Genomic DNA, 113,034 nt, shown 5'->3' with positions numbered 1-113,034 from the left:
TTGCCGGTGGCAATGCGCTTGCCTTTTAACCCGGCGGCGGTTTTTATCGCGCTGCCGGGGGAAACCAGCACCGCGGTCCCCGCCGGATTGCTTTTGTCCACGGCAATCGCTTTCACCGGCGCGCCGTTAGCCAGGGCGAAGAGCAGCGGCGCATCGCCGATGATCCCCGCGTCCACGGCGCCCGCGTTAAGGGCTTCCGCCAGCGGCGCGGCGGCCGGGAATTCAGCCCACTTAATGTCATAGGGGAGGTTTTGCAGGGCGTTGGCCGCCTCCAGCTGCGAACGCATGCCGCCTTTTTGATCGGCGATGCGCAGGGTAAGCCGCTCCTGCGCCGTCGCGTAACCGCCCAGCGCCAGCAGCATCAGCGCTGCCGCCACCCGGCCTGAGAATGATAGACGCATCGTGATTATCCTTGTGATTGAAAGACGAAGTGGCCGGCTGCCAGCCAGGCGCTGTCGCTCTGCGGGGTATGCACCCGGCCGCAGAGCACATTGCGGTAGTGGCGTTCCAGCGGGTTCTGTCGGCTGAGGCCATGATTACCGGTCAGCTCGAGCGCGATATTCACCGCCTGAATGGCGTTGTCGGTAATGGTGACTTTCGCCAGATTGGCCTCGATGGCGGAAAAGCGCAGCGCGGCGGCCTGCTCCAGCAGGCTGCGGTTCACCAGCAGCAGCCCGGCGATCTGTCCGACCTTCTCCTGCACCCGCGGCAGGCGGGAAAGCGGATGGCCGAGGCCCGCGGGCACCCGCCCCGTCAGCCACCTCACCAGCCAGTGGTGAGCGGCGCGGGCGATGCCGTCATAGATCGCCGCCAGCAGCGCCGTCTGCCGGTTGGCGAACAGGCGCAACGGTTCCGCCTGGGCAGCGGGTGGCGCATCGACCGGCCAGACATCCACCGCGTGCTCTGCCGCCACCCGCACGTGGCGAAAAATCACCTCATGGCTGCCGGTGGCCCGCATCCCGGCGTGATCCCAGCTTTTCACCACGCTAATCCCGGCGCTGTCGCCAGGCACCAGCCAGGTGCCCACCCGCGGCGGGTTATCATCGCTTCTCGCCCATACCGCCAGCCAGCGTAGCCCTTCAATGCCGGTGGTATAGATTTTATGACCGTTGATGTCCCAGCCGTCCGCGCAGCGGCTCGCCACGGTGTCCGGCAGGCCGCCCCGCGCCGGGGAACCCAGCTCCGGCTCAACGCGCAGGCTGTTGATCAGGCCACCGCGTTCGACGGCGTCGTGAAAAACCTGCTGGCGCAGCGGCGCGTGCCAGGCGTCGTTTTCCGCCAGCCGCAAATGGTGCAGATACTGCATGCAGACGATCAGCGCCGTCGCCGGCTCACCCCAGGCGATGGCGGCGATGGCCTGCTGCAGCTGGGCCAGGCTGGCGCCCGCGCCGCCGTAAGCACGCGGCACGGCGAGGCTTAACCAGCCCCCCGCGCGCAGGTGGTCGATATTGCGCCAGGGAAAGTCGCCGCTGGCGTCGAGGCTGGCCGCCTGCTCCGCCATCTGTTGGCGTACCGCCGTCAGCTGCTGCGCCCAGTCGTCGCGCTCAGGATGGATCACGATGCGCGCTCCGCCACCGCACGCCGCGCGGCTTTTTCCCGAGCGATCGGCAACAGCGCCCGGCCGTAGTCTGCCGCATCGTTCAGCGGGTCGAATCCGCGGATCAGGAAGTTGCGCACCCCGAGGTCGTAGTAATCGAGCAGCGCATCGGCCACCTGCTCCGGAGTACCCACCAGGGCGGTAGAGTTATGCCCGCCGCCCACCAGCTGGGCGATGCCGGTCCACAGGCGTTTGTCCACCACTCTGCCCTGCGCGGCGGTGGCCCGCAGCCGCTGGGCGCCGATGCTGTCCGGTTTGGCCTTGAAACCGCCCCCGCGCTGCGCCGCCTGCTCGGTGGCGACATGCAGGATATGCTCGGCTTTCTCCCAGGCCTCGGCTTCGCTGTCGGCGATAATCGGCCGGAACGAGACGCTGAAACCGATGTCACGCTGGTGTTTCGCCGCTTCGGCGCGCACGCGCTGGATGGTCTCGCCGGTTTGCGCCAGCGACTCGCCCCACAGGGCGAAGACGTCGGCATGTTTGCCGGCGACGGCGATGGCCGCTGCCGACGAACCGCCGAAGTAGATGGGAAGATGCGGCTTTTGCAGCGGATGAATAGCTGACCAGGCCTGTTCGGCCTGATAAAAATCGTTGTGAATATCGACAGGCTGCTCGCTGGTCCACACCTGGCGCACCACGTCGAGGAAGGCGTCGGTGCGGGCATAGCGCTGGTCGTGGTCGAGGTAATCGCCGTCCCGGCGCTGCTCGGCGTCATTGCCGCCGCTGATGATATGCACTGCCAGCCGGCCCCCCAGCAGATGCTCAAGGGTGGCGAATTTGCGCGCGGCGAGGGTCGGCGATACAAAACCGGGGCGATGGGCCAGCAGGTACTGAATTTTCTGCGTCGACAGTCCGGCCAGGGCGGTTACCAGAAAGCCGTCGGGTTGATCGGACCAGTGACCCACCAGCAGGCGATCGAACCCGGCGGCTTCATGGGTTTGCGCGAAGCGAACAATATAGTCGCGGTCAAAGATCGGCCCCACTGGGGCAATCGTTTCGGAAGAAAGGCGGTGGCCAATCATGCCAAGAAACTGAATGCTCATGAACAACTCCTTGCGTCAGGGTAATGGAGTGGCCGCGACGGCGGCGCTGGTCATTACCCTATACAGAGTGTGTTAATGAACAAAATGCATTTTTATCATATCTTAATATGCAAGACTTGCATTAATAGAAAATGAGTAGTGTTTTCAGTCGGATACTGTCAGCTGCTGCACCACTTTGCTGGCGAAAAAGATCAGCGGCGACTGCAGGTTGGCCAGATACTGAGCGTGGATCAGCCACAGCGACACCGCAGGCTGAAAATCGCTGAGGTTGACGACCTCGATCTCGTCCCGCCACGGGCTGGCCGCCAGCGCCGCCCGCGGCACCAGACCCAGCCCCAGTCCCTGCGCCACCAGCGCCATCTGCAGCTGGGCGCCCGCGCTCTCGACGTTAAGCTTCAGGCGCAGGCCCTGGCTTTGCAGCTCGCGGATGAGCCCGGCGCGCAGGCCACAGCCATCGGGGTTAAGGATCCAGCCCTGTTCGACGCACTCCCGCAGCGACGACGCCCGCAGATTCAGCCGCCGGGCGGCAATCGGCACCACCTCCAGGGGGCACAGCAGACGCCCGCTGTAGCCCTCGGCGAGGGTCTGCTGGGCGGGGCCCATCGCCAGCATGCCGTCCAGTTCGCCGTTTTCCAGCCGGCGCTGCAGCTCTCCGCTCCAGCCGCAGGTGACCTGCGGGGACAGTGCGGGAAACTGCTGGCTCAGCGCCGCCAGCGCCGCCGGCAGCGCGATCTCGCTGATACTCTGCGGTACGCCGAGACGCAGCGCGCCGCGCGGCTCGCCTTGCGGATCCAACAGGCTGTAGAGCTTTTTCGTCTCGCGCTTAATGCTCAGGCACTGCTCGTACACCCGCTGACCGGCGGCGGTCAGGGTCAGCGGGCGGGTCTGACGCGCTAACAGCGTGACGTTCAGCTCCTGCTCCAGACGCTGCAGGCGCCGGGTGATCGCCGACTGGGTGATCCCCAGATAATCCGCCGCCTGATTGAGGGAAGAAAACTGCACTGTGGCCAGCAGAGCGTCAATATCGTCGATGCGCATAGGATCCTTATGTGAAATTTGCATATTAATATATGCGTAAATTGCATTTAAATAATATTAACGCCTCTGTTAGCGTTTTGACCAGTCCCTCTGACAGGAAGCGCACATGACTGCACCACGACTGGAAAAATTACGCCATTTTATTCATGAGGTTGACCGTCTGCACCGGGAACACCACTCGACCGCGCCGCTGCTTGACGCCGTGGCGCAGCGGCTGGCGGCGCTGGTGCGTCACGACGACTGGCTGCCGGAAGAGTACACCCTGCCGCACCCACACCATTACCAGCAGTATCTGCTGCATGCCGACTCCGGGGAGCGCTTCTCGATCGTCAGCTTCGTCTGGGGGCCGGGGCAGGCGACGCCGATCCATGACCACCGGGTGTGGGGGGCCATTGGGATGCTGCGCGGCGCGGAGGAAAATCAACGCTACAAGCTGGATGCCGATGGCATACCGCGCGCGCTGGGCGCCGCCACGCTTCTGCAGGCAGGTCAGGTGGAGAAAGTCTCCGCTGACGATGGCGACATTCATCGCGTCAGCAATGCGCTGGCGGATCGCGTCTCCATCAGCATACATGTTTACGGCGGCAACATCGGCGCGGTGAAGCGCGCAGTGTATACCCCGGAAGGCCAGCAAAAACCGTTTATATCCGGCTACTCCAACCGCCATTTACCCAATATCTGGGATTCCTCCCGCGAACACCAAGGATAACCATTATGTCCACTTACGCTTATCGCCAGGCCGCCGGGATCCGTCAGGCGCTGCTCGACCGTCGTGAACTGGCGCTGATCGACGTCCGTGAAGAGGCCGATTTCGCCACCGCTCATCCACTGTTTGCCGTCAATCTGCCGCTCAGCAAACTGGAGCTGGAGGTCCGCCGGCGGATACCGCGCTTCACCACCCCGATCACCGTCTACGACAACGGCGAAGGGCTGGCGGAGATCGCCGTCGAACGGCTGCGGACCTGGGGCTATCAGGATGTGGCCCTGCTGGCCGAGGGTCTCGCCGGCTGGCGCCGCAGCGGCGGCGAGCTGTTTCAGGACGTCAACTCTGCCAGTAAAGCTTTTGGCGAGCTGGTGGAAAGCGTGCGTCACACGCCGTCGCTCAGCGCCCAGGAGGTTCAGGCGCTCATCGACAGACGACAGGAGGTGGTGATCGTCGACGCCCGGCGCTTCGATGAGTACCAGACCATGAGCATCCCCGGCAGCATCAGCGTGCCCGGCGGCGAGCTGGTCCTGCGGGTGGAGAGCCTGACGCCCTCCCCGCAGACGCCGATCATCGTCAACTGCGCCGGACGCACCCGCAGCATCATCGGCACCCAGTCGCTGATCAACGCCGGGGTGCCGAACCCGGTCCATGCCCTGCGCAATGGCACTATCGGCTGGACGCTGGCTGGCCAGACGCTGGCGCACCAGCAGCAGCGGCAATACGACCCCTCCGCCCGCGCCTCCGGCGTCCGGGCCGCCGAGGCGGCGCATCTCGCCGAACGGGCCGGGGTGGCAGTCATCGATGAAGCGACGCTACAACGCTGGCGGCAGCAGAGCGACCGCACCACCTTCCTGTTTGATGTCCGCAGCCCCGAGGAGTACGCGGCGGGCCACTATCCTGGCAGCCTGAGCGCGCCAGGCGGCCAGCTGGTGCAGGAGACCGATCACTTCGCCAGCGTGCGGGGAGCGCGGATAGTGTTACTGGATGACGATGGCGTCCGGGCGGCGATGACCGGCTCGTGGCTGGCGCAGATGGGCTGGGAGACGGCGCGGCTGAGCGCGCTGTCTCCCAGCCAGCTGAGCGAGCGCGGGGTGCCGGCCGCCGAAGTGCCCCCCGCCCCGCCGGCGGAGGAGATAAGCCCGGCGCAGCTGGCGCAACAGCTGGAGGAGCCCGGGACGGTGGTGCTCGATTTCACTACCAGCGCCAACTTTGTCGCCCGCCATATCCCCGGCGCGTGGTGGCTGACGCGCTCGCAGCTGCGCCAGGCCCTGGAAGCGATCCCTCCCGCGCAACGTTACGTGGTGACCTGCGGCAGCAGCCTGCTGGCCCGCTACGCGGTGCCCGAGGTGGCGGCCTTAACCGGTAAGCCGGTACAGGTATTGCGCGGCGGGACGCTGGCGTGGATCGCCGCCGGTCTGCCGCTGGCCCATGGCGACGACGGCCTCGCCGTCGAGCGCCGGGACCGCTATCGCCGTCCCTATGAAGGGACCGATAATTCCGCAGAGGCCATGCAGGCCTATCTGGAGTGGGAGTACGGCCTGGTGGATCAGCTGGCCCGCGACGGCACCCACGGTTTTCGGGTGATCTAACGCCAGCGCGCCTCAGGCCTGACGCATGATCCACGAGTACTGAAAGCTCTTCGGCGCCGGAAAATGGGTCCGGCGCCGGTAGGAGCCCAGCGATTGCGGCGTGCAATAGGTGCAGCTCCCCAGCCATTCAACGCTCGCCGGCGCCACCCCCGCCTCTGTGAAGATCGCTTCAGCGAAAGCGCGCAGATCAAACCACAGATTATCGCTGCCGCGCGCTGCGGCTTTAAGCGGATCGCTGACCGGGGCCGAACGGGAATGGAACAGCCGCTGGCGGTAGCGGGCCACCCGATCACCGCCGGGCTGGTCCAGCAGTTGCTGATAAAATCCGGCGGAGACTTCGTAACAGCAAGGGTGAATATGCGGCCCCACGGCGATGACCAGATCGGTCAGCGCCACCCCCTGCTGGCGAAAAGTCGCCAGACTGTTGTCGACAATGCCGCTGACCAGCCCCTGCCAGCCGGCATGGACGCTGCAGACGAAGCGACCGTCGCGCGAGGCGATCAGTATCGGCAGGCAGTCGGCGGTCACCACCCCCACCTTTTGCCCGGCCACGGCGGTAAACACCGCGTCGGCGTGCGGCCGCGTCGGCAGCGGCTGCTGATAGTGATGCACCTCATTGCCATGGACCAGCTTCACCGGGGCCAATTCGGCATAGGGAAAAGCGGCGGTTTCGTGGACATCGAGAAACGCGTGGCGGATGCCAGGGATAGCGTCGAGCAAGCGGGAGCGGTAAGCCATAGAGACGATAAACGACAGGGAATGATGTCTTACCTTAGGCCAGGACACGCGGAGAGGCAAGGCGGCGGCCCGGCATTTTTCCGCCAGACCGCCGGACAGCATCAGACCATGGCCGCGCGCTGCTGGCGATGCATCAGCCAGAACACCGCCACGCCGGCCAGCACGATGCCCGGCGCTGAGGCTGCCATCACCCCGACGGTGCCGGTGCCGAGGGCCAGCATCTTGCCGGCCAGCAAAGGGCCGCTCATCGCCCCGAGGCGGCCCACCGCCACGGCGGTGCCGACCCCGGTAGCGCGGATCGCCGCGGGATAGAAGAGCGGCGCCAGCGCGTAGAGCACGCTCTGGCCGCCGGTGGCGAACAGCCCGGCGACAAACCCCGCCAGCAGCATCCCGCTCAGCGTCGACGCACTGCCCAGCGCCAGCAGCGATGCCAGAATGCCGCTGTATATCAGCAGCGACATGTGCAGCGGAGTAAGCTTATCCATCAGCGCGCCCAGCAGCAAAGTGCCGCAGGCGGCGCCGATCTGCAGAGAGAACATCACCCCCGCCGCCTGGCTGGCGCTGAACCCCTGGCCCACCAGCAGCATCGGCAGCCAGTTGATGAGCATATAGACCACCAGCAGGGTGAAGAAATAGCCCAGCCACAGCAGCAGCGTGGCGGCAGCATGTCCCGGGGCAAACAGGGTGCGCAGCGGCACGCTGGTCTCCACGCGCTGAAACGCCTGCGACTCCGGCAGCCAGCGCATCAACAGCGGGATCAGCAGCAGCGGGACCACGCCGCCAATCCAGAAGATGGTCTGCCAGGCCGCGGCGAGGCCAGAGAACCCCAGCGCCGCCGCCAGCGCGGCGCCAATGGGCACGCCGCAGTACATCAGGCTCACCGCCCGGCCGCGAAAGCGTGGGCCAGCGGCTTCCGAGGTTAAGGCAATCAGGTTCGGCAATGCCGCCCCCAGCCCGACGCCGGTGAGCAGGCGCGCCAGCAGCAGCGTCGGGAAGCTCCAGGCCACCGCGGTGGCCAGCGAGAACAGGCCAAACAACAGCACCGAGCTCAGCAGGATGCGTTTGCGCCCGTGGCGGTCCGCCAGCATGCCGCCCACCAGCGCGCCGGGCAGCAAGCCGAGGATCCCGGCGCTGAAGATCCAGCCCATCTGCATTTTATCCAGCGCAAAGGCCTGCGCCATGCCGACGGCGGCGATCCCCGCCGCCTGCAGATCCAGCCCCTCCATCAGGGCCACCATAAAACAGAGCCCGATGGTGACCATCAGGCGCGAGGAGTTTGCGGTCGTTATCTTGGTCATAGGGTACCTTGGCGATAGCCGGACAAGCGGATCAGGTGATGGGCGGCTGATGCGTGGTCAGCCGCGCGTTGTTATTTTTGGCGGTTAAGCAGATCCAACGCGACGTCGACGATCATATCCTCCTGGCCGCCGACCATCCGCCGTTTGCCCAGCTCGACGAGAATATCCACCGCGCTGAGGCCATAGCGCGCCGCCGCCGCTTCGCTGTGGCGCAGGAAGCTGGAGTAGACCCCGGCGTAGCCCAGCGCCAGCGTTTCGCGGTCGACGCGCACCGGGCGGTCCTGCAGCGGCCGCACCAGCTCGTCGGCGGCGTTCATCAGCGCATAGAGATCGATGCCATGTTGCCAGCCGAGCTTGTCGGCGGCGGCAATAAACACCTCCAGCGGCGCATTGCCCGCCCCCGCCCCCATCCCGGCCAGGCTGGCGTCTATGCGATCGCAGCCCTCTTCCACCGCGGCGATAGAGTTGGCCACCCCGAGGCTCAGGTTATGGTGGGCATGCATCCCGGTGGCGGTCTCCGGCTTCAGCACCGCCTTCAGCGCGCGGAAGCGGTCGCGAATGTCGTTCATGTTCATCGCCCCGCCGGAATCCACCACGTAGATGCAGGTCGCCCCATAGGATTCCATCTTCAGCGCCTGCTGCGCCAGCGCCTGCGGGGAGATCATATGGCTCATCATCAGAAAACCGACGGTGTCCATCCCCAGCTCGCGGGCAAAGGCAATATGCTGCGCCGCGACGTCCGCTTCGCTGCAGTGGGTGGCGACCCGCACCACCCGCGCCCCGGCCTGATACGCGGCTTTCAGGTCGTGCAGCGTGCCGATGCCCGGCAGCAGCAAGGTGGCGATTTTCGCCTGGCTGACCACCGCCGCCGCCGCTTCAATCCAGGCGATATCACTGTGGGCGCCAAAGCCGTAGTTGAAGCTGGATCCCTGCAGCCCATCGCCGTGGGCCACTTCGATGGAGTCCACCCCCGCCTTATCCAGCGCGCCGGCAATCTGCTGCACCTGCGCCAGGGAATACTGGTGACGAATAGCGTGCATACCATCGCGCAGCGTCACATCCGAAATGTAGAGTTTTTTACCGTTCATGCTGTCGCTCCCGCCGCGCTGTTCATTGCCCCGGCCATTTGCTCCGCCGTCGCCAGCGCCGCTGAGGTCATAATATCGAGGTTGCCGGCGTACGCCGGCAGATAGTGCGCCGCCCCTTCCACTTCGAGGTAAACCGCGGTTTTCAGGCCGGAAAAACGGCCCACGCCGGGGAGGTTGACCGGATTATCCTCGGGGATAACCTCAAACTGCACCTGCTGCTTCAGCCGGTAGCCTGGCACGTAAGCCTGCACCGCCGCCGCCATCTCGGCGATCGAGGCGGCAATCGCCTCCTGGGACGCCATCTCGCTCAGCACATACACGGTATCGCGCATCATTAGCGGCGGCTCCGCCGGGTTGAGCACGATAATCGCCTTGCCCTTGCCCGCGCCGCCGACTTTTTCAATCGCCTGCGAGGTGGTTTCGGTGAATTCGTCGATATTCGCCCGCGTGCCCGGCCCGGCGGATTGACTGGCGATGGAGGCCACGATCTCCGCGTAATGTACTTTCGCCACCCGCGAGACCGCGGCGACCATCGGGATGGTCGCCTGGCCGCCGCAGGTCACCATATTGACGTTGCCCTGGTGGAGGTTGGCCGCGAGGTTGACCACCGGCACGCAGTATGGGCCAATCGCCGCCGGCGTCAGGTCGATGACGCGGATCCCCGGCTTCGCTTCGCGCAGCGCGGCATCGTTTTTGACGTGCGCCCCGGCGCTGGTGGCGTCGAAGACGAAGTCGATATCGGCAAACTCCGCCATCTGCATCAGGCCGCCCACCCCTTCGTGGGTGGTCGCTACCCCCATGCGCCGGGCGCGGGCCAGACCATCCGACTGTGGATCGATGCCGACCATCACCGCCATTTCAAGATGCTGGCCGTGGCGCAGAATTTTAATCATTAAATCGGTGCCGATATTTCCGGAGCCGATAATGGCGACTTTACGTTTACGCATCACGATGTCCTTCTCCGGCGGCGACGAAGCGTGCCGCGACTGAGCCAATACCTTCAATATGGGCGACAAAGCTGTCCCCCTCGTTAATCGCCACCATTGGGCCTAGCGCCCCGGTGAGCACGATATCCCCCGCCCGCAACGGTTCGCCGAGGCTGGCCATCTTGCGCGCCAGCCAGACCGCGGCGTTCAGCGGATGCCCCAGGCACTCGCTGCCCCGGCCGCTGGAGACCAGCTCCTGGTTGCGGGTCATCCGCATGGCGCACTGCTTCAGATCCAGCCCCGCCGGGCGCTGCGCCGGGCCGCCGATGACGTACAGGCCGCAGGAGGCGTTATCGGCGACAGTGTCGACAAAGCCGATTGACCAGTCGCGAATCCGGCTGCCCACCACCTCCAGCGCCGGCAGCACCCATTCGATGGCGTTATACAGTTCATCAAAAGTGGTATCGGCATGGGGCAAATCATGTTTCAGTACCAGGGCGATCTCGGCCTCCACCTTCGGCTGCAGCACGCGGCCAAACGGCACGTCGGCGTTGTCGCCGTAGCACATGTCGGCAAACAGGGTGCCGAAATCCGGCTGGTTGACCCCCAGCTGCTGCTGCACTTTGGGATGGGTCAGGCCCACCTTGCGGCCCACTACCCGCCGGCCATGGGCCACGTGGTGCTGAACGTTCAGGCGCTGGATGGCGTAGGCGGCGTCGGCGTTGTCGACGCCGAGGATATCGCGCAGCGGGGCGATCGCCTGGCCGGTCCGTTCGGCGTCGCGCAGCTGCTGCGCCAGCGCGTCAAGAGAAAAAGTCATCATCACTCCTTAGGCCCGTGCGAGGAAATTGAGCACCAGCTGATTAAAACTGTCGGCATGTTCCCACTGCGCCCAGTGGCCGCAGTCGCGGTAAATATGCAGCTCAGAGCCGGCGATCCCGGCGAGCAGGCGCAGCCCGGCGTCCATCGGCACGAAGCGGTCGTTGCGTCCCCAGACGATCAGAGTTGGCGCAGCGATCTCGCCCAGCCGCGGACCAAAGTCAGGGAACTGCTTCGGGTTGGCTTCGAGGCTCTTGACGAAGTTGTCCAGATGGTCGCGGCGCGACAGCATATTGTTCAGCCGCGCCTCGAACAGCGCGTCAGTGAGGTCGCGGGTGTCAAAGACGAAAATGCTCATCATCTTCTTCAGGTTTTCAATGGTCGGCTCGCGGTACAGGGCGTTCAGCAGCTTGATGCCCTCCGTCGGCATCGGCGTGAACAGGCTCATGCCGCCGGTCCCCCCGCCCATCAGCACCAGCTTAGCCACCCGCTCCGGCCAGCTCAGGGTGAAGGCCACTGCGCTGTGGCCGCCCATCGAGTTGCCCAGCAGATGGACTTTATCGATCCCCAGCTGATCGACCACGCTTTTCAAAATGCGGGCGTTGAGATCCGAACGCGAGCCGCTGTTGACGATCGAATCGCTCTTCCCCCACCCCGGACAGTCGAGGAGCAGCACGCGATAGCCCGCCTCGACCAGCGGGTCAATATTGCGGCTGAAGTTGGCCCAGCCGGTAGCCCCCGGCCCGGAGCCGTGGAGCATCACCACGGTCTCTTTCCCGTTGCCGCAGTCATTGATATGGATACGCAGCGTGCGGCCCCCTTCATCGACGTTGAGGAATCGGCTGGTGGCGGCTTCGGTTTGCGGTTGATAGCTCATGTTAGTCTCCCGGTTAATCAAATCTCGGTGGTGGCGCTCAGCGAGCCGAATCCGGCGATCCACTCGGGGATCGGCCGGTAATAGCGGCCTTCGCTACGCCAGCGGCCAAAAGCGGATAGCGCGGCAAAGGCGGCCACCCAGGTCTTAATTTCGTGCGTCGATTTGCCGGCCATCGCCGACAGCTCGTCGTTGCCGATCGCGTCCAGTTCGCTCAGCCGCCCCTGCTCCAGCAGGCTCATAAAGCGGTTGTCCCACACCGGATTAAGGGGATGGAGCGAGCGCGGGTCCTCGGTAAACCGGCGGGCGGCGCTGATCACCCGCTGCTGGCGCAGCTCGCGTTCGTCCGGCGGCAGCTGTTTGCCGCTGCCGAGCAGGCGGTCGCGCAGATGGGCGTCGGCCTTCGCCAGCTCCGGCACCGGCGGCTGGTGCGACAGCCCGCCAGAGCCGAGGATCAGCACCCGCTTATTGAGGGTGTTGAGGAAGCGGCCCATCGCCTCGCCAAGCTGCCGGGTGCGTTGAAAACCCGGTAGCGGCGCGGCGACGCCGTTAATAAACACCGGCAGCACCGGCAGGCGATCCAGCCCACCCAGCAAAAACTCCAGCGGCTGGGCGAAGCCATGGTCCACCTGCATGTTGTACGACACCGCCAGGTCGATACCGCTGTTGAGCACGGCGTGAGCGCAGGCTTCCGCCAGCTCGGTGGGCACCGGCAGGTCGCCGGCGGCGCTGGCGAAGTCGCCGATGGCGGTGGCGCCGACGCCGAGGCAGAACGGCGGCATCACGTCATAGAAAAAACCGTTGTAGTGATCGGGGGCGAAGAGCACCACCAGTTCGGGATCGAATTCAGCGATCCGCCGCCGGGCGTCGGCAATCACCCCGTTGACCTCATCAAGGACCACCTGCTCCGGGTCAACGAATCCCACCAGCGGGGTGTGCGACAGACAGTGCAGATAGGCATGCATATCAGGCCACCTTCTCTTCAGCGTGGGCGGTATCCCCGGCTGCGAGGGTCATTTTTTCCGCCAGGGCGGTCAGCTGCGCGCCGAGGGTTTGCGGGATAGCGAGGGCGGCGACAAAGCGGTCCGGCCTGACCACGGCGATGGCGGTGTGATGTTGCGCAAACCAGCTCTTCAGTCGGTTTTGTTTATCCCCCACCCGCAGCGTGCCCGGAGCGTTATCCTGCTCGCGGTGGATCTGCACCTCCGGCACCACCTGAATAAAGCGCACCCCTATCGCGCGCCAGCGAGCGATCTGCCCGGCGTCGAGCCCCCACTGCGGGTTGCAGCCCCAGCCGATAATGGCGAAATTCGCCCCGATAACCTCGTCGAGCAGGAGGCTCTCGCCATTCTCCAGCGTCACCTGCGGTTGAATAAACATTTTGCCCACCGGCGAGGATTTACCTGCGCCGTCGGTCAGCAGCGCCCCGTCGCGATACTGCGGCATCGGCTTAAAGCGCATTTCGAGGAAGTAACGTTTCACCGGCGGCAGGTAGTTCAGCAGCAACGAGAGGCCATCGCGCACGGCCCCCTGCCAGCGCTTCGGCGGCGCCAGCACGTGGCCGGCGGTCACCGACAGGTCAATCATCGCCTTCGCGTGGTCGCGACGCTCCTGCTGGTAGCTGTCAAGCAGCGCCTCTCCCGCTTTGCCGTTGACCACCAGCGCCAGCTTCCACGCCAGGTTGAAGGCGTCGCGCATGCCGCTGTTGTATCCCTGGCCCTGCCAGACCGGCATGATGTGCGCGGCGTCGCCGGCCAGCAGCACCCGGTCAATGCGAAAGCGCTCGGCAAGGCGCGCGTTATGGGTGTAGACCCGCTGGCGGATCAGTTCGACGCGATCCGGGTCCGGTAGCACTTTGCTCAGCAGGCGGCGCATATTGTGCGGCTCGCTGAGCTGGGCTTCGGTTTCCCCGGGCATCACCATAAATTCAAAGCGGCGCACGCCGTGTGGCAGCGCAGCGGAAACATAGGGCCGCACCGGGTCGCAGCACAGATAGACGTGCGGGGTGGCCAGCGGGTCGTTGGCAATATCGATGACAATCCACTGATTCGGCGCGGTCTTGCCTTCAAAGGGGACGTTCAGCGTACGGCGAATAAAGCTGGCGCCGCCGTCGCAGGCCACCAGCCAGTCCGCGCGCACCGTCTCCCGCTCGCCGTCCGGTCCTTTGATATTTAGCGTGACACTGTCACTGCTCTGACTAAAGGCTTCCACCTCGCGGGAGAAGAGGCAACGGACCTGTGGGAAACGCTGCAGGCCGTGATACATCACCGCATCCACCTGCGGCTGGATAAAGGCGTTGCGCCGCGACCAGCCAAACTCATCGGTCATCGGCTGGATGTCGGCAAAGCAGCGGCCCTTCGGGGTCAGAAAGCGCATGGCGTGCCACGGCGTGGTGTGCGGCAGCACGTCATCCACCAGCCCCACCGCCTGCATCGCCCGCAGCGATTCATCGTCAATACCGATGGCCCGCGGGTAATCGATCAGTTTGTCGAGTTTTTCCACCAGCAGCACGCTGATGCCCATCTGGCCAAGGTAGTTGGCCATCATCAGGCCTACCGGACCGGCGCCGGCGATGGCGACCTGGGCGGTATGCTGCACGGCGGGTTGAATATCGGGTGTAGATGTTGTCATTCTCAGCGACCTCACGACTCGGAAACGGCCAGACCGGTAGGCCATTTGTTAATCATGTGTAAACGTATTTTTATAATGGGCTGAGTATAGGGCGGGGGTTTTCGGCTACAATCAAAACATCATCGAATGTGCACCAGGTGCACAGCGCTGTTTATAAAGCGTTTTCAGGAGGGTTTGATGCATGACGATGGGTCCACAGCGTACAAAACGGTGCGCGGATTAAGCCGGGGTTTATTGTTATTAAAATTGTTAAATAAATTCGACGGCGGCGCGACGCCGGGCCTGCTGGCGGAGTTTAGCGGCCTGCATCGCACCACCGTGCGCCGGCTGCTGGAGACGCTACAGGAGGAGGGTTTTGTCCGCCGCAGCCGCTCCGATGACAGCTTTCGTCTGACCATTAACGTCCGCCAGCTGAGCGACGGATTTCGTGACGAACATTGGATTTCTGCCCTCGCCACGCCGCTGCTCGGTGAGCTGCTGCGCGAAGTACAGTGGCCGACGGACATCACCACCCTCGACGTCGACGCCATGGTGGTGCGCGAGACTACCCACCGCTTCAGCCGACTGTCGTTTCACCGGGCGATGGTCGGACGGCGACTGCCGCTGCTGCTCACCGCCTCCGGTCTGACGTGGCTGGCCTTTGCTCCCGACGCGGAGCGCGACGCCATCGTCAGCATGCTGGCCGCCCGTCCGGAAGCGGAGTATCAGCTGGCCCGTGAGCCGGAGCGGTTGGCGGCGATCCTCGCCCGCACCCGCCAGAACGGCTATGGAGAAAACTTCCGCGGCTGGCGGCAGGAGGAGAAAATCGCCTCTATCGCCGTGCCGGTCTGCAGCCAGCAGCGGGTCATCGGCTGCCTCAACCTGGTCTATATCGCCAGCGCCATGACCATTGAGCAGGCGGCGCAAAAGCATCTCTCTACGCTGCAGAGGGTGGCGGGCCAGATAGAGGCGCGCATGGAGGATCAAGAAGTGTGGTACGAAATGCCTTGATCGTAGTGAGGGTAAACGCGATCAACCATTGCGCCCGGCGTCGTTATATAATTTAATACACAACGAATTTTTCACGCCATTCGGGCCAGATCATGCCAAAACACCCCATACTGCTGGGCCTGACGCTGCTCAGCGCCAGCCTGTTCACCGGTCAGGCCTTCGCCGACCGCACTGTCACCGACCAGCTGGGTCGCCAGGTCACCCTCCCCAACCACGTCACCCGCGTCGTGGTTCTGCAGCATCAGACGCTCAACCTGCTGGTGCAACTGCATGCCGCTGAGGATATCGTCGGCGTCTTAAGCAGCTGGAAGAAACAGCTCGGGCCGCAGTTCGCCCGCTTTATGCCCGAGATCGGGCAACTGGCGACCCCGGGCGATCTCACTCAGGTCAATATTGAAAGCCTGCTGGCGCTGCGTCCGCAGGTGGTTTTCGTCGCCAACTATGCGCCGCCGGCGATGATCGCGCAGATCCAACAGGCCGGGATCCCGGTGGTGGCCATTTCGCTGCGCCAGGATGCCGCTGGGGAAAAAAGTAAAATGAACCCCACCATGGCTGACGAGGAGCAGGCCTATAACGCCGGACTGGTAGAGGGGATCCGCCTTATCGGCGAGGTCGTCGAACGCCAGCCCGAGGCCGAGGCGCTGATTCACTACACCTTTGAGGCGCGTAAGCAAGCCAATGCGCCGGTGGCCGATATTCCCCAGAACCAGCGGGTGCGGGTGTATATGGCCAACCCCGATCTGAATACCTACGGCGCCGGCAAATACACCGGTCTGATGATGGCGCACGCCGGGGCGCTGAACGTGGCGGCCGCCAGCGTAACAGGCGCCCGTCAGGTGTCGCTGGAGCAGGTGCTGGCGTGGAACCCGCAGGTGATCTTCGTCCAGGACCGTTATCCGCAGGTGGTCAAACAGATAGAGAACGACCCGCAGTGGCAGGCGATCGATGCGGTGAAACATCACCGCGTGTGGCTGATGCCGGAGTACGCCAAAGCCTGGGGTTACCCGATGCCGGAGGCCCTGGCGCTGGGCGAGCTGTGGATGGCGAAAAAACTCTACCCTTCGCGTTACCAGAACATCGATGTGGACAGTCAAGCCAGGGATTACTATCAACGCTTTTACCGCGTAGCGTGGACGCCAGATGCCCGCTAACCACCGTCCCTGGCTGTTGCAGGGTAGCCTGGCGCTGGCGACGCTGGCGATCGCGGTCGCCTCTCTCTGTTTCGGCCAGTTCCCGTTAAGCCTGAGCGCCGTTGGCCACACCCTGATCCATCTCCCGCCAGGCGAAGGGGTGATCGGACAGATCGTCTGGTCGGTTCGCCTGCCGCGCGTGGTCATGGCTCTGCTGGCCGGGGGCGCGCTGGGGCTGTGCGGCGCCACCTTACAGGGCGTGTTCCAGAACCCGCTGGTCGACCCGCACATCATCGGAGTGACCTCTGGCTCCGCCTTCGGCGGCACGCTGGCGATCCTGTTGGGCGTCGGCGGCCTGCTGATGATGGCCTCGACCTTTTTCTTTGGTCTCGTCGCACTGGGGCTGATTTACGCCCTCGCCGCCCTGCAGGGGCGGGACAGCACGCTGGGGCTGATTCTGTCCGGGATCATCCTCAGCGGCTTCTTCGCCGCGCTGGTCAGCCTGATGCAGTACCTCGCCGACAGCGAAGAGACGTTACCGAACATTGTCTTCTGGCTGCTCGGCAGCTTCGCAACCGCCAGCTGGCATAAGGTACTGCTCATGATCCTGCCCATGGCGGTGGCCGCCGGGGTGTTGTGGAAGCTGCGCTGGCGAATCAATCTGTTGGCGCTGGAGGAGCGCGATGCCCGCAGTCTTGGCGTTCCGGTGGCCGCGCTGCGTCGCGCCGTGCTGGTCTGCTGCGCGGTGCTGGTGGCAGCGCAAGTGGCGGTCAGCGGCAGCATCGCCTGGATGGGACTGGTGGTCCCGCACCTCGCCCGTCTGCTGGTGGGCGCCGACCATCGTCGCCTGCTGCCCGCCGCCTTCTGGCTCGGCGCCGCCCTGATGCTGGTGGTGGACGATATGGCGCGCACGCTGACGCAGGCGGAGATCCCGATCGGGATCATCACAGCCCTGCTCGGCGCGCCGCTGTTTACCTTGTTGCTGGTGCAATCCCGACGCCGGAATACGCTCCAATGAACCGCTCATTGTCGCTGGAAGCGCTACGTTACGGCCACCGTCAGCCGCTCTTCGCCCCGCTCACGCTGGCCTGCCGTCCCGGCGAGATCTGGGCGGTGCTGGGCGCCAATGGCCGGGGAAAAAGTACTCTGCTGGATACCCTGACCGGCGTGCTGCCACCGCTGAGCGGCCGGGCGCAGTGCGAGGGCGGCGTCGCCCTGGTTCCGCAGTCGTTTCGTCCCGCTTTCCGCTGGCGAGTGAGCGATGTGGTGCTGATGGGCCGCGCCCGGCACGTGGATCTCTTTGCCCAGCCGGACGAGGAGGATGCCCGGCGGGTTGAGCAGGCGCTGGCGCAGCTGGGGATTGCCGCCCTGGCCGGGGATGACTTCGACGCGCTCTCCGGCGGCCAGCAGCAGCTGGTGCTGATTGCCCGCGCGCTGGTCAGCGCCAGTCAGAATATCCTGCTGGATGAGCCCTGCTCGGCGCTGGATCTCGGTAACCAGCAGGTGGTGCTCCAGCTGATCGACGACCTCGCTCACCGCCAGACGCGCACCGTCCTGTTCACCACCCATGATCCGAATCATGCGCTACAGGTGGCCAGCCATACGCTGCTGCTTCTGCCGGAGGGCCAGTGGCTGGCGGGCGAGACTGCCGAAGTGCTGAGCGAAACGCACCTCCGGCAAGCATACGGCCTGCCGGTACGTCTGATCTACCATCCCGCGTCCGCCTCCCCTCTGCTGGCGCCGGGGTTTACTCTGCGTCGCTGAACGGCATAAAACCCGCCTGCCGGAGATACCCCTGGCCAACGTCGCCGAGGATAAAGCGATACAGGGCCAGCGCGGCGGGATCGGCACTGAGGCGCGCCAACTGGTAATCGCAGCGAATATTCCACGCTGCCGGGATGGTCAGGGTACGCAGATCGTCGCAGGAGGCCAGCGCGGGGGCATAGTGCGCGTAGCCAATAAACAGATCCGCCAGATTCTGGCGAATGAGCCACGCGCCGGCTATCTCTCCCGGCGGCACGCTCAGTGAGTCTCTGCCGCCGACCAGCGGCTGCGCCCGCCCGGCCATCGCGTTGCCCAACCCTGGATAGCGCGCCTCGATTCGGGCAAACAGCTGCCAGGTATAATCTCCTGACGGATCGCAGCCCGGCGTGGAGGTCGCCAGCCGCAGGCGGGGCGTGCTGAGCAGCGCCAGCCAGTCCAGGCCATCGTTGTCCGGCGACCGCCTGGCGGTCAGCATCAGCTGGTTGCCGGCAAATCCCTGGCATTCCTGCGCCAGACCCGCCTGGAGCAGCGCCTGCGGGTGCGCCGCGTTGGCGGAAGCAAAAACCGCGCACGGGGTCCCGGCCTCGATCCGCTCGCGCAGCAGGCCGGCAGGGCCAAACTGCGCATCGACCGCCAGGCCAGTCTGCTGCTGAAAGTACGCCACCAGCGGCAGAAAAGCGCTTTTCAGGCTTCCCGCCGCCAGCAGCGTGAGAGGAGTGGACATTATAGATCGTCGCTATAAACCGGATAATATAGCGCTATATTACCCGGTTTGCCGCCACGTCAGTAGCGAATTTCCGCCAGCGCCCGGAGCTGTTCAGGGGTGGCTACCGGCAGGTCGAAAAAGCGCAGATAGGCGGGGATCATTTCAAACAGCATGTCGGTCCCGCGCTGGATGGGGCACTGTCGCGCCTGGGCGGCCCTCAGCAGCGGGGTATACTCCTGGGTCATCACCACCTCCCCCACCCAGGTGCCAGGCGCCAGACGGTCCACGTCCAGCGGCAGCGGATCGCTGACCTTCATCCCCAGCGGCGTGGCGTTAACCACCAGCTCGTGTCCGGCCGGATCGCGCTGCATCAGGGTGATATCGAGCTGCGGATAGTGCTGATGCAGCCGTCCGGCGAGAGCGTGCGCCACCTCCGGTCGGGTATCGTACAGGGTCAGAGCGCTAACCCCTGCCGCCGCGAGAGAGGCGGCGATAGCCGACCCCACTCCGCCGTTGCCGACCACCAGCGCCCGCGTCCCCTCAGGATGAAATCCTTTGCGGCGCAGGCCCAGCACAAAGCCGTCGCCATCGAACATGTCCCCGGAGAGGCTGCCGTCCGCCTCGCGACGGATGGCGTTACAGGCGCCGGCGATAGCCGCCGTCGGGCTCAGGCGCTGCACCAGCTCGCAGGTGGCGATTTTATGCGGCATCGTCACCAGCGCGCCGATGATGTTGGTCATCGTAAACAGCGGCGGAATAAACGCGGCATAGTCCTCCGGTTTGACCCCCATCGGCACCACCTTCACGTCCACCTGCTGGTCGACAAACCAAGGGTTGTAGATCATCGGCGCCTTAAAACTGGCGGTCGGATAGCCAAGATGCGCTATCAGCCGCGTATTCCCACTAATCACCATGCCTTGCTCCTTTGTTTACTACGATAACTCGATACGTTTGACGTCGCCGAGGATAAACAGATAGGCCACCACACCCAGCAGCGCGGCGCCGCCGATGTAGATCAACGCGTAGAAGAAATTGCCGAACCCGGCGACGATAACGCCGATCACCAGCGGGGTGAGGATCCCCGCGAGGTTGGCGCAAAAGTTGAACAGGCCACCGGTAAGTCCGCCCAGCCCCTTCGGGGCGATGTCGGAGATCAGCGTCCAGCCGAGGCCCACCATCCCCTGGCCAAAAAAGGCAAACGACATCACCAGGATCACCGCCAGGTCACTCTGCAGCCAGTTGGCGGAGATGATACAGCTGGCCATCAGCAGGCCAGCGACGATCGGCAGCTTACGCCCCAGGTTGGCCGACCCGGTGGCTTTGAGCAGCTTGTCGGAGATCCAGCCGCCAAACATCACCCCACCGGCGGCGGCGACAAACGGCAGGATGGAAAAGAAACCAACCTTCAGCCACGGCATATGGCGTTCGGTGGCCAGCCAGGTCGGGAACCAGGTGAGAAAGAACACCAGCACGGTATTGCCGGCAAACTGACCGATGCTGGCGCCGATGATCTGGCGTTTGCTCAGCAGCTGGCGGACCAGCGGCCAGCTGAACGCCACCTGCTGGTCCGTCGGGGCGCTCAGGCCGCCGCCGTTTTCGATATGCTCACGCTCCTGCTGGCTGAGACGAGGATCTTCATGCGGTTCGCGGTAGCAGCGCCACCACACCAGGGCAAACAGAATGCCAACCGCGCCGACGCTGACGAACAGCACCCGCCAGCCGAAGCCATCCATGATCCAGAACAGCAGCGGGGCAAAGCAGGCCAGCCCAAGATACTCCCCCACGGTGTACACCGCCGTGGCCTTCGCGCGCTCCTGCTGCGGGAACCAGGCGCTGACCACCCGGCTATTGACCGGAAAGCACGGCGCTTCGCTGACGCCAAGCCCGAAACGGCACAGCAGCAGCGTTTTCAGCCCCACCGCCATGCCGTGGAACAGGGTAAACAGCGACCACAGGGTCAGCGACAGAAAATAGGTGACTTTGTTGCCAAAGCGGTCAAGAAACAGCCCGCCGGGGATTTGCGCCAGGGCGTAGGTCCAGGCGAAAGCGGAGAAAAGTATCCCCATGATCGCTGGATCGATCTCCAGCTCAGCGGTGAGCTTTGGGGCGGCGATCCCCAGCACGGTGCGGTCGAGGTAGTTGATCATGGTGCCGATGGCCAGCAGCGCAAGAATGCCGATGCGCCGCCGGGAGCGGCGCGCGGTGACGGCCGGCTGGGCGGCAGCCGTCGGGTTAGGGCTATATGAGCTCATAGTCAGTTCCTGTCTCGGGTACAGAGGGTGTTGTTATTGTGTTTCAGGCATAATGAACCATTTGATTCAGGCTAACAATACTGCATCGCCGCCAGGCGGACGGCCGCATTCGCCGCGCCATAGAGCGCGTAGCCTGCCCGTCGTTCGGTTAATTCAAAGAAGAAGCGCCCGGCGGTGAAGGGCCGGGTATACAGGTGCAGGAACGCCCCGCCCTGCGGATCGCGGTCGTAGAGAAGCTGCCGCCGCTGGAGCTGCCCGACGTCCAACTCGCCGCCAAAACGCGCCAGCAGATCGTCATAGTAATTGGCCGGGATCGGCAGCGCATGGCCGGCAACCGCGGCGAGCTGGTCGCAGGTGGCCGGCAGATCGCGGCAGGCAAAGGCGGCATGTTGCAGCCCCGCCCCCTGGTAGCAGGCGACCGATCGGGCGATCTGCGTCGCCCGGCTCTGGGAGATATTCAGCGCCAGGCGGATATCGCCCTGCGGGCTGCGCACCGCCAGACTGCGCACCAGTCCATAGGGGTCCGGCAGCGTCTGCTCATGTTCAAGGGTAAAGCCAAACACCGTGCGGAAGAACATCACCCAGTTGTCGCGGCTGTCTGCCTCCATCCCCAGCGCCAGATGGTCGATACCGAGGTAATCTTCGCGGACCGTCAAACCGTCGCGCAGGAGAAAATCGCGCTCGTAGATCGCCTCTCCGGCGTCGATCAGATAGACCAGGCTGCCGTCAGGGGCGCAGATCGCCGGGATCGGCGTCTCGTTCGGCCCGGCGTCGCCCTGCCAGGTGGCATACCCCAGCGCGCGGGCGCGAGCGACAATCGGCGCACTGCTGTCGACCCGCAGCGCCATCGCACAGAGCGATACCCCATGGCGTTGATAAAAGTGATCGGCCCAGCTGTGGGGCTGATGGTTAATCACGATCCGCGCCCCGCCGTTGCGCCACAGCGTGACCTGTTTGGAGCGGTGGCTTCCCTCGTGCTGAAAACCCAAAGCCTGCAGATGCTGCCCCAGGCGCTGCGCCTCGGCGACGCTGGCGGCGAATTCAATAAACTCCAGCCCGTGATAGTTCGGCAACGGCGGCGGTGAAAACAGATCGGCATCGCACGCCGGGAGCCGGCGTCGAGTCTGCTCCTCCAGCCACAGCAGCGAACGATAACCATCTTTGGCCGTCGCGCCGTTTGGCGAGGCGCGAAAACCGTCATTAAAGATCTCCAGCGACCAGGGACCGCGATAGCCGCAGCGGGTGATCTGCTCGGCAAACGCCTCCAGCGGCAGCTCCCCCTGCCCGGGGAAGCAGCGGAAATGGCGACTCCACTCCAGGAGATCCATTTTCATATACGGCGCATCGGCGAGCTGAACGAAGGTGATTTTCTCCACCGGCACCGATGGCAGCGCGTCGAGGGTGTCGCCCCGGGCCAGGATATGGAAGCTGTCGAGCACCAGGCCCAGCGCCGGGCTGTCCACCTGCTGCACCCGCTCCCAGGCCTGATGCCAGCGGTTCACATGGGTTCCCCAGGCCAGCGCCTCATAGCCGATTACGATCCCCTCCTCTTCCGCCAGCGTGGCCAGCGCCCGCAGGTCCGCCACCTGCAGTTCGCTATCCGCCGAGCAGTCCGGCTGCACATTGCTGCACAACAGCAGCGTGTCGCAGCCCAGCTCGCGCATCAGCGCAAATTTGCGTCTGGCGCGGGTCATATTGGCCGCAAACTGCGCCCGGCTGGCGCCTTCAAAATCGCGAAAGGGTTGAAAAAGCGTGATTTTTAACCCTAAATCGGCGGCCAGCTGGCGGATTTCCGCCGGCGTCCCCGTATAATAGAGCAGATCGTTCTCGAAAATTTCCACACCCTGATAGCCCGCCGCCGCAATAGCGTGCAGCTTCTCTGGCAGGGTGCCGGAAATCGAAACGGTGGCGATAGAGCGCAGCATAAGGTCCTCGGGTCAATAGCTGACGTGAGTCTTGAATATGTATCATTTGGTTCATTTGCGCCATACCAGGTTGCTAAATTGTGATCATTATGTGTATTTTTTGTCACCCAAGAAAAAGGAGTTGCCATGACCGTCGTTGCTCATGATGAAGCACAATCTCTGAAGGAGCGGATCTTCAGCGCCGCTATCGCCGTCTTTGCCGAACACGGGCTGTCAGGCGCCCGCATGGAGCAGATCGCCACCGAGGCGCAGACCACCAAGCGCATGGTGGTCTACTACTTCAAAAGCAAAGAGCAGCTCTATCAGGAGGTGCTGCAGCATGTGTATGCGCGGATCCGCGAAACCGAGCAGCAGTTGGGGCTGGAGAATGTGCCGCCGGTAGAGGCGCTGGTGCGGCTGGTGCGCTGGAGCGTGCGCTATCACGCCACCCATGCGGACTATATGCGGGTGATTTGCATGGAGAACATGCAGCGCGGCAAGTGGCTGAAGGCCTCAGGGGATCTGAAGCCGCTGAATCGAACCGCCCTGTCGATTCTGGAAGACATTTTGCAACGCGGCCAACAGCAGGGCGTCTTTCAGGCGGGGCTGGAAGCGCGCGATGTCCACCGGTTGATCAGCAGCTTCAGCTTTTATCAGGTGTCGAATTTCTACACCTTCAGCAGTCTGTACCTTGACGATCCGCTGCCCGCCATTGACGATGAAGCGATGGTGGCCCACCACTGCGACATTGCCGTCCGGGCGGTGGTCCGCTTTGTGATTTCCTGACCCGCCGGCGAAAGGCGTCAGTGTCCGGAGAGGGCGTGAATGACCTTCGCCATCGCCTCCTCGGTGAGCGGTGAACGCTGGATTTTGCTGTTCGCCAGCGAGGTGCGCAACACGCCGGCGATGACAATGTGTTTTGGCTCCTGACCAAGGTCACGCATCTCCAGCACCACTTTGCCCACCACGCGGCACATTTCCTGGTACAGCTCGTCGTCTTTCGCTTTATTTCCCATTGAGTCTGGCTCGCATTTTCTCATTATCAATCAAATCATTATTGATAGATTTTTCCGGCAACGCAAATCATCCCACCGTTAACGGCTCAATGGGGTATTTTAGCGCCTCATGATGTCAGTAAAATCCCTTTCTTACACCCCTTTTCATGCCGCCTGATGAAATATTGTGTTGCGTAGTTTTATGCATAACGTGCCGGTTTTGTTACGCGTTTTGTCCATAATTTGAAACGAGGTTTTTATTTTCCTTTTTGATTTCGGCAGCGTATAATGCGCTTCGATTCTTTCTTGAATGGTTTCAGCGCATTGGACTGCATGATAAAACGCATAACACCTTGCCACATTTCATGGGCTGAACCGCCAGCACACATTCTTCTGCACGCTTCAGGGTTGTCACCTATCCTTAGGGCGTGGCTTAGCAACTTTCGTAATACAGGTTTGGCTCCCCGGCAGTGCGCCCGCGGAGCGAGAATTCCATATCCTTCACAACTTAAAGACTAAAACTGTCATGAAAAAGACCAAAATTGTTTGCACCATCGGTCCGAAAACCGAATCTGAAGAGATGCTGACCAAAATGCTGGAAGCCGGCATGAACGTGATGCGTCTGAACTTCTCTCACGGTGACTATGCGGAACACGGTCAGCGCATCCAGAACCTGCGCAATGTGATGAGCAAAACCGGTAAGAAAGCCGCTATTCTGCTGGACACCAAAGGACCGGAAATTCGTACCATCAAGCTGGAAGGCGGCAACGACGTCTCCCTGAAAGCGGGCCAGACTTTCACCTTCACCACCGATAAATCCGTTATCGGCAACAGCGAAATCGTAGCGGTAACCTATGAAGGCTTCACCTCTGACCTGAGCGTCGGCAACACCGTTCTGGTAGACGATGGCCTGATCGGCATGGAAGTGACCGCTATCGAAGGCAACAAAGTTATCTGTAAAGTGCTGAACAACGGCGACCTTGGCGAGAACAAAGGCGTGAACCTGCCGGGCGTCTCTATCGCCCTGCCGGCGCTGGCGGAAAAAGACAAACAGGATCTGATCTTCGGTTGCGAACAGGGCGTGGACTTCGTCGCGGCCTCCTTCATCCGTAAGCGTTCCGACGTCGTCGAGATCCGTGAGCACCTGAAAGCCCACGGCGGCGAAAACATCCAGATCATCTCCAAAATCGAAAACCAGGAAGGCCTGAACAACTTCGACGAAATCCTCGAAGCCTCTGACGGCATCATGGTTGCTCGTGGCGACATGGGCGTTGAGATCCCGGTTGAAGAAGTTATCTTCGCGCAGAAAATGATCATCGAAAAATGTATCCGCGCGCGCAAAGTGGTTATCACCGCTACCCAGATGCTGGACTCCATGATCAAGAACCCGCGTCCGACCCGCGCTGAAGCCGGCGATGTGGCCAACGCCATCCTCGACGGCACCGATGCGGTGATGCTGTCCGGCGAATCCGCGAAAGGTAAATACCCGCTGGAAGCGGTCACCATCATGGCGACTATCTGCGAACGTACCGACCGCGTCATGACCAGCCGTCTGGATTTCAACAACGACAACCGTAAACTTCGCATCACCGAAGCGGTGTGCCGCGGCGCGGTAGAAACCGCTGAGAAACTGGAAGCACCGCTGATCGTCGTCGCCACCCAGGGCGGTAAATCCGCACGCGCTGTGCGCAAATACTTCCCGGATGCCACCATCCTGGCGCTGACCACCAACGAAACCACCGCTCGCCAGCTGGTGCTGAGCAAAGGCGTTGTGCCGCAGCTGGTGACAGAGATTGCCTCTACTGATGACTTCTATCACCTGGGCAAAGATCTGGCGCTGAAGAGCGGCCTCGCGCGCAAAGGCGACGTGGTAGTGATGGTCTCTGGCGCATTAGTCCCGAGCGGCACCACTAATACCGCTTCCGTGCACGTGCTGTAATAATTTACAGGTTAATTGGTTTTTTTTAATAAAGCGCCTCTCGGGGCGCTTTTTTTTATTCATCGGCTAGCTCTTCCTATTAAAAATGCAAATCGGAATTTACTATTTAATAAGAGATTATCTAAGATGAATCCGATGGAAGCGCGCTGTTTTCACTCGCCTTTTTCAGCGATTTTGACCAATTCGATGCTTCTTTGAGCGAACGATCAAAAATAAGTGCGTTCAGGTAAAAAAAATATTCTCATCCCAAAAAAGTTTGTGTAATACTTGTAACGCTACATGGAGATTAACTCAATCTAGAGGGTATTAATAATGAATCGTACTAAACTGGTACTGGGCGCGGTAATCCTGGGTTCTACTCTGCTGGCTGGTTGCTCCAGCAATGCTAAAATCGATCAGCTGTCTTCTGACGTTCAGACTCTGAACGCTAAAGTTGACCAGCTGAGCAACGACGTGAACGCAATGCGTTCCGACGTTCAGGCTGCTAAAGACGACGCAGCTCGCGCTAACCAGCGTCTGGACAACCAGGCTCACTCTTACCGTAAGTAAGAGTTCTGGTAATAAAAATGGCGCACTCAGTGCGCCATTTTTTTTGCCCTCGCGCTGACGGCTACTGGGTGAGCAGGCCGTTATCAGACGAACTGTTCTGCGCCGACAGCGACGTCGCCGCGCTCCCCGCCCCCGTCGATACCACCACCGGATAGCCCGCCCTTCTCGACATCGCTTTTTTCAACTGCTGGTCATCCACCGCTTTATCCTCTGCGAAGGCGTGAAACGCCGCTGGCAGCGTGTAAGCGATGGTCCGGGTGTTTTCCCCTTCCGTCTGCGACAGCGGCCTGTGGACCTCTACGTAGCGTTTACCATCCGGTTCGACGGCAAACTTCACCGGCTGATTGATGATCCGCACTGGCGTCCCGGTTTTCACCTGACTGAACAGCGCCTTGATGTCATCAGCGTTCATCCGCATACAGCCCGAGCTGACGCGCAGCCCAACGCTGTCCGGGGCGTTAGTCCCGTGGATGAGATATTCGCCGTTACCGTAGGCCAGACGCAGCGCATAGCGACCCAGCGGGTTATTCGGCCCGGCCGGCACCACCGCCGGCAGCGTCACCCCTTTCTCCAGCGAGCGCGCACGGATGCCGGCGGTGGGTGTCCAGGTCGGGTTAGGGATCTTCTGCCCGACGCGGGTGGTCATCTCCGGGGTTTCCAGTCCTAACTGGCCGATGCCCAGGGGATAAACCTGGACCTGATTCTCTCCCGGCGGGAAGTAGTACAGCCGCAGCTCCGCGAGGTTGACGACAATCCCCTCCCGCGGCGCGTCAGGCAGCAGCATCTGCGAAGGGATCAGCACCTGGGTCCCGGGCTTCGGCTGCACCGGCGCAATGGTATCGTTGGCTTCGAGGATCAGCATCGCCGCGGTATCGAAATGGCGGGCAATCGCCTGCAGGTTGCGATCGCTCTCCTGAACCGTCCAGTACTGGTTCTGGCCAATCAGCCGGCTGTTAGCCGGAGGCAGCGGGTAGTCGACGGCCCAGGCGGCCGGGGAGGCGCCAAGGGCGCTGAGAAGGGCTAAGGTGATCATCGTTTTGCGTTTCATACTGAGATTCCTTCTTTCGCTGATAAAACGCCAGGAGACTGAACGGCGGCAGGGTCAGCGCCCTGCCGGACGTAACAGAATGAAATCTACCTGTTTATTCTAGCTAATATTTGCGGCTTTCGCGCGTATCGCGCGGATCATGGCTTCGAGGCCCTGCGAGCGGGAGGGGGTAAGATGCTGGGTGAGAGCCATTTTTTCAAACCACGGGCGGACGTCGAACTCGACGATGTCCTGGGCGGTCATCCGGTCATAAAGGATAAACACCACCGCAATCAGCCCTTTGACAATCGCCGCATCGCTGTCGCCGCGCAGGGTGACAACGCCGGAAGGATCCTGCGCCATCACGATCCATACCTGGCTTTGACAGCCCTGAATAATATTCTGCGGGCTGTGCTCCGCGTCGCTCAGCGGCGCCAGCCGCTGGCCCAGCTCAATGATATAAAGATACTTCTCTTCCCAGTTGGCGCAACGGCTAAAATTGCGCAACAGTTTATCTTTGTCCGGTAATGCCGTCATCGTCACGTCCTTTACCCTAATAGTTTGTGGATCCGCTGGAGGCCGGCCACCAGGCGGTCCACCTCTTCCGTGGTATTGTACATGGCCAGCGACGCCCGACACATGGCCGGTACCTGATAGCGGGCCATCAACGGCATGGCGCAGTGGTGCCCGGTCCGCACGGCGATCCCGTAGTTATCGAGGAAGCTGCCGACGTCATAGGCGTGATGCTGGCCGAGGTTAAAGGCAATCACCCCTTTGCGCTGCGCCGGACCGTAGAGGATCAGGTCCGGCACCGCGCGCAGGGCCTCCAGCGCGTAGCGCATGAGCGTCTGCTCGTATTCGGCGATCTGCGTCAGTCCCAGTTGGCTGACGTAGCTCAGCGCGGCGCCGAGGCCAATGATCCCGCCGGTATTCGGCGTGCCGGCCTCAAAGCGCCACGGCGCCTGGTTCCAGGTGGTGCCCTCCGTCAGGCTGACGGTGGCGATCATCGACCCGCCCCCTTCCCAAGGCGCCATGGTCTGCAGCAGCTCGGCCCGGGCGTAGAGCACGCCGATCCCGGTCGGACCATACAATTTGTGGGCGGAGAAGACATAAAAATCACAACCCAGCGCCTGAACGTCCACCGGGTGGTGCATCACCGCCTGAGCACCGTCCACCAGTACTTTCGCGCCATGCTGATGCGCAAGGGCAATCAGCGCCGACAGCGGGTTTTCGGTGCCCAGCACGTTGGAGACTTCGGTGATCGCCAGCAAGCGGGTACGCTGGTCAAACAGCCCGGGAACCACGTCCAGCTGCAGGGTGCCGTCCGGGTTGAGGGGAATCACCCGCAGCTCAGCCCCCACCCTGGCGCAGAGCATCTGCCACGGTACGATGTTGGCGTGGTGCTCCATCTCGCTGATGATGATGTTATCCCCAGCGCCGACGTTGGCATTTCCCCAGCTGTTGGCCACCAGGTTGATGCCCTCGGTGGTGCCGCGCACGAATACCAGCTCCTCCGCCGATCCGGCGTTAAGGAAAGTGGCCGCCTGCTGGCGCACCGCTTCCATCCGCGCGGTGGCTTCCGCGCTGAGGGTATGGATCCCACGATGCACCGCCGCGTAGCCGTGACGATAGAATTCCGCTTCGGCGCCGATCACCGCCTCCGGTTTCTGGGCGCTGGCGGCGCTGTCAAGATAGACCAGCGGCTGGCCGTTGACCTCCCGGCTCAGCACCGGAAAATCGGCGCGAACCCGTTCTACTGAAAATGTCATGCTGTGCCTCCCGGCAAACGCTCTCCAATTCGCGCCAGCACCTGCTCTCTGAGCGCGTCGCTGCGGATAGCTTCGGTAAGCTCGGCGGCGAAGGCGTAGAGGATCATCTGCTGCGCCGCCTGATGTTCAATTCCGCGCGAGCGCAGATAGAACAGCTGTTCTTCGTCTATGCGCCCGACCGTCGCCCCGTGGCTGCATTTCACGTCATCGGCGTAAATCTCCAGCTGCGGTTTGGTGTCGACTTCCGCCAGCCGCCCGAGCAGCAGATTGTTGTTGGTCATCTGCCCGTCGGTTTTCAGCGCGTGCGGCGCGACGTTGATCAGCCCGTTAAACACCGCCCGGCCCTTATCGCTGACGATGGTTTTGTGCAGCTGGCGGCTGGTGCAGTACCCCACCTGGTGATCCAGCCAGGTGCGGCTGTCGCAGACCTCATTTTTTACCGGCATCGCCAGCGAATTAAGGCGCAGGTCGCTATTTTCGCCGCCCAGACGCGTGCTGGTGTGGTGACGCAGCACCTGGCCGCCGAGCAGGAAACTGCTGCTGAAGGCCGAGGCGTCGCGGCCCAGCTGCAGGTCGTTATGGGCGAAGTGGTAGCTATGCGCGTTCTCGAACGCCAGCTTGATGTGCTGCAGGCGTGCGTTGTCCGCCACCGTCATGGTCAGCCGCCCGCCGGTGAAGTGCGGTTGCTCATCGAAACTGAGGTAATGCTCGACAATCGTCGCCTCCGCCCCGCTCTCCAGCGTCAGATGGTGACGATAGTGGGCGGTATTCAGCGCATCGCCGGCCAGGCCGCGGGTGATATGCATCAGCAGCAGCGGCTTATCCAGGCGACGGTTGCGCGGCACGCGAAGGCGGGTCACCGACTGCGCCAGGCTTTCGGTCAGATGGAGAAACACTTCCGGCTGCAGGGCATCCGGCAGATGCTGGCGCTGGTTATCAACGCTAACCTCCACGCCGCTGGCGGCGAGATCGTCGCTCAGCTCAGGATGATAGCGGCCGTCGATAAACACCAGACGCCAGGCGTCCAGCGGCAGCGCCAGCGCGTCACGCTGTTCGGCGCTGAGCGACGCCCCCTCCTCGGCGACGAAGCGGCCGTTAAGTAGCGCGTCCAGCGGGGTGTATTTCCAGTCCTCCTGCTTGCGCGTCGGCAGCCCCAGGCGCAACAGCTGCTGCAGATGCTGGCTGGCCTCCGGCGTACGCTGGTCGCCCTGCGCTTCAAACAGATGGTGCCACTGCTGCAGCGCGTTACTGCTGTTCGGTAAGCCAGCCATAGCCCTGCTCCTCCAGCTGTTTGACGAGGGTGAAATCCCCCGACTTCACAATCCGCCCCTGATAGAGCACATGGACATAGTCCGGCTTGATATAGTCAAGGATGCGCTGATAGTGGGTGACGATGATGAAGGCGCGTTTGCCGTCGCGCAGCGCGTTCACGCCCTGGGAGACGATTTTCAGAGCATCGATGTCCAGCCCGGAATCCGATTCATCGAGAATGCACAGCTCCGGCTCAAGCACCGCCATCTGCAGAATGTCGTTGCGCTTTTTCTCGCCGCCGGAGAAACCCACGTTCACCGAACGGGTCAGCAGATCTTCCGGCATCTGCAGCAGCTTAATTTTCTCTTCCATCAGGTCCTGGAAATCGAAGCGATCCAGCGGCTCCTGGCCGCGATAGCTGCGTACGGCATTCAGCGCAGTCTGCAGGAAGAACTGGTTGCTGACGCCGGGGATCTCCACCGGATACTGGAAGGCCATAAAGATGCCTTCCCCGGCGCGATCTTCCGGGGCGAGCTCCAGCAGGTTTTTGCCCTTAAATTCGACGCTGCCGCCGGTGACCTCGTAATCTTCGCGCCCGGCCAGAGTGGCCGAAAGCGTACTTTTCCCCGAGCCGTTTGGCCCCATAATGGCGTGGACCTCCCCCGGACGCACCTCAAGGTTCAGCCCGCGCAGGATCGCTTTATCTTCGACGGCGACATGTAAATCTTGAATACTTAACATCTTTTTTCCTTAATTATCAGCCGACGCTATGCTCAAGGCTAATGGCCAGCAATTTTTGCGCCTCTACGGCGAACTCCAGCGGCAGTTCGGAGAAGACGTCTTTACAGAAGCCGTTGACGATCATCGAGATGGCATCGTCTTCGCTGATCCCGCGCTGCAGGCAGTAGAACAGCTGGTCCTCACCGATCCGCGAGGTGGTCGCTTCGTGTTCCAGCTGAGCGCTGTTGTTGCGACATTCGACATAGGGGAAGGTATGCGCCCCACAGTCCGGGCCGATCAGCATTGAATCGCACTGGGTATAGTTGCGGGCATTGGTGGCGGTCGGCATGATTTTGACCAGCCCGCGATAGCTATTCTGGCTGTGTCCGGCGGAGATCCCTTTCGAGATGATGGTCGAGCGGGTGTTCTTGCCGATATGGATCATTTTCGTGCCGGTGTCCGCCTGCTGATGGCCGCTGGTCAGCGCCACCGAAAAGAATTCGCCGATCGAGTTATCGCCGCGCAGGATGCAGCTGGGGTATTTCCAGGTGATGGCCGAGCCGGTTTCCGACTGGGTCCATGACATTTTGCTGTTCTCCCCTTCGCACAGAGCGCGCTTGGTGACAAAGTTGAGGATCCCTCCGGTGTTGTTGTCCCCCGGGAACCAGTTCTGCACCGTGGAGTATTTCACTTCCGCGTCTTTATGGATGATGACCTCCACCACCGCGGCGTGCAGTTGATAGCTGTCGCGCACTGGCGCCGAGCAGCCCTCGATGTAGCTGACGTAGCTGCCTTCATCGGCCACCAGAATGGTACGTTCAAACTGGCCGGTCTTTTCGGCGTTGATGCGGAAATAGGTCGATAGCTCCATCGGACAGCGGACGCCCTTCGGCACATAGATAAAGGTGCCATCCGAAGCCACCGCGGCGTTCAGCGCGGCAAAGAAGTTGTCATTGCCCGGCACCACGGTACCCAGATACTTTTTCACCAGTTCCGGATGATCGTGGATCGCCTCGCCGAAAGAGCAGAAGATGATCCCCTGCTCCGCCAGCTTTTCACGGTAGGTGGTCGCCACCGACACCGAGTCGAATATCGCGTCCACCGCCACCTCGCGCCCTTCGCGCACCGGTACGCCCAGCTGGTTAAAGGCTTCTTCCACCTCGCTGGTCAGGAAGGTGTTGGCCCCGGTCTGCTGCACCGCGCCGGGCTCGGAGGCGCAGGTCTCATCGCAGTTGCCGCAGGAGGGGGCGGAATAGTAGCTGTAATCCTGATAATTCAGCTTATCGTAATGCGCCTTCAGCCAGTGCGGCTCTTCCATCTCCAGCCACGCCCGGTAGGCATTGAGCCGGAACTCCAGCATCCACTGCGGCTCATTGCGGCGGGCGGAGATGGCGCGAACCACTTCTTCATTAATGCCTTTGGCCAGCTCATCGGTCTGCAGGCGAGTGAAAAAGCCCTCTTTATAATTGAGCGGGCCGCCGGTCCAGGTTTTGACATCGTCTGTTGCTTCAGTATTACGCGACATAGTTACTCCGCCTGCACCCCAAAACTTTCGCCGCAGCCGCATTCGTGCTGCGCTTTCGGGTTATGAAATTTAAAGATTTCATTTAATCCTTCCCGGACGTAATCCAGCTCCGTACCGTCAATGAACGGCATCGCCTGCAGCGGCGCGTACAGCTTCGCCCCTTCAGATTCAAAGAGCAGATCGTCGGGCGCCGGCTCGGCAATCATTTCGAGCACATAGCCAAAACCGGCGCAGCCGCTGGTTTTAATACCCAGCCGTAGCCCCTTTTTATCCGGTTGCTTGCGCATCAGATCGCGAATATGCGCGGCAGCGGCCGGCGTCATGGTCAGTCCCTGCCAGCTGAAATCGGCGGGATTAAAGGTTCCTGCTTGTACTTCCATCGATAGACCTCCAGGTTGGCGCCATCAAGGCATACCGCCATGTTAGTGATAATGATTATCACTTCAACCCTTCTCCAGCAGGGGTATTGCCCCAATTAGCGCTTTTTATAAGCATAGACCCTTGCCCGGGGATTATCAGGGTGCGCAAGTTGGACCTAATCATATGATTTATAATATTTAATTCTGATATCGTTCTATCACCGCACGCAATGGCAAAGATGTATCGAAAATACCGATTTATGCGATAGCAGCAGACCACCTTCCTGATTAACCTTGTCGTAGAAACCAAAAAAGTGACGGCGTCACTAAGCAGCCATGCGCGCTGAACAGGCGCTGGCCTGCGGAATGAGAAAGCGTAAGCAGAAAGCGTCAAGGCGCAACGCTTTCGGCAGGGGGGTCGCGGCCTGGCGGGGGACGTGGCCGCGATCGGGGGGAGATAAACCGCGATAAAGCGGGTAGCCAGGAAGGCTATCGGTTGGCTAAGTTCCTTTTCTCACCAGGCGGGCGGCCTGGACAAAAACTTCATCCTCCACCCCATCCCCCTTCTGTCTGCCCAGCCGCACCAGCTCATCCACGATACTCCCCTGATTAATCTGCTTTTGGGTCGCCACTAAGCTAATGACCGCCGCGCCGATAGCCATGCCAATCAATGCCGTTTGTTCATCTTTATCTTTCATGGTGTCGCTCCGTCTGTCCTCCTCAGAAAGGCTAGCAAAAGATAGCATCTGCTCAATTTCAAAATCACCTTCTTTACACCTCCCGGAAAACGCAGGCGCCGAGCTGACCACGCTTCCTTGCTATGGCGATAGCGCAAAACGCTGTAGCACCACATCGGGTCTTTTATTTGGCCCGAATTCACGCTTTGCGGAAATAAATAAAAATAACGCGCGTGCCCAAGGCAAAAAAAAGAAATAACCATTTAAGCGACAAATCCAGTTTATTCCATTAGGGAATGGCTTGGATGCTAATATTTCATTTCCCCACCGCCTTTTAGAAGCCTATAGTTTTTTTGCCTGCAGAACATCCACTTAGGTTAAAAGACATAAGGATATAATCATGATTGTTTCAGCCCCCAGCGATTATCGCGAAGCCGCTCGTCGCCGTCTGCCACGTTTCCTTTTTGACTATATTGACGGTGGCGCGGTGGCAGAAAATACCATGAACGCTAATGCCGCCGAGCTCGCCTCGGTAGCCCTTCGCCAGCGCGTGCTGTGCGGAGCGGGTGAGCCGACGCTGGCCACCACCATCCTTGATGCCCCATGGGCGATGCCCGTGGCGCTGGGGCCGGTCGGGGCCACCGGAATGTACGCCCGCCGCGGCGAAGTCCAGGCGGCCCGCGCCGCCTCCCGCGCCGGGATCCCTTACACTCTGTCCACCGTGTCGGTCTGCTCCATTGAGGAGGTGGCGAGCCACGCCAGCGGCGCGCTCTGGTCCCAGCTGTACGTACTGAAAGATCGCGGCTATATGCGTAATGCCCTGGAACGCGCCTGGGCTGCCGGCATGAAAACCCTGGTATTCACTGTCGATATGCCGATCCCCGGCTCACGGTATCGCGATAACCGTTCAGGAATGTCCGGGCCGCACGCCACCTTGCGACAGTATCTTCAGGCCTGCACCCACCCGCGCTGGGCAATGAACGTCGGCCTGGCGGGCAGACCCCTGTCGTTCGGTAACATCGAAGCCTATACCGGCCACAAAATGACCATGGATGACTATATGGGGTTCATCAGCAACAACTTCGACCCGTCCATCGCCTGGCACGATCTGGAGTGGATCCGCGACAGCTGGCCAGGAAAGCTGATCATTAAAGGGATCCTCGATGCCGACGATGCGCGCAATGCCGTGCGGCTGGGCGCCGATGGCATTGTGGTCTCCAATCACGGCGGCAGACAGCTCGATGGCGCCATCCCCACCGCCCGGGCGCTGCCGCGGGTGGCGGATGCGGTCGGCGACGATCTGACGGTCCTTGCCGACTCCGGAGTGCGCTCCGGCGTGGACGTTATTCGCCTGCTGGCCCTCGGCGCGAAGGGAGTCCTGCTTGGTCGGGCCTATATTTATGCCCTCGCCGCCGCGGGCGAAGCGGGCGTGGCGCATCTGCTGCGCTTATTTGCCGAGGATATGAAGGTCACCATGACCCTCACCGGCGCCACCTCGCCCTCTGCCATTAGCCTCGATTGCCTCGACCGGCTGGAAAAAGATCAACAGCGCAGCCGTGCGGTCCCGGTATCCTTATCTGCCTGACGCAGCCCGGGGCCGGGCCTGACCGCGTGTCCTGGCCCGGTCCGGCAAAGGGGAATTACCCCTGAGGATCCAGCGCCGGACGTTGCGCTGCGTCAGCCGGTCGCTCAGGGCGGATGCGGAACCAGATCGCATACATGGCCGGCAGGAAGATAAGGGTCATGATGGTTCCCCCCAGCGTCCCGCCAATCAGCGTATAGGCGAGCGTCCCCCAGAAAACCGAATGCGTCAGCGGAATGAACGCCAGGATCGCCGCCAGCGCGGTCAGCAGAACCGGACGGGCTCGCTGCACCGTCGCCTCCACCACCGCGTGGAACGGATCGAGCCCCGCCTGCTGGTTATGGTGGATTTGACCAATCAGGATCAGCGTATTTCGCATCAGGATCCCTGACAGGGCGATCAGGCCCACAAGGGCATTGATGCCAAACGGCTGATTGAACAGCAGCAGCGTCGGCACCACGCCAATCAGCCCCAGCGGCGCGGTCAGGAAAACCATGACCATCGCCGACAGGGAACGTACCTGCAGGATAATGATCAGCAGCGTGAGGGCGATCATGATCGGAAATAACGGCACCATTGCCCGGGTGGCTTTGCCTGACTCCTCGATCGACCCCGCCGTCTCGATGCGATACCCCGGCGGCAGGGAGTCGATAATGGGCTGCAGCGGCTTCATCAGCGCGCTGGAGACATCCGGCGGCTGCAGGTTATCCGCGACATCTCCCCGGACGGTAATGGTCGGCGTGCGGTCGCGACGACGGAGCAGGGGTTCTTCCATCCTGACGTCGACTTCACCGATCTGCGACAAAGGAACCCGCTGCCCGCCGCTGCCTACGAGAGTGAAGTCGGCGATTTTCGCCGGGTCCAGACGGATATCGCCCGCCGCGCGGCCGATGACCTGCACCGCGCGAATATCCTCCCGGACGGTGGTAATGGGGATCCCTGACAGCAGGAACTGCAGCTGCTGGGCGACGGCCTGGGAGCTGAGCCCACTCGCCTGCAGCCGGTCCTGATTGAGGCTGAAATGCATCACCGGTACCCGCGATCCCCAGTCGCTATTGACGGTGCGCATCAGCGGACTGGCCTGCAGCACCGCTTTCACCCGATCGGCGATGTCGCGCAGGGTGTGCGGATCGGGCCCCATCACCCGCCAGGCGACTGGATAAGGCGAATAAGGGCCAAAGACCAACTGCGTGACGCGCACCCGCGCCTGCGGCGCAAGGCCATTGGCCACCGCCTCCCGCAGCCGCAGCTTAAGCGCCTCGCGCGAGGCCGGACCGTCGGTCAATACCACCAGCTTGGCAAATGAGGGATCGGGCAATTCCGGAGCCATCGCCAGGTAAAAGCGCGGCGCGCCCTGGCCGATATAGCTGGTGACAATCTTCGCCTCCGGCTGCTGCTGCAGCCAGCGCTCAATTTTCGCCGTCGCGGCGCTGGTCTGGATAATCGACGACCCGTAAGGCATCTGCACCTCAACCAGCACTTCCGGGCGGTCGGAGGTGGGGAAAAACTGCTTTTTCACCACGCTCATTCCCAGTAACGCCACCATAAACAGCACCACCACCCCGGCGGCCACGCGCCATTTGCCGGCGATAACCCGGGTCAGCAGCCGGCGGAAGCGCTGATAGCGCGGGGTGTCATACAGCGCGGCGTGGCCTGCCGCCGCGGACTTCCTCTCCGGTAACAGGTGTACGCCCAGCCAGGGGGTAAAAATCACCGCCACGATCCAGGAGGCAATCAGCGCGATACCGACGATCCAGAACACGTTGCTGGCATACTCCCCGGCGGTGGATTGCGCAAACCCGTTAGGCATAAAACCCACGGCCGTCACCAGGGTGCCGGCCAGCATGGGCGCCGCGGTGTGGCTCCAGGCATAGGCGGAGGCTTTGAGGCGGTCATACCCCTCCTCCATTTTGACCACCATCATTTCAATGGCGATAATGGCATCATCCACCAGCAGCCCCAGGGCGAGGATCAGCGAGCCGAGGGTGATGCGGTCAAAGTTTTTACCGGTGGCGGCCATCACCACGAACACCACGGCCAGGGTGAGCGGCACCGCCGCCGCGACCACCACCCCCACGCGCCAGCCCATGCTGACAAAGCACACCGCCATCACCACCAACAGAGCGACAAAAAATTTGATCATGAACTCATCGACCGCCGCGCTGATATTCACCGACTGATCGGTCACTTTGGCCAACGACATGCCGAGCGGCAGGCTCTGATTGATGCTGTCCGTTTCGGCGTCCAGCGCTTTCCCCAGCGCCAGACCATTCCAGCCCTCGCGCATCACCACCCCCAGCAGCAGCGCCGGTTCGCCCTGATTGCGGATCAGGAAGGTAGCAGGATCTTCATACCCCCGCTCAACCGTGGCGACATCGGCGAGTTTCAGCGTTCTGCCCCCGGCAATAATCGGCGTGTCGCGGATCTGCTGCAGGCGGTCGAACGCCCCGTCGAGGCGGATAAAGATCTGCCCGCCACGGGTCTCAATGGCCCCGGCGGCGGTCAGCACATTCTGATTGTTCAGCGCGGCAAAAATCGCCTCCGGCGAGAGCCCCAGGGTGGCGAGACGGTCATGAGAAAAGGAGAGATAAATGCGCTCCGCCTGTTCGCCGAGAATATTCACTTTTTTCACCCCAGGTACATGCAGCAGCTGCTGACGCAGGGCTTCGGCGTCACGCACCAGCTGCCGCGGCGGCTCTCCCCGCGCTTTCAGGGCAAAGAGGGCAAAGGTGACATCGGCGAATTCGTCATTCATCATCGGGCCGGAGACGCCGGCAGGCAGGTTTTTCGCCTCATCCCCGAGCTTTTTGCGCGCCTGATAAAACTGCTCCGGCACCTCGGAAGGCGGCGTCTGATCCTGCAGCGATAAGGTGATTAACGCCATCCCGGGACGGGTATAGGTCTCGGTGCGATCGTACCACTTCAGCTCCTGGAGCCGTTTTTCCAGCGGCTCGGCGACCTGATCCTGCATCTCCTGCGCGGTGGCGCCCGGCCAGACGGTGATGACCGTCATTTGCTTGACCGTGAAGGGCGGATCTTCCGCCCGCCCGAGCCCGAAGAAGGCCACCAGCCCGGCGACCGAGATAAGGATAATTAAAAACAGGGTTACCGACCGCTCGCGGACGGCCAGCGCGGAGAGATTAAAACGCCCGCCGCTCATGGCTGACTCCCGTCGGCATCATGCTCGCGTCGTTCCGCCAGCCGCACCGTCTCGCCCTGGTGCAGAAGATGGGCGCCCAGGGCGACGATGGGCTCCCCGGGCTTCAGCGGGCCGGTCACCCGCGCCGTTTCATCATTCAGGCCGATCACCGTCACCGGTTGCCAGGAGACGGTGGCCGGGCGCGATGCAATGCGCCAGACGCCAGGGCCGTTGCCCGGATCGTAGACCGACGCCAGGGGCACCTCCAGCACCTCGCCTGGCCCCTGGTCGCTGCTGATACGCAGGGTCACGGTTGACCCCAGCGGCGCATTCGCCAGCGCGCCGTTCAGCACATAGCGCGCTTCAAAGGTGCGGGTGGCGGCGTCAGCCGCGTCCGAAAGCAGCCGCAGGGTCGCGGTGACCGGCTGAGATTCGCTGCCATAGCGTGTCGCCAGCGCCTCGCTGCCGACCGCTGGGCGCAGCGTCTCCGGAAGCTGCACCCGCGCTTCGCGCTGCCCTGCCCGCGCCAGACGGATCACCACCTGCCCGGCGCTGACCACCTGTCCCGGCTCGGCGAGCGTTTCCACCACCACGCCGTCGGCATCCGCCAGCAGTCCGGCATAGTCGGTGGCGTTTTGCGCCACGTTTGCCTGCGCCTGGGCCGCGCTGAGATCGGCTCTCGCCGCCTCTGCCGTCGCGTTGATCTGGTCGAACTCCGCCGCCGAGACGGCGCCGCTGGCCACCAGGCCGCGATAGCGGGCCAGATCGTTGGCCGCTTTTTTGGCTCGCGCCCGCGCGGCGTCGACCGCCCGCTGTTGGGACTGCGCCTGCAAGGTTAGATCAGCCGGATCCAGGCGCAGCAGCAGTTGACCGCGCCGGACGCTCTGCCCGGTCTCAACCAGCCGGGCAAGGATTTTTCCCGATACCCGGAAGCCGAGATCGCTTTGGGTACGAGCGACCACCACGCCGGTAAAGGCCCGCGAGCTGGCCTCCGCGCGCTCGACGGTCGCCACCCGCACCAGCGGCGGCCGGGTGCGGGGATCGTCATGATCGGCAGGTTCGCCGCAGCCCGCGAGGGCCAGCGGCAGGAGGCAGACGGCAAGATGGACGGCGTTGGGCCTGAGCATGGGTCACCTTAATGAAAAGACCGGTTGGTGACTGCATTCTCAGACTAGTGACCAATAAAGTCAATGGTCACAAATCAGGGGGAGAGACTTCTCAGGATCAGGGAGGCAAGCAGCACCGCCGCGGTGGGCGCGGTGTCGAGATTGTATTGCAGCTGCACCGGGTTGATGAAAGGACACATCACCATATAGACCGCCAGGGTCGCCTCATCCAGCGGGGTTTTGCGCTCGAACTCACCCGCCTGGCGGCCTTCGACCAGGATTTGACCAATCAGCTGCTGCAGATGACCGGCATACTGCTCCGTTGAGGGCCATTTATCGCGCGCCGCGACGGCGGCGATGTCGTACAGTTTGCGATCCTCGAAAAACAGTTCACTGCCGGCCTCGGTCAGCGCCCGGAACAGGCGGCGCAGCTTCTCGCTGGCGGAGGGTGCATCGGCGATGGCCTCGCTGACGGCCACCATGATCTTCTCCAGCCGGCTGGCGCAGATTGCCTCGCCAATCGCCTGCTTGGAGTCAAAAAACTTGTAGATATAGGCTTTGGAAAAGCCTATTGCTTTGGCGAGATCGGTGACCGTGGTCTTTTCATAGCCATAGCGACTGAAGTGCGCCATGGCCGCGTCAAGAATCTGGTCCCGAACGCTGTGGTCAACGGGGCCACGGCTTGCTGGGGTGGGGGTATTTTTCGTCATCCGTTTAGCTTAATGCGATCGCTATCGTTTGACAACGAGTGACGTTATTATGATTTGGTCACAATAACGCCCCACCCTCCTCACCTCTCTCGCCGCGTTATGCCTCACGCGCCTCATGGTTAATCGCGCCGGCGGGCAGACAGCCCAGGCCTTGCAGCGTCAGATGCACGGCACGATCGAGCGGGGTATGCGGCTCCGCGCCTAAAAAAGCCACCAGCTTATCGTTGCGCAGGCGTACCGGTAGACGCCAGAGATAGTGCATCTCGACCATTTCGCGCAGGGTGGCGTTGAAGGGCGCCGCCAGCTTCACCAGCCACCAGGGAAAGGACTTCACTACCGCCCTGCCGCCATAGCGGGCGACCACCCGCTGGATCGCCTGGCTCATTTCGCTGCCGTCCGGGTCCCAGTGGCCCTGCATATGAAAGCGGGCAAACGGCTCAAGCTCATGCCTGCGGGCCAGCAGCGCGGCGATGGTGGCGGCAACGTCGGGCAGCCAGGCCCACTGATGCCCCACGCCGATCGCCCCTGGTAGGCTGATAGTCCGGGGAAGCTGACCTGGCTTGACCAGCCCCTGGGAAAACCAGTTATTTCCGGCGCGCGGACCAAAATAATCGCCCGCCCGGACAATCAACGCCCTGCCGCCGCGCTGTACGTAATCCTCCAGCGCCTGCTCCATTTCCACCCGGATGGCGCCTTTGCGGGTCACCGGCCGTTGCGCGGCAGCTTCAGCAATCAGCGGAAAGGCATCCGGTCCATAGTTGTAGACCGTGCCGGGCAGGACAACTAACGCCCGCTGCTGGGCGGCGGCCTGCAGGGTGTTGCGCAGCATAGGTAGTACCTGCTGCCGCCAGTGCCGGTAGCCCGGCGGATTGACCGCATGGACGATCACGTCGCAACCGGCAGCCGCCGCCGCCACCTGCCCGGCATCCAGCGCGTCGCCGGCAATCCACTGCATGCCCTCTTCGGGCCCATGAAGCTGGGCGCCGCGCTTCAGCGCCCGAACCTGCCAGTTGTCCGCCGCCAGCCGACGCGCCACTTCCCCGCCTATGCCCCCGCTTGCTCCCAAAATCAGGACTTTGCCGCTGCTGTTCATCGTCTTTCCCCGTTCGCTAATGGATGCTTGACAGCCTACCTGCGGCTCATATCAAATGAAATTGCATACCATCATCGAGCGGCTATACATTTTTGTATGAATACCTCTATTCCCTGGGAGTGGTACCGAACCTTTCTCGCCGTCCTGCAGGAAGGCTCTTTATCGGGCGCATCGCGCACCCTGAACATCACTCAGCCGACGGCGGGTCGCCATATCGCCGGCCTGGAGGCCGCCCTCGGCCAGGCCTTATTTACCCGCTCGCAAACCGGCCTGCTGGCGACCGACGCGGCGCTGGCGCTGCAGGCGCACGCCGAGACAATGGCCAACACCGCCCGGGCGCTGGAACGCACGGCGGCTAACTTTAGTCGCGACAGCACCGATCTGCGTGGCGTGGTGCGGGTGGCCGCCAGCGAGGTGGTCGGCGCCGAGGTGCTGCCGCCGCTGATTGCCCGGCTCAGGCAAGCGTGCCCGAGTATCGTCATCGAACTGATGCTCTCCAATCGGTTTCAGGATCTGCTTCACCGGGAGGCGGATATCGCGGTGCGGATGGTCGCTCCGCAGCAGGAGCAGCTTATCGCGCGGCGTCTCGGCAGGATCGAGCTTGGGCTGCATGCTACCGATGCCTATCTGACCCGCCAGGGTCGGCCCGCTACGCCTGAGGAGCTTGACGGCCACGCGCTGATTGGTTTCGACAGCGCCACCCCCCTCGTTCGCCGGGCTCTTGAGCGCTATCCCCGTTTTCAGCGCGAGGCCTTCGCGATGCGCACCGATAGCGACCTCGCCCAGCTGAACCTGATCCGCGCCGGGGCAGGGATCGGCATCTGCCAGGCGCCCCTCGCCGACGGCATTATTCCCCTGCAGCGAGTGCTGGCGGCCGACTTTTCTCTGTATCTCGATACCTGGCTGGTGATGCATGAGGACCTGCGCCATAGCCCCGCCTGTAAGCGGGTATTTAATTTCCTCGCCGAGGGGTTGCAGACGTATATTCGCGGCCCTCTGGCGCGCTGACCCACCCGCCTCGCGGGTAATCCCTTCCCTGCTGAAATAGTCACTCATTGACACTGTAAATACGGCATTGTATAAAACCCCGCCCCAATAATGAGTTTCATTTGCATTACTCCCATTTACTGGTCATTTACTCGCCTGTTTACAAGGATAGCGTTTAATGAAGAAGGTCCTCTGCGCGTTAGGCTTGATGTTCACCGCCGTCAGTTCCGGGCTGGCAACAACCTACCCCCTGACGATTGAAAACTGTGGCTATCAGGAGACCTTTACCCGGCCGCCGGAGCGCGTGGTCGCGCTGGGGCAAAATACGGTCGAAATCCTGCTGCTGCTTGGGCTGCAAAAGCAGGTGGTGGCCAGCGCCTTCTGGCCGACTACGGTATTACCGCAGCTGGCTGAGCAAAACGCGAAGATTAAAACCCTGACGGTGGAAATCCCGAGTCTGGAATCCGTGCTGGCGCAAAATCCCGATTTCGTTCCCGCCCAGTTGCCGCTGCTGCTGGGGCCGGAAAGCAAAGTCGCCAGGCGTGAAGATCTTGCCACCGTTGGCGTGAACAGCTACGTGTCGCCGGGGATGTGCGCCACCAAAAAGGCTACCGGCGATATGTACGGCAGCCGGCAGAAGCTGTGGGACATGACCTGGCTGTATCAGGAAATTAGCGATTTCGCCCGCATTTTCAACGTCGAAGATCGTGGCCAGGCGCTGATCGCCGATTTCAAAAAACGTGAAGCCGACCTGCGTCAGGAGTTCGGTAAAAGCAAAAAAGATCTCTCCTTCGTCTTCTGGTTCTCCAGCGCCTCGCCATCGGCCGATGCCTATGTCGGCGGTAAAAACAGCGCCTCCGGCTTTATCGCCAACGTGCTGGGCGGTCATAATGCGATAACCTCCGAGACCGAGTGGCCCACGGTGAGCTGGGAGAGCATCATTGCCGCCAACCCGGATGTGATCGTGGTCTCGAGCCTGGATCGTAACCGCTGGGCGCTGGATAAGGCCGAGGAGAAGATTAAATTCCTCAAAAGCGATCCCGCCGTCAGCCAGCTGGAGGCGGTGAAAAAAGGCCATATCGTGGTGATGGACGGCCAGGCGATGAATCCGACCATCCGCACCCTTTACGGCGCGGAGCAGGTGGGCGAACAGCTGAGAAAAATGGGGCTTAACTGATGAGCGCCGCCGTGCTTCAGACGCGCCGCAGCATGCTGCTCACCGGTTGGTGTGTCGTCGCCGTGTTCGTGCTGGCGCTGGTGATTGCGGTGGGCGTCAGCGTCGGCGAACTGCCCATCCCGCTGCAGAACGTCTTTTACGCTATCAGCAATAAAACCGGCTTAACCGCGGTGCCTCTCAATCGTATCTCCGAGAGCGTTATCTGGGATTTCCGCCTCAGCCGGGCACTGGTCGCCGCCTGCTGCGGCGCCGGCCTCGCTATCTGCGGCGCCGTGCTGCAAAGCCTGCTCAAGAACGCCCTCGCGGAACCTTACGTCCTCGGCGTCTCCGCCGGGGCCTCCACCGGCGCGGTATCGATTGTGGTGCTGGGCCTTGGCGCCGGGGCGATCTCCCTCTCCGCCGGGGCGTTTGCCGGAGCCTTCGCCGCCTTCGCCTTTGTTGCCTTTCTGACAAACGGCGCGCGCGGCGGCAATGAGCGCACCATCCTGGCGGGCGTCGCCGCCTCGCAGTTATTTAACGCCCTCACGGCCTACACCATCAGCACCTCCGCCAGCGCGCAGCAGGCGCGCGATGTGATGTTCTGGCTGCTGGGCAGCTTCAGCGGCGTCCGCTGGCCCGAATTCCAGCTGGTTCTGGTGGTGGTCCTCGCGGGCCTGGCGGTCTGCCTGTGGTATGCCCGGGCGCTGGACGCGTTCACCTTCGGCGACGATGCCGCCGCTTCGCTGGGCATTGCCGTGCCGCGCGTGCGCCTGATTCTCTTCACCACCGCGGCGGTGATTACTGCCACCATCGTCAGCATGGCCGGCTCGATCGGCTTTGTCGGCCTGGTGGTGCCGCACGTGATGCGCTTCTTCTTTGGCCCGCTGCACCGGACGTTGCTGATCGCCAGCGCGCTGGCGGGGGCGATCCTGATGGTGCTGGCGGACATTGCCTCGCGCCTGCTGATTGCCCCGCAGAGTCTGCCGGTCGGAGTGGTGACCGCCCTGGTTGGGGTGCCTTTCTTTGCCGTGATTATCTACCGCTCAAGGAATAAGTGATGAGTATTTGCGCTGAAAATATCACCTGGAAGGCAGGCAAAAAGGTCATCGTCAATAATGTCTCGCTGCGGGTGTCGCGCGGCGAAACGGTGGGTCTGCTGGGCCCCAACGGCTGCGGCAAATCCTCGCTGCTGCGGGTTCTGGCGGGCCTGCGCCGCCCGGATGCGGGTCGCGTCACCCTCGACGGCCACGACATCGCCCGGATGGCGAAAAAGCAGCTCGCCCGCCGGGTGGCGTTCGTCGAGCAACACGGCATGACCGAGGCCAATATGCGGGTGCGCGACGTCGTGCGGCTGGGACGTATTCCGCACCACTCGCCGTTCTCCAACTGGAGCGCTCAGGATGACGAGGCGGTCACCGCCGCGCTGCAGCGGGTGGCGATGCTGGAGAAAAGCGACCAGGGGTGGCTGAGCCTCTCCGGCGGCGAGCGGCAGCGGGTGCATATCGCCCGCGCGCTGGCGCAGAACCCGAGTGAGATCCTGCTGGATGAACCTACCAACCATCTGGATATTCACCATCAGATGCAGCTGATGCAGTTGATCAGCGAACTGCCGGTGACCAGCATTGTGGCCATTCACGATCTTAACCATGCCGCGATGTTCTGCGATTCGCTGATCGTGATGCAGCAGGGGCAGATCCTCGCCAACGGGACGCCGGAGGAGATTTTGTCCGAAGCGCTGCTGTGGGACGTTTTCCGGGTGAAAACCAAAATCGAGATCTCCCCGTACCACGGTAAAAAGCACATTCATTTCATCGTTTAGGTTGGGCGAGTATGCCTCTCTTCCCCCTGCGCCCTGCCGCGACCCTCTGGCCTCCCGTTTTACTGGGAAGCCAGTTCGTTTTTAATATTGGCTTTTATGCGGTCGTCCCTTTCCTTGCCCTCTTCCTGCGCGACGAGATGCTGCTTTCCGGCGGGCTTATCGGCCTGATCCTCGGGCTGCGCACCTTCTCTCAGCAGGGCATGTTTATCATCGGCGGGACGCTGGCCGACCGCTACGGCACTAAGGCGATCATCCTCGCCGGCTGCGTGGTCCGCGTTGCCGGCTATCTGCTGCTGGCGTGCGGCACAACGCTGGAGCCGATTATCCTCGGCGCCTGCCTGACCGGCGTCGGCGGGGCGCTGTTTTCCCCGTCGATCGAGGCCCTGCTGGCGCGAACCGGGACCCACAGCCAGGCCAACGGAAAACGCAGCCGCGCCGAGTGGTTTGCGCTGTTTGCGGTGTGCGGTGAGCTGGGGGCGGTTATCGGCCCGGTGGCCGGGGGGCTGCTGAGCGGGATCGGCTTTCGGCATATCGCCCTCGCCGGTGCGGGGCTATTTCTTCTGGCGCTGCTGGTGCTCTTTTTCTGTCTGCCCGCCGACGGGCAGCGGACACAAACGCGCAGCCAGGTTCCGTGGTGGACCCCTTTGCGCCAGCCGCGCTTTGTCGCGTTTATTCTCGCCTACAGTTCATGGCTGTTGAGCTACAACCAGCTGTACCTCGCCCTGCCGGTGGAGATCCAACGCGCAGGCGGCCGTGAGCAGGATCTGGCGCCGCTTTTTATGCTGGCCTCGCTGTTGATTATCACCCTGCAGCTTCCCCTCGCCCGCTTCGCACGACGTATTGGCGCCGTGCGCATCCTGCCGGTGGGCTTTCTGCTACTGTCGGCTTCCTTCGTCAGCGTGGCGTTATTCGCCGACTCGCCGCCCGCCGCCGGCTGGCTGCGATTATTGCCGTCGGCCTGCTTTGTCACGCTGCTCACCCTCGGCCAGATGCTGCTGGTGCCCTCAGCCAAGGATCTCATCCCGCTGTTTGCCGAGGAGTTGACGCTGGGCGCCCACTACGGGGCGCTCGCCACTGCGGGTGGGTGCGCGGTGTTAGCCGGGAATTTGCTGCTCGGCCATTTGCTTGACCAGGCGCTCACCCCCTCGCCGCAGGCGGTCTATCCCTGGCTTCTGCTGGCGCTGTTTCCGTTGTGCAGTGCCGTGGCCCTGCGGGCGATCTGCCGCCCGCTGGCGGCAACCTGACGCTGAGCGGGTAACGGCCCGCTCAGGAGGTTAACCGGGAGAAGCGCACGAAAGCCAGTCCGCCTTATTTTACCGCCAGCTCGCGGCGAACGATCTCGGCACCGGCGCTTAAGGCGTGCAGTTTGCCGGTCGCGACCTGGCGCGGCAGCGGCGCCATACCGCAGTTGGTGGAGGGGTAGAGCTTGTCGGCATCGACGAACGCCAGCGCCTTGCGCAGGGTAGCAGCCACCTCTTCCGGAGTTTCAATCGCATGGCTGGCGACATCGATCGCCCCGACCATCACCTTTTTACCGCGGATCAACTCCAGCAGATCCATCGGCACCCGCGAGTTGTGGCACTCGAGAGAGATAATATCGAGGGACGATTTCTGCAGCTGCGGGAAGGCCTCCTCATACTGACGCCACTCTGAGCCCAGCGTTTTTTTCCAGTCGGTATTGGCCTTGATGCCGTAGCCGTAGCAGATATGCACTGCCGTCTCGCACTTCAGCCCTTCAGTGGCTCGTTCCAGCGCGGCGATCCCCCAGTCGTTCACCTCATCGAAGAAGACGTTGAAGGCCGGCTCATCGAACTGAATAATATCGACCCCGGCGGCCTCTAACTCTTTCGCTTCCTGATTGAGGATTTTGGCGAACTCCCAGGCCAGCTTTTCCCGACTTTTATAGTGATTGTCATACAGCGTATCGATCATGGTCATGGGGCCCGGCAGCGCCCATTTTATCGGCTGACTGGTGAGCTGACGCAGATAGCGCGCGTCCTCAACGAAGACCGGTTTCTGGCGCTCTACGGCGCCCACCACGGTTGGAACACTGGCCTCATAGCGGTTACGAATTTTCACGATCTCGCGTTTGGCAAAATCAACGCCGCTGAGGTGTTCAATAAAGGTGGTGACAAAGTGCTGCCGCGTTTGCTCGCCGTCGCTGACAATATCGATCCCGGCCCGCAGCTGGTCGTCGAGGGACAAACGCAGGGCGTCGCGCTTGCCGGCCAGTAATTCTTCGCTGGACAGTTTCCAGGGCGACCACAGGGTCTCTGGCTGCGCCAGCCAGGAAGGTTTCGGTAAACTGCCAGCGGTGGAGGTCGGAAGCCATGTTTTCATAATAAGTAGCCTTTTATATTGGTTTAGCAACGCGCGAAGTTAGCAGACCATTGCTCAAGCAACGTCTTGTGCGGGTCGATAAAATGTTGTTGTGTAAATTTACCCTGCTCTATCGCCAACAGGCTGCGCTCTTCCCGGTCATACACAATTTTGGTGACGGAATGATCCAGGTGATTGAGATTGGGCTGATAGTATTGCCCCGCCGCGGAATTCGCGTTGTAAATCTCCGGACGATATATTTTTTGAAACGTCTCCATCGTGCTGATGGTCGCGATCAGCTCCAGGCTGGTGTAATCGCTGAGCAGATCGCCGGAAAAATAGAAGGCCAACGGCGCGACGCTGTGTTTCGGCATAAAATAGCGCACCTGCAGCCCCATTTTGCTGAAATAGCGCTCGGTCAGCGAGACGCCTTCCTGGGCATATTCAATACCGAGAACCGGATGTTCGTTACCGGTGCGACGATAAACATCTTTGCTGGATACGCTCAGACAAATCACCGGCGCCTTGCTGAAACTGGTCTTATAGGCGCTGGATTGCACGAAATCCTTAAAGATATTGCCGTGCAGCTCGCCAAAGTTTTCGGGCACGCTGAAGCGGCTCTGGTCTTTATTATGCTCCAGCAGCAGCACGCTAAAATCATAATCCCGTACCCAGGAAGAGAAGTTATTGCCGACGATACCGGCATGGCGCTCACCGGTTTTTTTATCGACAATATGCGTTTGCAGGATCTCTATCACCGGAAAACTGGCGGCATCAGCAATATTCATCTCGACAGAAATAATATCCAGTTCCACCGCATAGCGATCGTTGTAGGGATTATCCCAGTGCGCCAGGGTATTAAACCGGTTATTCATCATGATTAACGTATTGCGCAGATTGTCCTGACGGCTCTCCCCTCTCGCCAAATTGGCAAAATTGGTGGTAATACGCGTATTTTCCGCAGGGTTATAATTTTCATCAAACCGGCTGCGCTTAATCGTATAGGTAAATTCGTTATTCATGGCGATTGTCCATCCTGGTGTCGGGCATAAAGCGGAATAAGCGGAGTACTCTCCACTGGCGACGCAGAGTCAGACCTGGCGCGCTTCAACCGGTAAATGTTGTTGATTCGTTAATGGGTCTATTTTTGCCAGAGTCGGTGATGGAGGGAAAGCGACTTAAATTCATTGCAACATGAGCTATCCTCATGTTGCTCCGCTAAGGGCAAGGTGCGGTTCGCGGTATCATCATGAAGCCATGGTCAGGCGCGGCAGTTCAGGCAACGCCAGGCTAATAATCGTTTGTCCAGGGAATGCATGCAGGGTACAATCTTTAACCACTATAATACGTGCTGTGACCTGGCCGCCGTACCCGTTTGCTGGAGCTTTTGTCGTAAAGAATGATTGTTGATATCAGTATTATGTCGATGTGCATGGCCGTGCTGCTGATTATGAGCGTACTGCTGAATTAAGAGGCTCCCGAACACAATGACACCCGCTCTCATCTGACCTTCACATTCGCGAGGAATAAAGGAGATTCAGAGGATTCGCGCCGCACGGCATTGTCCCGCCTGCCGCCGCCCTCTACTCTTTATGCACTTGCTTATCGAGGATAACCAGATGAAAAAAGCTCTCTTTGCGCTGTTCGCTATTGCTGCCGTGGCCGCCGCCAGCGCTTTTGCGGCTGATAAAACCGACGCTCCGACGCCCGCTGTCGACAACGGCGGCCGTCCTCCGCTGGAGATGGGTCATGGTCCCCTGCCGCCGTTCCCGCCACCGTTTCCGCCGCGCAAGCCGGTGCTGTTTTCAGCAACGGTCGCGACCGATACGCCGGCGGAAACCATTAACAAACTAACCGCCCTGATCCCGACCGGTCAGGCGAAGCACTACGAAGTTCACGTGGAGGTGGTGCCGGTTGCGGAGGATGCCGACGGGCAGTAGCCCTGGCGTGGGTACGCTGCCTGAGTCCTGCGATAATAAAAAAGCTGCCGCGATAAGCGGCAGCTTTTGTTAACTTGAATAAAACAGAATGCAGAGAATTAGCTGCGCACTTTACGGTAGATAAACAGCACAACCAGCGCACCGATTACCGCCACCACGAAGCTGCCGAAATTAAACCCGTCGACTTTGCCAAAACCAAAGAAGGTACTGATCCAGCCGCCGACCACGGCGCCGATGATCCCCAGAATAATGGTTACAATAAACCCGCCGCCGTCTTTCCCCGGCATAATCCACTTGGCTAAAATACCGGCAATAAGTCCAAAAATGATCCAGGAAAGAATACCCATGGTTAACCGTCCTCTTGTTACCTTTATGCATTTCGTATTGAAAAGAGTAGCATATATAACGAGATTGGATCGGTAATAATCTATTTATTAGATAATTTCTTGCCGCTGCGCGGTAGTGTTCTCACGCCATCTCTCGCGCTGCCAGGCCCTTTGCCGCTTATTACCTTGAAAAAAGGGAGGCTATTCGCCTCCCCCTTACGGTTTATATTACCGCGGTGGTTAGCCGCGATGAACAGCACAATCGCGACTGTTCGTCGAAGATTTCAATTTGCCAGACCTGATGGCGAGTCCCGACGTGCAGCGCTTTGCACACGCCCCGCACCCGGCCCCCACGCGCTGAACGGATGTGGTTGGCGTTAACCTCCAGCCCCACCACCTTCTGTTCGCCTTCGCTGCACAGATAACCCGCCACCGACCCCAGCGTCTCCGCCAGCACCACCGACGCCCCGCCGTGCAGCAGACCAAACGGCTGCTGGGTGCGGCCATCCACCGGCATGGTGGCCTCCAGCGTATCGTCGGTAAACGTCTCAAAGCGAATATCCAACAGCCCTACCATGTTTCCCTCACCGAGCCGGTTGAGCTGCTCCAGCGTGGTCTGACGTTTCCAAATCATCCGATTATCTCCAGTAACGCCTGCAGCGGGTGGCGAACGCCGCTGCCTTCAATGCGCTTCACCTGGCTGCGGCAGGAGTAGCCCGTCACCAGACAGCGGTTACGCGGCAGCCGCTGCATCGCCTGCTGCCAGGAGAGCGCGTAAATGGCCAGCGAGTTGGCATGGTTTTTCACTTCATGACCATAGGTGCCTGCCATCCCGCAGCACCCAACGCTGACGTTTTCCAGCTTCGCGCCGAAGTGGGCAAAAATCTCTGCCCACTGCTTTGTCGCCGCCGGCAGCGCGGTCACTTCCGTACAATGACCGAACAGGTACCAGGGCTCGCCGCCGAGATCGGGACGGGCGTCGGTCGACAGGGCCTTCGGCAACCACTCATGCACCAGCATGACCTGGAAATCGCCGCGCTTGTCGCCGAGCGTTTGCTTATATTCATCGCGGTAGCAAAGCACCAGCGCCGGATCGACGCCGACCAGCGGCATCCCCAACTGCGCCACGCGGTTAAGGAAGTCTGCCGTTTTCTGCGCGGTGCGCGCGAAGCGGGTCAGGAATCCTTTAATATGCTGCGCCTTGCCGTTCGGCGAGAACGGCAGGAGCACCGGCTGATAGCCTAAGGCCTCGACCAGACGGATAAAGTCAGCCACCACCTGAGCGTCGTAATAGCTGGTGAAGGGATCCTGCACCACCAGCACCATCTTCGCCTTCTGCTCGTCGCTCAGCGCTTCGAGCTGCTCAAGGGTCATATTGGCGGAGCGGTGGCCGGCCATCTGCTGCTTCAGCGACGGCGCCGAGAGCAGCGGCAGATCGACCATCCCGATATGCTTCTCCGACAGCTTTTTCAGCCACGGCTGGTTAATGAAGAAGTTAAAGGTCTTCGGCGCCTGGGCCATCAGCGGCGCATAGGACTCCACCGACGCCACCAGATGATCCCGCACCGGACGCAGATAGCGGCTGTGATACAGCTGCAGGAAGCGCGAGCGGAACTCCGGGACATCGATTTTGATCGGGCACTGGGTCGAACAGGCTTTGCAGGCCAGACAGCCGGACATCGCCTCTTTGACCTCGTGCGAGAAGTCATATTCCCCTTTGCGCGCATGCCAGCTGTTACGGGTGCGCGCCACCAGCGAGCGCAGGCTAACGCCCTGCTCCGGCAGCGCCTTCTCCAGCTGATTGGGATCGACGCCGCGATCCGCCAGCAGACGCAGCCATTCACGCACCAGCGTCGCCCGCCCTTTCGGCGAGTGGATGCGCTGGTTGCTGACTTTCATCGACGGACACATCGGACTTTTTACGTCAAAGTTGAAGCACAACCCGTTGCCATTACACTCCATCGCCCCGCGCCAGCTGCTGCGCACCGCGATGGGGATCTGCCGATCCCAGGTGCCACGCTTCACCGCGTCGACTTTCATCATCGGCGCGTCGACTCCTTCCGGAGGGCAGATTTTCCCTGGGTTCAGGCGGTTATCGGGATCGAAGACCGCTTTGATCTTCCTAAGTTCGCCGTACAGCGCCTCGCCAAAGAAGGCCGGGCTGTACTCCGCGCGAAAGCCTTTGCCATGTTCGCCCCACAGCAGGCCGCCATACTTCGCCGTCAGCGCCACCACATCGTCGGAGATCTGCTTCATCAGCACCTCCTGCTGCGGATCGCACATGTCCAGCGCCGGGCGCACATGCAGCACCCCGGCGTCGACGTGGCCAAACATGCCGTAGCTCAGGCCGTGGCTGTCGAGCAGCGCGCGGAACTCGACGATATAATCCGCCAGGTGTTCGGGCGGGACGCAGGTATCCTCGGCAAAGGGGATCGGCTTGGCGGCACCTTTAGCATTACCCAACAGGCCTACCGCCTTCTTGCGCATGGCATAGATGCGCTCCACGCCATCAAGATCGTGACAAACCTGCCAGCCGATGACTCCCGCCTCGCTGCGGGCCATCAGCTCGTCCAGCCGCTGGCACAGGGTGGTGACCTGCTGGTCAATCAGCGCCGCGTCATCCCCGGCGAATTCGACGATATTCAGCCCGAGCATCTCTTTATCCGGTACGTCGGTGATCAGTTCGTTCACCGAGTGCCAGACGATATCCTCGCGCGCCAGATTGAGGACCTTAGAGTCGACGGTCTCCACCGACAGGGCCTTGGCTTCCACCATAAAGGGTGCATTACGCAGCGCAGAGTCAAAGGAGTCATATTTGACGTTGACCAGCCGGCGCACCTTCGGCAGGCGGGTAATATCCAGCCGCGCTTCGGTGATAAACGCCAGCGTCCCTTCCGAACCGGTTAAAATTCGGGTCAGGTCGAACTCGCTCATCTCATCGTTAAAGACGTGGCGCAGATCGTATCCGGTGAGGAAGCGGTTGAGTTTGGGAAACTTATCCATGATCAGCTCGCGCTGCGCCTTGCAGCGCTGGTAGACCGTGTTGTAGATCCGGCCGATCGTCGAGGGCGTATTGCCCAGCGTCTCCGCCAGCGCCACCGGCACCGCCTGGGTATCGAGGATATCACCGCCCATCAGCACCGCCCGCAGGCCAAGCACGTGATCCGACGTCTTACCGTACACCAGCGATCCCTGTCCGGACGCGTCGGTGTTAATCATCCCGCCCAGGGTAGCGCGGTTGCTGGTGGAGAGCTCCGGGGAAAAGAAATAGCCAAAGGGCTTGAGAAACTGATTCAGCTGATCTTTGATGACTCCGGCTTCAACGCGCACCCAACCCTCTTCGGGGTTGATTTCGATAATGCGGTTCATATAGCGGGACATATCGACGATAATTCCGCCGTTCAGCGCCTGGCCGTTAGTGCCGGTGCCGCCGCCGCGCGGGGTGAAGATCAGCGATTTAAAGCGTGGTTCGGCGGCGACGCGCGCCAGTAGCGCGACGTCTGCCGTGGAACGTGGAAAAAGGACCGCATCCGGCAGCAGCTGATAGACGCTGTTGTCGGTGGCCATCGTCAGCCTGTCGGCATAGCTGGTGGCGGTATCGCCGGTAAAACCCTGTTGCTCCAGTACCTGCAAAAAATTCAGCACCAGCTGAACTACCCCTGGCGCCTGAGAAATTTGTGGGATCATCACACTTGACCCTGCCTGACTATGTTGTGTTTGAAAATATTGTGTTGGTGCTAACTAAACGTTTGCGTAGCGCATTCAACTTTTTATCACATTTTTTTCATATGCGCCCACGTGTTTTCTGTGCAAAATCAGCCCGGCAAAATTATTGATATTATTATCAGTACATGGATTTACGCGGCGCCAGCTTTTTGGCGCGACTGGAAAGGTAAAATTTATCTATGATTAACCCCCATCAGCCTCGGGACATACCGCAAATACTGCTGTCGGTGCTGTTCCTGGCCCTGATTATCATATCCTGCCTGTGGGTTGTGCAGCCGTTTATTCTGTCCTTCGCCTGGGCCGGCACCGTGGTGATCGCCACCTGGCCGGTGCTGCTGCGTCTGCAGCGTGTGCTGTTCGGCAAACGGATGCTGGCGGTGCTGGCGATGACCCTGCTGCTGTTTTTGCTATTCGTTATTCCTATCGCTCTGCTGGTCAACAGCCTGGTGGATAACAGCGTTCCGCTGATCAAACTCATCAGCAGCGGAAATGTGACGCTGCCGGATTTCGCCTGGCTCAACAGCGTGCCGCTGGTGGGCGATAAGCTCTACTCCGCCTGGCATGGCCTGCTGGATATGGGCGGCTCGGCGATTATGGCCAAGGTTCGCCCCTATATTGGCACCACTACCAGCTGGTTTGTCGGTCAGGCGGCGCACATCGGCAAGCTTCTGGTCTACTGCGGTTTGATGCTGCTGTTCAGCGCGTTGCTCTACTGGCGCGGTGAGCAGGTGGCCTACGGTTTCCGCTATTTCGCCACGCGCCTGGCGGCTAAACGCGGTGACGCCGCCGTGCTGCTGGCCGGCCAGGCCGTGCGCGCCGTGGCGCTGGGCGTGGTGGTGACAGCCCTCACCCAGGCGGTGCTGGGCGGTATCGGCCTTGCCATCTCCGGCGTGCCCTACGCCGCTCTGCTGACCGTGGTGATGATCTTTACCTGTCTGGTCCAGCTCGGGCCTTTGCTGGTTCTGGTGCCGTCGATTATCTGGCTTTACTGGAGCGGGGACACCACCTGGGGCACCGTGCTGCTGGTGTGGAGCTGCGTGGTCGGCACCATGGACAACGTTATCCGCCCGGTGCTTATCCGCATGGGCGCCGACCTGCCGATGATCCTCATTCTTACCGGCGTCATTGGCGGCCTGATCGCCTTCGGCATGATCGGTCTGTTTATCGGTCCGGTGCTGCTGGCCGTCTCCTGGCGCCTGTATGACGCCTGGGTGCACGAAGTGCCGCCGCCGCCGAAAGACCCCGACGTCGTGCTCGAAGAGCTCAGCGAGCTGGAGGCCGGGCGTAAGTAGTGCATTGTCAGGCGGGGAGACCCGCCTGTTTCCCCGCCAGCACAATTGTTAAGCAAAATTTATTGATCGCCGGCTCAACGCCAGACTTGTAGGCCCCTCACCCGCGTTTCACCTTCAGGGCCTTCACAACAATTTAACTATTGAGAGGAATCTGATCGACGGCAAAGGCCCCGCTGCCTACTATTAGCTCACGGTTATAAATCAACACCTTGATTTATAAGCATGGAAATCCCCTGAGTGAAACAACGAATTGCTGTGTGTAGTCTTTGCCCATCTCCCACGATGGGCTTTTTTTTGTCCTGCGCTCACGACACCTGGCGCTCTGACACAGGCAAAAAAAATCCCCGGCATCGCTGCCGGGGATCGGTGTTGTCAGGGCGAACTTATTTATTCAGTTCCGCCAGACCTAACCAGGTTTGCACCACGGTGTCCGGGTTGAGGGACAGGCTATCGATCCCCTCCTCCATCAGCCAGGCGGCAAAATCTTCATGGTCAGACGGCCCCTGGCCGCAGATGCCGACGTATTTACCCTGCTGCTTCGCGGCGCGGATCGCCATCGACAGCAGGGCTTTCACCGCGTCGTTGCGTTCATCAAACAGCTCAGAGACCACGCCGGAGTCGCGGTCCAGACCGAGCGCCAGCTGGGTCATGTCGTTCGAACCGATGGAGAAGCCGTCGAAGTATTCGAGGAACTGCTCCGCCAGCAATGCGTTCGACGGGATCTCGCACATCATAATGATCTTCAGCCCGTTCTCGCCGCGCTTCAGCCCCTGACGCTCCAGCTCTTCGACCACCGCTTTCGCCTGGGCAACGGTACGGACGAACGGCACCATCACTTCAACGTTGGTCAGCCCCATGTCGTTACGCACGCGCTTCATGGCTTCACATTCCAGCGCGAAGCAGTCGCGGAAGCTTTCGGAAACGTAGCGTCCGGCACCGCGGAAGCCGAGCATCGGGTTCTCTTCTTCCGGCTCATAGCGCTCGCCGCCTACCAGGTTGGCGTATTCGTTCGACTTGAAGTCCGACAGACGCACGATCACCCGTTTCGGATAGAAAGCGGCACCGAGGGTGGCGATCCCTTCGGTCAGGCGGCCAACGTAGAACTCTCTCGGCGAATCGTAGCCTTTCATCAGCTCGCGGATTTCGTTCTGCAGGCCCGGCTCCTGGTCGTCAAACTCCAGCAGCGCGCGCGGGTGCACGCCAATCATGCGGTTGATGATAAACTCCAGCCGCGCCAGACCCACGCCTTCGTTCGGCAGGCAGGCGAAGTCGAAGGCGCGATCCGGGTTGCCGACGTTCATCATCACCTTCAGCGGCAGATCCGGCATGTCGCCGACGCTGGAGCTCTTGACGCTGAAGTCGAGCAGCTCGGCGTAGACATAGCCGGTATCGCCTTCGGCGCAGGAGACGGTCACGTTCTGGTTTTCCTGAATGCGATCGGTGGCATCGCCGCAGCCGACCACCGCCGGAATACCCAGCTCACGGGCGATGATCGCCGCGTGGCAGGTACGGCCGCCGCGGTTGGTGACGATCGCCGAGGCTTTCTTCATGATCGGTTCCCAGTCCGGGTCGGTCATATCGGTAACCAGCACGTCGCCCGGCTCAATGCGGTTCATCTCGCTGATATCGTGGATCACCTTCACCGGACCGGCGCCAATGCGATGGCCGATGGCGCGCCCTTCGGCGATGATCTGCCCCTGAGCGTGGAGGGTATAACGCTCCATCACCTGGCCGCAGGAACGCACGGTTTCCGGACGCGCCTGGACGATAAACAGCTTACCGGTGTGGCCATCTTTCGCCCACTCGATATCCATCGGACGGCCGTAGTGCTTCTCGATCTGCACCGCCTGCTTCGCCAGCTCCTGCACCTCCTCGTTGGTTAACGAGAAGATATCGCGCTGCGCCTGCGGCACATCTTCGATACGCACCTGCTTGCCGTGCTCCTGGGTCGGCGCGTAAACCATGCGGATCTTTTTCGAGCCCATGGTGCGGCGCACGATCGCCGGGCGGCCAGCGGCCAGCGTCGGTTTGTGGACGTAGAATTCGTCCGGGTTCACCGCGCCCTGCACCACCATCTCGCCCAGACCCCACGCCGAGGTGATAAACACCACCTGGTCAAAGCCGGATTCGGTATCGATGGAGAACATGACGCCGGAGGAGGCCAGATCGGAGCGGACCATCCTCTGCACCCCGGCGGAGAGCGCCACGCCGCGATGATCGTAACCCTGATGCACGCGATAGGAGATCGCGCGATCGTTAAACAGTGAAGCAAATACGTGCTTCACGGCAACGAGCACGGCGTCAAAGCCCTGCACGTTGAGGAATGTCTCTTGCTGCCCGGCGAAGGAGGCGTCCGGCATATCTTCCGCGGTGGCGGAAGAGCGCACGGCGAATGAGGCCTCGGCGTCATCGGCGGACAGCAGGTCATAAGCATCGCGAATCGCGTTTTCCAGTTCGCTCTGGAAGGGGGTATCGATGATCCACTGTCGGATCTGCGCGCCCGCTTTCGCTAATGCGGAAACGTCGTCAATGTCGGTTTCATCCAGCAGCGCATAGATGCGCTGGTTAACACCGCTTTGGTCCAGGAACTGGTTGAAAGCATCAGCGGTGGTGGCAAACCCGTTAGGTACGGAAACACCCATACCGGACAGATTCGTAATCATTTCACCAAGGGAGGCATTTTTGCCCCCAACTCTGTCTACATCATTCATGCCGAGTTGGTTATACCAAAGCACCAGCGGTGACGAGCCATTGTTGGACATCGAGACAATCCTTTTGTGATTTAATACCAGTGAAAAAAATTTCACGATCGACTGCAAGATTATCCTGACATATTTATGGTGCTGAAAAAAACGGTGAATCGTTCAAGCAAATTATTTTTTCTTTTTTCGGACTGTTCCTCTGATATAGATAACTTGATGATTTTTAGGAATTATGACGAGAAACGCTGGAAATAACGGCAAAAAAAAGAAAATGAACCACCCTTTTCATAAAAAACAAAAATAGTGTTTCAATTTTAACAAGAGACAAATCAAACAGGGATATGCTTAAATTTAATATCCGCTTTCAGGCAATTAAACTCATTATACCGGATGGTCAAAATGGAAAGTGCTGTAGATCGCCACGTATTTTATATTTCTGACGGTACCGCCATTACGGCGGAGGTGCTGGGACATGCCGTCATGTCGCAATTCCCGGTCGCCATCAGCAGCGTGACCCTGCCGTTTGTGGAAAATATCAGCCGTGCGCGGGCGGTGAAAGAGCAGATTGACGCGATTTATCAGCAAACGGGCATCCGCCCGCTGGTGTTCTATTCCATCGTCATTCCGGAGATCCGCGATATCATTCTGCAAAGCGAGGGCTTTTGTCAGGATATCGTTCAGGCGCTGGTGGCCCCGCTGCAGCAGGAGCTCAACCTCGACCCGACCCCGGTGGCGCACCGCACCCACGGCCTGAACCCCGGGAACCTGATCAAATACGATGCGCGTATCGCCGCCATCGATTACACCCTCGCCCATGACGATGGCATCTCGCTGCGCAACCTTGACCAGGCGCAGGTGATCCTCCTCGGCGTGTCGCGCTGCGGCAAGACGCCCACCAGTCTGTACCTCGCCATGCAGTACGGCATTCGCGCCGCCAACTATCCGTTTATCGCCGACGATATGGACAATCTGGTTCTGCCGGCCTCGCTGAAACCCCTGCAGCATAAGATGTTCGGCCTGACCATCAATCCGGAACGTCTGGCGGCGATCCGCGAGGAGCGCCGGGAGAACAGCCGCTACGCCTCGCTGCGCCAGTGTCGGATGGAAGTGACCGAAGTGGAGGCGCTGTATCGCAAGAATAAAATCCCCTGCCTGAACAGCACCAACTATTCCGTTGAGGAAATAGCGACAAAAATCATGGACATCATGGGGCTGAATCGCAGGATGTACTAATACACTAGTACATTATTAAAAATTTGTTTATGCTATCACCCGTGGCCTATACAGGATCATGCCCTGCTCTTGCAATAAGCAGGGATTGGTTTATCGTGATGCGCATCACTTCCCGGCATTTTCGCTGGCGAAGAAACAGATTTTTGAGACCCCAATGAATAAAACAGACGAATTGCGTACCGCGCGCATTGAAAGCCTGGTAACGCCCGCGGAGCTGGCCCAGCGCCATCCCGTTACGGCCGACGTGGCCGCCCACGTCTCGGCCTCCCGTCGCCGAATTGAAAAAATCCTCAACGGCGAAGACCGCCGCCTGCTGGTGATTATCGGCCCCTGCTCCATTCACGACACCGACGCGGCGATGGAGTATGCCCGCCGCCTGCAGACCATGCGCGAGCGCTACCAGCCGCAGCTGGAGATCGTGATGCGCACCTACTTTGAAAAACCCCGTACTGTGGTGGGCTGGAAAGGCTTAATCTCCGATCCGGACCTCAACGGCAGCTACCGGGTCAACCACGGGATTGAGCTGGCACGGCGCCTGCTGCTGCAGGTCAATGAGCTGGGGGTGCCGACGGCCACCGAGTTTCTCGATATGGTGACCGGTCAGTTTATCGCCGATCTCATCAGCTGGGGAGCCATCGGGGCGCGCACCACTGAAAGTCAGATCCACCGTGAAATGGCTTCGGCGCTCTCCTGCCCGGTCGGGTTTAAAAACGGCACCGACGGCAATACGCGCATCGCCGTGGACGCCATCCGCGCCTCCCGCGCCAGCCATATGTTCCTCTCCCCGGACAAGCAGGGGCAGATGACGATTTACCAGACCAGCGGCAACCCGTTCGGGCATATCATTATGCGCGGCGGCAAACGGCCGAACTATCACGCCGAGGACATCGCCGCCGCCGGCGAGGCGCTGCGGGAATTCGATCTGCCGGAGCAGCTGGTGGTCGACTTCAGCCATGGCAACTGCCAGAAGCAGCATCGCCGTCAGCTGGAGGTGTGCGCCGATATCTGTCAGCAAATTCGCGCGGGCTCTACCGCCATCGCCGGCATTATGGCGGAGAGCTTCCTGCAGGAAGGGACCCAGAAAGTGGTTCCCGGCCAGCCGCTGGCCTGGGGCCAGTCGATCACCGATCCCTGCCTGAGCTGGGAAGACAGCGAACGTTTATTGAGTGAGCTGGCGGCCGCCACGGCCACCCGTCTGTGACCGCTCCGCCCGCCGCGCATGCGGTGGGCGCCCCCCTTCTGACATTCCCTACCAAATTCGGTAACACGAGAAATAACGCTTGCCGTCAAAAACAACATTATTGATAATGATTATCATTGTTGCTTTGATTTTTATTTTGAGAGCTATGACGCGTATGGATAACACTGCCACAGCTGAAAAACCAAAAGACAATGCCCCCTATCCCGTGGCGACGGACAGACAGATCAGCAGTCGGGTTCTGTTAGGCAGCGAAGGCCGGGTAGTCATTGAGCATGGCGGCCAGCGCTATCTGCTGCGCCAGACCCACGCCGGGAAGTTAATCCTGACCAAATAGTCGCCCCGCGGTGCGCGGGGCGAGGCGAGTTAGCTCGAGCAGCTGACTTCCAGACGTTTCCCCCAGTCTGGCGGCCGGCGGACGTAGTCGTCCTCGCGATCGGTGAAGGGATCGGCCAGCGCGGCATGCAGACGCTCCAGCTCCCCCATATCGCCAGCCTCAGCCTGCTCGATGGCCCGCTGCGCCAGCCAGTTACGTAATACCAGCGCCGGGTTGACGCCCTGCATCCGCTGCTGGCGCTGGGCATCCCCCACCTGTTCATCACGCAGCCGCGCGCGATATCCGGCGAACCAGCTGTGGAAAGCTGCACGGTCGATAAACTCGTCGCGCAGCGGCGAGGCGGCGCTGAGCTGTTCGCTGTGGCTCAGCAGGCGGAACGTTCGGGTATAGTCGCTTCTCTCGCGGATCATCAGGGCAAACAGACCGTCGAGCAGGTCGTTATCCCCTTTCTGCTGGCTGAACAGGCCAAGCTTGTCGCGCATCCGCTGGCCATAGGCGGTCAGCAAGGCGTGCTGATACTCATCCAGCGTCGCATTCAGCGCTTCGGCGCTGATAAACGGCGACAGCGACTGGGCCAGACGCTGCAGATTCCACAGCCCCACCGCCGGCTGGTTTTCAAAACTGTAGCGCCCCTGATAGTCGGAATGGTTGCAGATGAAGTCCGGCTGAAAATCGTCAAGGAAGCCATACGGGCCGTAGTCGATGGTCAAACCGAGAATCGACATGTTGTCGGTATTCATCACCCCATGGGCAAAGCCCACGGTTTGCCAGCTGGCGATGGTCTGCGCGGTACGCGTGACAACGTCACGGAACCATAACAGGTACTTGTCCGCCTCATCCTGCAGCTGCGGCCAGTGGTGGCGAATGACATAGTCGGCCAGCTGCTGGACCTTCTGCGGCTCGCGACGATAGTAAAAATGTTCGAAATGGCCAAAGCGGACATGGCTCTCGGCCACCCGCATCAGCATCGCGCCAGGCTCCACGCGCTCGCGGTAGACCGGCGTATCGCTGGTCACCATCGCCAGGGCGCGCGTCGTCGGGATCCCCAGGGCGTTCATCGCCTCTGACGCCAGACTCTCCCGGATCGTCGAGCGCAGCACGGCGCGGCCGTCTCCCATCCGCGAATAGGGGGTCAGGCCGGCGCCTTTCAGATGCCAGTCGTAACGACGGCCATCCGCCAGCTGCTGCTCGCCGAGCAGGATCCCGCGGCCGTCGCCCAGCTGGCCGGCCCAGGCGCCAAACTGATGGCCGCTGTATACCTGCGCCAGCGGGGACATGCCCGGGAGCAGCGCTTCCCCGCCCCAGACGCCGGCCCCGCTTTCAGGCGCAAACAGCGCGTCAGGGACGCCCAGCTGTTGCGCCAGCGGGGCGTTGCGCCAGATGAGTCGGGCGTTATCCAGCGGCGTTGGTGACAGGGAAGTGTAAAAGTCCGGCAGTTCATCCCGCCAGTGGGTGGTAAAAGAAAGGGTCATGGTTCCTCCTCTCTCCAGTGTAGTGCCTGGAACAGCGGATTAACACGGGCGGAGTGCAGGGTTATCGGCATAAAAAAGGGAAGCGCTCGCTTCCCTCAGGCCGCTGAATGACGTCAGATACGCCGCGCCTGCCAGAACTTTTTGTTCCAGTAGACGTTATCCAGCGAGGAACGGGTGACGCCCTGACTGGTGGAGGCATGTATAAACTGGTTATCGGTATCGTAGATGCCGACGTGCAGGCCGCTTTCGCCTGAGCCGGTTTTGAAGAACACCAGATCGCCAGGCAGCAGATCGCGCTTATCAATCCGGGTACCGATTTCCGCCTGCTCGCGGGTTTCGCGCGGCAGCTGGAGGGCAAATTTATCGCGAAACGTGCGCACCACAAAGCCGGAGCAGTCGACGCCGCGCGGCGTCATGCCGCCGTAGCGATACGGTGCGCCGCGCCAGCTGCGCAGCTGCTCGTTCAGATTCGCCACCACCGTAATGGAGTCAGCCAGCCGAGGATTCGGCGGCGGTGCCCGATGGCTGCTGCAGCCGGCTAAAATTAACGCCGCCGCCAACATGAACCAGAAGCGCATTTCAGATGATCCCTCTGTCCCTAGTCTCTTTATCGCAATAATTTAGCTTGTTTATCAATATAGTGACAAGATAACTGCGTGCTACTGTGACGCGATGAGCATAATATGACCGGCCACCTCCACGCGCTGGAACGGGATCGCATAGGCGGCGGTTAAATTTTCCTCATTCAGCACCTCGGCGGTCTCCCCGCAGGCGATGGCTTCCCCCTGGCAGAGCAGCCAGCTCTGTCCGGCATGGCGCAAAGTGTGGTTGAGATCGTGACTGCTCATCACCACCGCAATTCCCGCCGCGCTTAGCTCGCGTAACAGCCGATCCAGCGCCGCCTGCTGGGCCACATCCAGACTGTTCATCGGCTCATCCAGCAGCAGCAGTTGACCCATGGGATTGCTTAAGGGATCGATCTGCAGGATCACTGCCGCCAGCCGCACGCGCTGCCACTCGCCGCCCGACAGCTGATTGACCGGACGGCCCAGCTTATTGTCCAGACCAAGCCGGGCCGCGATATCGCTCAGACGGGCGCTATCACCCTGCTGCTGCATATGCAGCGCCAGGTAGTGCCACACCGGCATGGCGAACGGCGGGGTCTGGTGTTGACACAGATATCCGCGACGGCGCGCCAGCTCCGTCGCCGGCCACTCGTCAAGCCGTCGTCCGTTAAAATGAATCGTACCGGGGCCGTCGGACAGTCCCGCCATGCGGGCCAGCAGCGTGCTCTTCCCTGCGCCGTTAGGCCCCACCAGGTGGACGATCTCCCCGGCGCGAAAGGCCGCAGAAAACGGGGCCAAACGCCCCGCCGCTTCTACATCCTGTAGCTGCATCAGAAACGACATTATTTCGCCAGCGCTCCTTTAATCGCCGCCACCAGCTGCGGATCGTCCGGCGTCATGTCCGGAGAGAAGCGCTGAATGACGTTGCCCTGGCGATCGACGAGGAATTTTTCGAAATTCCACAGAATGTCGTCCACGTACAGCGGCGCCCGGCCCTTGCTGGCCATCCGCTCATAAAAACCGCTGCCTTCCGGGGCCACCGCCTTCGGCGCGGCGGCAACCAGCTTTTGATAGAGCGGCGCGCGATGTTCGCCGTTGACGTCAATCTTGCTGAACAGCGGGAAGGTGACGCCGTAGGTGGTGCTGCAGAAGGTCTTAATCTCTTCTTCACTGCCCGGCTCCTGGCCGAGGAACTGGTTGCAGGGGAAGCCCAGGACGCTGAAGCCCTCGCCGGCAAACTGCTTTTGCAGGTCCTCCAGTTGCTCGTACTGCGGCGTCAGGCCGCATTTGGAGGCCACATTGACGATCAGCAGTACCTTGCCGGCAAAGGATGCCAGGGTGGTTTTCTCGCCATCAATGGTCGTCACTTCGGTATTCAGAATGTCATGTTGCATAGCCTGTCCTCAATGGATAAACCGGTTTCCGGTGAAGGTGATCCCTATCTACTGTAGCGGATTCAGCGCCCGCCATTCTACTGCCAATCCCCGCGAGTTGTCGCATGATGTAACAGCGCTTCGCTGCCCGTCGGCAACATGAAATCCTCTCAATTGGGCAGGCAACCATTTCCGTGTACAGTGTTCCATGAATGTAATATGGTTTTGTTACTTGTTAATTTAAGAGAGTTTTATTGATGAAGAAGTTGTTTAGCCTGGCGTTAATCGCCGCCTCTGTCGCCCTGCTGAGCGCCTGCTCTCCGGATGAAGATAATAAAGTGAAAGTCGCTATCAATACCGGGCCGGACGAAGCCATCTGGAAAGTAGTGGAGCAGGTAGCGAAGGATAAATATCACCTCGACGTCGAAGTGGTCTCCTTCAATGATTACGTGCTGCCTAACGAAGCGCTGAACAACAAAGATGTGGATGCCAACGCCTTCCAGACCCTGCCTTACCTTGAGGCGCAGTCGAAGGAGCGCGGCTATAAATTCGCGGTGGTGGGTAAAACCTTTGTCTTCCCTATCGCCGCCTATTCACATCGTATCAAAAATATCAGCGAGCTCCCTGAGGGGGCGACAGTGACCATCTCTAATGAAACCACCACCCTGGGCCGCAGCCTGCTGCTGCTTCAGGCGCAGGGACTGCTCAAGCTGAAACCGGGCGTCGGCTATTTACCCACCACGCTGGATATCATCGACAACCCAAAACAGCTGAAAATTGTGGAGGTGGATACCCCGCAGCTGACTCGTACTCTGGATGACCCGAACGTCAGCCTGTCAATCATTAACACCAACTTCTCCGCCCAGGCCGGCCTGTCGGCCGCCCGCGACGGCCTGTTCATGGAGGGACCGGATTCCCCTTACGTGAATGCGATCGTCGCCCGCGAGGATAACAAGGACAGCAAGAAAATTCAGGAACTGAAAGCCGCCTTCCAGACCAGTGAAGTCGCGGAAAAAGCGAAGGAAGTCTACAAAGGCGACGCGATCAAAGGCTGGTAAGCCCGAGCCGGCGCCGTCCCTGCAGACGGCGTCGCGCTATCCCCGTCACCGCGAGCGCAGCAGCAACCAGATAAAGACCGGCGCGCCCAGCGTCGCCGTCACCACGCCAATCGGCAGCTCAGCGGCGGAAAGCGCCAGCCGGGCGATAATATCCGCCCCCAGCAAAGCGCTTGCCCCCGCCAGCATGCAGGCCGGGAGCAACACCCGGTGATCGCTCAAGCCGCACAGCCGCAGAATGTGTGGGATCACCAGGCCGATAAAGCCAATCGCCCCCGCCAGCGCCACGCTCACGCCGACCATCCAGCCGGTCGCCACCACCAGCAGCTTGCGCCACAGCCACAGCGGCAGCCCGAGCTGACGGGCGGAGACTTCGCCCAGCGCCAGTAAATTCAGGGGTTGTGACTGCAGACAGACCCAGCAGAGCACCGGCAGGAGGGCTATCATCAGCCACAGCTGCTGCCAGTCGACGCCGCCAAACCCGCCCATCATCCAGTACATCAGCTGCCGCAGGTCAAAAGAGGTGGAGAAGTACACCGCCCAGGTCATCAGGGCGCTGCAGATGATGCCCAGCGCCACCCCCGCCAGCAGCAGACGGCTGGTGGAAAGATGGCGGCGGGCGAAACGCAGCAGAATAAAGGTGATCAGCAGCGCGCCGAGGATCGCGCACAGCCCAAGCGCCCAGCCTGGTAACAGGCCTTTGCCCAACAGGACGGCGGCAATCAGCCCGACGCCCGCGCCGTTGGAGACGCCCAGCAGACCCGGTTCCGCCAGCGGATTTTCAAACAGCGCCTGCATTATCGCCCCGGAGAGCGCCAGCGCCGCCCCCACCAGCAGCACCGCCAGGGTCCGCGGCAGGCGGATCTGCCAGATAAACAGATGCCCCTTGGCGCTGAACCACTCGCCGGGCGGGATCCATTGATCCCCCGCGCACAGACTGATCAGCAGGGTGACCAGCAGCAACAGCGTTAAACCAAAGAGCCAACGCCGGCTGCGGCGCTGTTGGAGATGGGCGAGAGTCAGCATAGATTCCATTACGCACTGGGAACAAGAGGCTGATTTTACGGTGGCTGTCGCGGTGAGAAAAGGAAAACCTCACAGCCAAACGTCGACGCGGAGGAGGCTCCCCCGCGTCGACCATCCCGCTTTACACCAGGATCTGAAACAGCAGCGCGAAGAGAATGATGTTCGCCACCACGATTGCCCAGCCGTTATAGAGCATGTATTTCAGATGAGTAGACTGCGCCAGCCCCATCTGGCCGAACATGTCCGATGAGGGGAACGGCCCGAACCAGTCCACCTGAGACGAGGCCAGCAGCACCGCGGTGGTCCCCTGCGGCGGCACGCCGGCGGCCATCAGCATTGGGCCAAAGATTTTATGAGTAAAGGTCATCTGGGCCACCGCCGCGCCAGGCACATGGCCGACAATATTGAACGCGAAGATGCTAAAGCACAGCCAGGCCGGGGAGATCCCCTCCAGCAACGGCTGGGTATACTCCAGCAGCCCCTGATAGGCGTGCAGGCCATCCATCAGCTCAAGGATCGGGTTGTACAGCCAGTAGAGAATAAACATCCACACCAGACGACCGCAGCCGTGATAGAGCGCCTGCAGGATCTGCGTCGGCCGCAGGCCGCCCACCAGCCCGGTCATCAGCGCCACCAGCAGCATGACGATAATTGCAAAGCTAAAGCCGGCTTTAATCACCACTCCAACCACCGCCATCACGATGATGGTCGCGGCGAAAGCCAGCGCGCTTAATTTACGCCGGCGCTGCTGCGCGGCGTTAAGTTCCTCTTGCGGCTTTTCCGAGAGATCGACCTCATAGCGCAGTTTGCCTTCGGTCATCTTCTGGATCCGTCCCGCCATGATCCAGCCGGCTAACAGGGTGACGGCGCTCATCGGCAGGCCGACATACAGCAGATAATCCGGATAGCTCAGTCCGCCAAGGCTGAGGATCGTCACGGTGCTGGGGGTGAAGGGCCCGGTAAAGAGTCCAACGGAACCGGCGGTCATCATCAGCGCGGCCACCGTCGGCGGCGTTAAGCGTACCGCCGCCGCTACGGGGATAATCACTGCGACAATAATCGCGTTGCCGCCGGCCATGGTGCCCAGCGAACCGCAAATTAAAATCGATGACACCACAATGCCGAACTTGACCCGCGTCTGGCTCGACAGCCCAATACGGTGGACCACGAATTTCACCAGCTCAACCGCCGCGCCGGTGCGGGTGGCTACCTCCCCCACGCCGGCGCCGAGCATAATGATAAGCCCGACGGTGGCAATAAATGACCCGGTGGATTTCGCCAGCATCACGCCCATTTCCGGCAGACCGGTCGAGGTCATGATCATGGCGATAATAATCGAGGAGATGACCGCCAGCACAATATCGACGCCGATCAGCGATAATATCGCTAACGCCACCAGCGGCGTAAATCCCAGCAGGCCAAGCTCGCTGCCCGGTCGACCGTGGCACCACAGCGCGATCAACACGAACAGCAGCAATAACAGACCGGTAATAACGTTTTTTCGCGTGATATTTCGTCTGACAGGCGTATTGCCTGCGAGCGTTGAGTCACTCATAACACTCCTTAATGCCAATCAATCCGACCGTAAAGGTCAGGTGGTGTATTGGGGCCTGCTCAGAAAATATCCTCCCTCTTTTTCATTATTGGCCGCGGCCTGAGGGTCTGGTGGGGTACAAAGGAAACGATTCTGAGAGCGTTTTATTCCGCCATCAGGCGGGGCCAGCAGCACAATATGTAACCAATGCGCTGATTGGTGATTAAATTTATGTTAACTTAGTGTTAGTAGAAAATGACTTTTTATCGGTAGGCTATAACCCTGAGTTAACTGTTCATGAAACTGCGTCATCTGGAAATCTTCTATGCCGTCATGACCTGCGGCTCTCTGTCGCGGGCGGCGGAATCGCTCAATATCTCCCAGCCAGCGGCCAGCAAAGCGTTAAAAAGCGCCGAGCTGAAGCTGGGCTTTACCCTCTTTCAGCGGGTGCGCGGCAAGCTGCTGCCGACCAGCGAGGCGATCACACTTTTCGAAAAAGCGCAGACTATTTATCAGGACCTCGATAACCTGCGCCTGCTGGCCGATAACCTGGCCCGCGATCCGCGCGCTAAAATCACCTTAGGCTGCCTGCCAAGCCTGGGGTTAAGCCTGGTACCGGAGCTGGTGACCGATTTTTATCAACAAAACAGCAATCTGGTAATGACGCTCACCACTGAACACACCGAGACGCTGGTTAGAAAACTGGATTTACGCGAGATAGATTTAGCGCTGACGCTGCAGCCGGTGCAGCAGGGAGAGATCCTTACCACCCTGATTGCCGAAGTGCCGCTGGTGTATATCGACCGTCATTATCGTCAGGGTGCGGTGGACATCAGCGAGATCGACCAGCAGCGATGGATCTCGCCGGGGCCGCATTCGCTCTCCGCCGCCATCGCCACCCGTCGCGACTTTTCCACTACCCGGCTAAACGTCCAGACCTACTATATGGCTACCGAGTTCGTGAAGCGCGGCATGGGCTGCAGCATTACCGATATCTTTTCCGCCCAGCACAACCTTTCTCCCGAGATGATCCATCCCATCACGCCGCCGATCGCGATTAACCTCTGCCTGTTACGGCGGGCCGACGTTTCCCTGAGCCCGATGGCGCAAAAGTTCGTCGATTTTCTCTGCCAGCGCCTGCGCCAGCAGCTCAAGGAGATTAACCTGCGGTTATACCCTGACCATAAAAAGTCAATTGCGCCGCTGGGGTAAATGCTTTGACATAACCCGATAAATTGATCAGCGGTGGATATATCGGGTTATGAACAAACGCATTGTCATTATCGGCGGCGGCGTGGTCGGTCTGGCCACGGCCTGGGAACTGATTAAGCGCGGCCATCAGGTGCAATTACTGGAGCGCAATGGCGAACCGGCCAGCGCCACCAGTTTTGCCAACGGTGGACAATTAAGTTACCGCTACGTCGCTCCTCTTGCCGACAGCGGCGTTCCCCTGCAGGGGATGAAATGGATGGGTAAAGCCGATTCGCCGCTCAATATGCGTCTCAATATCTCTTTTCAGCAGTGGCGCTGGCTGCTGCAGTTCCTGCGCGCCTGTAATAGCCAGACCAATAAAATAAACGGCGACCATATATTGCGTCTGTCGCTGCTCAGCCGGCAGGTTATGCAGTCGTGGCGGGAAGAGGATAGGCTTGCCGATTTTCACTGGCGACGCAGCGGAAAATTAATTATCCATCGCCGGGAATACGATTTTACTAAAGCGGCAAGAGGGATAGATCCTCAATATCAGCAGGTGCTGAATGCTGAAGCCTGCCTGCGGCTGGAGCCGGCGCTAAAACATATCAGCCCTTCGCTACAGGGCGGCATTTATTCGCCGGGGGATGAAACGGCGGATTGCCATCAGTTTTGCCTTGCGCTGCTCGACAAGCTCACCGCCAGCAGCCGCTTCAGCCTGCTGACCCACTGTGAGGTGCTGCGGCTCACTAAGCGCGGCGGACGCGTCAGCGCCCTGGAGACCAGCCGCGGGAGCATCACCGGCGATGAGTATGTCGTCGCCGCCGGAAACGGCAGCGGCCCGCTGCTGGGACATCTGGGCGTTCGCGTGCCGCTCTGCGCCCTGAAGGGGTACAGCCTGACCCTTCCCTATCCCCAACAGACGGGCATTGCGCCGGACATCAGCGTTACCGACTATGGGCACAAAATTGTCTATGCCCGCCTTGGCCAGCAGTTGCGCATCGCAGCGATGGTGGACATCGGCTACGACGGCGACGAACTGCGCGAAAGCCGCATTCAGGCGCTGAAGAGCATCGTCGCCCGTAGCTTTCCCGAACTCGAGGGGTTGGACAAGGCCGAAGCCTGGACCGGCATGCGCCCCTCAACGCCAGCCGGCCCACCGCTGCTGGGACGCGCCGGCTACCCCAACCTGTGGATGAACCTCGGCCAGGGAAGCCTCGGCTTTACCCTCGCCGCCGGCAGCGCGGTGGTGCTGGGCGCGTTAATCGACAATCAGATGCCAGACATTTCTTTAGAAGGTCTCACATGGAAACAAACCGCATGACAATTATTCGCAATCATCCACAACCTCGTCTTTCCGCCAGCGTTGAGTATGGCAATCTGCTGTTCCTCTCCGGACAGACGCCGAAAAGCAACGAGGAGGAGATCACCTTGCAGACCCGCGAAGTGCTGGAGAAGATCGACGCCCTGCTGGCGGAGGCCGGGAGCGATAAGCGGCACATTCTCTCCGCGCAGATCTGGCTGAAAAATATCGAACGTGACTTTGCTGCGTTCAATGAGGCGTGGGTGGAGTGGATGCCGGACGGCCATAGCCCGGCGCGAGCGGCCGTGCAGGCGGAGATGGCGCGACCAGAAATCCTGGTGGAGATCATGCTCACTGCCGTTAAAGCGTAAGTTTCGACAGAAAAGAAAAAGGCCGCGATGCGGCCTTTTTAATTAGTTCAGATTATTTGTCTTTAGGCGACGCGTTTTCGACACGGCTTTTCAGCTTCTGACCGGGTCTGAAGGTCACCACGCGCCGGGCTGTAATGGGAATATCCTCCCCCGTCTTCGGGTTACGTCCCGGGCGTTGGTTTTTATCCCGCAAATCGAAGTTGCCGAACCCGGAGAGTTTGACCTGTTCTCCGTTTTCCAGAGCACGACGGATCTCTTCGAAAAACAACTCGACCAGTTCTTTGGCATCCCGCTTGCTAAGCCCAAGCTTATCAAACAGATATTCTGACATTTCAGCTTTTGTAAGCGCCATAGGTTCAATCCCTCAATGATGCCTGGAATCGCTCTTTTAATGCCTCTACACATCTGGCAACGGTAGCGGCAATCTCCTCTTCTTCGAGTGTACGGCTGGTATCCTGCAGGATCAGGCTAATCGCAAGGCTCTTATACCCTTCCGCCACACCTTTACCACGGTACACGTCAAATAAGTTTACGCCAACTACCTGATTTACGCCAACTTTCTTACATTCGGCTAAAACATCGGCGGCAGCCACGTTTTCCGCGACCAGCACCGCGATGTCGCGACGGTTCGCCGGGAAGCGGGAAATATCGCGCGCCTGAGGCACCACGCGGTCTGCGAGCTTGTTCCACTCCAGTTCAAACACCAGAGTGCGACCGTTCAGATCCAGTTTACGTTCCAGCTCAGGATGAACAACCCCAATGAAACCAATGCGTTCACCTTTAAGATAAATCGCTGCGGATTGCCCCGGATGCAGCGCGGTGGTCGCTTCAGCACGGAATTCGATATCCGCTAATTTTCCGGTTAAATCCAGAACGGCTTCCAGATCGCCTTTCAGATCATAGAAATCGACCGTCTCTTTCGCCAGTGTCCAGTGCTCTTCGTAGCGGTTGCCGCAGATGGCCCCGGCTAGCATCACATCCTGACGAATGCCCAGCGGCGCATTGGTGTCCGGCACAAAGCGCAGACCACTCTCAAAGATGCGTACCCGGCTCTGCTGACGGTTCTGGTTGTAGACCACGGTCCCCAGCAGGCCAGTCCACAGCGACAGGCGCATCGCCGACATTTCGCTGGAGATCGGGCTTGGCAGGATCAGCGCCTCTTCACCGGCGTGGATCAGCTGCTGGACTTTCGGGTCGACGAAGCTGTAGGTGATCACTTCCTGATAGCCTTTGTCATTCAGCAGCGTTTTCACGCGCTTCAGCGACAGATCGGCTTCACGGTGGGTACCCATGATCAGACCCGCCTGCACCGGCTCATCAGGAATGTTGTTGTAGCCATAAACGCGAGCCACTTCCTCGACCAGATCCTCTTCGATCTCCATGTCGAAACGCCAGCTCGGGGCCACCGCCTGCCATTCGCCTTCGCCCACCGTCACTTCGCAGCCGAGGCACTGCAGAATGTCGGTGACCTGCGCGTCGTCGATATGGTGGCCAATCAGGCGATCCAGTTTGCTACGACGCAGAGTGATGGTGGCGCGTTTTGGCAGAGTCTCTTCGTTGGTCACGTCGATCACCGGGCCGGCTTCGCCGCCGCAGAGGTCGATCAGCAGACGCGTGGCGCGCTCCAGCGCTTTATACTGCAGGGCCGGATCGACGCCGCGCTCATAGCGATGAGAGGCATCGGTGTGCAGGCCGTGACGGCGCGCGCGGCCGGTGATAGACAGCGGGCTGAAGAAGGCACACTCCAGCAGCACGTTCTGGGTTTCGTCGTTAACGCCGGAGTGCTCCCCGCCGAAGATCCCGCCCATTGCCAGCGCTTTGTTGTGGTCAGCAATGACCAGGGTATCGCTGTCGAGCTTCGCTTCGGAGCCATCAAGCAGGACCAGGGTTTCGCCCTCTTTCGCCATGCGCACCACGATCCCGCCTTCGATACGGTCGCGGTCAAAGGCGTGCATCGGCTGGCCCAGCTCAAGCAGCACATAGTTGGTCACGTCAACCACCGCGTCGATGGAGCGGATCCCGCAGCGGCGCAGTTTCTCTTTCATCCACAGCGGCGTCGGCGCTTTGACGTTGATGCCTTTCACCACGCGGCCCAGATAGCGCGGGCACGCCTGCGGGGCGTCAACCTGAATCGGCAGCACATCGTCAATGGTGGCGGCAACCGGGGTGATTTCCGGCGCGTTCAGCGGCGCCTTGTTCAACACGGCCACGTCGCGCGCGACGCCGATGATGCCCAGGCAGTCGGCGCGGTTCGGGGTGACGCTGATCTCGATGGTGTTATCGTCTAGCTTAAGGTATTCGCGAATATCGGTACCGATCGGCGCATCCGCCGGCAGCTCGATAATTCCGCTATGATCGTCGGAAATGCCCAGCTCGGAGAAGGAGCACAGCATCCCTTCTGACGGTTCGCCGCGCAGCTTCGCAGCCTTGATTTTAAAATCGCCCGGCAGCACGGCGCCGATGGTCGCCACGGCGACTTTCAGCCCCTGACGGCAGTTTGGCGCGCCGCAGACGATGTCCAGTAGGCGTTCGCCGCCGACGTTGACTTTAGTGACGCGCAGTTTGTCGGCGTTCGGGTGCTGACCGCACTCCACGACTTCACCAACAACGACGCCGTTGAAGCTGCCGGCAACCGGCTCAACGCCGTCCACTTCGAGGCCCGCCATGGTGATCTGATCGGAAAGCGCTTCGCTGTCGATCGCCGGGTTAACCCACTCGCGTAACCACAGTTCACTGAATTTCATTGTTCTGTCCTGCCCTTATTTAAACTGTTTGAGGAAACGCAGATCGTTTTCGAAGAACGCGCGCAGATCGGTGACGCCATAGCGCAGCATGGTCAGACGCTCCATGCCCATGCCAAAGGCGAAGCCGGAGTACACTTCCGGATCGATACCCACGTTGCGCAGCACGTTCGGGTGCACCATCCCGCAGCCCAGCACTTCCAGCCATTTGCCGTTTTTACCCATCACGTCGACTTCCGCGGACGGTTCGGTGAAGGGGAAGTAAGACGGACGGAAGCGTACCTGCAGATCTTCTTCAAAGAAGTTGTTCAGGAAATCGTGCAGGGTTCCTTTCAGGTTGGTGAAGCTGATGTTTTTATCAACGATCAGACCTTCCATCTGGTGGAACATCGGGGTGTGGGTCTGATCGTAGTCGTTACGATAGACGCGTCCCGGCGCGATAATACGGATCGGCGGCTGCTGGTTTTCCATGGTGCGGATCTGCACGCCGGAGGTCTGGGTGCGCAGCAGGCGAGTGGCATCGAACCAGAAAGTGTCGTGGTCAGCGCGCGCCGGATGGTGACCCGGGATATTCAGCGCATCGAAGTTGTGGTAATCGTCTTCGATTTCCGGGCCCGTCGCCACGGTAAAGCCGAGCTCACCGAAGAAACTTTCAATACGGTCGATGGTGCGGGTGACCGGATGCAGGCCGCCATTTTCAATGCGGCGACCCGGCAGCGAGACGTCGATGGTCTCTGCAGCCAGACGAGCATTCAGCGCCGCCCCTTCCAGTTCGGCTTTGCGCGCATTCAGCGCCTGCTGTACCTGCTCTTTCGCTTCGTTGATGACCGCACCGGCTGCCGGACGCTCTTCCGGCGGCAACTCACGCAGGGTGGTCATTTGCAGGGTCAGATGCCCTTTCTTACCCAGGTATTCCACGCGGACGTTGTCCAGCGCAGCAACATCTGATGCCTCGTTAATGGCTGCCTTGGCACTGGCAACCAGCTCTGCGAGATGTGACATGGTTTTCCTCATTATGTCGGTGCAGACACCGGTTATAGTGAAATTAATATTCCGAATCCATATACGAAAAAAGCCTCCACAGGGGAGGCTTTCTGGCGCTGTTTTCCGTTTCTTCTTTCACGCGCTAGCCTCCTGAGTTCAGGTGCTAAAGTAAAAAAAGAAGCGGAAAATAGCAGCATTCATGCTTGCATTACCTTGTCTGGTAAGAAACGTCAGACCTGTATTGAAAAGCCTGCGCCGATAAAAGTCAATGTATTGATGGTGTTGAAACGAAAAGAGGGAGACAAGCTCCCTCTTTCAACTGGCTTATGCCAGAGCTGCTTTCGCTTTTTCGACCAGAGCGGTGAACGCTACTTTGTCGAATACGGCGATGTCAGCCAGGATCTTACGGTCGATTTCAACAGAGGCTTTTTTCAGGCCATTGATGAATTTGCTGTAAGAAATACCGTTCTGACGTGCTGCTGCGTTGATACGTGCAATCCACAGTTGACGGAACTGACGTTTACGTTGACGACGGTCACGGTAAGCGTACTGACCAGCTTTGATAACAGCCTGGAAGGCAACGCGGTATACGCGAGAACGCGCACCGTAGTAGCCTTTAGCTTGTTTCAAAATTTTCTTGTGACGTGCACGTGCAATTACACCACGTTTTACGCGAGCCATGTGTGCTCTCCTGTATCTATTCTAAGTTAAAAAAGTTAAACGTTAACGACTTATGCGTACGGCAGGCACGCGATAACCAGGCCCAGATCGCCTTTGGAAACCATGGCTTTCGGACGCAGGTGACGTTTACGCTTGGTAGCTTTTTTAGTCAGAATGTGACGCAGGTTAGCGTGCTTGTGCTTAAAACCACCTTTACCGGTTTTTTTGAAGCGCTTAGCAGCACCGCGTACGGTCTTAATTTTTGGCATTTTAATAACTTCCACTTCGCATTGTTAATAAACGAAACAAAGGCGAACAAAACCAGTGAGCCGAAGCCCACCGGAAATGTTTCTTGATGGCCTTACTGTTTCTTCTTAGGAGCGAGCACCATGATCATCTGGCGGCCTTCGATCTTCGTTGGGAAGGATTCGACTACTGCCAGTTCAACCAGATCGTCTTTCACGCGGTTAAGCACTTCCATACCGATCTGCTGGTGGGCCATCTCACGACCGCGGAAACGCAGCGTGATCTTGGCCTTATCGCCATCTTCGAGAAAGCGAATCAGGCTGCGGAGTTTTACCTGATAGTCACCTTCATCAGTACCAGGGCGGAATTTAATTTCCTTAACCTGGATAACTTTCTGCTTCTTCTTCTGTTCCTTAGAAGACTTACTCTTTTCATAAAGGAACTTGCCGTAGTCCATGATACGACAAACTGGCGGCTCGGCGTTAGGGCTGATTTCAACTAAATCTACTCCAGCCTCTTCAGCCTTTTCGATAGCTTCTCTCAGACTCACAATACCCAGCTGCTCACCTTCCAGACCTGTTAAGCGAACTTCCTGGGCGCGAATCTCGCCATTGATACGATTCGGACGTGCCGTTTGAACTCGTTTTCCGCCTTTAATACCTTATTCCTCCAGTTGTTGAAGACTGCGGCTGCGAATCTCTTGTTGCAGCTTCTCGATCACTTCATTTACGTCCATGCTGCCGAGGTCTTTCCCGCGACGGGTGCGCACGGCCACTTTGCCGGCTTCGACTTCTTTGTCGCCACAGACCAACATATACGGGACACGACGTAAAGTGTGCTCGCGGATTTTAAAGCCAATCTTCTCATTTCTCAAGTCTGCTTTTACACGAATGCCCGCATTTTGTAGTTTACGCGTCAATTCGTTAACGTATTCAGCCTGAGAATCGGTGATATTCATGACCACCACCTGCACTGGCGCAATCCAGGTTGGGAAGAAGCCAGCGAACTCTTCGGTCAGGATGCCAATGAAGCGCTCCAGAGAACCGAGAATCGCACGGTGGATCATGACCGGCACCTGACGCTCGTTGTTTTCGCCCACATAGGAGGCGCTTAAACGCTGCGGCAGAGAGAAGTCCAGCTGTACCGTACCGCACTGCCATGCACGATCGAGGCAGTCATACAGGGTAAATTCAATTTTCGGGCCGTAGAACGCCCCTTCACCCAGTTGATATTCAAATGGGATATTATTTTCTTCCAGCGCCACCGCCAGATCCGCTTCCGCGCGATCCCAGGTCTCGTCGCTGCCGATACGTTTTTCCGGGCGAGTCGACAGTTTGACAACGATCTTCTCGAAGCCAAAGGTGCTGTACATATCGTAGACCATACGAATACAGGCGTTCACTTCATCGCGAACCTGATCTTCAGTACAGAAGATATGCGCATCATCCTGGGTAAAGCCACGAACGCGCATCAGACCGTGCAGCGCACCTGACGGCTCGTTGCGGTGGCAGCTACCGAACTCCGCCATACGCAGCGGCAGGTCACGGTAGGATTTCAGCCCCTGGTTGAAGATCTGCACGTGGCCCGGGCAGTTCATCGGCTTAATGCAGTATTCACGGTTCTCAGAAGAGGTGGTGAACATCGCATCTTTGTAGTTGTCCCAGTGGCCGGTTTTTTCCCACAGCACGCGGTCCATCATGAACGGACCTTTCACTTCCTGGTACTGGTACTCTTTGAGCTTGGAGCGCACGAAGGTTTCCAGTTCACGGAAGATAGTCCAGCCGTCGTTATGCCAGAAGACCATACCCGGCGCTTCTTCCTGCATGTGGTACAGGTCGAGCTGCTTGCCGATTTTACGGTGGTCGCGCTTCGCGGCCTCTTCCAGGCGCTGCAGGTAGGCGTTCAGGGCTTTCTTATCGGCCCACGCGGTACCATAAATGCGCTGCAGCATCTTGTTGTTGCTGTCGCCGCGCCAGTACGCGCCTGCGGTTTTCATCAGCTTGAAGTGATGGCAGAAACGCATGTTCGGCACGTGCGGACCGCGGCACATATCGATATATTCTTCATGATGATACAGGCCAGGCTTGTCATCATGAGCAATGTTTTCGTCAAGAATAGAAACTTTATAGCTTTCGCCGCGCTTCACGAAGGTTTCACGCGCTTCGTGCCAACTCACTTTCTTCTTGATGACATCGTAGTTTTTCTCGGCGAGCTCATGCATACGTTTTTCGAGCGCGTCGATATCTTCCTGAGTCAGGGTGTGGTCGAGGTCTACGTCATAGTAGAAGCCATTATCAACAACCGGACCGATAGCCATTTTGGTGTTGGGCCACAGCTGTTTGATAGCATGGCCTAACAGGTGCGCGCAGGAGTGACGAATGATCTCCAGCCCTTCTTCATCTTTAGCCGTGATAATAGAGAGGGTGGAATCGGTTTCGATCGGGTCGCAGGCGTCTACCAGTTCACCGTTTACCCGCCCGGCGATGGTGGCTTTCGCCAGGCCTGGGCCGATATCCAGCGCGACGTCCATCGGGCTGACGGCGTGATCAAAATGGCGTTGGCTGCCATCAGGAAGCGTAATTACAGGCATTTTATGTCCTTATTTGCAGTGGTGCCCCACACGAAAGAGCACATACAAAACAATATAATCATCATTATCATCAGGTTAAGGCGCAGTTCCCGCTTCACTCTGCGAAAAGAGGAGCACGACCGGAGCGATCGTTCCCGCCTGCTGCCGCCTGCTGATAACACCGGGGAGTAGTTTACACATCATTGGTACGTGATTAAAGCCGCAATAGCATAAATGATGGCGGAATGCGGAGAAAACAAGAGCGGCGCGGATAAAAGCAGAATATCCGCCAGGAAGGGGCGATAATAATCACCAGCGAAGCCGGACGATATTATGCGGACAAACTAAAAGAGACGCGTTGATATTGCCTGCGTGATGTTTAGCGCGGGTCGTTAAACCGGTACCACTTTACCCGGCTTAATAGACTGCCCGTGAAGCAGTAGCCTGCGATATTAAGACCACTCGCCTGCCACCAGCGTATGCACATTAAAGGCATCGCTCATGGATTGTCCGGTGCTACGGGAACCGGGGGCAATATTCGATCCGGCCTCAACGTCGGTAGCTTTGGCGATACCTACCTGCGTATGGTCCTGGTTACCCGACGGCGGAACTGGCGTGGCGGCCGATGCGCCAAAGGAAAGCACGCACAGCGCCAGGGCTGCGATGGTAAATTGGCTTTTTTTCATGATGTTTATTCTCTTATTACGGAAGACGGACCGAACAATGTCTCCATTCGGTCAGTGGCTGTTAGTATAGATCCAGATCACATATTTGTCCGTCGAATATTTAGCTTTTCGTGTCAAATAGAATGAATATTTGTCAGCAAATGGAGAATAATGGAGAAAAAATGGAGGCCAGTTTCTTTTTATAAAAACTAAAACGAATTGCCAGAAAAAATAATGTCACTTATTGCTAAATCTAAAACGATCAGGCCGGGAAACCCGGCCTGAAAATATTACATTTTATACCCGAGGGAGAGCGAGGTCCGGCGATCGGTATGCTCCGGCGCAGACGCCGGCGGCTCCGAGTTCCAGGTGACGTTGTACGCCACTTTCAACGCAAAGTGGGCGTTAATCGCCACGTTTAACGCACTCTCTGAGTTGACCGTGGTGTCCTCGGCGCCAAATACCGATACCCCTTGGGTAAATTTGGCGTTATCGGTCATCTGCCAGGCCCAGGTTCCGGAGGCGTAGCCCAGCGGTTGAGTGTCGGTATCCCCGTCGGTGTATTCGTCATAGCGGACGCCAGGACCAAATTCAAACCGCAGGCTGTGCACCGGTCCGTTGAGGATTTGACGACCATAGCCCGCCGTCAGGACATCGCGCTGCTGATAGCCGTTATAACGGTCGGTTAGCCAACTGCCCTGCCCAAAGACGTAGTTCATATCGGTCAGGTTATAGCGACTACGACCACCGACTGCATATTTCTCTGAGGAGCGCTCATCGTTGGACGAGGTGTTGCTGGCGTTGCCCCACAGCGACCAGGCGGTGGTGTTGCCATACCAGGTCAGGGTGGAATCAGCCGTCATTGAGGAGTTCTTGGTGTTGCCGGACTGCGCCAGGTAACCTGCGTTGACCACCCCTTCGAACGGTTTTTTGGCAGCGGAAGGGTCATCCATGACGGTAAATACAGAATCATCGGCCATTGCGCCAACAGACGCAAAAAGCCCCCCCGCCAGCATGACCGCTGCGGGTACTGTCTTTAAAAGCTTCATTATAACTCTCTAAAATACATTTTTTTAGGACAGTACAAATGATGAACAGGCCTAACCATGCCGGCTCATTGAATTTAGCGTCCGTACAACATAAAAGAGACCTGAGGGTCCCGGAAACTTTCGCGAGGATCGCGGAGTGCAGGTCCTAAGAAAGGTAGCAAATTATAAAAAAGCACGAATAACATAGCAATCACTTACTCTTTCGTTTTTTGAATAAGACAGCTCCGGAAACAATCTTTATTTCATAATGAAAATACAGGCTTCTTTGCAAATCTCTCAGGGACAGCACTTTCCCTCCCTGAATCATCGTGCCATGCTTAAATAAAGCACAGTCGCCGTATTAAGGAGGAGAAGGAATGACCAAAATTTATACGCTCACGCTGGCCCCCTCGCTGGATAGCGCCACCCAGACCCCGCAGATCTACCCGGAAGGGAAACTCCGCTGCAGCGCGCCGGTATTTGAACCCGGCGGCGGCGGGATCAACGTCGCCCGCGCCGTGACCTTTCTCGGCGGCAAAGCCACCGCCATTTTCCCGATTGGCGGCGCCACCGGCGAGCACCTTGCCGCCCTGCTGGCCGATGATCAGGTGCCGATCGAGACCGTCGAAACCCGCGACTGGACGCGACAGAACCTGCACGTTCACGTGGCCGCCAGCGGCGAACAGTATCGCTTTGTGATGCCCGGCGCCGCGCTGACAGACGATGAATTCCGCCGCCTGGAAGAAAAAGTCCTGACCATCGACCCCGGCTCACTGCTGGTGATCAGCGGCAGCCTGCCGCCAGGTATCAGCGTCGAAAATCTGATGCAGCTTGTTAAAAATGCGCAACAGCAAGGCCTGCGTTGCATTATCGACAGCTCCGGCGATGCGCTGGCCGCCGCGCTGGACGTCGGCAATATTGAATTAGTGAAGCCAAACCAGAAAGAGCTCAGCGCCCTCGTGCAGCGCGATCTGAGCCAGCCTGATGACGTCCGCCTTGCCGCTCAGTCGTTGATCCAGTCCGGTAAAGTGCGCCGGGTGGTGGTCTCCCTCGGTCCGCAGGGGGCGTTAGGGGTTGACGCCAGCGGCAGCGTTCAGGTGGTGCCGCCGCCAATGAAAAGCCAGAGCACCGTCGGCGCCGGCGACAGCATGGTGGGCGCCATGACCTTGCGTCTGGCGGAAAACGCCAGCCTCGAAGACATGGTACGCTTTGGCGTCGCCGCCGGTAGTGCCGCGACCATCAACCAGGGTACCCGCCTCTGTTCGCAGGCCAATACGCAAAAAATCTACGATTATCTCTGCGGACGTTGATTTCCCCTGCCCCTCCGCGCCGGCGGAGGGGAGCCGCGAAATTTGCAGGATGGTCTATGCTGGAAAGGCCATACATAACAACGGGGTGTCGAGATGAGCAATGAAATTACCGCCTGGGTCGTCAGCGTAACCTTCCATGAGCAGGTGCTGACGGAGATCAATGAGGTCAGCAACCATTTTACCCGTGCCGGGTTTGTACTAACGCTCAATGATGAAGAGGGCACGCCCCATGAGCTGGGCACCAATACCTTTGGCCTGCTGAGCGCCCAAACAGCCGAGGAAGTGAAAGCTCTCAGCGCCGGCCTGGCGGAATCGGCCCTTGGCCGTCCGGCAGAAATCGCCGTCAGCACATTCGCCGAGTGGTTAAAAGCTCAATAAATGCGTTTAGCGCAACGGAAAGCGTCAGTTGTGCGTCAGTTCCAGGTTTACCCGGTAGTAATGCGCTAACCTTATGATATGGTGGAAAACATGGGGAGAGACAGCATGTGGCAAGCAATCAGTACTCTTTTACGCGATTGGCATACCGAAGACGCTGAAATCGAACTGAAAACCGAGCTGCCCGGCGGAGAGATCCATTCCGCCTGGCATTTGCGCTTCGGCGGCAAAGATTACTTCGTGAAATGCGACGAACGGGAACTCCTGCCTATCTTCACCGCCGAGGCCGATCAGCTGGAGCTGCTGTCGCGAAGCAAAACCGTTCGCGTACCGCAGGTCTTTGCCGTCGGCAGCGATCGCGACTACAGCTTCGTGGTCATGGAATACCTCCCTCCCCGTCCGCTGGATGCGCATAACGCTTTCCTGCTTGGCCAGCAGTTAGCCCACCTGCATCGGTGGAGCGATCAGCCGCAGTTCGGTCTGGATTTTGATAACGATCTTTCCACCACGCCGCAGCCCAACGCCTGGCAGCGTCGCTGGTCGGTGTTTTTTGCCGAGCAGCGTATCGGCTGGCAGCTGGAGCTGGCGGCGGAGAAAGGGTTGCACTTTGGCGATATCGATACCTTAGTCGATGTGGTACAGCAGCGGCTGGCCAACCATCAGCCGCAACCTTCGCTGCTGCACGGGGACCTGTGGTCCGGCAACTGCGCCTTAGGGCCGGATGGCCCCTACATCTTCGACCCGGCCTGCTACTGGGGCGACCGCGAGTGTGATTTAGCAATGCTGCCGATGCACCCGGAACAACCCCCGCAGATCTATGACGGCTATCAGTCCGTCTCGCCGCTACCGGCTGGTTTTCTCGAGCGTCAGCCGATTTACCAGCTTTATACCCTGCTGAACCGGGCGATATTGTTCGGTGGCCAGCACCTGGTGACAGTCCAGCAGGCGCTGGACGATGTCCTGATGGAAAAAACGCGTTAGACAAGGTTTACGGCGGACCTCACCGGTCCGCCGCCCTGCATTATCAGTTAATCTCGACGCCGTTGAGGCGGAATTTAATGGTCATCGTCACGCCGGTTCCCGGTCTTGCCTGCTCGTAACGCCATCTGCGCATCGCGCTTTTCACCTCGCGCTCGAACATATTCGCCGGCTGGGCGGAGAGGATCTGCAAATTATCAATTCGGCCATCTGGCGTGACGTCAAACTTCACCCGCACCGTCCCTTCAATGCGCAGCGCCTGAGCGCGCGTCGGATAGGTCGGCTGGACACGGCTGATGGCCCGCGGGCCGCTCGGGGCAGTGACGGTGGGTTTGGCCGCTGCGGTGGAGGTGCTCGGCGCGGTGCGCGCTGGCGTCGTATTGTTGTTTTCAAACGGTGAAGCCGGACGCGGCTCCGCTGCCGGCTTGACGTCCCGCTTCGGCTGCTCAACCTTTTTCTCCGGCTTGGGCTTCGGTTTAGGTTTGGGCTTCGGCTTAGGTTCTGGTTTATGGATCACCACCGGCGCCTCTTTCGGCGGCTCAGGGACCACCTCAGGTTCCGGCTCTGGTTCGGGTTCAACAACGGGCTGCACGACGGGTTGCGCCGCCGGGGGCGGCTCAAGATCGGCCGGCGCCACCATGGTGATCTCTATCGGCTGCGTCGGGGAAGGCTGTTCAATAACCTGATGTACCGAGGTATAAAGCAACCCCGCCACAACGGCACCGTGGATAGCCACGGACAGCAGCGTTGGCCACGGGAAGCGGCGAGGTAAATCAAGGGTCATTGCGCTCATAGTCGTTTCTGTTGAAAAATGATGCTCCGATTTTAAATGCAAATAGCAATCATATTCAATAAGCCGTCTTAACCTGAGTCAATTTTTGCCACCATTTGCGGAAAAAAGCCGCGTCGGCAGGGCATTCGGCGCCGGGGCGCATCTTTGCATTGCAGTCCATCGTCGTTTAACTTAACGTAATTCGCCTGTTTATTGATAAGGAGCTTTGCCGTGCTTTACGTTATCTACGCTGAAGATATCGCCGATTCTCTGGAAAAGCGGCTCTCGGTTCGCCCCGCGCATCTTGCGCGTCTACAACTTTTACATGATGAAGGTCGGTTGCTTACCGCCGGACCAATGCCGGCCGTTGACAGCAACGAACCGGGCGCAGCCGGATTCAGCGGCTCAACGGTAATCGCTGAGTTTGAATCGCTGGAAGCGGCTCAGGCCTGGGCCAATGACGATCCGTACATTGCAGCTGGCGTCTACCGCCAGGTCTCTGTTAAGCCGTACAAAAAAGTATTTTGAAAAAAATCCCCTGCTATTTTTCTGGTTAACCGCAAAAACACACCAGGCCATCAGATGAAAGGGCGCATTTTTCTACACAACATTAAAATGCCGCCCTTTTTAACCGCACGAAAGCGCTGGCTGTTATCCGCCTGAGATGCCTGGAAGATGAGCACATCTCTTCCCCAGCGACGACATCATCGACCATCACCTCGCCTTTTGCGGCAACAGAAAATGCCGACCAAACGTCGACGCCGGGCATGATATTGAATGGCTAATATATTGAATAAGTCTGTGACAGAGATCTTGCATGGATCTATCGCTTGCTTTGCATGCCAGCGCATCCCGACATCGTCCGGTAAATCTTAAACACAGTTGAAAGAAGATCGTTAAAGAGAGAGGGATTCTCAGCAACAGATATTAACGCCTGGAGTAAATAAGCATGTATATCCGGTTCAGCTGACATAGGACCAAATATCGCCTATCTTGCTGCATTCAGGATCGCGGTGTCTGGAAAGCAACCGGAAATAAAAAAATGCGCTGATCCAGGCACATCCCATAGGGATGAACGTATAAAGATCACGTGACCAGATTTACGTTACAGAGGATTTTTTTAATGCCTATTAATTTCGTTAGGTAAAATTCACGCGGAGTGACTGTAGGGTTATTATTGGTTGGTTAAAATATTTGAACGGGAATAACAAATGTTTTCAATAAGCCCTGCATTTTTTTGGGCTACCATTTATGCACCTGACGCTTATGAGGATTTTTGTATGAACACCCTGAAAAAAACCGCATTATTTTCTCTGCTTGCCTTATATATTCCTGTATCACAGGCCGCTGCGACAGAATATAGCCTGGATCCACAGCATACTTCGGTTGTTATTGCCTGGAACCATTTTGGTTTCTCTAACCCTACCGCCTATATCTCTGATGTTTCAGGGAAACTCTCTTTTGACAAAGATAACCCAGAGAAATCCTCTGTGCACGTCACGCTGCCAGTCAAAACCATTGATACGCATGTCAAAGCGTTAACGGATGAGTTTTTAGGCAAAGAGTACTTCGATGTCAAAACGTATCCTGAGGCAACCTTTCAGAGCACCCGGGTGGAAAGTAAAGGCGGCAATAAATATGATGTTGAAGGTAACCTGACCATTAAAGACATCACCAAACCGGTAGTATTGCATGCCACCCTGAACAAGCAGGACATGCATCCGATGGTGAAAAAAGAGGCCATTGGTTTTGATGCCACTGGGGTAATAAAACGTTCAGACTTCAAGCTTGATAAATATGTTCCGGCGGTGAGTGATAACGTGACCATCACGTTATCTACGGAAGCCTATGCCAAATAAATTTACACCCACAAAAGCGGTGCATTTTAATCAGAGTGGTCACCCCGATAGTTAGCATGAAATTGAAAAACGATCGATAACCCCGCGCCCTGTTAAGGCTTCTGCAGGGCGGTTAATGTCTGTCGCAGAATAAGGAGTTCTGTCGGTAATTCCCCGTCATACCCTGACAGACATCGCATAGATATTTCATTAGGCCACCTGGCGATGTTAAAAGGGAGTTCGGCGCAGGGCTGAGAAAACGACAACGGCACCGCGCACGGTGCCGTTAGCCTGCTCGCTTAACAGTCGGGGAAAATAAACAGCAGTGCATGACGCTGCCGTTTCACCAGCCCCTTCCTGATAGCGAGGATCCGCATATTGCGGCGTGATTGGGCTTCCAGCCAGCGCGCTTTACGGCGATTCACCTGTCTCAGCATGCGCCAGCGCCCTACTTCCGTTCTACTACGCTTCATTGCAACGACTCTACGAGTGAAAACAGCCCCCATTATAAACCTCTGCCTGCGGCTGACCACCGCTTTCGCTGCGTTTTTATTTGCCAGAAAAATACTGATGCGTAAACTCATCACATAACGTCATTCAAAAGGATTTTACATCTATGACAACCTTTTACACGGTGGTGAACTGGCTGGTCATTCTGGGGTACTGGCTGTTGATCGCCGGTGTAACATTACGAATTCTAATGAAACGCCGCGCTGTGCCGTCCGCGATGGCATGGTTATTGATAATTTATATTCTGCCGCTGGTGGGGATCATCGCCTATCTCTCCTTTGGCGAGCTGCATCTTGGCAAGCGGCGGGCAGAACGCGCGAGGGCGATGTGGCCTTCCACGGCCAAATGGTTAAACGACCTCAAAGCCTGCAAACATATCTTCGCGGAAGATAACAGCCCGGTGGCCGAGTCCCTGTTCAAGCTGTGCGAACGGCGCCAGGGCATTGGCGGCGTAAAAGGCAACCAGCTGCAGCTGCTGACGGAATCTGACGACGTCATGCAGGCCCTGATCCGCGATATTCAACTGGCTCGCCATAATATTGAGATGGTCTTCTATATCTGGCAGCCAGGCGGCATGGCCGACAGCGTCGCCGAATCGCTGATGGCCGCCGCCCGTCGCGGGGTTCACTGCCGGTTGATGCTCGACTCCGCGGGCAGTGTGGCTTTTTTCCGCAGCCCATGGGCGGCAATGATGCGTAACGCCGGCATTGAAGTGGTCGAGGCTCTCAAGGTCAATCTGATGCGTGTGTTTCTGCGCCGGATGGACCTGCGTCAGCATCGCAAAATGGTGATGATCGATAACTATATCGCCTACACCGGCAGCATGAATATGGTTGATCCCCGCTACTTTAAACAGGACTCAGGGGTCGGACAGTGGATTGACCTGATGGCGCGCATGGAAGGCCCGGTGGCGACCTCGATGGGCATCGTCTACTCCTGTGACTGGGAGATCGAGACCGGAAAGCGCATTCTGCCGCCGCCGCCGGACGTCAATATCATGCCGTTTGAAGAGGCCAGTGGACATACTATCCACACGATCGCCTCCGGACCGGGCTTTCCGGAAGATCTGATTCATCAGGCTCTCCTCACCGCCGCCTATGCGGCGAAAGAGCATTTGATCATGACCACACCCTACTTCGTACCCAGCGACGACCTGCTGCACGCGATCTGTACCGCTGCCCAGCGCGGCGTGGACGTGAGTATTATTTTACCGCGCAAGAACGATTCGCTGCTGGTGGGCTGGGCCAGCCGGGCCTTTTTCACCGAGCTGCTGGCAGCAGGGGTGAAGATTTACCAGTTCGAAGGCGGCCTGTTGCATACCAAGAGCGTGCTGGTCGATGGCGAACTGAGTCTGGTGGGTACCGTGAATCTGGATATGCGCAGCCTGTGGCTCAATTTTGAAATCACGCTGGTCATCGATGACGCCGGCTTCGGCAGCGATCTGGCGGCGGTCCAGGATGACTATATCTCGCGCTCGCGCCTGCTGGACGCCCGTCGCTGGTTAAAACGTCCGCTGTGGCAGCGGATCGCCGAGCGACTGTTTTACTTCTTCAGCCCGTTGCTGTAAAACGTGCCCATCAGATACCGAATGAGTAGCAATCATGGATATGGATTTAAACAACCGTCTGACCGAAGACGAAACGCTTGAGCAGGCATACGACATCTTCCTCGAACTGGCGGCCGATAACCTCGACCCGGCGGACATCATTCTGTTTAACCTGCAGTTTGAGGAGCGCGGCGGCGCCGAGCTGTTCGACCCGTCTGCAGACTGGGAAGAGCATGTGGATTACGATCTGAACCCGGATTTCTTCGCCGAAGTGGTGATTGGCCTGGCGGATACCGACGGCGGGGAAATCAATGATATCTTCGCCCGCGTACTGCTGTGCCGCGAGAAAGATCATAAGCTGTGTCATATTCTGTGGCGTGAATAACGCTGACCAGCCAGTGAAAAGCCTGCCGCGTTCCTCCCGGCAGGCTTTTTTTATGCCGAGGGTTTACTGCGGTAACGCATGGCCACAGGCGTGACAAAACCGGGCGTTATCGTCATGGTGGCCCTGCTGGCACTGCGGGCATACCCGCTGCTGACGCCGCCGGTTCAGGGCGCTGGTCATATGGGTGGTGATAAGCCCGGTCGGAATGGCAATAATGGAGTATCCGATCAGGATGAGAATGGAGGCCAGGATGCGGCCCAGCGGTGTATGCGGCGTGATATCCCCGTAGCCGACGGTAGTGATGGTTACAATGGCCCAATAGACCGAAGCGTTGAGCGTGGTAAAACCATACTCTGGCCCTTCTATCAGGTACATTAACGAGCCGAAAATCACCATCACAATGGCGATAAACGAATAGAACAGGATCAGCTGATGGCGCGCGCTGACAATCGCCCGCCAGAACACATTGAGCGAAGGCATAAAGCGCAACAGTTTGAGAATACGCAACGCGCGGATCGCCCGCATTGCCCGCCAGGCAAAGACATAATTGAGGCTAATTTCCGGCCACAGCCACATCACGTACAGCGGCAGGATGGTCGCTAAGTCAATAACCCCCCAGAAGCTGAAAATGTAGTGGAGCGGATTGGGCCATGTCGCAATACGCAGCAGATACTCCAGGGTAAAGACCGCGGTCACCAGCAGCTCCAGCCAGACGAAAATATGCCATTCATCTAATGTCAGATGATATTGCGTGCCCAGCCCCGACTCGACAAATATCACCACCACGCTGAGCAATGCGAAAAGTCCGCACAGACCTTCGAAGCGGCGGCCGGAACGTCGGTTTTGATCGAAAAGCAAATGATAAAGCCGCAGGCGAGCGGCAGAAAGCATACCCACTTCGTTAACCTCGCAAAAAAAAGGGCTGACCTGCGTCAGCCCCTGAGATTATAACGGGTCTACCTTAAGGCAGGAAACCGCATGGCGGAAGCTGCCTTCCAGCACCGGACGGGTTTTGGCGCACTCCGGTCCAGCGAGCGGACAGCGGGTGCGGAAGACACAGCCCGAAGGCGGATTAATCGGCGAGGGTAATTCGCCCTCCAGCAGTTGGATGGTTTTCGTTTTTTCGAGGTCCGGATCGGGGATCGGCACCGCCGACATCAGCGCTTTGGTATAGGGATGCAGCGGATTATGGTACACCTCATCGTAGGTTCCCAGCTCCACCGCATGGCCCAGATACATCACCAGTACGCGATCGGAGATGTGCTTAACTACCGCCAGATCGTGGGCGATAAATATCAGCGACAGTCCCATTTCACGCTGCAGCTGCTGCAGCAGGTTGACCACCTGGGCCTGGATGGACACGTCAAGTGCGGACACCGGCTCATCGCAGATAATCAGCTTCGGCTCGAGGATCAGCGCCCGCGCGATGCCGATGCGCTGACACTGACCGCCAGAGAACTCGTGCGGATAGCGGTTGATCAGGTTAGGCAACAGCCCGACTTTCATCATCATCGCCTTCACGCGATCGCGCACTTCCTGACGCGGCATCTTCGGATGATAGGTACGCAGCGGTTCAGCGATGATTTCTCCGATGGTCATACGCGGGTTCAGCGAGGCCAGCGGATCCTGGAAGATCATCTGGATATCGCTGCGCACGTCGCGCCACTCTTCCTGCTTCATGCCCAGCAGATCTTTACCCAACCAGGCCACTTTGCCATCGGTGGCCTTCACCAGGCCAATGATGGCGCGGGCGAAAGTCGATTTACCGCAGCCTGACTCCCCCACCACGCCGAGGGTCTCGCCTTCATAGAGACGCAGCGTCACGCCATCTACGGCTTTCAGCGTTTTCGACGGCTGCCAGAACCACTGTTTGCCATCTTTAATATCGAAATGCACCTTCAGGTCGGCAATTTCGAGCAGGACTTTTCGTTGTTCAGTTACGGCGTTCATAGCAGATCCCCCACCGGTTTAAAGCAGGCGCGCAGGCGACCTGGCGCGAAAGACTCCAGCGGCGGCGCGCTGCTGCACTGTTCCATTGCATGCGGACAGCGCGGCTGGAATGGGCAGCCTTTCGGCAAACGCAGCAGGTTCGGCGGGTTGCCCGGAATGGTCAATAACGCATCGCCTTCGGCATCCAGACGAGGAACCGCATTCAACAGCCCAATAGAGTATGGGTGCGACGGCTGATAAAAGACATCGCGCGCCTGACCGTACTCCATGGTGCGGCCCGCATACATCACCAGCACTTTATCGCAGATCCCCGCCACGACTCCGAGGTCATGGGTGATCATAATGATGGCCGTATTAAATTCGCGTTTCAGCTCATTCAGTAACGTCATGATCTGCGCCTGCACAGTGACGTCCAGGGCGGTGGTCGGCTCATCGGCAATCAGCAGCCGCGGCCGGCACAGTAGCGCCATGGCAATCATCACGCGCTGGCGCATCCCGCCGGAGAACTCGTGCGGGAACATCTTCATGCGCTTGCGCGCTTCCGGCATTTTCACCGCATCGAGCATTTTGACCGACTCCTCAAATGCTTCGGCTTTGCTCAGCCCCTTATGCAGCATCAGGACTTCCATTAACTGCTCTCCCACCCGCATATATGGGTTCAGAGAGGTCATCGGATCCTGGAAAATCATCGAGATTTGCTCGGCGCGCAGTTTGTTCAGCTCACGCTCGGGCAAATTGAGGATTTGCCGACCGTTAAAGGTGGCGGAACCCCCGATGCGACCGTTGGCCGCCAGCAGCCCCATCAGGGCGAAGGCGGTCTGCGATTTACCGGAGCCGGACTCCCCGACAATACCGAGCGTTTCGCCCGCCTGGAGGGTGAAGTTCAGATCATTGACGGCGGTGACATCGCCATCCGGCGTTTTAAAGGTGACGCGAAGATCTTTCACGTCCAGCAGCAGGCCGCTGTGACTCTGCGCTTGCGGCGCTTTTGCCGTTTCAATCATGGTCATGGCAGCGCTCCTTAGCGGTCTTTCGGGTCGAGGGCATCACGCAGACCATCGCCGATAAAGTTGAAACAGAACAGGGTCACCACCAGGAAACCCGCCGGGAACAGCAACAGCCAGGGCGAGACCTCCATTGAGTTGGCGCCATCGCTGAGCAATGCCCCCCAGCTGCTGAGCGGCTCCTGCGTCCCCAACCCCAGGAAGCTGAGGAAGGATTCAAAGAGGATCATACTGGGGACCAGCAGCGAGGCGTACACCACCACCACACCCAGCACATTAGGAACGATATGGCGCAGCACGATGCTCGCTGTGGAGACCCCGCCGACCTGCGCCGCCTCAATAAACTCTTTGCGCTTCAGGCTCAAGGTCTGTCCGCGTACGATACGGGCCATGTCCAGCCAGGAGACCATGCCGATAGCGACAAAAATCAACAGGATATTCTGACCAAAAAAGGTCACCAGCAGGATAACGAAGAACATAAACGGGAAGGAGTTGAGGATCTCCAGCAGACGCATCATCACCGAATCCACTTTGCCGCCGAGATACCCGGAAAGCGAACCGTACAGCGTGCCGAGGATCACCGCCACCAGCGCCGCCGCCACCCCAACCATCAGCGAAATACGCCCGCCGATCGCCACGCGCACCAGCAGATCGCGACCGGAGGAGTCGGTCCCAAAGTAGTGGCCAGAGGCCATGTCCGGGGCATTGGACATCATGCCCCAGTCGGTATCGAAATAGGAGAATGACGACACCATCGGCGCGAAGGTCACGAACAGCGCAATGAGCACCAGCATAATCAAGCTGGTGACCGCGGCGCGGTTATGCATAAAGCGGCGACGCGCATCCTGCCAGAGGCTACGCCCCTCCACTTCCAGCTTCTCACTGAAGTTTTCCAGCGCCTCGCTATTTTTCTTACTTAACATCATGGCGAACTCCGGCTTCAGTAGCGAATCTTCGGATCGATAACGGCGTAAAGCACGTCAACGATGGCGTTGAACAGAATAGTCAGGGCGCCCACGAGGATCGTCAGGCTGAGCACCAGCGAGTAGTCGCGGTTAAGCGCCCCGTTAACGAACAGCTGGCCAATCCCCGGCAGGCCGTAAATGGTTTCAATGACCATTGAGCCCGTAATGATGCCCACGAAAGCCGGCCCCATATAGGAGAGCACCGGCAGCAGCGCCGGCTTCAGCGCATGGCGCAAAATAATGCGGCGCATCGGCAGTCCCTTCGCCCGCGCGGTGCGGATAAAGTTAGAGTGCAGCACTTCAATCATTGAGCCGCGGGTAATTCGCGCGATGCTGGCGATATAGGCCAGGGAAAGCGCCACCATCGGCAGGATCATAAATTTCAACGCCCCGCCGTTCCAGCCGCCGCCCGGCAGCCAGTGCAGGGTAATAGCAAAGATCATCACCAGCAGAGGCGCCACCACAAAGCTCGGAATCACCACGCCGGTCATGGCTACCCCCATCACCGCATAGTCCCAGCGGGTATTCTGCTTCAAAGCGGCAATAACGCCCGCAGCGACGCCGATCACTACCGCCAGCAAAAAGGCAGCGAAGCCCAGTTTCGCCGAAACCGGGAAGCTGGCCGCCACCAGATCGTTGACCGAATAATCTTTGTATTTAAAGGAGGGACCAAAATCGCCATGCGCCAGCTGCTTCAGGTAATTGAAGTACTGCGTCATGATGGGGTCGTTTAAATGGTATTTTGCTTCAATATTCGCCATGACTTCCGGCGGTAGCGTGCGTTCCCCGGTAAAAGGACTTCCCGGAGCCAGACGCATCATGAAGAATGAAATGGTAATAAGAATGAATAGCGTCGGAATCGCTTCCAGACAGCGACGTAAGATAAATTTTAACATTGCCCGTACCTTCTGGCGTGTGCCTTTGCACTGCTCTCAAATAAGACACGATGGAGCGAGCACAGGCCCGCTCCACGTATTGCCATTAATGTTTGATAACGTAAAGGTCTTTGGTATAGACGTTATCCATCGGGTCTTTACCGGTGTAGCCACCGACCCACGGTTTCACCAGGCGGGCGTTAACGTAGTAATAGACCGGTACGATCGCGCTGTCTTTGTCCAGCTGCTGCTCTGCTTTCGCATAGGCTGCAGTGCGCTGCGCTTCATCGGATGCTTTCACGGATTCAGCCATAATCTTATCGAACGCCGGGCTCTTATAGTGCGCAGTGTTCATTGAGCTGTCTGAAAGCATGGTATTCAGGAATGAGGTTGGCTCGTTATAGTCGGCGCACCAGCCTGCACGCGCCACGTCATAGGTACCCTGATGACGGGTATCGAGGAACGTTTTCCACTCCTGGTTGACTAACTTCACGTCAATGCCCAGGTTTTTACGCCACAGCGAGGCGGCGGCAATCGCCAGCTTCTTGTGCAAATCAGAGGTGTTATACAGCAGGTTGAAGGTCAACGGTTTATCGGCGCTATAGCCGGCTTCGGCCAGCAGTTTTTTCGCTTCTTCATTCCGTTTTTCCTGCGACCAGGTAAACCATTCCGGCTCGGTCAGTTTCGCGCCATCGGTATACGGCGGGGTGTAGCCGTAGGCCGGCAGATCGCCCTGTCCTTTTACCTTATTGGCAATAATGTCGCGGTCCAGACCCAGCTTCAGCGCGGTACGTACGCGCACGTCGGTGAACGGTGCTTTCTGATTGTTAATTTCGTAGTAATAAGTACACAGATACGGGTCAACGTGCAGCTCGTTCGGGATCTCTTTTTTCAGTTTCTGGAAGAGCTCGATCGGCAGCTGGTTATAGGTCATATCCAGCTCACCGCTACGGTAACGGTTAACATAGGTCACTTCAGAAGAGGTCGGCAGCCAGGTGACAGTGTTAATAACGGTTTTGGCATTATCCCAGTAATGTGGGTTGCGCTCCATGACGATACGTTCGTTGACCACCCAGTCTTTCAGGGTGTACGCGCCGTTGGTGACGATATTGCCAGGCTGCGTCCACTTCTCGCCAAATTTTTCAATCGCTGGTTTGTAGACAGGAGACATCGCCGGGTTAACCAGCAGTTTATAAAAATAGGGTACTGGCTCGCTGAGGGTGACTTCCAGCGTGTGGTCGTCAATGGCTTTTACGCCCAGTTCGCTCGGAGCTTTCTTGCCGTCAATGATTTCGTCGACGTTCACGATATGACCATACTGCGGATAGCTGGCATAAGGAGACGCGGTTTTCGGATCCACCAGACGCTGCCAGCTATAAACGAAGTCCTGGGCGGTCACCGGCTCGCCGTTAGACCATTTCGCATCTTTACGCAGATGGAAAGTCCAGACTTTGAAATCTTTATTATCCCAGCTCTCTGCCACGCCAGGGATCGGGTGGCCATCTTTCGGCGAGGTATTCAGCAAGCCTTCGAACAGGTCGCGGCTAATATTCGCCTCAGGCACCCCTTCGATTTTATTCGGGTCCAGCGATTGCGGTTCGGCGCCGCTATTTCGCACCAGCGTTTGCTTATCCGAAAGCTGCACACCGGCCGGGACATCCGCTGCCATAGCCATATTGCCGGCCATGAGTGCGGATAGCACTCCTGCGGCGATCAAACGTTTTTTAGTGATGATGGTCATTGTGTTGTAACTCCAGTCATTATAATTACTGGTTTTTTAACCAGCCTGTTTTTTTCCCGTTTAGGGGATCTGTCCAGCGCAGGAGTGTTTGCGATTGGCAGATTGCTATCACCGACTTATTTATTACGACCGCTCGAACGGCAGTCTTAACGTCGATTCGTTCCCCCTCGCTGGGGGGCAGTTCCGGCATAGCGAGAGCATTAAAAATGATTCTCATTTACGCACATAATTCAGCAGACGATAACGGCGGAAAGTACCAAAAGGTAAACACCTCCGCCAATGCAATTTGCAAATATGTTACCGGATTCTCTTTTATTGCCGGCTTTGCCAGCGTTACTCGCGGTTGCCACAAAACGCCGATAGAAAAATATCATTATTAATCATTTAGTTATTACACTTTCACCAGCCAACATACTGATCAACGACCGCAAGATGATTTTTTGTACAAAAATTTAACAATAGATTACTTTTTAGCACATTCATCTACAGCCTTGTTAAAATTACTAATATCATTTCGATGATCCGACAGCAAGTACCAGAGAATGATGTGAAGAAAATAACATCACAGGATGGGGAGACGTGAGGGGAATGTTAAGAGAAATATTTCATATATTAATGAAAATTATGGAATTAATAGCGATATCGCAAAATGTTATTCCTACCGCCGGTTACGCGCTGGCTAATAGGTTTTGCTAATAATCGCGCAGGCGAGAAGGGAACCTACCCGCCTGCGTGGCAACCAGCTAACTCAGCAGCCCCGGAAAGAGCGCTTTAATCCCCGTCACAATAAACTCAATGCCAAGGGCCATCAGCAGCAGGCCCATAATACGGGTGATAACGTTGATCCCTGTCTGCCCTAGCAGACGCACCAGCCACGGCGCCATGCGGAAAATCCCCCAGCAGCAGAGGGCAAAGACGGCAATCGCCAGTGAAAAACCGACGAGGTGCACCCAGGAGTGATACCGCGTACCCCACACGATAGTGGAACTGATTGCCCCCGGTCCGGCCATCAGCGGTAGCGCGAGAGGAACCACGCCGATGCTCTCCCGCACCGCCGTCTCCGACTTCTCCTGCTTGTTCTGCTTATCTTCACCGAGCTTACCGCTGATCATCGACATCGCGATGGTCACCACCAGGATGCCGCCGGCGATACGGAATGAATCAATGGAGATACCAAAAATCTGCAGAATGCCATCGCCGAGAAACAATGACGTCAGGAGGATGATCGCCACCGACAGGTTGGCGGTCAGGTTGGTCTTATTGCGCACTGCTGCCGGTTGGTAGCTGGTCATACTAATGAACACAGGAATAATGCCCACCGGGTTAACCAGAGCAAATAAGCCGATGAAAAACTTGAAATATGCAGAAAAATCGAACAGTGATTGAGTCACAATGGGCTCCGCAGCATCATCAAAATTGGCGGTTGACTGTTAACAGCATAAAATAACTGCGCGAAACATACGCTTTTTGCATGCAATATTCATTATAAATATGCATAACCCGGTGATATGTATCGAATGTTAGCTATTTGTAGTTTTAATGCTAATCGTTTTTTTAATTTCAAAACCCTCCCATTACACTTGATCGAACCGGTCAAAAAGCAGTCAGCTGAAAGGTATCAGCAGTGCCAATACTTGATCTAAATCACGTAATTTGTACTCAGAAGTGAGTAATCTTGATGACACCAACAGAGTGGAAGGCAGCAGTACCTGAAAGTTAAAAAGATAAAGCTTTTTTAGTAAATCGGTAAAACAGCGTCCTGATTTTCCTACATAAACATTTACATGCAAGCTGTTTACAGCCTGTCTATAATGTCGAATCGAGCGACTGATTTACTAAAAAAGTTTAACATTATCAGGAGAGCATTATGGCTGTTACTAATATCGCTGAACTGAACGCGCTTGTTGAGCGTGTCAAGAAAGCCCAGCGTGAATATGCCAGTTTCACTCAAGAACAAGTCGACAAAATCTTCCGCGCCGCCGCGCTGGCCGCTGCAGATGCTCGAATCCCTCTCGCCAAAATGGCCGTTGCCGAATCCGGCATGGGCATCGTTGAAGACAAAGTGATCAAAAACCACTTCGCTTCCGAATACATCTACAACGCTTATAAAGACGAAAAAACCTGTGGCGTCCTGTCAGAAGACGACACTTTTGGTACCATCACTATCGCTGAACCTATCGGCATCATCTGCGGTATCGTTCCGACCACGAACCCGACTTCAACAGCCATCTTCAAATCGCTCATCAGCCTGAAGACGCGTAACGCCATCATTTTCTCTCCGCACCCGCGTGCTAAAGAAGCCACTAACAAAGCGGCTGACATTGTCCTGCAGGCTGCCATCGCTGCCGGCGCACCGAAAGACCTGATTGGTTGGATCGATCAGCCGTCTGTTGAGCTGTCTAACGCCCTAATGCACCACCCGGATATCAACCTGATCCTTGCAACCGGTGGTCCAGGCATGGTGAAAGCAGCATACAGCTCCGGTAAACCTGCTATCGGCGTAGGTGCCGGTAACACCCCGGTGGTGATTGATGAAACGGCTGACATCAAACGCGCCGTTGCTTCCGTTCTGATGTCTAAAACCTTCGATAACGGTGTTATCTGTGCTTCTGAGCAGTCCGTTGTGGTGGTTGATTCCGTTTATGACGCGGTTCGCGAACGTTTCGCCAGCCACGGCGGCTACCTGCTGCAGGGTAAAGAGCTGAAAGCCGTTCAGGACATTATCCTGAAAAATGGCGCGCTGAACGCCGCTATCGTTGGTCAGCCTGCAGCGAAAATCGCTGAACTGGCAGGCTTCACCGTACCGGCCACGACTAAAATCCTGATTGGCGAAGTCACCGACGTTGACGAAAGCGAGCCGTTTGCTCACGAAAAACTGTCTCCGACGCTGGCGATGTACCGTGCGAAAGATTTCGAAGACGCCGTGACCAAAGCAGAAAAACTGGTCGCCATGGGCGGTATCGGTCATACCTCTTGCCTGTACACCGACCAGGATAACCAGCCGGCTCGCGTGGCTTACTTCGGCCAGATGATGAAAACGGCGCGTATCCTGATCAACACCCCGGCTTCTCAGGGTGGTATCGGTGACCTGTACAACTTCAAACTCGCTCCTTCCCTGACTCTGGGTTGTGGTTCCTGGGGTGGTAACTCCATCTCTGAAAACGTTGGTCCGAAACACCTGATCAACAAGAAAACCGTTGCTAAGCGAGCTGAAAACATGTTGTGGCACAAACTTCCGAAATCTATCTACTTCCGTCGTGGCTCCCTGCCTATCGCACTGGATGAAGTGATTACTGATGGTCACAAACGCGCGCTGATCGTGACTGACCGCTTCCTGTTCAACAACGGTTATGCCGATCAGATCACCTCCGTACTGAAAGCTGCGGGTGTGGAAACTGAAGTCTTCTTCGAAGTTGAAGCTGACCCGACGCTGACCATCGTTCGTAAAGGTGCTGAACTGGCGAACTCCTTCAAACCAGACGTGATCATCGCGCTGGGTGGCGGTTCCCCGATGGATGCGGCGAAAATCATGTGGGTCATGTACGAACATCCGGAAACCCACTTCGAAGAACTGGCCCTGCGCTTTATGGATATCCGTAAACGTATCTACAAGTTCCCGAAAATGGGCGTTAAAGCCAAGATGGTAGCGATCACTACCACCTCCGGTACCGGTTCTGAAGTTACGCCGTTCGCCGTTGTGACCGACGACGCGACAGGTCAGAAATATCCGCTGGCGGACTACGCGCTGACCCCGGATATGGCCATCGTCGATGCCAACCTGGTGATGGATATGCCGAAATCGCTGTGTGCGTTCGGTGGTCTGGATGCAGTGACCCACGCCCTGGAAGCTTACGTTTCCGTTCTGGCTTCTGAGTTCTCTGACGGCCAGGCTCTGCAGGCGCTGAAGCTGCTGAAAGAGTACCTGCCGGCCTCCTACCACGAAGGTTCCAAGAACCCGGTTGCCCGCGAGCGCGTACACAGTGCCGCCACCATCGCCGGTATTGCGTTTGCTAACGCCTTCCTCGGCGTGTGCCACTCCATGGCGCACAAACTGGGTTCCCAGTTCCATATTCCGCACGGTCTGGCCAACGCCCTGCTGATCTGCAACGTTATCCGCTACAACGCGAATGACAACCCGACCAAGCAGACCGCGTTCAGCCAGTACGACCGTCCGCAGGCTCGTCGTCGCTACGCTGAAATCGCCGATCACCTGGGTCTCTCCGCACCGGGCGACCGCACCGCAGCGAAAATCGAGAAACTGCTGGCATGGCTGGAAAGCGTGAAAGCTGAGCTGGGTATTCCGAAATCTATCCGCGAAGCTGGCGTTCAGGAAGCTGACTTCCTGGCCCACGTTGATAAGCTGTCTGAAGATGCATTCGATGACCAGTGCACCGGCGCTAACCCGCGCTACCCGCTGATCTCCGAACTGAAACAGATCCTGCTGGATACCTACTACGGTCGCGAGTTCGTCGAAGGCGAAGCCGCCGCGAAAGCCGAAGCGGCACCAGTGAAAGCTGAGAAAAAAGCGAAAAAATCCGCTTAATCAACAAGCATAAACGTTCTGCAAGCCCCGTCATCTGACGGGGCTTTTTTTTGCCTGCCGTCAGCCATGCTTTAACCCTGCTAACCCAACGGAGCGCAGGCAATAAAAAAGGCGCCTACAAGCGCCTGGACGAGCTTCTGCGCGTATTAGCAGGGGCGGTGCTGGTTTTGTACCTGGGTTAACGAGCCGACGCTCAGCGCTTCTTTATAATGCTTACGACAGACTGAAACGTACCGTTCATTACCGCCGATGACGACCTGCTCGCCCTCATTATAAGGACGCCCCTCCTGATCGAGGCGCAGCACCATGCTAGCCTTTCGTCCGCAGAAACAGATGGTTTTTAGCTCCACCAGCTTATCTGACCAGGCCAGCAAATACTGGCTACCGGTGAAGAGCTCACCGCGAAAGTCTGTCCGCAGGCCATAGCAAAGCACCGGAATGTCCAGCGTATCGACAACTTCAGACAGCTCATGAACCTGCTCGCGCGTCAGAAACTGGCTTTCATCCACCAGCACGCAGTGAATCGGTTTTAACTTGTGCTCTGCGGCAATATCGTTATATAGCGACGTCTGTGGATTATACAAACGGGCCGGCGATGAGAGACCGATACGCGAGCTAACTTTTCCGGCGCCAAAGCGGTCATCAATCTCAGCGGTATAAACGACGGTACGCATCCCCCGCTCCTGGTAATTGTACGAAGATTGCAACAGAGCGGTCGACTTACCTGCATTCATTGCAGAGTAGTAGAAATAAAGTTGTGCCATCGGCTGCGTGACCCCAATCAAAGTGTTTTATCGCGGCGGCGATTATACCATATTTTATGCGTACAGCCGCCCATTTAGCAGGGGTATTGTATCGCAGCCGAAGAGCCTGCAAAGCCAAAGGATTAAGAGGATGAATTGAATTTACAGGGCCATTATTTGTGCGCCCCGTTACGCTACTGGCGGGGTAACCATTGTCTTTTCGTGCTTATAGGGCGGTTAACTATGGGGCTATAAGCTGGGCCGCACGTTGTTTTATATTAAGTCTCGTAACCAAAAATGCGCTAATACTGACGAGGGTTATTTACCCATGTAAAGGATAATTTTTCTCACCGTAGCTCAGAAAAAGCATACCGTCTCAGTGTTTTAGCTTACCTTCTCCTCATCGCTATAAGGATGAAAGATGTGAAGCGGCACGGGAATTTTAACTTAAATTAATTAATTCTCGCGACAAATAACCAGTAATTTTGAATTCCTTACATTCCCCCCTATTGCACAACGCATTTTATCGCTCTATTATTAGTTCAACAAACCACCCCACAATATAAGTTTGAGATTACTACAATGAGCGAAGCACTTAAAATTTTGAACAACATCCGTACTCTTCGTGCGCAGGCAAGAGAATGCACCCTGGAAACGCTCGAAGAAATGCTGGAAAAATTAGAAGTCGTTGTTAACGAGCGCCGTGAAGAAGAAAACGCCGCCGCAGCAGAAATTGAAGAGCGTACGCGTAAGCTGCAGCAATACCGTGAAATGCTGATTGCTGACGGTATTGATCCGAATGAACTGCTGAGCACCATGGCAGCCGTTAAAGCCGGTACCAAAACCAAGCGTGCTGCACGTCCGGCTAAATACAGCTATGTCGACGAAAACGGCGAAACCAAAACCTGGACCGGCCAGGGCCGTACCCCGGCGGTGATCAAAAAAGCAATGGATGAGCAAGGTAAATCACTGGACGATTTCCTGATCTAATCTCCGTTGTTTTGATATAAAAAATCCCGCTGCGGCGGGATTTTTTTTGCCCTCGGGGCCGATATAAAAAACCGGGAGCGCATCTTCAGCTCCCGGTTTTGTGCTTTCAGCAGCGCGGCGGATTACTTCGCAACCGCGGTTTCCAGCCAGGCTTTAAAATCGTCGCCCAGCGTTTTGTGGCGAATACCATATTCGACGAACGCCTGCATGTAGCCAAGCTTATTACCGCAGTCATGGCTCTTGCCTTTCATGTGATATGCTTCGACTGTCTCTTTTTCGATCAGCATATCAATCGCGTCAGTCAGCTGAATTTCATCACCAGCACCCGGAGGAGTCTTCGCCAGCAGCGGCCAGATATCGGCGCTGAGGACATAGCGCCCCACCACCGCCAGGTTGGACGGCGCAACGTCAGCTTTCGGCTTCTCTACCACACCCACCATCGGTACGCTTTCGCCCGGCTGCAGAGATTCACCTTTGCAGTCAACCACGCCATAGGCGGTCACGTCCTCGACAGGCTCAACCATAATCTGGCTGGCGCCGGTCTCATCGAAACGAGAAATCATCTCCGCGAGGTTATCGCGGCTCAGATCGGATTCATATTCATCCAGAATAACGTCTGGCAGAATAACCGCGACCGGCTCATCACCCACTACCGGATGGGCGCAAAGTACCGCGTGCCCCAGACCTTTCGCCAGGCCCTGACGAACTTGCATAATGGTTACGTGCGGCGGGCAAATAGACTGCACTTCTTCCAGCAGCTGGCGTTTTACGCGTTTTTCCAGCATCGCTTCCAGCTCAAAACTGGTATCGAAATGGTTTTCGATAGAGTTTTTGGACGAGTGCGTTACCAGAACAATTTCAGTAATTCCTGCAGCGATACATTCATTAACAACGTACTGAATTAACGGCTTATCTACCAGCGGCAGCATTTCTTTTGGAATCGCTTTGGTGGCCGGCAGCATCCTGGTGCCTAATCCCGCAACCGGGATAACCGCTTTTCTGACTTTAGAATTAAGGGCAGCCATTGAAATCTCCTGGACTGTTTGTTTTTTAAACTTCTCGTTACAAATAACGTGTCGAGTATATCAGTCAACCGCGTATTCACTGGTCTGAAAAGCTTCCGATAGCCTCGAATTAGGACTTTTACGCATAAAACTGCTCGATGTTACCACCGCTAAAGGGCAACGGGTAATCCCGTCTGCTTAGATATAACCGTAACTGCTCATTCCGCAGACAACATTAAGCGTAAACGCCCTCCAGCCCCCCAAATTTGGCACTGCCATGAGGTACAACGCTGGCTAATTTGGTTAAGGTAAGCATTACCCAACGTTCCCAAAGGAACGCCATTACTAATCTGAATTTGATGCTCACCGGTATTCAGCGTGCCATTGAGCCCCGCCGACACCAGAATTAAATTTTTCAGTCCGCTGTGGTAATACCCCACTAACAAAGGAAACTGACCGGGAAGGTTTGCCTGACGCAGCAGCTGATTCACCTGTTTTAGCAGACTCCCCATTTCTGGAAGCCGTTGTCCCTGATGCGCCAGTTGCTCCTGTAACAAGCCATTGAACAACGCGCGCAATAATAAAGCTGCCAGTACGCCATTATCTCCTGCTCGTGTGACATCCAGACAATAGAAGGCCAAATCATTGTCCGAGAGCGGCGCGATATCGAGTACCAGACCGGGTTTATCCGCCGACACCAGCTGGCGATAATGAATGCGGCAGTGCGACATTTCCTGTTGCACCGGCGGCTGTAATTCCTGCAGTAATCGTGAGGCGGCGGTAGGATTACTGACCAGCGCGTCCCAGTCCTCAAATAGACGCTCTTCCTCTTCCACACGTGAACTGAACATCGCAGGATAGAGGCACGCATAAACGGTTTCACGCAGGCGATTGAAATCTTTTACTGGCTTTAACAACACGTCCTGAACGCCAAGCCGCAACGCTTTGGCTATATCGGCCATGTTTTCGGTAGCGGAAATCATCAGGATCGGTAGCTGCTCGCCGCGATTACGCAACGTCTCCACCAGCTCCAGACCGTTCATTCTCGGCATCGAAATGTCGCAGATCATCAGGTCCGGATGCACCTCCGTCATTTTATGCAGGGCATCCTTGCCATCTTCCGCCTGGAAGGTCGTTGCTCCCAGCGAGGTCAGCCATCCATGCAAGAGTGAGCGGAAAACGGGTTCGTCTTCAACTATCAGAATCTGTTTTCCCGCCAATGGCTGCGTCATGATATCTCCCCTGGCTGACGATAATTCAATAGTGGCACGCTATTCTCACTATCGCCTGTCAGAATTTGCTTAAGTCAGGTACTCGTGCGTCAAATCGCGGTACGCACTAAGGGTAATAATTCATCCATTTTCTTTTCTACCGCCAGCTGCCCTGCGGTAATCGCCTCGCCGGCGCGATGGAAATCAAGCGTCGAGACTTGTGGACAGTACGGTTGCAACAGGATATCCGGCGGGTCGCCCGCCATACGATTGCGTTTAAGACGATTCTCCAGGACCTGGATAGAAGTGGTCATGATCTCCATCGCCGTCGGCGTCACGGCCGTCCGGCGGGAACTCATTTGCGTCAAGCGTGCGCGCAGACGAGTATGCCATGGCCCCTCCTTCGCTTCGGCTTCGCGCCGCGGCGTTTCGAGGGAGAATAAATCCTGCTGCATAAGGTGGGCATCATGTTGCAGATCCACGGCAATCACGATATCGGCCCCCATTGCCCGCGTAAGCGACACGGGAACCGGATTGACCACCGCGCCATCGACCAGCCAGTAACCATTATGCCTTACCGGCGACATTAACCCCGGCATACTGCAGGAGGCTCGAATCGCTAAATGCAGATCGCCTTCGGTAAACCACAGCTCCCTGCCAGTGCTTAAATTTGTCGCGACGGCGGCAAATCGCCGTTCGCAGTGTTCGATATCGGTCACGGGCATGATGCGGCGATAATGATTGAATACCTTTTCACCCCGCAACAGTCCACCGCGGCGCCAGGAGAGGTCCATCAGTTTCAGAACGTCCCAGTTGCTGAAAGAGCAGACCCAGGACTCAAGCGCCGGGAGCCGGTTACAGGCATACGCCGCCCCTACCAGCGAACCGATAGAGCAACCGGCCACGATATCAATCTCAATGCCGGCCTGCTGGAGGGCGTTGATGACGCCAATATGCGACCATCCGCGGGCGGCACCCGCACCTAACGCCAGACCAATTTTAAGCTTTCTCATTAGTACTGATAACTATCCTTCCACTCTGAGCGTGGCAACATTGTCACGGCTCAGTTAACATAAAGCCCTTTGGCGTAGAAGCGCCGTTACTCATTCTTCCATGGAGGCTGTTTTGTCGCAATTATGCCCCTGTGGCAGCGCACTGGAGTATAGCTCATGTTGCCAGCGATATCTGTCCGGCGCTGAGCTTGCGCCAGGCCCGTCACAGCTTATGCGCTCACGTTACAGCGCGTTCGTCATGAAAGATGCCGACTATCTGATCAAAACCTGGCATCCGTCCTGTCAGGCGCGGCAGTTTCGCGCCGAACTGGAGAAAGGCTTTGCCCACACAGAATGGCTGGGCTTAACCCTGTTCGCCAGCGATGAAGGACGAGCCGCAAATGAAGGCTTTGTCAGCTTTATCGCCCGCTTTAATGACAATAACCGCCCGGGCGCCATTATTGAACGTTCCAGATTCTTAAAAGAAAATGGACAGTGGTACTATATCGACGGGACACGACCGCTGATTGGCCGTAACGACCCCTGCCCTTGCGGTTCAGGTAAAAAATTTAAAAAATGCTGCGGCCAGTAACGCTGCCGCAGCGCTTGCAAACACTACAGGATTTTCCTCGCGATGCATTCATTACAACGTAAAGTACTACGCACTATTTGCCCTGATCAGAAAGGCCTCATCGCGCGTATCACCAATATCTGCTACAAGCACGAACTTAACATTGTGCAGAACAACGAATTTGTTGACCACCGCACCGGTCGTTTCTTTATGCGCACCGAACTGGAAGGCATTTTCAACGACGCTATTCTGCTGGCCGATCTGGACAGCGCCCTGCCGGAAGGCTCGATTCGTGAACTCAATCCGGCAGGCCGCCGCCGGGTGGTGATTCTGGTGACGAAAGAGGCCCACTGCCTCGGCGATCTGCTGATGAAAGCCAATTACGGCGGGCTGGATGTCGATATTGCCGCGGTTATTGGTAACCATGACACCCTGCGCCCGCTGGTGGAACGTTTTGGCATCCCGTTTGAACTGGTCAGCCATGAAGGGCTGAGCCGCGAAGAGCACGACAAACAGATGGGCGACGCGATTGCCGCCCACGAGCCGGATTACGTGGTGCTGGCCAAGTATATGCGCGTGCTTACGCCGGAATTTGTCGCCCGTTTCCCGAACAAGATCATTAACATTCACCACTCGTTCCTGCCGGCGTTTATCGGCGCGCGTCCGTATCATCAGGCCTATGAGCGTGGCGTGAAGATCATCGGCGCCACCGCCCACTACGTGAATGATAATCTGGACGAAGGCCCCATCATTATGCAGGACGTCATTCACGTCGATCATACTTATACCGCAGAAGATATGATGCGTGCCGGGCGCGATGTCGAAAAAAACGTATTGAGCCGGGCGCTGTATCAGGTACTGGCGCAGCGCGTCTTCGTCTACGGCAACCGGACGATTATTCTTTAATCGACTGAGAAATGAATTGGTTAGCTTTACGGCGTTACGGGTAAAAATCAGGCAACCAGTTTATTTTTGTCAAAGGAATGCTTTACAGGGGCGCATCATTTGGTATGATGCGCCCCGCTTCCCGAGAAGGAAGCAGGCCAGTACTAAGCATTACCCCGTGGTGGGGTTCCCGAGCGGCCAAAGGGAGCAGACTGTAAATCTGCCGTCATCGACTTCGAAGGTTCGAATCCTTCCCCTACCACCATTCATTTTGCTGAATAGCCTACAATGTGATTTTCCCCTGGTGGGGTTCCCGAGCGGCCAAAGGGAGCAGACTGTAAATCTGCCGTCATCGACTTCGAAGGTTCGAATCCTTCCCCCACCACCATCCCTTCATGTATTACCCAGCTTACTCCACTTGCGATACTTTATATTCTGCCCTACGGGGAAGGATGAGAAGCTTCGACTAAGGTTCGACTCGAGCGTAGCGAGAGAACGTTGCCGAAGGCAACGGCCCGAAGGGCGAGGCGCTTTAGCGCCGAGTCATCCTTCCCCCACCGCTGTTGCACTCTCGTCAGCCACCTGTTCTGCTATCTCCTCGCTCGCGCTTCGCTTAGCGAGGCTACAGGTGTGCCGTCTGGTAGCCCCGACGGGTGCGCCGCACCGCCTCCGGGAAAACTCACAGCGGGGGCAGTCGCCTCTTCACCGGCGAACTTTTCACCACCGAGGTATTGCACTGCGCAAATTCGGCCAGGCCGTCCAGTAGCGTATCCAGCTGGGCAATATCACGCACCACCAGTCGCATCACGAAACAATCCTCTCCGGTCACTTTGTCACTTTCGATGCACTCCGGCATCGCCTGGATATATTTATCCACCTTCTGCAGTAGACCAGGCAGCGGCCGAACCCGCACCAGCGCCTGCAGGCTGTAGCCCAGCGCGGCGAGATTCACCCGCGCCCCATAGCCCTGAATCACGCCCCGCTCCTCCAGGCGCTTCACCCGCTCGGCGATGCTCGGCGAGGTCAGCCCCACCCGCGCGCTCAATACCTTCAACGAGACTCTGGCATCCTGAGTCAGGCAAGTAAGGATCGCCCGGTCAATTTCATCAAGTACGTCATTCATGTTTTTTACCTAATTATGAAAGGGATTTCCCCCTGTTTGCCTTAATTCAGCCATGTCAGGCTGTCAGGATTTTTCGCACAATACTGGAAAACTTCTGGAGGTGAAATATGCAAATTACCCGCGGCGTCTGGCAAATGAGCCTGGCGATGATAATTTCTGGCTCGATCGGCGCGTTCGTGCTGCTCTCTGGTTTGCCGGTAATTGATGTGGTGTTCTGGCGCTGCCTGATTGGCGCGCTCACCCTGCTGCTGTTTATCGTTCTCAGCCGCCAGCCCTTCAGTCGTCTCACGCGCTTCACCCTCGCCCTCGCGGTACTTGGCGGCATCGCGCTGGTCATCAACTGGCTGCTGCTGTTTGCCGCCTACTCGCGTATTTCAATTGGCATGGCCACGGTGGTCTACAACACCCAGCCGTTTATGCTGGTGCTGATGGGCATGGTGTTGGGGGAACGGGTCAGCGCCGTAAAATGGGGATGGTTACTGCTGGCCTTCGGCGGCGTGGTGATCCTGCTGTCAAGCGAGCTTGCCCCGACGCACGGCGAAAGTCTCACGGCCGGCGTTTTGCTGGCATTAGGCGCGGCATTTTTCTATGCCCTGACCGCCATCATCGCCCGCAAACTGCATCCGCTCCCTGCTCAGCATATTGCCTTTATTCAGGTGCTCGTCGGCGTCGTGATGCTGCTGCCGCTGGTGCAAATGCCCGACTTTTCTGCCAGCTTCCCCTGGCGCTATCTGCTGATCCTCGGCGTCGTCCATACCGGGATCATGTATCAGCTTTTATATAGCGCGATACAGAAGCTGCCGACGCCCATTACCGGTTCGCTCTCCTTTATTTATCCGTTGGTGGCGATGGGGGTCGACTATCTGGTCTTCCATCATGCGTTAACCCCTATGCAGTGGTGCGGCGGGATGCTTATTCTGTTTGCCGCCGCCGGGAATAACCTCGGCTGGGGCGAAAAAAAACCCCGCCAGGGCGGGGTCAGTCAGCGGTCGCGGGCCAGTTAGCGACGGGCGCGGACAATCTGGTATTTGCGCGTCAGGTACTCTACCGGCGCGCTCCAGATATGAACCAGGCGAGAGAATGGGAACAGCAGGAACAGGGTCATCCCCAGCACCAGGTGGACGCGGAAGATAAACGCCACGCCATCCAGGTGCTGCGACGCACCGCCGTGGAAGGTGACCACCGACTGCGCCCAGCCGACCAGCTTCATCATTTCGCTGCCGTCCATATGCTGGGCAGAGAATGGGATCGTCAGTAGACCCAGCGCACACTGCACCATCAGCAGGGAGAGGATCAGAATATCCGCGCCGGTGGTGGTGGCGCGCACGCGTGGGCTGAGCAAACGACGCTTAAGCAGCAGTAAACCGCCCACCAGGGTCATCACGCCGCAGGCGCCGCCGGCGATCATCGCCATCTTCTGCTTGACGTCGATCGGCAGGAAGGATTCATACATCCAGTGCGGGGTCAGCATGCCGAGGAAGTGGCCGGCGAAAATGCCGAGGATGCCGATATGGAACAGGTTCGACGCCAGGTTCATTCCCTTACGGTCCAGCATCTGGCTGGAGGCGGCGCGCCAGGTGTACTGACCGTGGTCGTAGCGCAGCCAACTGCCGATCAGGAACACTGAACCCGCAATGTACGGATAAATGTCAAAGAAGAACATATTCAGGAAGTGCATTATTGCTGTCCTCCGTTAGAGATATTCAGATATTGCGGGGCCACGGCTCCGGCAAAACGACGCTGGTGAGCGGAAATCTCCGACTCGCCGCAGCCCTGGTCGGCAAAGAATTTCACCTGTTCTTCTTCCCAGACCGCGTCCAGCGCCTGCAGCGTATCGTCGCGGGCTTCGTCGGCAATCTTCTCCGCCACCTTCTGGCTGTCGACCTGAGTGTTTGCCAGCTTCAGCAGCAGTTCGAACAGCACCGCATAGCGGCTCTCGCGCTGCTGCAGCCGCGCGCTGAGCAGGCCGAGGATCGGCGCAACGTCCCGCAGGCCGCCAAGCGCTTCCTCTTCCGGCAGCTGCGCCAGATACTCCAGATACAACGGCAGATGATCCGGCAACTCATGGCTATCGAGCAGCAGACCGTGGCGCTCATACTGCGCCATCAGATCAACCATCGCCTGCCCGCGATCGCGGGATTCGCCGTGCACGTGTTCAAACAGCAGCAGCGAGGTGGCCCGGCCGCGGTCAAACAGTTCGCTATAGGCCGCCTGGGCATCCAGCGGATCCTGAGTCAGCAGATCGCGCAGAAAAACGCCCAGCGCGTGAGCATCCTCTTTGCTGAGTTTCTCTGATGACGCAAGCGCCTCGAACATCTCCTGCTGATGCTGCCATAAGGCAGCGTCAGGGTATTCGAGCAGGCGCGACACAATCACAAGTTCAATCATGCGTGCGGCTCCGTTTTGCTGGTCACGTCGATGGCGTCGATGCGACGGCTGTTGAACAGGTTGAACTGGCTGTCAGAGCCGTGGCAGCCGTCACCAAAGCTAAAGCCGCAGCCGTTTTTCTCCGGGAACGCTTCCCGCGCCTGTTCACGATGGCTGCTTGGCACCACGAAACGATCTTCGTAGTTAGCGATCGCCAGGTAGCGGTACATCTCCTGAGCCTGCGCTTCGCTTAAGCCCACCTCATCCAGCGCGCGGGTATCGACAACGCCGTCAACGGTTTCCGCCCGCTTATAGTGACGCATCGCCAGCATCCGCTTCAGGGCCAACAGGACCGGTTGGGTATCGCCGGCGGTCAGCAGGTTCGCCAGATACTGCACCGGAATACGCAGGCTTTCCACGTCCGGCAGGATCCCATTGCTGCCGAGTTCGCCGGCATCGGCGGCGGACTGAATCGGCGACAGCGGCGGCACGTACCAGACCATCGGCAGGGTGCGATATTCCGGGTGCAGCGGCAGGGCCAGCTTCCAGTCCATCGCCATTTTCCAGACAGGCGACTGCTGCGCGGCTTCAATCACCCCCTGCGGTACGCCATCTTTCAGCGCCTGCTCAATCACTTTCGGGTCGTTCGGATCGAGGAACACGTCCAGTTGACGCTGATAGAGATCTTTCTCGTTCTCGGTGCTGGCGGCATTTTCGATCGCATCCGCGTCATACAACAGGACGCCGAGATAGCGGATTCGGCCCACGCAGGTTTCGGAGCATACCGTCGGCATTCCGGATTCAATACGCGGGTAGCAGAAGATGCACTTTTCGGACTTTCCGCTCTTCCAGTTGAAGTAGATTTTCTTGTACGGGCAGCCGGTGATGCACATCCGCCAGCCGCGGCACTTGTCCTGGTCGATGAGCACGATGCCGTCTTCTTCACGCTTATAGATGGCGCCGCTCGGGCAGGTCGCGACGCACGCCGGGTTCAGGCAGTGCTCGCACAGGCGCGGCAGATACATCATGAAGGTGTTCTCGAACTGGCCGTACATCGCCTTCTGCATGTTGTCGAAGTTCTGGTCTTTGGCGCGCTTTTCAAACTCGCCGCCGAGGATCTCTTCCCAGTTCGGACCGCTGGTGATCTTGTCCATCCGTTGGCCGGTGATCAGCGAGCGCGGACGGGCGATCGGCTGGTGTTTACTCTCCGGGGCGTTATGCAGGTTCTGGTAGTCGTAATCGAACGGCTCGTAGTAATCATCGATGCCCGGCAGATGCGGGTTCGCGAAGATTTTACCTAACAGCATCGCGCGGTTGCCCATGCGCGGCTGCAGCTTGCCGTTGATTTTGCGGATCCAGCCGCCCTTCCATTTCTCCTGGTTTTCCCAGTCGTTCGGAAAACCGACGCCAGGCTTACTCTCCACGTTATTGAACCAGGCGTACTCCATCCCTTCCCGGCTGGTCCAGACGTTTTTACAGGTGACCGAGCAGGTGTGGCAGCCGATGCACTTATCGAGATTCAGCACCATGCCGACTTGTGAACGAATTTTCATTTTACGCTCTCCTGTACCTGGTCATTGCCTTCGCCGTCTAACCAGTTAATGTTCTTCATCTTACGTACCACCACAAACTCATCGCGGTTGGAGCCGACGGTGCCGTAGTAGTTAAAGCCATAGGCCAGATGGCCATAGCCGCCGATCATATGGGTCGGTTTCGGCGTAATACGGGTAACCGAGTTGTGGATCCCGCCGCGCTGGCCGGTAACTTCAGAGCCAGGCAGGTTCACGATGCGTTCCTGCGCGTGGTACATCATGGTCATCCCGGCCGGCACGCGCTGGCTCACCACGGCGCGCGCCGTCAGGGCGCCGTTGGCGTTGAACACTTCGATCCAGTCGTTATCTTCGATCCCCAGATCTTTCGCATCCGCCTCGCTCATCCAGACGATCGGTCCGCCGCGTGACAGGGTCAGCATCAGCAGGTTATCGCTGTAGGTCGAGTGGATACCCCATTTCTGGTGCGGGGTCAGGAAGTTCAGCGCCTTCTCAGGGTTGCCGTTGGACTTCTCGCCCATCACCGCTTTCACCGAGCGGGTGTCAATCGGCGGACGATAAACCAGCAGGCTTTCGCCAAAGTCGCGCATCCACTGGTGATCCTGATACAGCGACTGACGACCGGACAGGGTACGCCATGGGATCAGCTCGTGAACGTTGGTGTATCCGGCGTTATAGGAGACGTGTTCGTCTTCCAGACCTGACCAGGTCGGGCTGGAGATAATTTTCCGCGGCTGCGCCTGAATGTCGCGGAAACGGATCTTCTCGTCTTCTTTGTTCAGCGCCAGGTGCGCGTGCTCACGGCCGGTGATCTCGCTCAGCGCTTTCCACGCCTTCACCGCCACCTGACCGTTCGTTTCCGGTGCCAGGGTGAGGATCATCTCCGCGGCGTCAATGGCCGTCTCCAGCTTCGGCTGACCTTTCGCCGGGCCTTCCGCCTTGGTGTAGTTGAGCTTACGCAGCAGGTCCATTTCGCTCTGGGTATTCCAGGCGATGCCTTTCCCGCCGTTGCCGATGGTTTCCAGCAGCGGGCCAATAGAGGTGAAGCGCTCGTAAGTCGCCGGATAATCACGCTCGACCGGAATAATATGCGGCGCGGTTTTCCCCGGAATCAGGTCACATTCGCCCTTCTTCCAGTCTTTGACGTCCAGCGGCTGCGCCATTTCCGCGGCGGAATCATGCTGGATCGGCAGCGTAACGACGTCGGTTTCTTTACCGAGGTGACCCACGCACAGTTCAGAGAATTTCTTCGCGATACCTTTATAGATATCCCAGTCGCTCTTCGATTCCCAGGCCGGGTCAACGGCCGCCGACAGCGGATGAATAAACGGATGCATATCCGAGGTATTCATGTCGTCTTTTTCATACCAGGTGGCGGTCGGCAGCACGATGTCGGAGTAGAGACAGGTGCTCGACAAACGGAAGTCGAGGGTCACCACCAGGTCCAGCTTGCCGTCGAGGCCGTTATCTCGCCATTCGACTTCTTCCGGCTTCACGCCGCCCTGCTTGCCAAGGTCTTTACCCTGAATGCCGTTCTCCGTACCCAGCAGGTACTTGAGCATGTACTCATGGCCTTTACCGGAGGAGCCCAGCAGGTTGGAACGCCAGATAAACAGGTTACGCGGATGGTTTTTACCGTTTTCCGGCTGCTCCGCCGCAAAGCGAATCGAGCCCTCTCTCAGGGATTTGACGGTGTAATCCACCGGCGTCATGCCGGCTTTTTTCGCCTCATCGGCGATGCGCAGCGGGTTAACGCCCAGCTGCGGCGCCGACGGCAGCCAGCCCATCCGCTCGGCGCGGACGTTGAAGTCGATCAGATGGCCGCTGTAGCGGGATTTATCCGCCATCGGCGACAGCAGCTCCTGCGCGGTCACGGTTTCATAGCGCCACTGGCTGGAGTGGTTGTAAAAGTACGAGGTGCTGTTCATATGGCGTGCCGGACGCTGCCAGTCAAGGGCGAACGCCAGCGGCTGCCAGCCGGTCTGTGGACGCAGTTTTTCCTGGCCCACATAGTGCGCCCAACCGCCACCGCTCTGGCCGACGCAGCCGCAGAAGATCAGCATGTTGATCAGACCGCGGTAGTTCATGTCGAGGTGGAACCAGTGGTTGAGACCCGCCCCGACGATAATCATCGAGCGACCATGGGTTTTATCGGCGTTATCGGCAAACTCGCGGGCGGTACGGATGATATGCGCGCGGGAGACACCGGTAATTTTCTCCGCCCAGGCCGGGGTGTAGGCTTTCACTTCATCATAGCTGGCGGCGCAGTTGTCATCGTTCAGACCGCGCTCCAGGCCATAGTTGGCCATGGTCAGATCGTACACGGTGGTCACCAGCGCGCTGGAGCCGTCGGCCAGCTGCAGGCGTTTGACCGGCAGTTTGTGCAGTAGAATGTTTTCAAGAGCGACTTTGTTGAAGTGCTCAGAACCTTCGCCGCCGAAGTACGGGAAGCCAACGTCCGCCACCTCGTCATGGCTGCCGAGCAGACTCAGACGCAGCTCAATCTCTTCGCCGGTTTTGCCATCGCGCTGTTCGAGGTTCCATTTGCCTTTATCGCCCCAGCGGAATCCGAGGGAACCGTTCGGCACGGTGAGATCGCCTTTCTCGTCAAAGGCGACGGTCTTCCATTCCGGATTCTTTTCCTGACCAAGGGAATCCACGAGGTCGGACGCGCGCAGCGTGCGGCCGGCGGCGTAATAGCCGTCGCGCTCCTCAAGCATCACCAGCATCGGCATGTCGGTGTAGCGACGCACGTAATCGGTGAAATACTGGCTCGGCTTATCAAGATGGAACTCACGCAGCATCACGTGGCCCATCGCCAGTGCCATCGCGGCATCGGTACCCTGCTTCGGCGCCAGCCACAGATCGCAGAGCTTGGCGATTTCGGCGTAGTCCGGAGTGATAGCCACGGTTTTGGTCCCTTTATAGCGAACTTCGGTAAAGAAGTGCGCATCCGGGGTACGGGTCTGCGGCACGTTGGAGCCCCAGGCGATGATATAGCTGGAGTTGTACCAGTCGGCGGATTCCGGCACATCGGTCTGCTCGCCCCAGGTCATCGGCGAGGCCGGCGGCAGGTCGCAGTACCAGTCGTAGAAGCTCAGGCAAGTGCCGCCGATCAGCGACAGGTAACGGGCGCCGGAGGCGTAGGAGACCATCGACATCGCCGGGATCGGCGAGAAGCCGGCCACGCGGTCCGGACCGTAAGTTTTCACGGTATAGACGTTGGAGGCGGCAATCAGCTCGTTCACTTCCTGCCATGAGGAGCGGACAAACCCGCCGCGACCGCGAGCCTGTTTGAAGCTTTTGGCTTTGTCGGCGTCTTCGATAATCGAGGCCCATGCCGCGACCGGATCGCTATGCTGAACCTTCGCCTCCCGCCACATCTTCATCAGGCGTTTGCGCATCAGCGGGTATTTCAGGCGGTTCGCGCTGTACAGATACCAGGAGTAGCTG

Annotated in this window: 107 protein-coding genes, 2 tRNA genes, 2 other RNA genes, 2 pseudogenes and 1 other annotated feature (2 of these 114 only partly in view); of the genes and pseudogenes, 42 read left to right on the top strand and 71 right to left on the bottom strand. The window is 58.6% G+C overall.

Annotated elements, in window-relative coordinates:
- The 4 genes and pseudogenes from ABLV76_RS01950 to ABLV76_RS01935 form a co-directional block, all read right to left on the bottom strand.
- On the bottom strand, nt 1-401 hold the 5' portion of the coding sequence (locus ABLV76_RS01950; protein ID WP_004203042.1) for an ABC transporter substrate-binding protein. Its footprint begins 574 nt before the window's first position; the window shows 401 of its 975 coding nt (coding positions 1-401); it begins with the start codon at nt 399-401; the stop codon falls past the left edge of the window.
- Between the two features lie 5 nt (nt 402-406).
- Complete coding sequence (locus ABLV76_RS01945; protein ID WP_023318517.1) at nt 407-1,558, bottom strand: acyl-CoA dehydrogenase family protein; 1,152 nt, start codon at nt 1,556-1,558, stop codon at nt 407-409.
- A pseudogene (locus tag ABLV76_RS01940) lies at nt 1,545-2,640 on the bottom strand (LLM class flavin-dependent oxidoreductase). Before ABLV76_RS01940 ends, ABLV76_RS01945 begins: the two are co-directional and overlap by 14 nt.
- A gap of 144 nt (nt 2,641-2,784) precedes the next feature.
- The gene (locus tag ABLV76_RS01935; protein WP_043519836.1) at nt 2,785-3,678 is read right to left on the bottom strand and encodes a LysR family transcriptional regulator; all 894 of its coding nucleotides are present in this window, start codon (nt 3,676-3,678) and stop codon (nt 2,785-2,787) included.
- Between the two features lie 106 nt (nt 3,679-3,784).
- Here ABLV76_RS01935 and ABLV76_RS01930 point away from each other — a divergent pair, with 106 nt between their 5' ends.
- Together ABLV76_RS01930 and ABLV76_RS01925 are read left to right on the top strand one after the other, a co-directional pair.
- Nucleotides 3,785-4,387, top strand: coding sequence for a cysteine dioxygenase (locus ABLV76_RS01930; RefSeq protein ID WP_048295026.1), 603 nt, complete (start codon nt 3,785-3,787; stop codon nt 4,385-4,387).
- A 5-nt stretch (nt 4,388-4,392) separates the two neighbouring features.
- A complete protein-coding gene (locus tag ABLV76_RS01925) occupies nt 4,393-5,973 on the top strand; it encodes a rhodanese homology domain-containing protein (protein ID WP_064177699.1) in 1,581 nt (526 codons plus the stop codon).
- A gap of 12 nt (nt 5,974-5,985) precedes the next feature.
- Here ABLV76_RS01925 and ABLV76_RS01920 read toward each other — a convergent pair whose 3' ends face one another.
- From ABLV76_RS01920 to ABLV76_RS01885, 8 genes are all read right to left on the bottom strand, one after another.
- Nucleotides 5,986-6,711, bottom strand: coding sequence for a polyphenol oxidase family protein (locus tag ABLV76_RS01920; protein WP_048295826.1), 726 nt, complete (start codon nt 6,709-6,711; stop codon nt 5,986-5,988).
- A gap of 101 nt (nt 6,712-6,812) precedes the next feature.
- Complete coding sequence (mhpT, locus tag ABLV76_RS01915) at nt 6,813-8,009, bottom strand: 3-(3-hydroxy-phenyl)propionate transporter MhpT (RefSeq protein WP_049092549.1); 1,197 nt, start codon at nt 8,007-8,009, stop codon at nt 6,813-6,815.
- A 71-nt stretch (nt 8,010-8,080) separates the two neighbouring features.
- Entirely contained in the window at nt 8,081-9,097 is a 1,017-nt protein-coding gene (mhpE, locus tag ABLV76_RS01910) for a 4-hydroxy-2-oxovalerate aldolase (protein ID WP_048295028.1), read from the bottom strand.
- Nucleotides 9,094-10,044, bottom strand: a complete 951-nt coding sequence (gene mhpF / locus ABLV76_RS01905) for an acetaldehyde dehydrogenase (RefSeq protein WP_004203053.1) — start codon at nt 10,042-10,044, stop codon at nt 9,094-9,096. Before mhpF ends, mhpE begins: the two co-directional genes overlap by 4 nt.
- Nucleotides 10,037-10,843 (bottom strand): 2-keto-4-pentenoate hydratase, encoded by an 807-nt coding sequence (gene mhpD, locus ABLV76_RS01900; RefSeq protein WP_049092550.1) that lies wholly within the window; start codon nt 10,841-10,843, stop codon nt 10,037-10,039. The genes mhpF and mhpD overlap by 8 nt, the downstream gene beginning before the upstream one ends.
- A 9-nt stretch (nt 10,844-10,852) precedes the next feature.
- Nucleotides 10,853-11,719, bottom strand: coding sequence for a 2-hydroxy-6-oxonona-2,4-dienedioate hydrolase (gene mhpC / locus ABLV76_RS01895; protein WP_049092551.1), 867 nt, complete (start codon nt 11,717-11,719; stop codon nt 10,853-10,855).
- Nucleotides 11,720-11,736: 17 nt separating this feature from the next.
- Nucleotides 11,737-12,681: a 2,3-dihydroxyphenylpropionate/2,3-dihydroxicinnamic acid 1,2-dioxygenase gene (gene mhpB / locus ABLV76_RS01890; protein WP_049092552.1), complete on the bottom strand. Its 945-nt coding sequence runs from the start codon at nt 12,679-12,681 to the stop codon at nt 11,737-11,739.
- A gap of 1 nt (nt 12,682) precedes the next feature.
- Nucleotides 12,683-14,347, bottom strand: coding sequence for a bifunctional 3-(3-hydroxy-phenyl)propionate/3-hydroxycinnamic acid hydroxylase (locus ABLV76_RS01885; protein WP_065696958.1), 1,665 nt, complete (start codon nt 14,345-14,347; stop codon nt 12,683-12,685).
- A 177-nt stretch (nt 14,348-14,524) separates the two neighbouring features.
- Between ABLV76_RS01885 and ABLV76_RS01880 the strand changes: the two genes are divergently transcribed.
- From ABLV76_RS01880 to ABLV76_RS01865, 4 genes are all read left to right on the top strand, one after another.
- Nucleotides 14,525-15,337 carry a DNA-binding transcriptional regulator gene (locus ABLV76_RS01880; RefSeq protein WP_049092554.1) on the top strand — a complete coding sequence of 271 codons (813 nt, stop codon included), beginning with the start codon at nt 14,525-14,527 and terminating at the stop codon, nt 15,335-15,337.
- A 92-nt stretch (nt 15,338-15,429) separates the two neighbouring features.
- Nucleotides 15,430-16,488: an ABC transporter substrate-binding protein gene (locus tag ABLV76_RS01875; protein WP_049092555.1), complete on the top strand. Its 1,059-nt coding sequence runs from the start codon at nt 15,430-15,432 to the stop codon at nt 16,486-16,488.
- Nucleotides 16,478-17,485, top strand: coding sequence for an iron ABC transporter permease (locus tag ABLV76_RS01870; protein ID WP_049092556.1), 1,008 nt, complete (start codon nt 16,478-16,480; stop codon nt 17,483-17,485). The genes ABLV76_RS01875 and ABLV76_RS01870 overlap by 11 nt, the downstream gene beginning before the upstream one ends.
- Nucleotides 17,482-18,231, top strand: a complete 750-nt coding sequence (locus tag ABLV76_RS01865; protein ID WP_032456241.1) for an ABC transporter ATP-binding protein — start codon at nt 17,482-17,484, stop codon at nt 18,229-18,231. The genes ABLV76_RS01870 and ABLV76_RS01865 overlap by 4 nt, the downstream gene beginning before the upstream one ends.
- Here the strand turns inward: ABLV76_RS01865 and ABLV76_RS01860 are convergent.
- The 4 genes from ABLV76_RS01860 to ABLV76_RS01845 all read right to left on the bottom strand — a co-directional run bounded on the left by ABLV76_RS01860 (nt 18,215) and on the right by ABLV76_RS01845 (nt 23,114).
- On the bottom strand, nt 18,215-18,958 hold the full coding sequence (locus ABLV76_RS01860; protein WP_032431073.1) for a substrate-binding domain-containing protein: 744 nt from the start codon (nt 18,956-18,958) through the stop codon (nt 18,215-18,217). The two genes, ABLV76_RS01865 and ABLV76_RS01860, sit on opposite strands and share 17 nt — an antisense overlap.
- Nucleotides 18,959-19,014: 56 nt before the next feature.
- Nucleotides 19,015-19,851, bottom strand: a complete 837-nt coding sequence (locus ABLV76_RS01855) for a shikimate dehydrogenase (RefSeq protein ID WP_032456243.1) — start codon at nt 19,849-19,851, stop codon at nt 19,015-19,017.
- Nucleotides 19,852-19,869: 18 nt separating this feature from the next.
- On the bottom strand, nt 19,870-21,189 hold the full coding sequence (locus tag ABLV76_RS01850) for an MFS transporter (RefSeq protein WP_348878148.1): 1,320 nt from the start codon (nt 21,187-21,189) through the stop codon (nt 19,870-19,872).
- 71 nt (nt 21,190-21,260) lie between these two features.
- Nucleotides 21,261-23,114, bottom strand: a complete 1,854-nt coding sequence (locus ABLV76_RS01845) for a sugar phosphate isomerase/epimerase and 4-hydroxyphenylpyruvate domain-containing protein (protein ID WP_017900844.1) — start codon at nt 23,112-23,114, stop codon at nt 21,261-21,263.
- Between the two features lie 126 nt (nt 23,115-23,240).
- Here ABLV76_RS01845 and ABLV76_RS01840 point away from each other — a divergent pair, with 126 nt between their 5' ends.
- Complete coding sequence (locus ABLV76_RS01840) at nt 23,241-23,879, top strand: TetR/AcrR family transcriptional regulator (RefSeq protein ID WP_048324593.1); 639 nt, start codon at nt 23,241-23,243, stop codon at nt 23,877-23,879.
- Nucleotides 23,880-23,896: 17 nt separating this feature from the next.
- Here the strand turns inward: ABLV76_RS01840 and fumD are convergent, their stop codons facing one another.
- Nucleotides 23,897-24,109, bottom strand: a complete 213-nt coding sequence (gene fumD, locus ABLV76_RS01835) for a fumarate hydratase FumD (RefSeq protein WP_004203074.1) — start codon at nt 24,107-24,109, stop codon at nt 23,897-23,899.
- 236 nt (nt 24,110-24,345) lie between these two features.
- Nucleotides 24,346-24,477: a hypothetical protein gene (locus ABLV76_RS01830; protein WP_004217210.1), complete on the bottom strand. Its 132-nt coding sequence runs from the start codon at nt 24,475-24,477 to the stop codon at nt 24,346-24,348.
- A gap of 137 nt (nt 24,478-24,614) precedes the next feature.
- On the opposite strand from ABLV76_RS01830, the gene pykF reads away from it, so the two are divergent.
- Both pykF and ABLV76_RS01820 read left to right on the top strand, forming a co-directional pair.
- A complete protein-coding gene (gene pykF / locus ABLV76_RS01825; protein WP_004203076.1) occupies nt 24,615-26,027 on the top strand; it encodes a pyruvate kinase PykF in 1,413 nt (470 codons plus the stop codon).
- A gap of 312 nt (nt 26,028-26,339) precedes the next feature.
- Complete coding sequence (locus tag ABLV76_RS01820) at nt 26,340-26,576, top strand: major outer membrane lipoprotein (RefSeq protein ID WP_002908860.1); 237 nt, start codon at nt 26,340-26,342, stop codon at nt 26,574-26,576.
- Nucleotides 26,577-26,637: 61 nt separating this feature from the next.
- Here ABLV76_RS01820 and ABLV76_RS01815 read toward each other — a convergent pair whose 3' ends face one another.
- The 8 genes from ABLV76_RS01815 to ABLV76_RS01780 all read right to left on the bottom strand — a co-directional run bounded on the left by ABLV76_RS01815 (nt 26,638) and on the right by ABLV76_RS01780 (nt 33,925).
- Nucleotides 26,638-27,624, bottom strand: a complete 987-nt coding sequence (locus ABLV76_RS01815) for a L,D-transpeptidase family protein (RefSeq protein ID WP_004203079.1) — start codon at nt 27,622-27,624, stop codon at nt 26,638-26,640.
- Between the two features lie 99 nt (nt 27,625-27,723).
- Nucleotides 27,724-28,140 carry a cysteine desulfuration protein SufE gene (sufE, locus tag ABLV76_RS01810; RefSeq protein ID WP_004203081.1) on the bottom strand — a complete coding sequence of 139 codons (417 nt, stop codon included), beginning with the start codon at nt 28,138-28,140 and terminating at the stop codon, nt 27,724-27,726.
- An 11-nt stretch (nt 28,141-28,151) separates the two neighbouring features.
- Nucleotides 28,152-29,372, bottom strand: a complete 1,221-nt coding sequence (gene sufS / locus ABLV76_RS01805) for a cysteine desulfurase SufS (protein ID WP_032456245.1) — start codon at nt 29,370-29,372, stop codon at nt 28,152-28,154.
- Nucleotides 29,369-30,643, bottom strand: coding sequence for a Fe-S cluster assembly protein SufD (sufD, locus tag ABLV76_RS01800; RefSeq protein ID WP_017900848.1), 1,275 nt, complete (start codon nt 30,641-30,643; stop codon nt 29,369-29,371). The genes sufS and sufD overlap by 4 nt, the downstream gene beginning before the upstream one ends.
- Nucleotides 30,618-31,364 carry a Fe-S cluster assembly ATPase SufC gene (sufC, locus tag ABLV76_RS01795; protein WP_004203085.1) on the bottom strand — a complete coding sequence of 249 codons (747 nt, stop codon included), beginning with the start codon at nt 31,362-31,364 and terminating at the stop codon, nt 30,618-30,620. Before sufC ends, sufD begins: the two co-directional genes overlap by 26 nt.
- Before the next feature lie 16 nt (nt 31,365-31,380).
- Entirely contained in the window at nt 31,381-32,868 is a 1,488-nt protein-coding gene (gene sufB, locus ABLV76_RS01790; RefSeq protein WP_002908877.1) for a Fe-S cluster assembly protein SufB, read from the bottom strand.
- Between the two features lie 2 nt (nt 32,869-32,870).
- A complete protein-coding gene (gene sufA / locus ABLV76_RS01785; RefSeq protein WP_004203089.1) occupies nt 32,871-33,248 on the bottom strand; it encodes a Fe-S cluster assembly scaffold SufA in 378 nt (125 codons plus the stop codon).
- A 479-nt stretch (nt 33,249-33,727) separates the two neighbouring features.
- On the bottom strand, nt 33,728-33,925 hold the full coding sequence (locus ABLV76_RS01780; RefSeq protein ID WP_004203090.1) for a hypothetical protein: 198 nt from the start codon (nt 33,923-33,925) through the stop codon (nt 33,728-33,730).
- Between ABLV76_RS01780 and ABLV76_RS01775 the strand changes: the two are divergent.
- A pseudogene (locus ABLV76_RS01775) lies at nt 33,924-34,016 on the top strand (hypothetical protein); the annotation flags it as partial. The gene ABLV76_RS01780 and the pseudogene ABLV76_RS01775 sit on opposite strands and share 2 nt — an antisense overlap.
- Nucleotides 34,017-34,304: 288 nt before the next feature.
- The gene (gene lldD, locus ABLV76_RS01770; protein WP_017900850.1) at nt 34,305-35,489 is read left to right on the top strand and encodes an FMN-dependent L-lactate dehydrogenase LldD; all 1,185 of its coding nucleotides are present in this window, start codon (nt 34,305-34,307) and stop codon (nt 35,487-35,489) included.
- 55 nt (nt 35,490-35,544) lie between these two features.
- On the opposite strand, the gene ABLV76_RS01765 is transcribed toward lldD, so the two are convergent.
- The 4 genes from ABLV76_RS01765 to ABLV76_RS01750 form a co-directional block, all read right to left on the bottom strand.
- Nucleotides 35,545-38,646 (bottom strand): efflux RND transporter permease subunit, encoded by a 3,102-nt coding sequence (locus ABLV76_RS01765; protein WP_017900851.1) that lies wholly within the window; start codon nt 38,644-38,646, stop codon nt 35,545-35,547.
- Nucleotides 38,643-39,752 carry an efflux RND transporter periplasmic adaptor subunit gene (locus tag ABLV76_RS01760; RefSeq protein ID WP_004203094.1) on the bottom strand — a complete coding sequence of 370 codons (1,110 nt, stop codon included), beginning with the start codon at nt 39,750-39,752 and terminating at the stop codon, nt 38,643-38,645. The genes ABLV76_RS01765 and ABLV76_RS01760 overlap by 4 nt, the downstream gene beginning before the upstream one ends.
- A gap of 74 nt (nt 39,753-39,826) precedes the next feature.
- A complete protein-coding gene (locus tag ABLV76_RS01755) occupies nt 39,827-40,441 on the bottom strand; it encodes a TetR/AcrR family transcriptional regulator (protein ID WP_004203096.1) in 615 nt (204 codons plus the stop codon).
- A 97-nt stretch (nt 40,442-40,538) separates the two neighbouring features.
- Nucleotides 40,539-41,534 carry an NAD-dependent epimerase/dehydratase family protein gene (locus tag ABLV76_RS01750; RefSeq protein ID WP_064187680.1) on the bottom strand — a complete coding sequence of 332 codons (996 nt, stop codon included), beginning with the start codon at nt 41,532-41,534 and terminating at the stop codon, nt 40,539-40,541.
- Between the two features lie 96 nt (nt 41,535-41,630).
- Here ABLV76_RS01750 and ABLV76_RS01745 point away from each other — a divergent pair, with 96 nt between their 5' ends.
- The 5 genes from ABLV76_RS01745 (at nt 41,631) to ABLV76_RS01725 (ending at nt 46,740) form a co-directional block, all read left to right on the top strand.
- Nucleotides 41,631-42,542 carry a LysR family transcriptional regulator gene (locus ABLV76_RS01745; RefSeq protein WP_004203099.1) on the top strand — a complete coding sequence of 304 codons (912 nt, stop codon included), beginning with the start codon at nt 41,631-41,633 and terminating at the stop codon, nt 42,540-42,542.
- A gap of 157 nt (nt 42,543-42,699) precedes the next feature.
- Nucleotides 42,700-43,698, top strand: coding sequence for an ABC transporter substrate-binding protein (locus ABLV76_RS01740; protein WP_004203100.1), 999 nt, complete (start codon nt 42,700-42,702; stop codon nt 43,696-43,698).
- Complete coding sequence (locus ABLV76_RS01735; protein WP_057215889.1) at nt 43,698-44,735, top strand: iron chelate uptake ABC transporter family permease subunit; 1,038 nt, start codon at nt 43,698-43,700, stop codon at nt 44,733-44,735. The genes ABLV76_RS01740 and ABLV76_RS01735 overlap by 1 nt, the downstream gene beginning before the upstream one ends.
- Nucleotides 44,735-45,496, top strand: coding sequence for an ABC transporter ATP-binding protein (locus ABLV76_RS01730; protein WP_004203103.1), 762 nt, complete (start codon nt 44,735-44,737; stop codon nt 45,494-45,496). The genes ABLV76_RS01735 and ABLV76_RS01730 overlap by 1 nt, the downstream gene beginning before the upstream one ends.
- Nucleotides 45,497-45,507: 11 nt before the next feature.
- Entirely contained in the window at nt 45,508-46,740 is a 1,233-nt protein-coding gene (locus tag ABLV76_RS01725) for an MFS transporter (protein WP_348878147.1), read from the top strand.
- Between the two features lie 64 nt (nt 46,741-46,804).
- Here the strand turns inward: ABLV76_RS01725 and ABLV76_RS01720 are convergent, their stop codons facing one another.
- Together ABLV76_RS01720 and ABLV76_RS01715 are read right to left on the bottom strand one after the other, a co-directional pair.
- Nucleotides 46,805-47,836 carry a methionine synthase gene (locus ABLV76_RS01720; protein WP_004203106.1) on the bottom strand — a complete coding sequence of 344 codons (1,032 nt, stop codon included), beginning with the start codon at nt 47,834-47,836 and terminating at the stop codon, nt 46,805-46,807.
- Between the two features lie 23 nt (nt 47,837-47,859).
- Nucleotides 47,860-48,837, bottom strand: coding sequence for a DUF1852 domain-containing protein (locus ABLV76_RS01715; protein ID WP_004203107.1), 978 nt, complete (start codon nt 48,835-48,837; stop codon nt 47,860-47,862).
- 597 nt (nt 48,838-49,434) lie between these two features.
- On the opposite strand from ABLV76_RS01715, the gene ABLV76_RS01710 reads away from it, so the two are divergent.
- A complete protein-coding gene (locus tag ABLV76_RS01710; RefSeq protein ID WP_004203108.1) occupies nt 49,435-49,755 on the top strand; it encodes a hypothetical protein in 321 nt (106 codons plus the stop codon).
- Between the two features lie 98 nt (nt 49,756-49,853).
- Here ABLV76_RS01710 and ABLV76_RS01705 read toward each other — a convergent pair whose 3' ends face one another.
- From ABLV76_RS01705 to ABLV76_RS01695, 3 genes are all read right to left on the bottom strand, one after another.
- A complete protein-coding gene (locus ABLV76_RS01705; protein ID WP_004203110.1) occupies nt 49,854-50,102 on the bottom strand; it encodes a GlsB/YeaQ/YmgE family stress response membrane protein in 249 nt (82 codons plus the stop codon).
- Nucleotides 50,103-50,304: 202 nt separating this feature from the next.
- Nucleotides 50,305-50,715 carry a 1,4-dihydroxy-2-naphthoyl-CoA hydrolase gene (gene menI, locus ABLV76_RS01700; RefSeq protein ID WP_004203111.1) on the bottom strand — a complete coding sequence of 137 codons (411 nt, stop codon included), beginning with the start codon at nt 50,713-50,715 and terminating at the stop codon, nt 50,305-50,307.
- Nucleotides 50,712-53,768: an FAD-binding and (Fe-S)-binding domain-containing protein gene (locus tag ABLV76_RS01695; protein WP_348878155.1), complete on the bottom strand. Its 3,057-nt coding sequence runs from the start codon at nt 53,766-53,768 to the stop codon at nt 50,712-50,714. Before ABLV76_RS01695 ends, menI begins: the two co-directional genes overlap by 4 nt.
- Before the next feature lie 218 nt (nt 53,769-53,986).
- Between ABLV76_RS01695 and ydiK the strand changes: the two genes are divergently transcribed.
- Together ydiK and rprA are read left to right on the top strand one after the other, a co-directional pair.
- Nucleotides 53,987-55,099: an AI-2E family transporter YdiK gene (gene ydiK, locus ABLV76_RS01690; protein ID WP_004203114.1), complete on the top strand. Its 1,113-nt coding sequence runs from the start codon at nt 53,987-53,989 to the stop codon at nt 55,097-55,099.
- 190 nt (nt 55,100-55,289) lie between these two features.
- Nucleotides 55,290-55,397, top strand: an RNA gene (gene rprA / locus ABLV76_RS01685) — antisense sRNA RprA.
- Between the two features lie 85 nt (nt 55,398-55,482).
- Here rprA and ppsA read toward each other — a convergent pair.
- Entirely contained in the window at nt 55,483-57,861 is a 2,379-nt protein-coding gene (gene ppsA / locus ABLV76_RS01680; protein ID WP_218810856.1) for a phosphoenolpyruvate synthase, read from the bottom strand.
- Between the two features lie 75 nt (nt 57,862-57,936).
- Between ppsA and ABLV76_RS01675 the strand changes: the two genes are divergently transcribed.
- The 4 genes from ABLV76_RS01675 to hemP all read left to right on the top strand — a co-directional run bounded on the left by ABLV76_RS01675 (nt 57,937) and on the right by hemP (nt 60,569).
- Nucleotides 57,937-58,056, top strand: coding sequence for a hypothetical protein (locus ABLV76_RS01675; protein WP_004203117.1), 120 nt, complete (start codon nt 57,937-57,939; stop codon nt 58,054-58,056).
- 144 nt (nt 58,057-58,200) lie between these two features.
- Nucleotides 58,201-59,034 (top strand): pyruvate, water dikinase regulatory protein, encoded by an 834-nt coding sequence (locus ABLV76_RS01670; RefSeq protein ID WP_002909061.1) that lies wholly within the window; start codon nt 58,201-58,203, stop codon nt 59,032-59,034.
- Nucleotides 59,035-59,188: 154 nt separating this feature from the next.
- The gene (aroH, locus tag ABLV76_RS01665) at nt 59,189-60,235 is read left to right on the top strand and encodes a 3-deoxy-7-phosphoheptulonate synthase AroH (RefSeq protein ID WP_004203118.1); all 1,047 of its coding nucleotides are present in this window, start codon (nt 59,189-59,191) and stop codon (nt 60,233-60,235) included.
- Between the two features lie 154 nt (nt 60,236-60,389).
- Nucleotides 60,390-60,569, top strand: a complete 180-nt coding sequence (gene hemP / locus ABLV76_RS01660; RefSeq protein ID WP_023290103.1) for a hemin uptake protein HemP — start codon at nt 60,390-60,392, stop codon at nt 60,567-60,569.
- Between the two features lie 29 nt (nt 60,570-60,598).
- Here hemP and selO read toward each other — a convergent pair whose 3' ends face one another.
- The 4 genes from selO to ABLV76_RS01640 form a co-directional block, all read right to left on the bottom strand.
- Nucleotides 60,599-62,041, bottom strand: coding sequence for a protein adenylyltransferase SelO (selO, locus tag ABLV76_RS01655; protein WP_348878146.1), 1,443 nt, complete (start codon nt 62,039-62,041; stop codon nt 60,599-60,601).
- A gap of 113 nt (nt 62,042-62,154) precedes the next feature.
- Nucleotides 62,155-62,619, bottom strand: a complete 465-nt coding sequence (locus ABLV76_RS01650) for an NlpC/P60 family protein (protein ID WP_002909082.1) — start codon at nt 62,617-62,619, stop codon at nt 62,155-62,157.
- Between the two features lie 81 nt (nt 62,620-62,700).
- Nucleotides 62,701-63,450, bottom strand: a complete 750-nt coding sequence (btuD, locus tag ABLV76_RS01645; RefSeq protein WP_043519798.1) for a vitamin B12 ABC transporter ATP-binding protein BtuD — start codon at nt 63,448-63,450, stop codon at nt 62,701-62,703.
- On the bottom strand, nt 63,450-64,001 hold the full coding sequence (locus ABLV76_RS01640) for a glutathione peroxidase (protein WP_004203124.1): 552 nt from the start codon (nt 63,999-64,001) through the stop codon (nt 63,450-63,452). The genes btuD and ABLV76_RS01640 overlap by 1 nt, the downstream gene beginning before the upstream one ends.
- A 236-nt stretch (nt 64,002-64,237) precedes the next feature.
- On the opposite strand from ABLV76_RS01640, the gene ABLV76_RS01635 reads away from it, so the two are divergent.
- Nucleotides 64,238-65,038 (top strand): MetQ/NlpA family lipoprotein, encoded by an 801-nt coding sequence (locus ABLV76_RS01635; RefSeq protein ID WP_004203125.1) that lies wholly within the window; start codon nt 64,238-64,240, stop codon nt 65,036-65,038.
- Nucleotides 65,039-65,083: 45 nt separating this feature from the next.
- Here ABLV76_RS01635 and btuC read toward each other — a convergent pair whose 3' ends face one another.
- Together btuC and ABLV76_RS01625 are read right to left on the bottom strand one after the other, a co-directional pair.
- Nucleotides 65,084-66,061 carry a vitamin B12 ABC transporter permease BtuC gene (gene btuC / locus ABLV76_RS01630; RefSeq protein ID WP_032456262.1) on the bottom strand — a complete coding sequence of 326 codons (978 nt, stop codon included), beginning with the start codon at nt 66,059-66,061 and terminating at the stop codon, nt 65,084-65,086.
- A gap of 121 nt (nt 66,062-66,182) precedes the next feature.
- A complete protein-coding gene (locus ABLV76_RS01625; RefSeq protein ID WP_348878145.1) occupies nt 66,183-67,616 on the bottom strand; it encodes a gluconate:proton symporter in 1,434 nt (477 codons plus the stop codon).
- 276 nt (nt 67,617-67,892) lie between these two features.
- Here ABLV76_RS01625 and ABLV76_RS01620 point away from each other — a divergent pair, with 276 nt between their 5' ends.
- The 3 genes from ABLV76_RS01620 to ABLV76_RS01610 are packed head-to-tail and all read left to right on the top strand — an operon-like array spanning nt 67,893 to nt 70,460.
- Nucleotides 67,893-68,807: a LysR family transcriptional regulator gene (locus ABLV76_RS01620; RefSeq protein ID WP_004203130.1), complete on the top strand. Its 915-nt coding sequence runs from the start codon at nt 67,893-67,895 to the stop codon at nt 68,805-68,807.
- A 37-nt stretch (nt 68,808-68,844) separates the two neighbouring features.
- Nucleotides 68,845-70,110, top strand: a complete 1,266-nt coding sequence (locus tag ABLV76_RS01615) for a D-amino acid dehydrogenase (protein ID WP_323073592.1) — start codon at nt 68,845-68,847, stop codon at nt 70,108-70,110.
- On the top strand, nt 70,107-70,460 hold the full coding sequence (locus ABLV76_RS01610; protein WP_072140481.1) for a RidA family protein: 354 nt from the start codon (nt 70,107-70,109) through the stop codon (nt 70,458-70,460). Before ABLV76_RS01615 ends, ABLV76_RS01610 begins: the two co-directional genes overlap by 4 nt.
- A 52-nt stretch (nt 70,461-70,512) precedes the next feature.
- Here ABLV76_RS01610 and ihfA read toward each other — a convergent pair whose 3' ends face one another.
- From ihfA to ABLV76_RS01560, 10 genes are all read right to left on the bottom strand, one after another.
- Complete coding sequence (gene ihfA, locus ABLV76_RS01605; protein WP_002909098.1) at nt 70,513-70,812, bottom strand: integration host factor subunit alpha; 300 nt, start codon at nt 70,810-70,812, stop codon at nt 70,513-70,515.
- Nucleotides 70,813-70,816: 4 nt separating this feature from the next.
- Nucleotides 70,817-73,204, bottom strand: a complete 2,388-nt coding sequence (pheT, locus tag ABLV76_RS01600; protein ID WP_348878144.1) for a phenylalanine--tRNA ligase subunit beta — start codon at nt 73,202-73,204, stop codon at nt 70,817-70,819.
- A gap of 15 nt (nt 73,205-73,219) precedes the next feature.
- Complete coding sequence (gene pheS / locus ABLV76_RS01595) at nt 73,220-74,203, bottom strand: phenylalanine--tRNA ligase subunit alpha (RefSeq protein ID WP_002909105.1); 984 nt, start codon at nt 74,201-74,203, stop codon at nt 73,220-73,222.
- A 63-nt stretch (nt 74,204-74,266) separates the two neighbouring features.
- Nucleotides 74,267-74,391, bottom strand: a sequence feature (Phe leader region).
- Nucleotides 74,342-74,386 (bottom strand): pheST operon leader peptide PheM, encoded by a 45-nt coding sequence (gene pheM, locus ABLV76_RS01590; protein ID WP_001386830.1) that lies wholly within the window; start codon nt 74,384-74,386, stop codon nt 74,342-74,344. Its footprint overlaps the feature before it by 45 nt.
- A 118-nt stretch (nt 74,392-74,509) precedes the next feature.
- Complete coding sequence (rplT, locus tag ABLV76_RS01585; RefSeq protein ID WP_000124850.1) at nt 74,510-74,866, bottom strand: 50S ribosomal protein L20; 357 nt, start codon at nt 74,864-74,866, stop codon at nt 74,510-74,512.
- A 50-nt stretch (nt 74,867-74,916) separates the two neighbouring features.
- The gene (gene rpmI / locus ABLV76_RS01580; RefSeq protein ID WP_001124225.1) at nt 74,917-75,114 is read right to left on the bottom strand and encodes a 50S ribosomal protein L35; all 198 of its coding nucleotides are present in this window, start codon (nt 75,112-75,114) and stop codon (nt 74,917-74,919) included.
- Nucleotides 75,115-75,206: 92 nt separating this feature from the next.
- Nucleotides 75,207-75,749: a translation initiation factor IF-3 gene (gene infC, locus ABLV76_RS01575; protein WP_004189469.1), complete on the bottom strand. Its 543-nt coding sequence runs from the start codon at nt 75,747-75,749 to the stop codon at nt 75,207-75,209.
- Between the two features lie 3 nt (nt 75,750-75,752).
- Nucleotides 75,753-77,681, bottom strand: coding sequence for a threonine--tRNA ligase (gene thrS, locus ABLV76_RS01570; RefSeq protein ID WP_017900777.1), 1,929 nt, complete (start codon nt 77,679-77,681; stop codon nt 75,753-75,755).
- A 431-nt stretch (nt 77,682-78,112) separates the two neighbouring features.
- Complete coding sequence (locus ABLV76_RS01565; protein ID WP_004203141.1) at nt 78,113-78,346, bottom strand: hypothetical protein; 234 nt, start codon at nt 78,344-78,346, stop codon at nt 78,113-78,115.
- Nucleotides 78,347-78,615: 269 nt separating this feature from the next.
- Nucleotides 78,616-79,374 (bottom strand): YdiY family protein, encoded by a 759-nt coding sequence (locus ABLV76_RS01560; RefSeq protein WP_004203142.1) that lies wholly within the window; start codon nt 79,372-79,374, stop codon nt 78,616-78,618.
- Nucleotides 79,375-79,730: 356 nt separating this feature from the next.
- On the opposite strand from ABLV76_RS01560, the gene pfkB reads away from it, so the two are divergent.
- The 3 genes from pfkB (at nt 79,731) to ABLV76_RS01545 (ending at nt 82,019) form a co-directional block, all read left to right on the top strand.
- Nucleotides 79,731-80,663 (top strand): 6-phosphofructokinase II, encoded by a 933-nt coding sequence (gene pfkB, locus ABLV76_RS01555; RefSeq protein WP_348878143.1) that lies wholly within the window; start codon nt 79,731-79,733, stop codon nt 80,661-80,663.
- Between the two features lie 93 nt (nt 80,664-80,756).
- Nucleotides 80,757-81,041 (top strand): type V toxin-antitoxin system endoribonuclease antitoxin GhoS, encoded by a 285-nt coding sequence (gene ghoS / locus ABLV76_RS01550; protein ID WP_004203147.1) that lies wholly within the window; start codon nt 80,757-80,759, stop codon nt 81,039-81,041.
- Nucleotides 81,042-81,146: 105 nt separating this feature from the next.
- Nucleotides 81,147-82,019 (top strand): fructosamine kinase family protein, encoded by an 873-nt coding sequence (locus ABLV76_RS01545; protein ID WP_004203150.1) that lies wholly within the window; start codon nt 81,147-81,149, stop codon nt 82,017-82,019.
- Nucleotides 82,020-82,062: 43 nt separating this feature from the next.
- On the opposite strand, the gene tonB is transcribed toward ABLV76_RS01545, so the two are convergent.
- Nucleotides 82,063-82,809, bottom strand: a complete 747-nt coding sequence (gene tonB, locus ABLV76_RS01540; RefSeq protein ID WP_032431075.1) for a TonB system transport protein TonB — start codon at nt 82,807-82,809, stop codon at nt 82,063-82,065.
- Between the two features lie 210 nt (nt 82,810-83,019).
- On the opposite strand from tonB, the gene ABLV76_RS01535 reads away from it, so the two are divergent.
- Nucleotides 83,020-83,316, top strand: coding sequence for a YciI family protein (locus ABLV76_RS01535; RefSeq protein WP_002910042.1), 297 nt, complete (start codon nt 83,020-83,022; stop codon nt 83,314-83,316).
- Nucleotides 83,317-83,999: 683 nt separating this feature from the next.
- Nucleotides 84,000-84,647, top strand: a complete 648-nt coding sequence (locus ABLV76_RS01530) for a YceI family protein (protein ID WP_074404044.1) — start codon at nt 84,000-84,002, stop codon at nt 84,645-84,647.
- A 278-nt stretch (nt 84,648-84,925) separates the two neighbouring features.
- On the opposite strand, the gene ABLV76_RS01525 is transcribed toward ABLV76_RS01530, so the two are convergent.
- The gene (locus tag ABLV76_RS01525) at nt 84,926-85,099 is read right to left on the bottom strand and encodes a YciY family protein (RefSeq protein WP_023290120.1); all 174 of its coding nucleotides are present in this window, start codon (nt 85,097-85,099) and stop codon (nt 84,926-84,928) included.
- Between the two features lie 143 nt (nt 85,100-85,242).
- Here ABLV76_RS01525 and cls point away from each other — a divergent pair, with 143 nt between their 5' ends.
- A complete protein-coding gene (cls, locus tag ABLV76_RS01520) occupies nt 85,243-86,703 on the top strand; it encodes a cardiolipin synthase (protein WP_004203158.1) in 1,461 nt (486 codons plus the stop codon).
- 34 nt (nt 86,704-86,737) lie between these two features.
- On the top strand, nt 86,738-87,067 hold the full coding sequence (locus ABLV76_RS01515) for an HI1450 family dsDNA-mimic protein (protein WP_002910079.1): 330 nt from the start codon (nt 86,738-86,740) through the stop codon (nt 87,065-87,067).
- Nucleotides 87,068-87,130: 63 nt separating this feature from the next.
- On the opposite strand, the gene ABLV76_RS01510 is transcribed toward ABLV76_RS01515, so the two are convergent.
- The 8 genes from ABLV76_RS01510 to ABLV76_RS01475 all read right to left on the bottom strand — a co-directional run bounded on the left by ABLV76_RS01510 (nt 87,131) and on the right by ABLV76_RS01475 (nt 95,392).
- Nucleotides 87,131-87,958 carry an ion transporter gene (locus tag ABLV76_RS01510; RefSeq protein WP_114260324.1) on the bottom strand — a complete coding sequence of 276 codons (828 nt, stop codon included), beginning with the start codon at nt 87,956-87,958 and terminating at the stop codon, nt 87,131-87,133.
- Between the two features lie 54 nt (nt 87,959-88,012).
- Nucleotides 88,013-89,017 carry a murein tripeptide/oligopeptide ABC transporter ATP-binding protein OppF gene (gene oppF / locus ABLV76_RS01505; protein ID WP_002910083.1) on the bottom strand — a complete coding sequence of 335 codons (1,005 nt, stop codon included), beginning with the start codon at nt 89,015-89,017 and terminating at the stop codon, nt 88,013-88,015.
- Nucleotides 89,014-90,027, bottom strand: a complete 1,014-nt coding sequence (locus ABLV76_RS01500; protein WP_004151853.1) for an ABC transporter ATP-binding protein — start codon at nt 90,025-90,027, stop codon at nt 89,014-89,016. The genes oppF and ABLV76_RS01500 overlap by 4 nt, the downstream gene beginning before the upstream one ends.
- Nucleotides 90,028-90,038: 11 nt before the next feature.
- Entirely contained in the window at nt 90,039-90,947 is a 909-nt protein-coding gene (gene oppC, locus ABLV76_RS01495) for an oligopeptide ABC transporter permease OppC (RefSeq protein WP_004145396.1), read from the bottom strand.
- Between the two features lie 14 nt (nt 90,948-90,961).
- Nucleotides 90,962-91,882 carry an oligopeptide ABC transporter permease OppB gene (gene oppB / locus ABLV76_RS01490; protein ID WP_002910089.1) on the bottom strand — a complete coding sequence of 307 codons (921 nt, stop codon included), beginning with the start codon at nt 91,880-91,882 and terminating at the stop codon, nt 90,962-90,964.
- Nucleotides 91,883-91,967: 85 nt separating this feature from the next.
- The gene (gene oppA, locus ABLV76_RS01485; protein ID WP_004203164.1) at nt 91,968-93,602 is read right to left on the bottom strand and encodes an oligopeptide ABC transporter substrate-binding protein OppA; all 1,635 of its coding nucleotides are present in this window, start codon (nt 93,600-93,602) and stop codon (nt 91,968-91,970) included.
- Between the two features lie 743 nt (nt 93,603-94,345).
- Nucleotides 94,346-94,993: a YchE family NAAT transporter gene (locus ABLV76_RS01480; protein ID WP_002910095.1), complete on the bottom strand. Its 648-nt coding sequence runs from the start codon at nt 94,991-94,993 to the stop codon at nt 94,346-94,348.
- A gap of 213 nt (nt 94,994-95,206) precedes the next feature.
- Nucleotides 95,207-95,392, bottom strand: a complete 186-nt coding sequence (locus ABLV76_RS01475) for a hypothetical protein (RefSeq protein WP_032425908.1) — start codon at nt 95,390-95,392, stop codon at nt 95,207-95,209.
- Between the two features lie 77 nt (nt 95,393-95,469).
- Here ABLV76_RS01475 and adhE point away from each other — a divergent pair, with 77 nt between their 5' ends.
- Complete coding sequence (adhE, locus tag ABLV76_RS01470; protein ID WP_004203165.1) at nt 95,470-98,145, top strand: bifunctional acetaldehyde-CoA/alcohol dehydrogenase; 2,676 nt, start codon at nt 95,470-95,472, stop codon at nt 98,143-98,145.
- Nucleotides 98,146-98,291: 146 nt separating this feature from the next.
- On the opposite strand, the gene tdk is transcribed toward adhE, so the two are convergent.
- Nucleotides 98,292-98,909, bottom strand: a complete 618-nt coding sequence (gene tdk, locus ABLV76_RS01465; RefSeq protein WP_032431077.1) for a thymidine kinase — start codon at nt 98,907-98,909, stop codon at nt 98,292-98,294.
- 561 nt (nt 98,910-99,470) lie between these two features.
- On the opposite strand from tdk, the gene hns reads away from it, so the two are divergent.
- Nucleotides 99,471-99,878 carry a histone-like nucleoid-structuring protein H-NS gene (gene hns, locus ABLV76_RS01460; protein ID WP_002910103.1) on the top strand — a complete coding sequence of 136 codons (408 nt, stop codon included), beginning with the start codon at nt 99,471-99,473 and terminating at the stop codon, nt 99,876-99,878.
- Between the two features lie 122 nt (nt 99,879-100,000).
- On the opposite strand, the gene galU is transcribed toward hns, so the two are convergent.
- From galU to rssA, 3 genes are all read right to left on the bottom strand, one after another.
- Nucleotides 100,001-100,903, bottom strand: coding sequence for a UTP--glucose-1-phosphate uridylyltransferase GalU (gene galU / locus ABLV76_RS01455; RefSeq protein WP_048324758.1), 903 nt, complete (start codon nt 100,901-100,903; stop codon nt 100,001-100,003).
- 197 nt (nt 100,904-101,100) lie between these two features.
- Entirely contained in the window at nt 101,101-102,114 is a 1,014-nt protein-coding gene (gene rssB / locus ABLV76_RS01450) for a two-component system response regulator RssB (RefSeq protein WP_004203169.1), read from the bottom strand.
- A gap of 89 nt (nt 102,115-102,203) precedes the next feature.
- Entirely contained in the window at nt 102,204-103,106 is a 903-nt protein-coding gene (gene rssA / locus ABLV76_RS01445; protein WP_004203175.1) for a patatin-like phospholipase RssA, read from the bottom strand.
- A 112-nt stretch (nt 103,107-103,218) separates the two neighbouring features.
- Between rssA and ABLV76_RS01440 the strand changes: the two genes are divergently transcribed.
- From ABLV76_RS01440 to ABLV76_RS01420, 5 genes are all read left to right on the top strand, one after another.
- On the top strand, nt 103,219-103,677 hold the full coding sequence (locus ABLV76_RS01440) for a YchJ family protein (RefSeq protein WP_017900770.1): 459 nt from the start codon (nt 103,219-103,221) through the stop codon (nt 103,675-103,677).
- A gap of 42 nt (nt 103,678-103,719) precedes the next feature.
- Nucleotides 103,720-104,562, top strand: a complete 843-nt coding sequence (gene purU, locus ABLV76_RS01435) for a formyltetrahydrofolate deformylase (RefSeq protein WP_004203178.1) — start codon at nt 103,720-103,722, stop codon at nt 104,560-104,562.
- Between the two features lie 159 nt (nt 104,563-104,721).
- A tRNA-Tyr gene (locus tag ABLV76_RS01430) sits at nt 104,722-104,806 on the top strand.
- Nucleotides 104,807-104,844: 38 nt separating this feature from the next.
- Nucleotides 104,845-104,929, top strand: a tRNA-Tyr gene (locus ABLV76_RS01425).
- A gap of 43 nt (nt 104,930-104,972) precedes the next feature.
- Nucleotides 104,973-105,104, top strand: a non-coding RNA gene (locus tag ABLV76_RS01420) — RtT sRNA.
- A gap of 116 nt (nt 105,105-105,220) precedes the next feature.
- Here the strand turns inward: ABLV76_RS01420 and ABLV76_RS01415 are convergent.
- Nucleotides 105,221-105,664 (bottom strand): Lrp/AsnC family transcriptional regulator, encoded by a 444-nt coding sequence (locus ABLV76_RS01415; RefSeq protein WP_004203179.1) that lies wholly within the window; start codon nt 105,662-105,664, stop codon nt 105,221-105,223.
- Nucleotides 105,665-105,771: 107 nt separating this feature from the next.
- Between ABLV76_RS01415 and ABLV76_RS01410 the strand changes: the two genes are divergently transcribed.
- Complete coding sequence (locus tag ABLV76_RS01410) at nt 105,772-106,668, top strand: DMT family transporter (RefSeq protein WP_325926579.1); 897 nt, start codon at nt 105,772-105,774, stop codon at nt 106,666-106,668.
- Here the strand turns inward: ABLV76_RS01410 and narI are convergent.
- The 4 genes in view from narI to ABLV76_RS01390 are tightly spaced (each overlapping or abutting the next) and all read right to left on the bottom strand, a layout consistent with a single transcriptional unit that may run on beyond the window.
- Nucleotides 106,665-107,342: a respiratory nitrate reductase subunit gamma gene (narI, locus tag ABLV76_RS01405; RefSeq protein WP_348878142.1), complete on the bottom strand. Its 678-nt coding sequence runs from the start codon at nt 107,340-107,342 to the stop codon at nt 106,665-106,667. The two genes, ABLV76_RS01410 and narI, sit on opposite strands and share 4 nt — an antisense overlap.
- The gene (gene narJ / locus ABLV76_RS01400) at nt 107,342-108,052 is read right to left on the bottom strand and encodes a nitrate reductase molybdenum cofactor assembly chaperone (RefSeq protein ID WP_049003801.1); all 711 of its coding nucleotides are present in this window, start codon (nt 108,050-108,052) and stop codon (nt 107,342-107,344) included. The genes narI and narJ overlap by 1 nt, the downstream gene beginning before the upstream one ends.
- Complete coding sequence (gene narH, locus ABLV76_RS01395; protein WP_004203183.1) at nt 108,049-109,584, bottom strand: nitrate reductase subunit beta; 1,536 nt, start codon at nt 109,582-109,584, stop codon at nt 108,049-108,051. Before narH ends, narJ begins: the two co-directional genes overlap by 4 nt.
- Nucleotides 109,581-113,034, bottom strand: partial view of a nitrate reductase subunit alpha gene (locus ABLV76_RS01390; protein ID WP_348878141.1) — the 3' portion only. Its footprint extends 290 nt past the window's final position; 3,454 of the gene's 3,744 nt are visible here — the last part of the coding sequence; the start codon falls outside the window, past its right edge — the gene reads right to left on this strand; the stop codon is at nt 109,581-109,583. The genes narH and ABLV76_RS01390 overlap by 4 nt, the downstream gene beginning before the upstream one ends.

Origin of the sequence: Klebsiella sp. GB_Kp047, from assembly GCF_040065235.1 — a bacterium.
Classification (GTDB): domain Bacteria; phylum Pseudomonadota; class Gammaproteobacteria; order Enterobacterales; family Enterobacteriaceae; genus Klebsiella; species Klebsiella quasipneumoniae.
Note: the sequence above shows the minus strand (reverse complement) of the source record. Positions and strands in the feature narration are given on the sequence as shown.

Coding starts and splice junctions, on each gene's coding strand:
- ABLV76_RS01935 (WP_043519836.1), bottom strand. CDS start 3,678: ATGCGCATCGACGATATTGACGCTCTGCTGGCCACAGTGCAGTTTTCT.
- ABLV76_RS01930 (WP_048295026.1), top strand. CDS start 3,785: ATGACTGCACCACGACTGGAAAAATTACGCCATTTTATTCATGAGGTT.
- ABLV76_RS01925 (WP_064177699.1), top strand. CDS start 4,393: ATGTCCACTTACGCTTATCGCCAGGCCGCCGGGATCCGTCAGGCGCTG.
- ABLV76_RS01920 (WP_048295826.1), bottom strand. CDS start 6,711: ATGGCTTACCGCTCCCGCTTGCTCGACGCTATCCCTGGCATCCGCCAC.
- mhpT (WP_049092549.1), bottom strand. CDS start 8,009: ATGACCAAGATAACGACCGCAAACTCCTCGCGCCTGATGGTCACCATC.
- mhpE (WP_048295028.1), bottom strand. CDS start 9,097: ATGAACGGTAAAAAACTCTACATTTCGGATGTGACGCTGCGCGATGGT.
- mhpF (WP_004203053.1), bottom strand. CDS start 10,044: ATGCGTAAACGTAAAGTCGCCATTATCGGCTCCGGAAATATCGGCACC.
- mhpD (WP_049092550.1), bottom strand. CDS start 10,843: ATGACTTTTTCTCTTGACGCGCTGGCGCAGCAGCTGCGCGACGCCGAA.
- mhpC (WP_049092551.1), bottom strand. CDS start 11,719: ATGAGCTATCAACCGCAAACCGAAGCCGCCACCAGCCGATTCCTCAAC.
- mhpB (WP_049092552.1), bottom strand. CDS start 12,681: ATGCATGCCTATCTGCACTGTCTGTCGCACACCCCGCTGGTGGGATTC.
- ABLV76_RS01885 (WP_065696958.1), bottom strand. CDS start 14,347: ATGACAACATCTACACCCGATATTCAACCCGCCGTGCAGCATACCGCC.
- ABLV76_RS01880 (WP_049092554.1), top strand. CDS start 14,525: ATGCATGACGATGGGTCCACAGCGTACAAAACGGTGCGCGGATTAAGC.
- ABLV76_RS01875 (WP_049092555.1), top strand. CDS start 15,430: ATGCCAAAACACCCCATACTGCTGGGCCTGACGCTGCTCAGCGCCAGC.
- ABLV76_RS01870 (WP_049092556.1), top strand. CDS start 16,478: ATGCCCGCTAACCACCGTCCCTGGCTGTTGCAGGGTAGCCTGGCGCTG.
- ABLV76_RS01865 (WP_032456241.1), top strand. CDS start 17,482: ATGAACCGCTCATTGTCGCTGGAAGCGCTACGTTACGGCCACCGTCAG.
- ABLV76_RS01855 (WP_032456243.1), bottom strand. CDS start 19,851: ATGGTGATTAGTGGGAATACGCGGCTGATAGCGCATCTTGGCTATCCG.
- ABLV76_RS01850 (WP_348878148.1), bottom strand. CDS start 21,189: ATGAGCTCATATAGCCCTAACCCGACGGCTGCCGCCCAGCCGGCCGTC.
- ABLV76_RS01845 (WP_017900844.1), bottom strand. CDS start 23,114: ATGCTGCGCTCTATCGCCACCGTTTCGATTTCCGGCACCCTGCCAGAG.
- ABLV76_RS01840 (WP_048324593.1), top strand. CDS start 23,241: ATGACCGTCGTTGCTCATGATGAAGCACAATCTCTGAAGGAGCGGATC.
- fumD (WP_004203074.1), bottom strand. CDS start 24,109: ATGGGAAATAAAGCGAAAGACGACGAGCTGTACCAGGAAATGTGCCGC.
- ABLV76_RS01830 (WP_004217210.1), bottom strand. CDS start 24,477: ATGTGTGCTGGCGGTTCAGCCCATGAAATGTGGCAAGGTGTTATGCGT.
- pykF (WP_004203076.1), top strand. CDS start 24,615: ATGAAAAAGACCAAAATTGTTTGCACCATCGGTCCGAAAACCGAATCT.
- ABLV76_RS01820 (WP_002908860.1), top strand. CDS start 26,340: ATGAATCGTACTAAACTGGTACTGGGCGCGGTAATCCTGGGTTCTACT.
- ABLV76_RS01815 (WP_004203079.1), bottom strand. CDS start 27,624: ATGAAACGCAAAACGATGATCACCTTAGCCCTTCTCAGCGCCCTTGGC.
- sufE (WP_004203081.1), bottom strand. CDS start 28,140: ATGACGGCATTACCGGACAAAGATAAACTGTTGCGCAATTTTAGCCGT.
- sufS (WP_032456245.1), bottom strand. CDS start 29,372: ATGACATTTTCAGTAGAACGGGTTCGCGCCGATTTTCCGGTGCTGAGC.
- sufD (WP_017900848.1), bottom strand. CDS start 30,643: ATGGCTGGCTTACCGAACAGCAGTAACGCGCTGCAGCAGTGGCACCAT.
- sufC (WP_004203085.1), bottom strand. CDS start 31,364: ATGTTAAGTATTCAAGATTTACATGTCGCCGTCGAAGATAAAGCGATC.
- sufB (WP_002908877.1), bottom strand. CDS start 32,868: ATGTCGCGTAATACTGAAGCAACAGACGATGTCAAAACCTGGACCGGC.
- sufA (WP_004203089.1), bottom strand. CDS start 33,248: ATGGAAGTACAAGCAGGAACCTTTAATCCCGCCGATTTCAGCTGGCAG.
- ABLV76_RS01780 (WP_004203090.1), bottom strand. CDS start 33,925: ATGAAAGATAAAGATGAACAAACGGCATTGATTGGCATGGCTATCGGC.
- lldD (WP_017900850.1), top strand. CDS start 34,305: ATGATTGTTTCAGCCCCCAGCGATTATCGCGAAGCCGCTCGTCGCCGT.
- ABLV76_RS01765 (WP_017900851.1), bottom strand. CDS start 38,646: ATGAGCGGCGGGCGTTTTAATCTCTCCGCGCTGGCCGTCCGCGAGCGG.
- ABLV76_RS01760 (WP_004203094.1), bottom strand. CDS start 39,752: ATGCTCAGGCCCAACGCCGTCCATCTTGCCGTCTGCCTCCTGCCGCTG.
- ABLV76_RS01755 (WP_004203096.1), bottom strand. CDS start 40,441: ATGACGAAAAATACCCCCACCCCAGCAAGCCGTGGCCCCGTTGACCAC.
- ABLV76_RS01750 (WP_064187680.1), bottom strand. CDS start 41,534: ATGAACAGCAGCGGCAAAGTCCTGATTTTGGGAGCAAGCGGGGGCATA.
- ABLV76_RS01745 (WP_004203099.1), top strand. CDS start 41,631: ATGAATACCTCTATTCCCTGGGAGTGGTACCGAACCTTTCTCGCCGTC.
- ABLV76_RS01740 (WP_004203100.1), top strand. CDS start 42,700: ATGAAGAAGGTCCTCTGCGCGTTAGGCTTGATGTTCACCGCCGTCAGT.
- ABLV76_RS01735 (WP_057215889.1), top strand. CDS start 43,698: ATGAGCGCCGCCGTGCTTCAGACGCGCCGCAGCATGCTGCTCACCGGT.
- ABLV76_RS01730 (WP_004203103.1), top strand. CDS start 44,735: ATGAGTATTTGCGCTGAAAATATCACCTGGAAGGCAGGCAAAAAGGTC.
- ABLV76_RS01725 (WP_348878147.1), top strand. CDS start 45,508: ATGCCTCTCTTCCCCCTGCGCCCTGCCGCGACCCTCTGGCCTCCCGTT.
- ABLV76_RS01720 (WP_004203106.1), bottom strand. CDS start 47,836: ATGAAAACATGGCTTCCGACCTCCACCGCTGGCAGTTTACCGAAACCT.
- ABLV76_RS01715 (WP_004203107.1), bottom strand. CDS start 48,837: ATGAATAACGAATTTACCTATACGATTAAGCGCAGCCGGTTTGATGAA.
- ABLV76_RS01710 (WP_004203108.1), top strand. CDS start 49,435: ATGAAAAAAGCTCTCTTTGCGCTGTTCGCTATTGCTGCCGTGGCCGCC.
- ABLV76_RS01705 (WP_004203110.1), bottom strand. CDS start 50,102: ATGGGTATTCTTTCCTGGATCATTTTTGGACTTATTGCCGGTATTTTA.
- menI (WP_004203111.1), bottom strand. CDS start 50,715: ATGATTTGGAAACGTCAGACCACGCTGGAGCAGCTCAACCGGCTCGGT.
- ABLV76_RS01695 (WP_348878155.1), bottom strand. CDS start 53,768: ATGATCCCACAAATTTCTCAGGCGCCAGGGGTAGTTCAGCTGGTGCTG.
- ydiK (WP_004203114.1), top strand. CDS start 53,987: ATGATTAACCCCCATCAGCCTCGGGACATACCGCAAATACTGCTGTCG.
- ppsA (WP_218810856.1), bottom strand. CDS start 57,861: ATGTCCAACAATGGCTCGTCACCGCTGGTGCTTTGGTATAACCAACTC.
- ABLV76_RS01675 (WP_004203117.1), top strand. CDS start 57,937: ATGGTGCTGAAAAAAACGGTGAATCGTTCAAGCAAATTATTTTTTCTT.
- ABLV76_RS01670 (WP_002909061.1), top strand. CDS start 58,201: ATGGAAAGTGCTGTAGATCGCCACGTATTTTATATTTCTGACGGTACC.
- aroH (WP_004203118.1), top strand. CDS start 59,189: ATGAATAAAACAGACGAATTGCGTACCGCGCGCATTGAAAGCCTGGTA.
- hemP (WP_023290103.1), top strand. CDS start 60,390: ATGGATAACACTGCCACAGCTGAAAAACCAAAAGACAATGCCCCCTAT.
- selO (WP_348878146.1), bottom strand. CDS start 62,041: ATGACCCTTTCTTTTACCACCCACTGGCGGGATGAACTGCCGGACTTT.
- ABLV76_RS01650 (WP_002909082.1), bottom strand. CDS start 62,619: ATGCGCTTCTGGTTCATGTTGGCGGCGGCGTTAATTTTAGCCGGCTGC.
- btuD (WP_043519798.1), bottom strand. CDS start 63,450: ATGTCGTTTCTGATGCAGCTACAGGATGTAGAAGCGGCGGGGCGTTTG.
- ABLV76_RS01640 (WP_004203124.1), bottom strand. CDS start 64,001: ATGCAACATGACATTCTGAATACCGAAGTGACGACCATTGATGGCGAG.
- ABLV76_RS01635 (WP_004203125.1), top strand. CDS start 64,238: ATGAAGAAGTTGTTTAGCCTGGCGTTAATCGCCGCCTCTGTCGCCCTG.
- btuC (WP_032456262.1), bottom strand. CDS start 66,061: ATGCTGACTCTCGCCCATCTCCAACAGCGCCGCAGCCGGCGTTGGCTC.
- ABLV76_RS01625 (WP_348878145.1), bottom strand. CDS start 67,616: ATGAGTGACTCAACGCTCGCAGGCAATACGCCTGTCAGACGAAATATC.
- ABLV76_RS01620 (WP_004203130.1), top strand. CDS start 67,893: ATGAAACTGCGTCATCTGGAAATCTTCTATGCCGTCATGACCTGCGGC.
- ABLV76_RS01610 (WP_072140481.1), top strand. CDS start 70,107: ATGACAATTATTCGCAATCATCCACAACCTCGTCTTTCCGCCAGCGTT.
- ihfA (WP_002909098.1), bottom strand. CDS start 70,812: ATGGCGCTTACAAAAGCTGAAATGTCAGAATATCTGTTTGATAAGCTT.
- pheT (WP_348878144.1), bottom strand. CDS start 73,204: ATGAAATTCAGTGAACTGTGGTTACGCGAGTGGGTTAACCCGGCGATC.
- pheS (WP_002909105.1), bottom strand. CDS start 74,203: ATGTCACATCTCGCAGAGCTGGTTGCCAGTGCCAAGGCAGCCATTAAC.
- rplT (WP_000124850.1), bottom strand. CDS start 74,866: ATGGCTCGCGTAAAACGTGGTGTAATTGCACGTGCACGTCACAAGAAA.
- rpmI (WP_001124225.1), bottom strand. CDS start 75,114: ATGCCAAAAATTAAGACCGTACGCGGTGCTGCTAAGCGCTTCAAAAAA.
- thrS (WP_017900777.1), bottom strand. CDS start 77,681: ATGCCTGTAATTACGCTTCCTGATGGCAGCCAACGCCATTTTGATCAC.
- ABLV76_RS01565 (WP_004203141.1), bottom strand. CDS start 78,346: ATGAAAAAAAGCCAATTTACCATCGCAGCCCTGGCGCTGTGCGTGCTT.
- ABLV76_RS01560 (WP_004203142.1), bottom strand. CDS start 79,374: ATGAAGCTTTTAAAGACAGTACCCGCAGCGGTCATGCTGGCGGGGGGG.
- pfkB (WP_348878143.1), top strand. CDS start 79,731: ATGACCAAAATTTATACGCTCACGCTGGCCCCCTCGCTGGATAGCGCC.
- ghoS (WP_004203147.1), top strand. CDS start 80,757: ATGAGCAATGAAATTACCGCCTGGGTCGTCAGCGTAACCTTCCATGAG.
- ABLV76_RS01545 (WP_004203150.1), top strand. CDS start 81,147: ATGTGGCAAGCAATCAGTACTCTTTTACGCGATTGGCATACCGAAGAC.
- tonB (WP_032431075.1), bottom strand. CDS start 82,809: ATGAGCGCAATGACCCTTGATTTACCTCGCCGCTTCCCGTGGCCAACG.
- ABLV76_RS01530 (WP_074404044.1), top strand. CDS start 84,000: ATGTTTTCAATAAGCCCTGCATTTTTTTGGGCTACCATTTATGCACCT.
- ABLV76_RS01525 (WP_023290120.1), bottom strand. CDS start 85,099: ATGAAGCGTAGTAGAACGGAAGTAGGGCGCTGGCGCATGCTGAGACAG.
- cls (WP_004203158.1), top strand. CDS start 85,243: ATGACAACCTTTTACACGGTGGTGAACTGGCTGGTCATTCTGGGGTAC.
- ABLV76_RS01515 (WP_002910079.1), top strand. CDS start 86,738: ATGGATATGGATTTAAACAACCGTCTGACCGAAGACGAAACGCTTGAG.
- ABLV76_RS01510 (WP_114260324.1), bottom strand. CDS start 87,958: ATGCTTTCTGCCGCTCGCCTGCGGCTTTATCATTTGCTTTTCGATCAA.
- oppF (WP_002910083.1), bottom strand. CDS start 89,017: ATGAACGCCGTAACTGAACAACGAAAAGTCCTGCTCGAAATTGCCGAC.
- ABLV76_RS01500 (WP_004151853.1), bottom strand. CDS start 90,027: ATGACCATGATTGAAACGGCAAAAGCGCCGCAAGCGCAGAGTCACAGC.
- oppC (WP_004145396.1), bottom strand. CDS start 90,947: ATGATGTTAAGTAAGAAAAATAGCGAGGCGCTGGAAAACTTCAGTGAG.
- oppB (WP_002910089.1), bottom strand. CDS start 91,882: ATGTTAAAATTTATCTTACGTCGCTGTCTGGAAGCGATTCCGACGCTA.
- oppA (WP_004203164.1), bottom strand. CDS start 93,602: ATGACCATCATCACTAAAAAACGTTTGATCGCCGCAGGAGTGCTATCC.
- adhE (WP_004203165.1), top strand. CDS start 95,470: ATGGCTGTTACTAATATCGCTGAACTGAACGCGCTTGTTGAGCGTGTC.
- tdk (WP_032431077.1), bottom strand. CDS start 98,909: ATGGCACAACTTTATTTCTACTACTCTGCAATGAATGCAGGTAAGTCG.
- hns (WP_002910103.1), top strand. CDS start 99,471: ATGAGCGAAGCACTTAAAATTTTGAACAACATCCGTACTCTTCGTGCG.
- galU (WP_048324758.1), bottom strand. CDS start 100,903: ATGGCTGCCCTTAATTCTAAAGTCAGAAAAGCGGTTATCCCGGTTGCG.
- rssB (WP_004203169.1), bottom strand. CDS start 102,114: ATGACGCAGCCATTGGCGGGAAAACAGATTCTGATAGTTGAAGACGAA.
- rssA (WP_004203175.1), bottom strand. CDS start 103,106: ATGAGAAAGCTTAAAATTGGTCTGGCGTTAGGTGCGGGTGCCGCCCGC.
- purU (WP_004203178.1), top strand. CDS start 103,720: ATGCATTCATTACAACGTAAAGTACTACGCACTATTTGCCCTGATCAG.
- ABLV76_RS01415 (WP_004203179.1), bottom strand. CDS start 105,664: ATGAATGACGTACTTGATGAAATTGACCGGGCGATCCTTACTTGCCTG.
- ABLV76_RS01410 (WP_325926579.1), top strand. CDS start 105,772: ATGCAAATTACCCGCGGCGTCTGGCAAATGAGCCTGGCGATGATAATT.
- narI (WP_348878142.1), bottom strand. CDS start 107,342: ATGCACTTCCTGAATATGTTCTTCTTTGACATTTATCCGTACATTGCG.
- narJ (WP_049003801.1), bottom strand. CDS start 108,052: ATGATTGAACTTGTGATTGTGTCGCGCCTGCTCGAATACCCTGACGCT.
- narH (WP_004203183.1), bottom strand. CDS start 109,584: ATGAAAATTCGTTCACAAGTCGGCATGGTGCTGAATCTCGATAAGTGC.